General features: G+C 57.4%; 100 protein-coding genes and 2 pseudogenes (1 of these 102 running past the window's edge). 50 read left to right on the top strand and 52 right to left on the bottom strand.

Going from position 1 to position 115343, the window contains the following annotated elements; all coding sequences use genetic code 11:
- The 4 genes from D3871_RS31380 to D3871_RS16375 form a co-directional block, all read right to left on the bottom strand.
- A protein-coding gene (locus tag D3871_RS31380; protein WP_119770194.1) for a methyl-accepting chemotaxis protein crosses the window boundary here: on the bottom strand, positions 1–827 show its 5' portion. It extends 844 nt beyond the left edge of the window; 827 of the gene's 1671 nt are visible here — the first part of the coding sequence; it begins with the start codon at positions 825–827; its stop codon lies off the left edge, out of view.
- Between the two features lie 207 nt (positions 828–1034).
- A complete protein-coding gene (locus D3871_RS16385) occupies positions 1035–2405 on the bottom strand; it encodes an 8-oxoguanine deaminase (RefSeq protein WP_119770193.1) in 1371 nt (456 codons plus the stop codon).
- A gap of 150 nt (positions 2406–2555) precedes the next feature.
- Positions 2556–3494, bottom strand: a complete 939-nt coding sequence (locus D3871_RS16380; protein WP_119770192.1) for a LysR substrate-binding domain-containing protein — start codon at positions 3492–3494, stop codon at positions 2556–2558.
- A 313-nt stretch (positions 3495–3807) separates the two neighbouring features.
- Positions 3808–4332: a hypothetical protein gene (locus tag D3871_RS16375; RefSeq protein WP_119770191.1), complete on the bottom strand. Its 525-nt coding sequence runs from the start codon at positions 4330–4332 to the stop codon at positions 3808–3810.
- A 248-nt stretch (positions 4333–4580) separates the two neighbouring features.
- Between D3871_RS16375 and D3871_RS16370 the strand changes: the two genes are divergently transcribed.
- From D3871_RS16370 to D3871_RS16365, 3 genes are all read left to right on the top strand, one after another.
- A complete protein-coding gene (locus D3871_RS16370; protein ID WP_119770190.1) occupies positions 4581–5606 on the top strand; it encodes an IS701 family transposase in 1026 nt (341 codons plus the stop codon).
- 96 nt (positions 5607–5702) lie between these two features.
- On the top strand, positions 5703–5876 hold the full coding sequence (locus tag D3871_RS31540; protein ID WP_338016847.1) for a DUF6726 family protein: 174 nt from the start codon (positions 5703–5705) through the stop codon (positions 5874–5876).
- 346 nt (positions 5877–6222) lie between these two features.
- Entirely contained in the window at positions 6223–6753 is a 531-nt protein-coding gene (locus D3871_RS16365) for a hypothetical protein (protein WP_119770189.1), read from the top strand.
- A 101-nt stretch (positions 6754–6854) separates the two neighbouring features.
- On the opposite strand, the gene D3871_RS16360 is transcribed toward D3871_RS16365, so the two are convergent.
- The gene (locus tag D3871_RS16360) at positions 6855–7217 is read right to left on the bottom strand and encodes a hypothetical protein (RefSeq protein ID WP_119770188.1); all 363 of its coding nucleotides are present in this window, start codon (positions 7215–7217) and stop codon (positions 6855–6857) included.
- Between the two features lie 146 nt (positions 7218–7363).
- On the opposite strand from D3871_RS16360, the gene D3871_RS16355 reads away from it, so the two are divergent.
- Positions 7364–7696 carry a thioredoxin family protein gene (locus D3871_RS16355; RefSeq protein WP_119770187.1) on the top strand — a complete coding sequence of 111 codons (333 nt, stop codon included), beginning with the start codon at positions 7364–7366 and terminating at the stop codon, positions 7694–7696.
- A gap of 105 nt (positions 7697–7801) precedes the next feature.
- Here the strand turns inward: D3871_RS16355 and D3871_RS30250 are convergent, their stop codons facing one another.
- Positions 7802–9496, bottom strand: coding sequence for a YsnF/AvaK domain-containing protein (locus tag D3871_RS30250; RefSeq protein WP_158597953.1), 1695 nt, complete (start codon positions 9494–9496; stop codon positions 7802–7804).
- Between the two features lie 427 nt (positions 9497–9923).
- Positions 9924–10397: a hypothetical protein gene (locus D3871_RS16345; protein ID WP_119770186.1), complete on the bottom strand. Its 474-nt coding sequence runs from the start codon at positions 10395–10397 to the stop codon at positions 9924–9926.
- Positions 10398–10573: 176 nt separating this feature from the next.
- On the opposite strand from D3871_RS16345, the gene D3871_RS16340 reads away from it, so the two are divergent.
- The 3 genes from D3871_RS16340 to D3871_RS16330 are packed head-to-tail and all read left to right on the top strand — an operon-like array spanning position 10574 to position 13591.
- Complete coding sequence (locus D3871_RS16340; RefSeq protein WP_119770185.1) at positions 10574–11860, top strand: SDR family oxidoreductase; 1287 nt, start codon at positions 10574–10576, stop codon at positions 11858–11860.
- On the top strand, positions 11860–12324 hold the full coding sequence (locus D3871_RS16335) for a DUF2269 family protein (protein ID WP_119770184.1): 465 nt from the start codon (positions 11860–11862) through the stop codon (positions 12322–12324). Before D3871_RS16340 ends, D3871_RS16335 begins: the two co-directional genes overlap by 1 nt.
- 22 nt (positions 12325–12346) lie before the next feature.
- Positions 12347–13591, top strand: coding sequence for a glycoside hydrolase family 1 protein (locus D3871_RS16330; RefSeq protein ID WP_233575678.1), 1245 nt, complete (start codon positions 12347–12349; stop codon positions 13589–13591).
- 107 nt (positions 13592–13698) lie between these two features.
- On the opposite strand, the gene D3871_RS16325 is transcribed toward D3871_RS16330, so the two are convergent.
- The 3 genes from D3871_RS16325 to D3871_RS16315 form a co-directional block, all read right to left on the bottom strand.
- Positions 13699–14016: an alpha/beta fold hydrolase gene (locus D3871_RS16325; RefSeq protein ID WP_119770183.1), complete on the bottom strand. Its 318-nt coding sequence runs from the start codon at positions 14014–14016 to the stop codon at positions 13699–13701.
- A 215-nt stretch (positions 14017–14231) separates the two neighbouring features.
- Positions 14232–14513, bottom strand: coding sequence for a hypothetical protein (locus D3871_RS16320; RefSeq protein ID WP_119770182.1), 282 nt, complete (start codon positions 14511–14513; stop codon positions 14232–14234).
- Between the two features lie 49 nt (positions 14514–14562).
- Positions 14563–16071, bottom strand: a complete 1509-nt coding sequence (locus D3871_RS16315; protein WP_119770181.1) for a DUF4331 domain-containing protein — start codon at positions 16069–16071, stop codon at positions 14563–14565.
- 369 nt (positions 16072–16440) lie between these two features.
- Here D3871_RS16315 and D3871_RS16310 point away from each other — a divergent pair, with 369 nt between their 5' ends.
- Positions 16441–17211, top strand: coding sequence for an RNA polymerase sigma factor (locus D3871_RS16310; protein WP_158597952.1), 771 nt, complete (start codon positions 16441–16443; stop codon positions 17209–17211).
- Entirely contained in the window at positions 17198–17671 is a 474-nt protein-coding gene (locus D3871_RS16305; RefSeq protein WP_119770179.1) for a cupin domain-containing protein, read from the top strand. Before D3871_RS16310 ends, D3871_RS16305 begins: the two co-directional genes overlap by 14 nt.
- A gap of 140 nt (positions 17672–17811) precedes the next feature.
- Here the strand turns inward: D3871_RS16305 and rpoD are convergent, their stop codons facing one another.
- Positions 17812–20412, bottom strand: a complete 2601-nt coding sequence (gene rpoD / locus D3871_RS16300) for an RNA polymerase sigma factor RpoD (RefSeq protein ID WP_119771391.1) — start codon at positions 20410–20412, stop codon at positions 17812–17814.
- Positions 20413–20763: 351 nt separating this feature from the next.
- Between rpoD and D3871_RS16295 the strand changes: the two genes are divergently transcribed.
- Together D3871_RS16295 and D3871_RS16290 are read left to right on the top strand one after the other, a co-directional pair.
- A complete protein-coding gene (locus D3871_RS16295; protein ID WP_119770178.1) occupies positions 20764–21552 on the top strand; it encodes an FRG domain-containing protein in 789 nt (262 codons plus the stop codon).
- 76 nt (positions 21553–21628) lie between these two features.
- Positions 21629–23938, top strand: a complete 2310-nt coding sequence (locus D3871_RS16290) for an NADP-dependent malic enzyme (RefSeq protein ID WP_274381773.1) — start codon at positions 21629–21631, stop codon at positions 23936–23938.
- A 59-nt stretch (positions 23939–23997) separates the two neighbouring features.
- On the opposite strand, the gene D3871_RS16285 is transcribed toward D3871_RS16290, so the two are convergent.
- Positions 23998–25026 carry a GNAT family N-acetyltransferase gene (locus tag D3871_RS16285; RefSeq protein ID WP_158597951.1) on the bottom strand — a complete coding sequence of 343 codons (1029 nt, stop codon included), beginning with the start codon at positions 25024–25026 and terminating at the stop codon, positions 23998–24000.
- Positions 25027–25462: 436 nt separating this feature from the next.
- Between D3871_RS16285 and D3871_RS16280 the strand changes: the two genes are divergently transcribed.
- The gene (locus tag D3871_RS16280) at positions 25463–25732 is read left to right on the top strand and encodes a hypothetical protein (protein ID WP_147376826.1); all 270 of its coding nucleotides are present in this window, start codon (positions 25463–25465) and stop codon (positions 25730–25732) included.
- 261 nt (positions 25733–25993) lie between these two features.
- A complete protein-coding gene (locus D3871_RS16275; RefSeq protein WP_119770175.1) occupies positions 25994–26503 on the top strand; it encodes a 5' nucleotidase, NT5C type in 510 nt (169 codons plus the stop codon).
- A gap of 203 nt (positions 26504–26706) precedes the next feature.
- Here D3871_RS16275 and fdxA read toward each other — a convergent pair whose 3' ends face one another.
- The gene (gene fdxA, locus D3871_RS16270; RefSeq protein ID WP_119770174.1) at positions 26707–27030 is read right to left on the bottom strand and encodes a ferredoxin FdxA; all 324 of its coding nucleotides are present in this window, start codon (positions 27028–27030) and stop codon (positions 26707–26709) included.
- 383 nt (positions 27031–27413) lie between these two features.
- Between fdxA and D3871_RS16265 the strand changes: the two genes are divergently transcribed.
- From D3871_RS16265 to D3871_RS16255, 3 genes are read left to right on the top strand one after another with little or no spacing between them, the layout of a single operon-like run.
- Entirely contained in the window at positions 27414–28820 is a 1407-nt protein-coding gene (locus tag D3871_RS16265) for a sodium:proton antiporter (protein ID WP_119770173.1), read from the top strand.
- A gap of 6 nt (positions 28821–28826) precedes the next feature.
- The gene (locus D3871_RS16260; RefSeq protein WP_119770172.1) at positions 28827–29813 is read left to right on the top strand and encodes a 2-hydroxyacid dehydrogenase; all 987 of its coding nucleotides are present in this window, start codon (positions 28827–28829) and stop codon (positions 29811–29813) included.
- A 4-nt stretch (positions 29814–29817) separates the two neighbouring features.
- Positions 29818–30102, top strand: coding sequence for a polyhydroxyalkanoic acid system family protein (locus D3871_RS16255; protein ID WP_119770171.1), 285 nt, complete (start codon positions 29818–29820; stop codon positions 30100–30102).
- Between the two features lie 38 nt (positions 30103–30140).
- Here D3871_RS16255 and D3871_RS16250 read toward each other — a convergent pair whose 3' ends face one another.
- Positions 30141–30395 carry an acyl-CoA-binding protein gene (locus D3871_RS16250; protein ID WP_119770170.1) on the bottom strand — a complete coding sequence of 85 codons (255 nt, stop codon included), beginning with the start codon at positions 30393–30395 and terminating at the stop codon, positions 30141–30143.
- Positions 30396–30574: 179 nt separating this feature from the next.
- Between D3871_RS16250 and D3871_RS30245 the strand changes: the two genes are divergently transcribed.
- Positions 30575–30790, top strand: coding sequence for a hypothetical protein (locus tag D3871_RS30245; protein WP_158597950.1), 216 nt, complete (start codon positions 30575–30577; stop codon positions 30788–30790).
- Positions 30791–30986: 196 nt separating this feature from the next.
- Here the strand turns inward: D3871_RS30245 and D3871_RS16240 are convergent, their stop codons facing one another.
- On the bottom strand, positions 30987–31343 hold the full coding sequence (locus D3871_RS16240; protein WP_119770169.1) for an FKBP-type peptidyl-prolyl cis-trans isomerase: 357 nt from the start codon (positions 31341–31343) through the stop codon (positions 30987–30989).
- A gap of 92 nt (positions 31344–31435) precedes the next feature.
- Positions 31436–31633, bottom strand: a complete 198-nt coding sequence (locus tag D3871_RS30510; protein WP_199724822.1) for a hypothetical protein — start codon at positions 31631–31633, stop codon at positions 31436–31438.
- Positions 31634–32030: 397 nt separating this feature from the next.
- Here D3871_RS30510 and D3871_RS16230 point away from each other — a divergent pair, with 397 nt between their 5' ends.
- From D3871_RS16230 to D3871_RS16210, 5 genes are all read left to right on the top strand, one after another.
- Positions 32031–32999 carry a YVTN family beta-propeller repeat protein gene (locus tag D3871_RS16230; RefSeq protein WP_119770168.1) on the top strand — a complete coding sequence of 323 codons (969 nt, stop codon included), beginning with the start codon at positions 32031–32033 and terminating at the stop codon, positions 32997–32999.
- Positions 32999–33778: a polysaccharide deacetylase family protein gene (locus D3871_RS16225; protein WP_119770167.1), complete on the top strand. Its 780-nt coding sequence runs from the start codon at positions 32999–33001 to the stop codon at positions 33776–33778. The genes D3871_RS16230 and D3871_RS16225 overlap by 1 nt, the downstream gene beginning before the upstream one ends.
- A 57-nt stretch (positions 33779–33835) precedes the next feature.
- Positions 33836–34822, top strand: coding sequence for a sterol desaturase family protein (locus D3871_RS16220; protein WP_119770166.1), 987 nt, complete (start codon positions 33836–33838; stop codon positions 34820–34822).
- The gene (locus tag D3871_RS16215; RefSeq protein ID WP_119770165.1) at positions 34822–35661 is read left to right on the top strand and encodes an EI24 domain-containing protein; all 840 of its coding nucleotides are present in this window, start codon (positions 34822–34824) and stop codon (positions 35659–35661) included. The genes D3871_RS16220 and D3871_RS16215 overlap by 1 nt, the downstream gene beginning before the upstream one ends.
- Positions 35662–36010: 349 nt before the next feature.
- Complete coding sequence (locus tag D3871_RS16210) at positions 36011–36811, top strand: competence/damage-inducible protein A (protein ID WP_119770164.1); 801 nt, start codon at positions 36011–36013, stop codon at positions 36809–36811.
- Positions 36812–36974: 163 nt separating this feature from the next.
- Here the strand turns inward: D3871_RS16210 and D3871_RS16205 are convergent, their stop codons facing one another.
- The 14 genes from D3871_RS16205 to D3871_RS16140 form a co-directional block, all read right to left on the bottom strand.
- Positions 36975–37436, bottom strand: a complete 462-nt coding sequence (locus D3871_RS16205) for a hypothetical protein (protein WP_119770163.1) — start codon at positions 37434–37436, stop codon at positions 36975–36977.
- Positions 37437–37890: 454 nt separating this feature from the next.
- Entirely contained in the window at positions 37891–38520 is a 630-nt protein-coding gene (gene ureG, locus D3871_RS16200) for an urease accessory protein UreG (RefSeq protein WP_119770162.1), read from the bottom strand.
- Positions 38521–38541: 21 nt separating this feature from the next.
- Positions 38542–39222, bottom strand: coding sequence for an urease accessory protein UreF (locus D3871_RS16195; RefSeq protein ID WP_119770161.1), 681 nt, complete (start codon positions 39220–39222; stop codon positions 38542–38544).
- A 1-nt stretch (position 39223) separates the two neighbouring features.
- Positions 39224–39745: an urease accessory protein UreE gene (gene ureE / locus D3871_RS16190; RefSeq protein ID WP_119770160.1), complete on the bottom strand. Its 522-nt coding sequence runs from the start codon at positions 39743–39745 to the stop codon at positions 39224–39226.
- A 6-nt stretch (positions 39746–39751) separates the two neighbouring features.
- The gene (gene ureC / locus D3871_RS16185) at positions 39752–41452 is read right to left on the bottom strand and encodes an urease subunit alpha (RefSeq protein WP_119770159.1); all 1701 of its coding nucleotides are present in this window, start codon (positions 41450–41452) and stop codon (positions 39752–39754) included.
- The gene (locus D3871_RS16180; RefSeq protein ID WP_119770158.1) at positions 41449–41757 is read right to left on the bottom strand and encodes an urease subunit beta; all 309 of its coding nucleotides are present in this window, start codon (positions 41755–41757) and stop codon (positions 41449–41451) included. Before D3871_RS16180 ends, ureC begins: the two co-directional genes overlap by 4 nt.
- 8 nt (positions 41758–41765) lie before the next feature.
- On the bottom strand, positions 41766–42068 hold the full coding sequence (locus D3871_RS16175; protein WP_119770157.1) for an urease subunit gamma: 303 nt from the start codon (positions 42066–42068) through the stop codon (positions 41766–41768).
- Positions 42069–42099: 31 nt separating this feature from the next.
- Positions 42100–42960, bottom strand: a complete 861-nt coding sequence (locus tag D3871_RS16170; protein WP_119770156.1) for an urease accessory protein UreD — start codon at positions 42958–42960, stop codon at positions 42100–42102.
- Between the two features lie 8 nt (positions 42961–42968).
- Positions 42969–43667: an urea ABC transporter ATP-binding subunit UrtE gene (gene urtE / locus D3871_RS16165; RefSeq protein WP_119770155.1), complete on the bottom strand. Its 699-nt coding sequence runs from the start codon at positions 43665–43667 to the stop codon at positions 42969–42971.
- 47 nt (positions 43668–43714) lie between these two features.
- Positions 43715–44551 carry an urea ABC transporter ATP-binding protein UrtD gene (gene urtD / locus D3871_RS16160; protein ID WP_233575775.1) on the bottom strand — a complete coding sequence of 279 codons (837 nt, stop codon included), beginning with the start codon at positions 44549–44551 and terminating at the stop codon, positions 43715–43717.
- A gap of 5 nt (positions 44552–44556) precedes the next feature.
- Positions 44557–45642: an urea ABC transporter permease subunit UrtC gene (urtC, locus tag D3871_RS16155; protein WP_119770153.1), complete on the bottom strand. Its 1086-nt coding sequence runs from the start codon at positions 45640–45642 to the stop codon at positions 44557–44559.
- Positions 45639–47243 (bottom strand): urea ABC transporter permease subunit UrtB, encoded by a 1605-nt coding sequence (urtB, locus tag D3871_RS16150; RefSeq protein WP_119770152.1) that lies wholly within the window; start codon positions 47241–47243, stop codon positions 45639–45641. Before urtB ends, urtC begins: the two co-directional genes overlap by 4 nt.
- Positions 47244–47387: 144 nt before the next feature.
- Positions 47388–48641 (bottom strand): urea ABC transporter substrate-binding protein, encoded by a 1254-nt coding sequence (gene urtA / locus D3871_RS16145; protein ID WP_119770151.1) that lies wholly within the window; start codon positions 48639–48641, stop codon positions 47388–47390.
- A gap of 244 nt (positions 48642–48885) precedes the next feature.
- A complete protein-coding gene (locus tag D3871_RS16140; protein ID WP_119770150.1) occupies positions 48886–49995 on the bottom strand; it encodes an ABC transporter ATP-binding protein in 1110 nt (369 codons plus the stop codon).
- Positions 49996–50069: 74 nt separating this feature from the next.
- Here D3871_RS16140 and D3871_RS16135 point away from each other — a divergent pair, with 74 nt between their 5' ends.
- The gene (locus D3871_RS16135) at positions 50070–51737 is read left to right on the top strand and encodes an ABC transporter permease (protein ID WP_338016846.1); all 1668 of its coding nucleotides are present in this window, start codon (positions 50070–50072) and stop codon (positions 51735–51737) included.
- 96 nt (positions 51738–51833) lie between these two features.
- Here D3871_RS16135 and ltrA read toward each other — a convergent pair whose 3' ends face one another.
- The gene (gene ltrA / locus D3871_RS16130; protein WP_119770148.1) at positions 51834–53225 is read right to left on the bottom strand and encodes a group II intron reverse transcriptase/maturase; all 1392 of its coding nucleotides are present in this window, start codon (positions 53223–53225) and stop codon (positions 51834–51836) included.
- Between the two features lie 505 nt (positions 53226–53730).
- Entirely contained in the window at positions 53731–54303 is a 573-nt protein-coding gene (gene phaP / locus D3871_RS16125; protein WP_119770147.1) for a TIGR01841 family phasin, read from the bottom strand.
- 241 nt (positions 54304–54544) lie between these two features.
- Between phaP and D3871_RS16120 the strand changes: the two genes are divergently transcribed.
- The 9 genes from D3871_RS16120 (at position 54545) to D3871_RS16085 (ending at position 66507) form a co-directional block, all read left to right on the top strand.
- Positions 54545–55462 (top strand): histone deacetylase family protein, encoded by a 918-nt coding sequence (locus tag D3871_RS16120; RefSeq protein ID WP_119770146.1) that lies wholly within the window; start codon positions 54545–54547, stop codon positions 55460–55462.
- Between the two features lie 59 nt (positions 55463–55521).
- Positions 55522–56367, top strand: a complete 846-nt coding sequence (locus D3871_RS16115) for a DMT family transporter (protein ID WP_420799665.1) — start codon at positions 55522–55524, stop codon at positions 56365–56367.
- A 3-nt stretch (positions 56368–56370) separates the two neighbouring features.
- A complete protein-coding gene (locus D3871_RS16110) occupies positions 56371–56811 on the top strand; it encodes an acyl-CoA thioesterase (protein ID WP_119770144.1) in 441 nt (146 codons plus the stop codon).
- Positions 56808–57503, top strand: coding sequence for a nitroreductase (locus tag D3871_RS16105; RefSeq protein ID WP_119770143.1), 696 nt, complete (start codon positions 56808–56810; stop codon positions 57501–57503). The genes D3871_RS16110 and D3871_RS16105 overlap by 4 nt, the downstream gene beginning before the upstream one ends.
- A gap of 191 nt (positions 57504–57694) precedes the next feature.
- Positions 57695–58807, top strand: a complete 1113-nt coding sequence (gene pbpG, locus D3871_RS16100; protein ID WP_119770142.1) for a D-alanyl-D-alanine endopeptidase — start codon at positions 57695–57697, stop codon at positions 58805–58807.
- A 266-nt stretch (positions 58808–59073) separates the two neighbouring features.
- Positions 59074–60414: an ATP-binding response regulator gene (locus tag D3871_RS16095; RefSeq protein WP_119770141.1), complete on the top strand. Its 1341-nt coding sequence runs from the start codon at positions 59074–59076 to the stop codon at positions 60412–60414.
- Between the two features lie 360 nt (positions 60415–60774).
- Positions 60775–61464: a HAMP domain-containing protein gene (locus tag D3871_RS31875; protein ID WP_476638925.1), complete on the top strand. Its 690-nt coding sequence runs from the start codon at positions 60775–60777 to the stop codon at positions 61462–61464.
- A 139-nt stretch (positions 61465–61603) separates the two neighbouring features.
- Positions 61604–65662, top strand: coding sequence for a response regulator (locus tag D3871_RS16090; RefSeq protein ID WP_476638924.1), 4059 nt, complete (start codon positions 61604–61606; stop codon positions 65660–65662).
- 8 nt (positions 65663–65670) lie between these two features.
- A complete protein-coding gene (locus tag D3871_RS16085; protein ID WP_119770140.1) occupies positions 65671–66507 on the top strand; it encodes a CheR family methyltransferase in 837 nt (278 codons plus the stop codon).
- A gap of 16 nt (positions 66508–66523) precedes the next feature.
- Here the strand turns inward: D3871_RS16085 and D3871_RS16080 are convergent, their stop codons facing one another.
- Positions 66524–67315, bottom strand: a complete 792-nt coding sequence (locus D3871_RS16080; protein WP_119770139.1) for an IclR family transcriptional regulator — start codon at positions 67313–67315, stop codon at positions 66524–66526.
- A gap of 204 nt (positions 67316–67519) precedes the next feature.
- On the opposite strand from D3871_RS16080, the gene D3871_RS16075 reads away from it, so the two are divergent.
- From D3871_RS16075 to D3871_RS16055, 5 genes are all read left to right on the top strand, one after another.
- Positions 67520–67918: a diacylglycerol kinase gene (locus D3871_RS16075; RefSeq protein WP_119770138.1), complete on the top strand. Its 399-nt coding sequence runs from the start codon at positions 67520–67522 to the stop codon at positions 67916–67918.
- A gap of 183 nt (positions 67919–68101) precedes the next feature.
- Positions 68102–68875: an ABC transporter ATP-binding protein gene (locus tag D3871_RS16070; protein WP_119770137.1), complete on the top strand. Its 774-nt coding sequence runs from the start codon at positions 68102–68104 to the stop codon at positions 68873–68875.
- Positions 68872–69867 carry an ABC transporter substrate-binding protein gene (locus D3871_RS16065; RefSeq protein WP_119770136.1) on the top strand — a complete coding sequence of 332 codons (996 nt, stop codon included), beginning with the start codon at positions 68872–68874 and terminating at the stop codon, positions 69865–69867. The genes D3871_RS16070 and D3871_RS16065 overlap by 4 nt, the downstream gene beginning before the upstream one ends.
- Before the next feature lie 117 nt (positions 69868–69984).
- Positions 69985–70758, top strand: a complete 774-nt coding sequence (locus D3871_RS16060; RefSeq protein ID WP_119770135.1) for an ABC transporter permease — start codon at positions 69985–69987, stop codon at positions 70756–70758.
- Positions 70759–70765: 7 nt separating this feature from the next.
- Complete coding sequence (locus tag D3871_RS16055) at positions 70766–71605, top strand: type 2 periplasmic-binding domain-containing protein (RefSeq protein ID WP_233575677.1); 840 nt, start codon at positions 70766–70768, stop codon at positions 71603–71605.
- A 95-nt stretch (positions 71606–71700) separates the two neighbouring features.
- Here the strand turns inward: D3871_RS16055 and D3871_RS16050 are convergent, their stop codons facing one another.
- Positions 71701–72564 (bottom strand): DUF4214 domain-containing protein, encoded by an 864-nt coding sequence (locus D3871_RS16050; RefSeq protein ID WP_119770134.1) that lies wholly within the window; start codon positions 72562–72564, stop codon positions 71701–71703.
- Positions 72565–73421: 857 nt separating this feature from the next.
- On the opposite strand from D3871_RS16050, the gene D3871_RS16045 reads away from it, so the two are divergent.
- Genes D3871_RS16045 through D3871_RS16035 form a run of 3 tightly spaced genes read left to right on the top strand, consistent with a single transcriptional unit; the run spans position 73422 to position 78062 of the window.
- A complete protein-coding gene (locus D3871_RS16045) occupies positions 73422–75224 on the top strand; it encodes a type I secretion system permease/ATPase (protein ID WP_119770133.1) in 1803 nt (600 codons plus the stop codon).
- 6 nt (positions 75225–75230) lie between these two features.
- Positions 75231–76580 carry an HlyD family type I secretion periplasmic adaptor subunit gene (locus D3871_RS16040; protein WP_119770132.1) on the top strand — a complete coding sequence of 450 codons (1350 nt, stop codon included), beginning with the start codon at positions 75231–75233 and terminating at the stop codon, positions 76578–76580.
- A 9-nt stretch (positions 76581–76589) separates the two neighbouring features.
- Positions 76590–78062 carry a TolC family outer membrane protein gene (locus D3871_RS16035; RefSeq protein WP_119770131.1) on the top strand — a complete coding sequence of 491 codons (1473 nt, stop codon included), beginning with the start codon at positions 76590–76592 and terminating at the stop codon, positions 78060–78062.
- A gap of 279 nt (positions 78063–78341) precedes the next feature.
- On the opposite strand, the gene D3871_RS16030 is transcribed toward D3871_RS16035, so the two are convergent.
- Positions 78342–79238 carry a sulfurtransferase gene (locus D3871_RS16030; protein ID WP_119770130.1) on the bottom strand — a complete coding sequence of 299 codons (897 nt, stop codon included), beginning with the start codon at positions 79236–79238 and terminating at the stop codon, positions 78342–78344.
- Positions 79239–79424: 186 nt separating this feature from the next.
- On the opposite strand from D3871_RS16030, the gene dnaE reads away from it, so the two are divergent.
- Positions 79425–82874, top strand: a complete 3450-nt coding sequence (gene dnaE, locus D3871_RS16025) for a DNA polymerase III subunit alpha (protein ID WP_119770129.1) — start codon at positions 79425–79427, stop codon at positions 82872–82874.
- Positions 82875–82999: 125 nt separating this feature from the next.
- On the opposite strand, the gene D3871_RS16020 is transcribed toward dnaE, so the two are convergent.
- A complete protein-coding gene (locus D3871_RS16020; RefSeq protein WP_119771387.1) occupies positions 83000–83560 on the bottom strand; it encodes an NADPH-dependent FMN reductase in 561 nt (186 codons plus the stop codon).
- Between the two features lie 293 nt (positions 83561–83853).
- Here D3871_RS16020 and D3871_RS16015 point away from each other — a divergent pair, with 293 nt between their 5' ends.
- The 4 genes from D3871_RS16015 (at position 83854) to D3871_RS16000 (ending at position 86767) form a co-directional block, all read left to right on the top strand.
- The gene (locus tag D3871_RS16015) at positions 83854–84276 is read left to right on the top strand and encodes a DoxX family protein (RefSeq protein ID WP_119770128.1); all 423 of its coding nucleotides are present in this window, start codon (positions 83854–83856) and stop codon (positions 84274–84276) included.
- Positions 84277–84456: 180 nt separating this feature from the next.
- Positions 84457–84891, top strand: a complete 435-nt coding sequence (locus tag D3871_RS16010) for a CopG family transcriptional regulator (protein WP_233575676.1) — start codon at positions 84457–84459, stop codon at positions 84889–84891.
- Positions 84892–84952: 61 nt separating this feature from the next.
- Positions 84953–86158 carry an extracellular catalytic domain type 1 short-chain-length polyhydroxyalkanoate depolymerase gene (locus D3871_RS16005; protein WP_119770127.1) on the top strand — a complete coding sequence of 402 codons (1206 nt, stop codon included), beginning with the start codon at positions 84953–84955 and terminating at the stop codon, positions 86156–86158.
- 87 nt (positions 86159–86245) lie between these two features.
- Positions 86246–86767: a GNAT family N-acetyltransferase gene (locus D3871_RS16000; protein ID WP_233575675.1), complete on the top strand. Its 522-nt coding sequence runs from the start codon at positions 86246–86248 to the stop codon at positions 86765–86767.
- 111 nt (positions 86768–86878) lie between these two features.
- Here the strand turns inward: D3871_RS16000 and D3871_RS15995 are convergent, their stop codons facing one another.
- The 9 genes from D3871_RS15995 to D3871_RS15955 all read right to left on the bottom strand — a co-directional run bounded on the left by D3871_RS15995 (position 86879) and on the right by D3871_RS15955 (position 96730).
- On the bottom strand, positions 86879–87928 hold the full coding sequence (locus D3871_RS15995) for a M48 family metallopeptidase (protein ID WP_233575674.1): 1050 nt from the start codon (positions 87926–87928) through the stop codon (positions 86879–86881).
- A 70-nt stretch (positions 87929–87998) separates the two neighbouring features.
- On the bottom strand, positions 87999–88448 hold the full coding sequence (dut, locus tag D3871_RS15990; RefSeq protein WP_119770126.1) for a dUTP diphosphatase: 450 nt from the start codon (positions 88446–88448) through the stop codon (positions 87999–88001).
- A 68-nt stretch (positions 88449–88516) separates the two neighbouring features.
- Positions 88517–89707: a bifunctional phosphopantothenoylcysteine decarboxylase/phosphopantothenate--cysteine ligase CoaBC gene (coaBC, locus tag D3871_RS15985; RefSeq protein WP_119770125.1), complete on the bottom strand. Its 1191-nt coding sequence runs from the start codon at positions 89705–89707 to the stop codon at positions 88517–88519.
- A 211-nt stretch (positions 89708–89918) separates the two neighbouring features.
- Positions 89919–90440: a signal peptidase II gene (lspA, locus tag D3871_RS15980; RefSeq protein WP_119770124.1), complete on the bottom strand. Its 522-nt coding sequence runs from the start codon at positions 90438–90440 to the stop codon at positions 89919–89921.
- Positions 90441–90589: 149 nt separating this feature from the next.
- The gene (ileS, locus tag D3871_RS15975) at positions 90590–93439 is read right to left on the bottom strand and encodes an isoleucine--tRNA ligase (RefSeq protein ID WP_119770123.1); all 2850 of its coding nucleotides are present in this window, start codon (positions 93437–93439) and stop codon (positions 90590–90592) included.
- Positions 93440–93497: 58 nt separating this feature from the next.
- On the bottom strand, positions 93498–94475 hold the full coding sequence (locus tag D3871_RS15970) for a bifunctional riboflavin kinase/FAD synthetase (protein WP_119770122.1): 978 nt from the start codon (positions 94473–94475) through the stop codon (positions 93498–93500).
- Between the two features lie 116 nt (positions 94476–94591).
- Positions 94592–95428, bottom strand: a complete 837-nt coding sequence (locus D3871_RS15965; protein WP_119770121.1) for a M90 family metallopeptidase — start codon at positions 95426–95428, stop codon at positions 94592–94594.
- Positions 95429–95447: 19 nt separating this feature from the next.
- Entirely contained in the window at positions 95448–95870 is a 423-nt protein-coding gene (locus D3871_RS15960; RefSeq protein ID WP_119770120.1) for a YidB family protein, read from the bottom strand.
- 134 nt (positions 95871–96004) lie between these two features.
- Positions 96005–96730 (bottom strand): 16S rRNA (uracil(1498)-N(3))-methyltransferase, encoded by a 726-nt coding sequence (locus tag D3871_RS15955; protein WP_119770119.1) that lies wholly within the window; start codon positions 96728–96730, stop codon positions 96005–96007.
- Positions 96731–97011: 281 nt separating this feature from the next.
- Between D3871_RS15955 and tkt the strand changes: the two genes are divergently transcribed.
- Together tkt and gap are read left to right on the top strand one after the other, a co-directional pair.
- Positions 97012–99006 (top strand): transketolase, encoded by a 1995-nt coding sequence (gene tkt, locus D3871_RS15945; RefSeq protein ID WP_119770117.1) that lies wholly within the window; start codon positions 97012–97014, stop codon positions 99004–99006.
- Positions 99007–99085: 79 nt separating this feature from the next.
- Positions 99086–100096, top strand: a complete 1011-nt coding sequence (gene gap / locus D3871_RS15940; RefSeq protein ID WP_119770116.1) for a type I glyceraldehyde-3-phosphate dehydrogenase — start codon at positions 99086–99088, stop codon at positions 100094–100096.
- A 764-nt stretch (positions 100097–100860) separates the two neighbouring features.
- Here the strand turns inward: gap and glnE are convergent.
- Positions 100861–103608, bottom strand: coding sequence for a bifunctional [glutamate--ammonia ligase]-adenylyl-L-tyrosine phosphorylase/[glutamate--ammonia-ligase] adenylyltransferase (gene glnE / locus D3871_RS15935; protein WP_119770115.1), 2748 nt, complete (start codon positions 103606–103608; stop codon positions 100861–100863).
- A gap of 232 nt (positions 103609–103840) precedes the next feature.
- On the opposite strand from glnE, the gene D3871_RS15930 reads away from it, so the two are divergent.
- From D3871_RS15930 to tldD, 3 genes are all read left to right on the top strand, one after another.
- Entirely contained in the window at positions 103841–108025 is a 4185-nt protein-coding gene (locus tag D3871_RS15930) for a YhdP family protein (protein WP_119770114.1), read from the top strand.
- Between the two features lie 23 nt (positions 108026–108048).
- Positions 108049–108855: a carbon-nitrogen hydrolase family protein gene (locus D3871_RS15925; protein WP_119770113.1), complete on the top strand. Its 807-nt coding sequence runs from the start codon at positions 108049–108051 to the stop codon at positions 108853–108855.
- Between the two features lie 245 nt (positions 108856–109100).
- Positions 109101–110561, top strand: a complete 1461-nt coding sequence (gene tldD, locus D3871_RS15920) for a metalloprotease TldD (RefSeq protein WP_119770112.1) — start codon at positions 109101–109103, stop codon at positions 110559–110561.
- A gap of 71 nt (positions 110562–110632) precedes the next feature.
- Here the strand turns inward: tldD and D3871_RS15915 are convergent, their stop codons facing one another.
- The 6 genes and pseudogenes from D3871_RS15915 to D3871_RS31535 form a co-directional block, all read right to left on the bottom strand.
- Positions 110633–111046 (bottom strand): hypothetical protein, encoded by a 414-nt coding sequence (locus tag D3871_RS15915; RefSeq protein ID WP_119770111.1) that lies wholly within the window; start codon positions 111044–111046, stop codon positions 110633–110635.
- Between the two features lie 131 nt (positions 111047–111177).
- Positions 111178–111360 carry a 4-oxalocrotonate tautomerase gene (locus tag D3871_RS15910; protein ID WP_119771383.1) on the bottom strand — a complete coding sequence of 61 codons (183 nt, stop codon included), beginning with the start codon at positions 111358–111360 and terminating at the stop codon, positions 111178–111180.
- A gap of 139 nt (positions 111361–111499) precedes the next feature.
- Positions 111500–112593, bottom strand: a pseudogene (locus tag D3871_RS15905) (porin).
- A gap of 85 nt (positions 112594–112678) precedes the next feature.
- Positions 112679–114025, bottom strand: a pseudogene (gene guaD / locus D3871_RS15900) (guanine deaminase).
- A 38-nt stretch (positions 114026–114063) separates the two neighbouring features.
- Positions 114064–115059: a xanthine dehydrogenase accessory protein XdhC gene (gene xdhC, locus D3871_RS15895; protein WP_338016845.1), complete on the bottom strand. Its 996-nt coding sequence runs from the start codon at positions 115057–115059 to the stop codon at positions 114064–114066.
- A complete protein-coding gene (locus D3871_RS31535; RefSeq protein ID WP_338016844.1) occupies positions 115023–115169 on the bottom strand; it encodes a hypothetical protein in 147 nt (48 codons plus the stop codon). Before D3871_RS31535 ends, xdhC begins: the two co-directional genes overlap by 37 nt.
- Positions 115170–115343 lie beyond the last annotated feature (174 nt).

Genomic DNA, 115343 nt, shown 5'->3' with positions numbered 1-115343 from the left:
GCGGTCACGATGGTGTCGGTGCCTTGACGAACCTGGCCGACTATCCTGACCAGGCTTTCATTCATTGCCTTGAGCGCCGCCATCAACTGTCCGGTTTCATCTTTAGAGTTGACGTTGACGACCGTAGTCAAGTCGCCGTTGGCGACGCGCTCGGCCACATCGACCGCTTCGTGCAGAGGCTTGGTAATGCTGCGTGATACGCGAACCCAGATAATGATAGACAGGATCGCGGCGACCACCGCCAGAATATTCAGGATCAGTTGTGCGCTGTTGGCGTCGCTCTCCGCCGCCTTGCCTGCATCATCCATCAATGTTCCCTGATAGGCGATCATGCCGTCAAGCGCGATGAAGTAATTGACTTGCGGTTGCACGAAACTGGTATGAAGGATTTCCTTTGCGCGATCTTTTTGCCCGTCCTTGAACGCCTTCAGAAACTCGTCGCGCACCACCGCATAGCTGGCGCGTGCATCGAGCGCTGCCTTGAGATGTCGCTTGCCTTCGTTCGATTCGATCGCCTTTTCCAATTTGCCGAAGTTTTCGGCGATGATGCGTGTCGAATCGTCAATGCTCGCAAGCAGCTTTATGATTTTTTCTTCATCGGTGAGTAACAGGATGTCACGCATGTTCAGACCGGTCTTGTTCACTTCGATTTGAATGACATTGCCGACCACGGTATTGGGATAGCGATCTTTCACCACCAGATTGATACTGTCGTGAAGCCGGCCGATTTGCGAATCGCCGATGACTGTCGTCATGATCATCAGGGCAATGATCAAGCCGAAACCGATAGCGAGTCGTTTCCCTATTTTCAAATTTAAAATCTTCATGTTCGTGTCTAATTGTCTATGCCAGCCTTGCGGCGGAAGCTTTGGCGCTACTGAGCGTAGCTGCGTCTTGTCTGCGCTTTTTTGCTGAGAGGGTTAAACGCGTGTCTGTTCCGGCGATCGCGATGGCGCGCGATCCTCCAGAACTCGTCAAATGAAACACTGGATTGAAAGTCGGCGCCGGGCATACCGGGCGCCGCGGCGAAAGCGTCAGGCGTTGCTGCGTGTCTTTTCAAGCAGTTCGCGCGCGAGCCGCTGATGTGTTTCGATCAGCCGGCCCGATTCCACGGTCGTGCACTTGCCGTCGCGGACCACGATGCGCCCGTTGACAATACTGCATGCCACATTGACAGGTGTGCAGAACACCAATGCCGCAACGGGGTCGTGCAGCGCGCCTGCAAAGCCGATGTGATGTAGATCGAACATGATGATGTCGGCGGACATGCCCGGCGCGAGCGCGCCGATGTCGTCGCGGTTCAATACCTTTGCGCCGCCCAGTGTGGCGATTTCCAGTGCCTGCCGCGCTGTCATTGCATCCGGTCCGTATCCGACGCGCTGCAGCAGCATGGCCTGACGGACTTCTCCCAGCATGTGGCCGGAATCGTTGGATGCCGAACCGTCAACGCCCAGACCGACCGGTACGCCGGCATCGCACATCTTGCGTATGGGGGCGATGCCCGAGGCCAGACGCATGTTGGAACAGGGACAATGCGCGACGCCGGTGCCGCTGCGCGCAAACAATTGTATGCCGTCGTCGTCAAGCTGGACACAATGCGCATGCCAGACATCATGTCCGACCCAGCCGCAATCTTCCGCGTATTGTGCCGGCGTCATGTTGAATTTTTCACGGCTGTAGGCGATGTCGGTCACGCTTTCTGCCAGATGGGTATGCATGGACACGCCGAAATGCCGGGCCATTGCCGCCGACTCGCGCATCAGGTCGCGCGATACGGAGAAGGGCGAACAAGGCGCAACCACGATTCTTTGCATCGCGTGCCGGGCCGGGTCGTGATAGCTCTCGATCAGGCGCTGCGTATCCTTGAGGATGGCGTCTTCTTCTTCGACGACACGGTCGGGCGGCAAGCCACCCTTGCTCTCGCCCACGCTCATGGAGCCGCGTGCCGCATGGAAGCGCATGCCGATCGCCTGCGCCGCCTCGATGCTGTGATCGAGACGGCAGCCGTTCGGGTAGATATACAGATGATCGCTGGTGGTCGTGCAACCGGACAGCAGTAGTTCCGTCATCGCCGTTTGGGTGGACACGCTGACCATCTCCGGCGTCAGATTGGCCCAGATCGGATAAAGGTTTTGCAGCCAGTTGAATAATTCGCCATTCTGCGCGGATGGAATTGCGCGCGTCAGGCTCTGGTACATGTGGTGATGGGTGTTCACCAGACCCGGTAGCACGACGTGTCCCCGTGCATCGATGACTTCATCGGCTGTTTGCGGCAGGTCTTCCGTAGCACCGACCTGTTCGATGACGTTGCCGCGTACGAAGACGGCGCCGTCGCTGATCTCGCGCCGTGTCTGATCCATCGTTACGAGAACCTGCGCATTCCTGATGAGAAGTGTCTTGCTCATGCTGTCTCCGCTTGCACTGCCGGTCCGGCGGTCGGCATATGGCTATTTATAATGAGCGATAGTAAAGCCTTGCGCATGCACCAGTATATGAATCCGCAGATAGGCGGATTCAGCCTGTGCATATGTGTGCGATACGTTTGATTCGACAGCTTATTTGGAAAGCAGTGACTTCGCAGTGCCGGAAATCAGTTCGCGCAGCCATTTATGTTCGGGCGCGTGGTGGACCCGCTCATGCCAGAGTTGATAAAAACGCATTGCCGGAAACTTGATCGGCACCGTGAATATCTTCAGGGGCAGATTCCTTTCATGAAAGCGCATGAATTGCCGGCCGGTGGTGAGCACCAGGTCGCTGCGCGTCAGCATGTAGGGGATCAGTCCGAAATAGGCAGACTCCACCACTACATTGCGATGCAGATTCTGTCGTGCCAGAAAGGATTCGATCACCCCGAAATAGCCGGCCAGCATCTGCGACGGCGCGACATGCGGCAGCGACAGGTAGTCTTCGACGGTCATGTCGTCGGGACCGGTGCGCAAGGCATAGGCACAGTCGGCGCGCATGATGCAGGCGATCTCATCCTCGAACAGTTTGGACATGTGCAGGTGCTGCGGCGGCTCTTCCCAGTTGGCGATGACCAGATCGAGTTCGCCGTCCGAGAGCAGTTTGAGGTAATCGATTTCCGGTCCGAGACCATGAATGACGACCCGGCTGCGTGGCGATTCGCGGCGCACGCCTGCAACGATATTGGGCAGAAACTGGCTGTCGAGATAATCGGGTGCCGCAATATGAAAGGTGCGTGCCTCATGCTGCGGGGAAAAAGCCGTTTTTTGTGCAAACAGTTTTTCGGTTTCATCCAGAATCTGCTTGGCCGGCTTGAGCAGGCTTTCGCCATGCTGAGTGGGGACCATGCCGCGGGCGCCGCGCACCAGCAGCGGGTCGCCGGTCAGTTCGCGCAGCTTGCGCAGCGAGGCCGAGATGGAAGGCTGCGGCTGGTTCAGTTTCAATGCCACGCGCGAGACATTCTTTTCCGAAAGCAGCAGATACAGAATGCGGATTAAATGAATGTCCAAATGATCTGGCAAGCCCGCCATTACAGCCTCTATATTGTGTCTGGTATGCGAAATATACTTTATGCCCGATGTTTCAGGCTACAAAAGAGTCTATCTTGTAATGGTGCCGCATCAAACGGTATGAATTGAATTGCCGGTATATCGGAAATTCGACATGGCAGGCCGCGAAGAAGGTATACACGCTAGCTGCCGCCATCTTCATGTCTTTGATGGACGCAGCACAGGATTTTTGTAGTACTCCGTAGGGAGTGTGAGTTGGAGGCAGGGTAACCTGCCTCCTTTTTTATGCTATCGATCCAAACGCCGTCCGGCATTGCGCCGCAGGCCCCGTGCGTTATGACGCGGTCGGCCGGCCGAGGGCCAGCACCCGCTGCAGCAGCGCACCGACCATGGATTGACGCTGCTGACTGCGCAATCTTTGCAGATAGGTGGTCGTCGACATCGGCAATACTTGTGCAGGCAGGTTCGCCAGTACGCTGGCATGTTCGGTATGGGCGTCGCCGAGCAGCAGCACGATGGCTTCGGTTCCCCTTGCCAATTCGCGTCCGAGGATTTCACCGGCGGCCAGCTCGTTCTGGCTGCGTTCGACCGCATCATTGTGGCGCCGCTTGAGAACGATGAATTCCTCAAACTCTTCCGTGCATTGAACGCTGACGCCCTGACCGTCATTTGCGCGTATCCATTCGAGCGCATCCGGCACGCCCGGTATATCGATATGCACCAGCAAGGCATGCCTGACCATGTCGGGAATCAGGATGCGTATATCCGGCGCAAGCGCCAGCAGGGTATCAAGTTCATCCACATCTGCAAGCTCGATCAAGGGCCGGGCGTCGGTGACTATCAATGAAGTGGTATGCATGGCATCTCCTGGCGAATCATTGCCGTGGCTCCATTTGCAAGCGGTGTGAAAAGAGGGGGTGGATTCGGCGATGAACTGTATATTCATACAGTATAAGGTGGAAACTGTACGAAATGCCAGCGGAGCGGTAGGTAATGCAATTACACAACATGATTGTGAAAGAACGTAAATAGGACTTACGCAAAAAGTTGATATTTTCGAAAATTACGTAAACCCAAAGCGGGTGAAAAATCTGTAAATTGCCGGGCATGACGACGAAACGCCCGAGCCGACTGGATTACTGCCAATATCTGCTGGTAAGCCAGATCAACTACACCATCACGAACTACGCGGACCATACACCCAACCAGATGAGCCACGATGCGATCAACCGCTATCTGCGCGAAGACCGGCTGACCTCGCGGCTGGTGTGGGAACATGCGCGTGCGCAGCTGCAGCCCTCTGTCCATGGGTATGTCATCTTCGACGACACGGTGCTGGACAAGAACCATTCGCACAAGATCGAGCTGGTGCGGCTGCAGTACAGCGGCAATGCGCACGGGCTGATCAAGGGCATCGGCCTGGTTAATTGCGTGTACGTCAATCCCGAGACGGGCCAGTACTGGGTGATCGATTACCGCATCTACGATCCTGAGCGCGATGGCAAGAACAAGCTCGACCATGTGCAGGACATGCTCACGCAGATCGTGCAGCACAAGCAGTTGCCGTTTCATGCGGTGCTGATGGATACCTGGTACGCGACCAAGGATTTGATGCTGTTTATCGATTCCCTGCGCAAGATTTACTACTGCCCGCTCAAGGACAACCGCCAGGTCGACGATTCCGGTGGCCAGGAACCCTATCGCCGGGTCGATGAACTGGCGTGGACCAATCACGACTGGACGCATGGCAAGCTCATCAAGATCAAGGGCTTCCCCAAGGACTACAAAGTGAAACTGTTCCGGGTCGCGGTGTCCACCCATCGCACGGATTGGGTCGTCACCAACGACCTGGCTCAGGATTCGGACAATGCCGTACAAGAGGTGTGCGGCATGCGCTGGAAAATCGAGCAGTTTCACCGCGAACTCAAGCAAACCACCGGCATCGAGAAGAACCAGTGCCGCAAGGCGCGCATCCAGCGCAACCACATCGCCTGCGCCATGCTCGTCTGGTTGCGCCTGACCGACATCGCCCGACAGACCGGGCAAACCATCTACCGTATCAAGCACGGATTGCTTGACAGCTATCTCTGTCAGCAGCTAAAAAATCCCTCCGTCAAGATGCGTTTTGCGTAAGTCCTAGTAAAGAAGACTACGGCGCAAGGAGTGCAGGCGGTATATTGCTGGTTTGCATTTCACCATCCGTCATCTTGACGGTTATGTAACATTGTTATGAACCTTTTCTCGCGCCTTGTCCTTGTTCTGCTGATCCCTGTTGTTGTATCCGGCTGCGGTGTGCTCGCCGCGCCATGCCGGATTGCTTCCGCCGGTATCAAAATGGTGCCGATTATCGGTCACGCAGCGGCATTGCCGACGGATGCCTGCGCTGCGGTCATCGATCCCTGATTCCATACGGTTTTTTCCTGCTGCCATAAGCTTGTCGGGAAAGCATTTTTTCATCGATAAGCTTTATACTCTCGGTCCCGTTGCATATTGCAGCGGGGAAGAAACATATTGGCGTATCCAGGATCGCCGGTAATGCCATTGCGTCTTGCTGTAATTTTTGCCTACAGCAGGGCCGGTATTTCCGGATTGATCTGTTCCATGTACCGTGCGCGATCAAAGTCCGTGCTTTATCGTCAAAGTAAACTGAGCGTACATCCATCGCGCCGCCACACCGCGTGCATTGCGCGTGGTCCGCACGAGCGGAATGGATGCGCCATATTGTCAACACTTTAGGATTGATTGCAGATTGAATACCACACGAACCAAACGCTGGAACGGGCACCTCGACAGCCTGTCGCGTGACTACCTCAAGGAAGTGCAGCAAAAGATGGAATCCTATGGCGACCGGGTGCAGTTTTCCCTGGTCAGCGGTGGTGGTGAACCAAGTTATCAGGTGATCAATGCTGTCGGAAAAAAGATGGCATTCGATCGCAACCACCATTTGCTGCAGGCGGAAGAAGCCGACTTTGCCGGCGCCAATGCAACCGGCACCCTGAGCATGGACCAGATCAAGTCGGCGATTTCGGGTGTCGGACTTGGTGCCGCGTCGACTTCACGCTCGGTGCGGGTGACACGGGCCAGCCCGGGCACCAAGCGGACATCGGCTGCCAAAGCGAATGAACTGTTTGCTGTCGAGCGCTATGAATATTTCAAGAACAACCGACAGAGTCTGCCGCCTACGATTACCGAGCATAGCGAAGAGATCACCCAGCTGATGCAAAACGGAAAATCGGCTGCGGATGCTTTCAGCGAGGTTGTCTCGAAATATTATTCCTGACGTGCCTGCAGGCCACTGCCATGACCGGCGACGGTCATGGCAGATTGCGGGCGGCTGCGTGATTGTGGCGCTACCGGGTAGTGATGCGAAAGCTGAACGGATCAGACCGAAGGAGGCACCGCTCTTTCGATCGACTGCTTGAGATCGGCTTTCTTTTCGTTCGGATTTCCTCCATCCGGCGCACCTGACCTGATCGAGTCGGCCATCGCATCGGAAGGATTTTCTTCTGCCGTTGCCCCTGCAACATCGATATCCGGCGGCATGCGTCCAACGCTGCTGGCCTGGTCCGATTGCTGGTCGAAGTTCTGTTCCTCCGCAACTGAAAAGCCTTCGTCTTCATAGTCCTCGTCTGATTGCGACAAGGAATGGTCGGACTGCATGGTGTCATCCAGTTCCGTAGGCAAGGTTCGACGCCCGGAGTGCTTGCTGTTTCCCTGATTCGCGGACTGCTGATTTCTTGCCATAATGAATCTCCTGAAAAATTGGTTGTCCACGTCATCTGAGAGCGCAGCTCAAGCCACAAGTTGCGCATGACGATGCATTGATCTGGAATACGTGACGATCGGCTCTTCGTTACAGGCGAGAACAGGCAACAATAAGGAAATTCAACATGGCAATGAACGACAAGTACGCAGAAAAAGATCCAGATCGTTCCGAAATCGATGCCCTTGAAGGGCCGACGATTGTGGAATTTGGGGCGCCATGGTGCGGTTTCTGCATCGCCGGGCAAAAGCCGCTGGCAACTGCATTTGCCGCCTATCCCAAGGTAAGGCATATCAAGATCGAAGATGGACGCGGACGCCGGTTGGGCCGGTCATTCAAGGTCAAGCTCTGGCCTACGCTGATTTTTCTGAACAATGGAACGGAGGTTGCACGGCTGGTGCGATCAACCGACGCCAAGGCAATCGGAGAAGCGCTTCAACAAATTGCCGGCGGACCTTGATAGCGGAAAACAAAATTGAAAAGGCTGGCCACAAGTGACCAGCCTTTCTTCGGTTTCAATGGCCTGTCGGATGCTGGCAGGCCTTTTCCTGGTACCGGTCAGCCTTTAATGCCTGCGGCTTCCGGTGACGCGTTCTGCGCCATAACGCACTGCATCCTTCACCTTGTCCCAAGTGCTGCCGGGGTGGTTCGATTCCCAGTCGTTGCGCAGTTGCGGTTCCACGTCGGTCCACTGGTAGTTCTTGTACTGGTCACTGCCGGCCATCGTGGATCCGTAGCGATAGGCAGCATCGTAGTCTTCATAGCGTCCTCCGGAACTGCCATAGGCGGTTTGCCAATGGCTGCGGAAATCGGCATCGTCACCGCTGAACCCCGTGCCGGCTGTTCCGCCGGCTCCCAACTGTTCGACCTCTACGTCAGTCCGACGTATGGTGTCGTTGATGTTCTCGGTGCGCTGCGATACTTCCTTGCCGACGACAACTTCTTCAATCACACGGGCAGTCTTGGATACGACGGCTTCTTCGGAAGTCTCGCGCAGCTCGATCGAGCCTTCCTTGAACGCAGCAAGGTCTGCCTCGCTCGCCGGCTTGTCCACCGCATGCCGCTCGACCTTGACGTGTTCTTCCCGTAGCTGTACCGACTCATGCACCGGCGTTTCCCGCACACGCTGGAAGACACGTACGCCGCCGCGTTGCACCTGGCGCTTGCCGACCTTGAGCTCTTCCTCGATCACCGGGATTTTTGACGATCCGGTGGTATCGGCAGTGCGCGCCTGTGTATAGGCGGTGCGCTCCTTTTCGATCTCATCGCGGCCATAACGCGGTGCGCTGGGGTCGTATCCGGACCAGCCTTGCTGTTTCCAGTGGCTGCTGCGCTCGTCAACGTCGACCGGGTTGAAACGATTCATGATGTCCGAAACCCGGTCCTGCTGCTCCTCGCTATCCACCTCGACCGTTACCACATAGCTGCCACGTCGTACCGACTCGGCATAAACATCGTGCTGCTCTTTGTAATCGTCGTTGCCTCCGAACAGCGAGCGGAAAAAGCCGCCTACTCCGCCGCCGCTCATGCCATCGGAATCGCGCGTCGTTGCGGCAGTCGAGGTCGCCGCAATTGCGGCATCGTCACGTTCGGGATTGAGCTGAACGCGCGAGCGGTCGATGCCGGCCGTGATCAGTGCTTGCACCGTGCTTTCGGCATCCGAGAAATTGTCATAGACGCCGACCACTGTATCGCTGCTGCCGCTGTCGATCGTGGTGCTGCCCGCGCCATAGATATGCTGGCCGTTGCTGTTGCGCCAGTGCTTTTCAAGATGTGCCGCATCTTCATCGGAACGGGGTGTTACGCCCATCAGAATGCCGCCTTCCTGCAAGCCGCTTTCATAGTGCTTCACGCGTTCTTCCGGAATGCCCCATCCGACCAGCGCACCCAGCAAGCCGCCGGTGGCTGCGCCTGCGCCGGCGCCGGCTGCTGCAGCGGCCAGCGGTCCTGCAATCACCAGGCCAAGCCCGGGCAGCGCAATGCTGGTGCCAGCCGCCGTCATTGCTGCCAGAACCGCGCCCAGCGTACCACCGACGGCACCGCCAATGCCGGCGCCTTCAGCGGCTTTGCTTCCCAGTTCCGTCGTTGCGGTATCGCCATCCGCAAAGTGCTGTTTGCGGGTGTCATCGGACATGACGACATTGATGTCATCCTTGGTATATCCGCGGTCAGACAATCCTTGATACGCACGTTCAGCGCTTTCGCGATCGTAGAACAAACCGGTCAACATATTCGAATCTCTTTTCGATGATAGTGCCATTTCGTTTCTCCTTTAAAAGTTGCGTAAGAGGCACAGATAGACTGCAACGATTTGCTTCGATCAAGACTTCAAGCTCGAAACAGTGTTCGAAGTCCTTCGTCGGTCGTTAGGCGACAGTCATCCATGAATTGCCAACGCGCCCGGATCGGGTCGCAACCAATGATTCGTTGTTCAATTAGAGCAGTTTCAGCCTGACTGTACCGTCGATGCCGGACGCTTTGCCCGCGGCACGGCGTTGTCGCGGGGCCGCCGAGGCCTCCTTGCCATGGCTCGCCATGTCGCGTCGTCGCGCCTTGTTCCACGGGCAAATCGCCTCGGCCTCGCCTGGCAAGTCAGACTGAAACTGCTCTAGTGAAATCACAATGATTTTGTAAGAAACCTATTAGCTTGCTAAGTTCCTTGATGTTTGCTAACGAAAACCGCGGCATCAGTGCCTGCGCGGCGCACTGCTCAGACCGCGCATGGCGAGCCCTGCTCCAAAGCTTGCATAGACAAGAAATAGTGAAGCGGAGGAGAGCCGATGTTCGAAGCCGGGCCGCAATCTTTCAGGCGTAAGTCTGTAATCGGTAAAGCAGGCTATTGCCGCGACTGCGGCACCGCCGAGCAACGCCGCCGGAACATGTCCGCGTTCCGCATGCTCGCCGAACCATTTTTCATACAGGACAGCCCATAGCGTCGAAGAAGCATGATGGATGGCGTAGCCGGTAAGGGTGTAGCGCAGGCTCTTGTCGTTGCGGCGCAAGGCCCGGTCGCCATGAATCCAGTGGCTGATCGCGTTGGTCGGTGCATACGGCGTTCCATCTTCGCTTTCACCGCGTGCGCTTAGTGCTACGGTGGACAAGGCGCTCGCAATGCTGCCGGACACGAGACTATCCTTGCCTGCCTGCTGCCATGTCTTCATGCTTCCTCCATGCAATAGATTAAAGAATGGCGCGAACGCAGACTGTTCATTCTGAACTCGCAACGCTTGGCATCGGTCGTATTGAACATACATTTGTGACGGGCAAAAACAGCGCTGGTTCCCGGCATGCCTTATCGGCACGCGCGCTTGACTGGCGATAAGAGCAGGAGTCGCAATTGGTCGTACTGCTTACCGGGGCAAGCGGATTCATAGGGCGTCAGCTGGCGACGGCGCTGGCGGCCGCACGGCATCGCGTCGTTTGTGCGGTGCGTCATCCGGAAAGGCATACCGACCCGCGCTTTGAATATGTCGCTGCCGATTTCACCCGCGACTTCGATCAGCGCGACTGGATGCCGCGCCTGGCCGGTATAGACATCGTCATCAATGCGGTTGGTATCATTCGCGAGAGCGGTCAGCAAAGCTTCGAATCCATTCATGTACGTGCACCGATCGCGTTATTCTCGGCAGCGGCGCAAAGCCGGGTTCGACTCATCGTGCAGATTTCCGCGCTTGGCGCCGACGAACATGCGGTCAGCCGCTATCACCTGAGCAAGAAGCAGGCGGACGACTTTCTTGCCGGTCTCGATATTCCCTCGGTCATCGTGCAGCCTTCGCTGGTGTATGGCCCGGGCGGAACCAGCGCGCGCATGTTCACCACGCTGGCAAGCCTGCCGCTCATCGCATTGCCGGGCGCCGGCACACAGCAGGTTCAACCGGTACATCTGGATGATCTGATATCCGCGATTCTCGCGCTGCTGCGCGAGCCGGTCGAGCAAGACATGCGACATGGAGTTCGGTTTTCCCTGGTAGGGGCGCGTCCCATCTCGCTACGCGGGTTTCTCGCCACGCTGCGCGCGGCGATGGCGATGGGACCGGCGCGCTTTATCGCCACGCCGATGCCGTTGGTCAGGCTAGGCGCACGACTTGGCGCCATGCTGCCGCATGGTCTGCTCGACGTCGAGACCCTCGGCATGTTGGAGCGCGGCAATACCGCGAGCGCCGCGCAGATGACTGCGCTGCTTGGCCGCCCGCCGCGCGCGATATCCGAGTTCGTGCCGGCGCAAGAGGCCGCTTCGCTATGTATGCATGCCAAGCTGAACTGGCTGCTCCCTTTGCTGCGCGTCAGCATCGCGTTGGTGTGGATAGTCACCGGCATTGTCTCGCTGGGCCTGTATCCGGTTTCCGAAAGCTATGCGCTGCTCGCCCGCGTTGGCATTACCGGCATGCTGGCGCCCTTGATGCTGTATGGCGCGGCATTGATGGACCTGGCATTCGGCGTGGCGATCCTGCTGCTGAAAAAACGGCGCTGGCTGTGGCTGGCGCAAATTGCCGTCATTGTGTTTTTTACCGTTGTGATCAGCCTGCGCCTGCCGGAATTCTGGTTGCATCCATATGGCCCGCTGCTGAAGAACCTACCCATGCTTGCGGCAATCTGGCTATTGCTGGAACTTGAGGAACGCTGATGGAATACATCATCCTCAAATGGCTGCATATCTTGTCGTCGACTTTCCTGTTCGGGACCGGCGTCGGCTCCGCGTTTTATCTGTTGTTCGCCACGCTGACGCGTGATGTGCGTGCAATTGCCGTCGTGTCACGGATCGTCGTGCTGGCCGACTGGCTGTTCACATCGACTACCATCATTATCCAGCCGCTGACCGGTTATCTGCTGATGCGCATCGCGGGCTTTCCGATGAGCGCCCGCTGGATCGCCTGGTCGGTCGGACTCTATGTGATTGCGGTAGCCTGCTGGATACCGGTACTATGGCTGCAGACGCGGCTCAAGCAATTGTCGCGCGAGGCGGCCGATGCCGGCACACCGCTTCCCGATGCGTACTGGCGGTATTTCCGGTATTGGGTGCTGCTCGGCATTCCGGCATTCTGTGCGTTTCTTGCGATTTTCTACCTGATGGTCGCCAAGCCGGCGTAAAGGAAGAAAAAGGAAGCCACCTATGGCAAAACGTCCTGGCATTTTCCCCACCTTTTTCATGTCCGGTTTTGAATGTTCGACCTTCTTGTGGAAGGATCAGGGCAGGCGCAATCTGAACAGTGAAACGCAACACGATGTGCGTGCGCTCGAAGATTATCAAATCCTGCGCGAGCTGGGCATTGCCGTTGCTCGCGAAGGTGTTCCATGGCCACTGGTCGACCGCGGAGGGCGTTTTGATTTCTCGACTTTAGACCCTTACCTCGACGCCATGAAGCGGGCGCAAATCCTGCCGCTATGGGATCTGTGCCACTACGGCTATCCGGATGACGTCGATCCTTTCGATGATGCATTCGGCGCAAGGTTTGCCGCTTATTGCAGAGCCGCCGCCGAGTACCTGATCCCACGCACGCATGCGCCGCATTGCTTCACACCAATCAACGAAATCACGTTTTTTTCGTTTTGCGGTGCCGAATGGGGTTGGGTAGCGCCTTATCGCAAGACCAAGTCCGATCGTCATGCATTCCGGCTTGCGCTGTGCAAGGCGGCGATTGCCGGCGTCAAGGCGATACGCGAAGTGGCGCCGGAAGCCCGCATGGTGCACATCGATCCGCTGGTGCATGTGGTCGCGCCGCGCGACCGTCCCGACCAGATCGAGGTCGCGCGCCATGAAACCTGTGTCGATACCTTTCTCGCCTGGGATGTGCTGGCGGGCATGAAGCATCCCGAACTGGGCGGCTCGCCGGAAGTGCTGGATATTGTCGGCGCCAACAATTATTCGTTCGGCCAGATGGAGTACCGCGAGCAGGGACCGCACAAGGCGCTCGATCCGGATGACGATCGCATCGTGCCGCTGTGCGACCTGCTCGGTACCGTGTGGGAGCGCTACTGCCGCCCGATGATCATCGGCGAAACCAGCGGCATGGGCAAGGGCAGGGATGCCTGGCTCAGGGATGTGATGGAAGAATCGCTTGCAGCGGTTGACCGTGGCATGGACCTGCAAGGCGTCTGCCTGTTCCCGGCAGTCGACATGCCAGACTGGCATACCGGAGAATGGCTGCATAACGGAATCTGCGACCTGATCGATACGAACGGTAGTCTCAAGCCGGTCGCCGACCGTGCCTATGTCGACGAACTGCGGCGCTGGCAAAAGGAATTGAATCGGGTGCTTACCCTGGATGCCGATCCGTTCAGCGACCCGGTAGAACTGCAGGATGTCATTGATGCGGCACACCGGTTGCAGCATCGTCCAGATAGAAACTGGTGCTGATTTCTGTAATAGACTCAGCTATGGTAGTGGCTCTCGCGTTCCGTCGCCGTATCAGTCGATACTGATCGCAAACCAATCCATCGATATGCCGGTTCTGTAGGCATCATTTATGGTTTGGAAACTAAGCACTCCTGATTAAGCTTATCTTTGTGTGTGATGAACAGACCATGCGATGCGCCGCTATATTCCTTGTACTGTACGGTTCTCAGCATTTCCACCGTACGTGCGCCGCTGGACTTGAGCGGGACGGTCTGATCGTCATCACCATGAATGACCAGCGCTGGCACCGAAATCGTCTTCAGGTCAGCTCTAAAGTCCGTCTCGGCAAATGAATGCGCACAATCCAGTGTCGCTTTTGGCGAGGCCGCCAACGCAATCTGCTGCATCCAATCCAAGGTTGCCTGCGATATCGGATGCTTGAGCATGCCAACGTTAAAAATCCATGAATCAGAACGACCGGACGCCCTTGGCCCAAGTCCTGGTAAAACAATTCAACCGGCTGACCGTTGCTGCTCGTGTTTACTTCGATACTCTTCATTGCTACTCCTGCTAGTTGTTTTCATGAACAATAACCGGATAGAGATGGGTAAAGCCCGCGCAAGCAGGCTTTACCGAACTGCAGATGCATCGCAGACACTGTTTAGCTGACCGGTGCCGCCTCGACGTTGTCCGGTGAAGAACCGGCGCCTGTGTCGACAGGAACCGGCTCCGTGTTGTCCGGGCTGGTCGACAGGACACTCATGACCAAGGCCAAGAATGCATTGCCGCTACTGCCAGTGCCCCCGCCTGTCGTAGCGGACGGACCGTTTTGACCGGTATCGCCGGTCGTTACGGTGTTGGTTGCGACAGATGGACTGTCTCCGCCGTTCCCGCCGCATGCCGCCAGTGCGGCCGCCAGAAGGACTACCAAAAAATGTTTCATGCTGAGCTCCATGTGTAGATGGGATACCAATGAGCAGTTGCCCGAACCACTACTCCTGCGGTGAGCCGGCCAGCGGTGTCCTCAAATAGGGAAAGGCGGCTTCATAGTTGCTGTCGTCGGTATAGGCACCGTCCGTAAACTGCAAGGTTCCTGCAGGAGCATCCGCTGGAGCGCATCCGAACGTTCCTGGATCGTTGAGGGTACAGAGCTTGCCCATCATGACGCGCAGCTCGACATCCACCACATCGTCTCCAGGGCGTCGTCCATTCGGAAAGCCCGCGGTGTCACCGCCAATGACGCCAAGCCGGTTTTGAGAGCCTTTCGCTTTGGGGGCAATATCGGTATTCAGACGCATCATTTCCGACGGTACGATGTTGGCGGGTTTATTCAGTCCCGGAACACCGGTAAGGAATGTGGTCACGAGGTCGTTGCGTGGAAACTTGGTCGGCGCCTTGACGCCCGCGCTGGAAAACTGCGATTCGATAATCGCGGCCAGCGTCGGATTGGTTACATAGGCCAGGAATTGTGCGTCGCCGCTTGGCTTGCTGGCATTGAACTTGTCTTTGTCCTTCAAACCGATGACGAGCTCATTGACCAGAGGCATGGCAAGGCGCGATACCTGAGCCCACGGGCCGCCGTCCTTGGTTGCGGTGAACAGCCCACTTTCCGGAGCCGGATCTATCAGACGGCCCTGCCGCAGGCTAGCGGTCGTCCATGCACCGACGACAGGTTCGGTTGCCGTGCGCAGACACGAGGTAGGAAGCTCCAGCGCAATGGCGGTGACATTCTTGCGCGCCAGGTCGTCTCTAGCGGAACGTTCGGCATTCGGATTGAGTTCGACCGCAGGTGTTTTGATATTCAAGAGGTCAAACGCTTCCCCAACGTTGACGACAAACGGGTCTTTTCGCTGTCCGACGAACATACGGCCGGGAGAGCCGCAGCCAGGAATGTTAATGCCATACAGGTGTTGTCCGGCATAGGCTGCGTAATCCGGAATGCTCTTGTTGCCGATATTGTCGACGGGCTTATCGAAAGTCGCGCTGCCGCCTGCTGCATTGGTAACGGCTTGACGTTGCCCGGAACGACGGTCTCCATGGACGACATTGACAGTGTATGTCTCGCGCATCTGCAGATTGGGCGAATTGACTGCCTCAATCTTGCCGCCGTTGATGCCCGGTATGGATACCTGTTTGTCGCCTATAGGTAATGCAATGTCTTTCAATTCGTTCTTGAACTGGAACTGAAACGTCAGGTCTTCTTTGCCGTCACCGTTGTTATCCACATGAATTTCATAAAGCCCATTCTGATTCATCGGAAAGAAAATGGGTCCGCCGGGCGGATCCTGGAGAGAGACATAGTTTGCCACCATGGTGGTGTAATTCTCCCTGCCGGGTTCATAGCTGCGGAACATATAAAAATCCGTTGCATCGATGCTGGGATTCTGGGATACGAAAGGCGCCTCGCGATGGCTCGAAGCGAAGGACGACATACTGAGAACGCTCAGCGCCCCCATCACCAAAGCGACGGTTGAACGTAGTTTGAAATGAGTTGCGGACATACTTGTCTCCTCATCGGATGAAAGGTTGAATCGATATCGCACCACGAGTCCATGTCATGGGCCGGCGCCCGGGAAATTGCGGGTAAGACATATAGAGCGGATTACGTATCAGTGTATGGGTTCTCCCGCGTTGCCTGGGGCGATTGCAGCGTTGCCAATGCTCGACAGGGAACCACCCTTACGCGGGCTGCCCTGCCTGTGCTTGGCGCCTTGCACTCACTCCCAGGAAACGCAGCAGATCGCTTCGCTACACTCACACCGATACGCAATCCGCTCTCGGCAAGCAGCGCGACAAGTGACGAGCTAATACTTCCTGTATGCAGGCTGACGACTATCGGATTTCATATCCAACGCAATTACGTTGACTGTTTGACGAACATCAAAGTCGCAAGTCACGAAAATTTGCCCGGCGCAATACTGGCCGACAGAAAAGTGTTTCGCTTCTTTTCATGGAATCTTGTTGGGGCATATCAATCGGCACTTCCACAGAAACGAATACGCTCGTGCTTTCCAAACATCCGTTCCGGTCAAGACAAACAAATGCGCAAGGAGCACAGTCCAAAAGCTGATGAAAACGTCCAGCTTGCCGAATGGATAAGCGATACATCAAAGGGGATCGAAGCGTCATTCGTCAACCTGTATGCGTCGACCGCAGACATGGTGTATGGCCTCGCGCATAGAATTGTGGGCATACCCTCAGTAGCTGAGGATGTGGTGGTCTCCACCTATCTTTATGCCTGGCAGCATGCTGCCCAATTTGATGTTGCCCGTGGCAACGCGATTACATGGTTGCTCGTCATATGCCGTAGCCAGGCGCTGATGCAATTGCGTGATCCCGAAATCAAAACAGCGGTGTATCTGGATGACGACGTTCTCAAAGAAGGTACTTCGGCCGATACGGACCCGCAGTCGCTGTTAGCTGCAGTAGAAGAAAAGGCGGCTCTGCATGCGGTTTTGGAAACATTGCGTCCATGCGACAGGCAAATTCTGGCGCTTGCGTTCTTTCGCGGGCTTACCTACGCAGAAATAGGTATGCATCTTGATATGCCGATTGGCACAGTTAAAACACGTATGCGTTCAGCGATAGATACATTGCGCACGCAGCTTAAGCCATTGAGGTGCTCCCATGGCAGGACATAGCAAATCCACGGAAAGGCCAGTGATAGATGCCGATATTGAAGAGGCAATACTCATCAATCTGTCTCTGATGCCGCTGAATGACGCAACGCGTTCTGCGCTGCTTGAACGGACATTGGCTGCGACGCGAAGAAAAGACTCGCACTCAAAAGACTCGCACTCATTTGTCACTGTCCTACAGAAGGACGGCGAATGGCGCGAAATTGTGAGTGGCGTATTTCAAAAGCGCTTGCTTGAAAATGAGAAGATGCATGCCACTTTGTATCGAATGCTGCCGGGAAGCTCGTTCCCTGCTCATGAGCATCCTACGGACGAGGAATGCGTATGTCTTGAAGGCGAAGTCGATCTTGGAGGTATTGCGCTGCGTGCCGGCGAATTTCATCTTGCACCGCAAGGGGTGCGGCACGGCCAAATCCGAACCGAGGAAGGATGCTTGCTATATGTCCGCTGTGCTGCGAGTTAGAGCTCGTCCCATCACCGCGACCGGAATACGCAGACAAAGGTGGCCGAGCCGACGTCCAATCCTCTGGCCCGATAACACATCCCGGTAAAAAAAACGGAGCCGTTCAGGCTCCGTTTTCACTTCTGCGAACAACGTATTTCTTAATCGCTTTCCAGGAAGGTCTTGAGGCGGTCAGCGCGCGAGGCGTGACGCAGTTTGTTCATCGCCTTGTTTTCGATCTGGCGGATACGCTCGCGGGTGACATCGAATTGCTTGCCCACTTCTTCCAGCGTCGCATCGCTGGTCATGTCGATGCCGTAACGCATGCGCAATACCTTGGCTTCGCGCGCCGGCAGGGAATCCAGCACATCGCGGATCACGTTGCGCATGGAGGCATGCATCGCCGCATCGGCCGGTGCCAGCGTCGTGCTGTCTTCGATGAAATCGCCAAGCTGGGAATCGCCGTCGTCGCCCATCGGCATATCCATCGACACCGGTTCCTTCGCGATCTTCATGATTTCGCGCAGCTTCTTTTCCGGCAGATCCATCTTGGCGGCCAGCGTCGGCAGGTCCGGCTCGGAGCCGGTTTCCATCAGAATCTGGCGCGAGATGCGATTCATCTTATTGATCGTTTCGATCATGTGTACCGGCACGCGGATCGTGCGTGCCTGGTCGGCGATGGCGCGCGTGATCGCCTGTCGGATCCACCATGTCGCATACGTCGAAAACTTGTAACCGCGACGGTATTCGAACTTGTCCACTGCTTTCAACAAGCCGATGTTGCCTTCCTGGATCAGATCGAGGAACTGCAAACCGCGATTGACGTATTTCTTCGCAATTGAGATCACCAGTCGCAGATTGGCTTCGGTCATTTCGCGCTTGGCCTGACGTGCGCGCATTTCTGCCGTGGTCATCTGCTTGTTGATCTTGCGCAGCTCGGCCAACGGCACGCCGGCAGCGGCCTGCAGGTCGATCAGTTTTTTTTGATATTCCTTCACGGCCGGGCTGTTGCGGCGCAGTACAGGAGCATACGCCTGCTCGCGATCGGCTTCCCGGTCTATCCATTCCAGGTCGGTTTCCTTGCCCGGGAAGACGCTGATGAAATGGCCGCGCGGCATGCCGCATTTGTTGACCACAACGTCAAGAATCCGCTTTTCGATCTGGCGCACTTCATCGACGCGGGCGCGCAGCATATCGCACAGCTTTTCGACCAGCTTGGCGGAAAAGCGCATACCCAGCAATTCCTGCGCCACGGTTTGCTGCGCCTTCAGGTAAGCCGGCGAGTTGTAGCCTTCGCTTTCGCGCGCTGCCTGCATGTTCTGGAACTCAGTGGCCACGATGGCAAACTTTTCCAGCGCTTTCCTGCGCATGTCGCCCAACTGATCTTCCGACATGCTGGCGGCTCCGCCAGTGCTGGTGCTGCTTTCTTCTTCGTCTTCATCGTCGAGGTCGTCGTCGAGTTCGTCTTCGTCGGTTTCCTCGGCCGCCGCAGCGACGACCGGCAGGTCGTCGGAAGTATTGGGATCGATCAGGTTATCGACCAGTTCGTCGATCGGCGCTTCTTCGTTGCGGATCTTGTCCGCATGCGCCAGGATTTCGGCAATCGTGGTCGGGCAGGCGGACACCGCCTGCATCATGTCCTTGAAACCGGCTTCGATGCGGCGCGCGATATCGATTTCACCCTGACGGGTCAGCAAAGGCACGGACGCCATTTCGCGCATATACATCCGCACCGGGTCGGTGGTACGGCCGAAATCGGCATCCACTGTCGACAGTGCCGTGGCGACCGCGGCTTCGGCATCGTCGTCGCTGGCGGCGGTCGCGACGTTATCGGACAGCAGCAGGGTTTCCGCATCGGGCGCCTGTTCGTAGACGGTGATGCCCATATCCCCCAGGGTCGAGATCAAGCCTTCGATCACTTCCTGCCTGGTCGACTCTTCCGGCAGGTGGTCATAGATTTCCGCATGCGTCAGGTAACCGCGCTCCTTGCCGAAGCGGACCAGGGCGGCGACCTGCTGGCGGCGCACCGCCAGTTCGGCTTCGCTCATGCCGGATTCGACGGCATCCTTGCCGGTGCGGCGATCGCGTGCCTTGCGGGCAGCATTGATTTCAGCGCGCTCGACTGCATTGAGCGCCGCGACTTCGTCCTGCTCCGGGCGGTATTCGGAGGGACGGCGACCGCGTCGCGCCGGTACTTTGACTGCAGGAAGCGAATAGCCGGACGTATCTATAGTGTTGATGTCCACGGGCTCGGCAGGCGATGGGGCCGATACCGGTGCAGCCGGCTTCGATACTGCCGCCGTGCCCGATTCGGCGACGGGCTTGCGGCGAACCACCTTGGCCTTCGGTGCGGCAGGCGCTGCGGTTTCCGGTACCGGCGCGGACTCCGAAGCAAGCACTGGGGTCGCAGCAGACGCGCTGATCTCATCCGCGCCTGCAGCCGCGATTTCCTGCGCGGGCGCGGTCACCGGTTTCGGTATCGCCTTGCGCACCACGACCGTGACTTTGGGCGCCGGTGCCGCCGGCATTTCTGCCGTCTCGACGTTGGGGGCGGCCGCGTCCGCGCTGCCATGCGAGGTCGGGTCCGGCTCGCTCTGCGCGACGCCAGGCAACAGGCGCGAACGTTTGGTCACAACCTTGACCGTGGTCGGGGTTTGTTCCGGGTCGAGCGCATGCGTGACGGTCCTCACCAGAGTGGGAGCCGAAGCAGTGTCTTTACGGGGTTTTGCAGTCAGAGTCAGGGTCTTGGCAGGCTTTGTCATTGCGTAATCAAGGGGCAACAAAGAACACATCATGGGCGCGACCTGGGTCGATTCCGCCATGGCACGGTAGAGCGGCGCGCTGAAAAACCGCACGCGGGCACTTCCGCCATGCTGTCATGACTACTTGTCGATGTTCAGGGTGTTCAAATTCGGATGAAATAAGTGTGATACTGCAGCAGAAAATCAAGCCCGGTTCACGACAGCGGGCTGAGATGGAACTCGATGCAGTCGGTAGAGCAGGGGGCGTATTATATTGGTCTTTTAAGAAATCTTCACGGCGCGGCATCAAATTTAAAATCATCGGATCGCGCAACCTCGCGCTGGTTCCCTTCGGGCCGCAAAGGAGCGTACTTGGAAGAGATTCTCGTTACAAACTGGAATGAATTCGTCGCGCTCTCGTCCGAACTGGATGGCTGGGCCTTTCGCGGACAGCAGGATGCACGCTGGGCGCTGCTGAGTTCCCTGTCGCGCTATCTGAATGCCTTTATTCCCGACCGCAGCACCTGGCGCAGCCGCGAAGAGCGCGCGATCCGCATTTTCCGGCGCAAGGCGCACAATTACCTGCTGGATCCCGGCGTGCTGGACAACGATCTGCGTTGCCTGGCGTTGATGCAGCACCACGGCGCGCCGACCCGTTTGCTCGACTTTACCAAGTCGCCGTTCGTGGCTGCCTTTTTTGCGCTCGAAAACGCCGTGGGAGATGCGGCGGTGTATGCGCTCAACACGCCGAAACTGTGGACCGCGATGCCGGCCAGCGCCCCCGGATTGAGTCGCGACAAGATCGATCCCAGGCGTGATCACAATTTCGAGCGCTATTTCCTGCAAAACAATGCTGATCTACTATGGATAGGCGAACCCGAGGAAATGGACCGGCGTCTGGTCGCCCAGTCCGGAACCATGGTAGTGCCAGGCGTTCTCGACAAATCGCTGAATCAAATCCTGGATGAGTACCGCGTCGATGGCAGTCTCATCAAAAAGCTTGTGCTATCGCAAACCATGCGGGAGCAGGCAATGAAAGCCTTGTACCGGATGAATATTACCAACGCGACGCTGTTTCCCGATCTTGACGGGCTCGCGCGCTCGATCCGGGTGGAATTGGAAGTGGTCTGGCAAGTCGATGCCACCGCTTCAGACCGCTAGTCCGGGCGGCGTGTTCGACAGGAAAGGAGCGTGTGGCGATGTCATCCTTCCTCCACCGCACACTTATCTGACTGACATGACCGATACCAAATCCACCATGGATGCACAATTGCGCGATGCTGCGCTGGAATACCACCGCAGTCCTACCCGCGGGAAAATACAGGTCAACGCCACCAAGGCGCTATCGAACCAGCGCGATCTTTCCCTGGCCTATTCGCCCGGCGTCGCGTACGCGTGCGAAGAAATCGCTCGCGATCCCGCCATGGCTGCCGAATACACGTCGCGCGGCAATCTGGTCGCCGTGATCACGAATGGCACGGCCGTGCTTGGTCTGGGGGATATCGGCCCGCTTGCCGGCAAGCCGGTGATGGAGGGCAAGGGCTGCCTCTTCAAGAAATTTGCAGGAATCGACGTATTCGACATCGAATTGGCCGAACACGACGCCGACAAGCTGGTCGATGCCATCGCCATGCTGGAACCCACGGTAGGCGGCATCAACCTGGAAGATATCAAAGCGCCTGAATGTTTCTATATTGAAAAGAAGCTGCGCGAGCGGATGAACATTCCGGTGTTCCATGACGATCAGCATGGCACGGCAATCATTTCGGCAGCGGCGCTGCTGAATGGCCTGAAGGTCGTCGGCAAGCAGATCGGCTCGGTCCGCATCGCGGTTTCCGGCGCTGGCGCAGCCGCCATTGCCTGTCTCGATACCATGGTCAGCCTGGGCGTGAAGCGGGAAAACATTTATGTCGCCGATTCGAAGGGCGTCATTTACGTTGGCCGCGATGCAAGGATGGAAGAAAACAAGGCGCGCTATGCGCAGCAAACGGAAGCGCGCGGCTTGGCCGATATCGTGGCTGATGCGGACGTTTTCCTTGGATGCTCGACGGCGGGCGTGCTGACCGGCGATATGGTCAAGACCATGGCAAGCCGGCCTATCATTCTTGCGCTTGCCAATCCGGAACCCGAGATCCGCCCGGAAGTCGCCAAGGCGGCGCGGCCCGACTGCATCATTGCGACTGGCCGGTCGGATTATCCGAACCAGGTTAACAATGTACTGTGCTTTCCCTATATCTTCCGCGGCGCACTGGATTGCGGCGCCACCAAGATTACCGAAGAAATGAAGCTGGCTTGCGTGAAAGCCATCGCCGACCTGGCGGAAGCCGAAACCAACGATGCGGTGGCGACCGCTTACGCGGGTCAGGAACTGAGCTTTGGACCGGAATACATCATTCCCAAACCCTTCGATCAGCGTTTGATCGAAAAGATTGCCCCGGCGGTGGCCCGCGCCGCGCAGGAGTCGGGCGTTGCGACACGGCCGATACAGGACCTGGAAGCCTATCGCCAGCATCTCAGCCATTTGGTGTATTACACCGGCCTGATGATGAAGCCGGTATTTTCGGCGGCGAAGGCAGCGCCGCAGCGCGTGGCGTATGCCGAAGCCGAGGAGGAAAGGGTATTGCGCGCGGTGCAGACCGTGATCGATGAGGGATTGGCCAAGCCTATCCTGATCGGTCGCCCGCGCGTGATCGAAATGCGCATCAAGAAGGCCGGTCTGCGCCTGAAACCCGGCGTCGATGTCGAACTGGTCGATCCGGAAAACGATCCCCGTTATCGCGCCTACCACGAGGCCTATCACGAATTGCGCGGACGCTATGGCGTGACGCCGGACATGGCAAAAACCGCGCTGCGTCGCTCAAACACCCTGATCGGAGCGATGCTGGTCCATATGGGCGACGCGGACGCGCTGCTGTGCGGCACCGTAGGTCGTTTCGATGCCCATCTCGAGCATGTCCGCGATGTGATCGGCCTTGCGCCGGGCGCCAGCGTGTTTGCCACCATGAATGCGCTAATGCTGGAAAAATACACGCTGTTCATCGCCGATACCTATGTCAACGACGATCCAACGGCGGAAGAACTTGCCGCGATCACCAGGCTTGCCGCAGCCGAAATCCAGCGTTTCGGCATCCAGCCGAAAGTTGCGATGTTGTCGCACTCCATGTTCGGCTCGTCGGATCGACCATCGGCACGCAAGATGCGGGCGGCGCGTGACCTTCTTGCTGGCATCGCCCCGGCCCTGGACGTCGAAGGCGAACTGCAGGGCGATGCCGCGCTGGTCGAGGATGTGCGGCGCCATTTCCTTCCGGGCACAAAGATGAACGGCAGCGCCAATTTGCTCATCATGCCATCGCTTGATGCCGCCAATATTGCATTCAATCTGCTGAAAATCACCGGCGGTTACGGTGTAACCGTCGGTCCCATTCTGCTGGGAAGTGCGAAACCGGTACATATTCTCAATCCGGCCGCCACTTCGCGCCGCATTGTCAACATGACGGCTGTGGCAGTGGCGGACGTATCGGCGCTGCGTGCTCCGGTGCATGGGTGATACCAGCGAAGGTGGATAGCGCGACCGTAAAGCGCAGGGCAATCGTAATTTTCTGTCGATCAGGCCGTTAGCCGGGAGCCGTGACGATGCTTGCGTGAGCGCCATACGGCAAGCGCCTGGCGCAGTAGCGCCCAGCCTTGCCCGTCGCCGGTGTCTATCCTGTCAAGAAGCCAGCGTGAAGCCTCGAAACGATATCCGTCGTACGCAATACGTGTGGCCTGCCGGGCATGCAGCAACATATGCAGCCTGGAACGGTATATCGCCACATGGTCATAGTATTCATGTTTGCCCAGCAAGGCGGTCTTGTATTCATAGCGGCCGTGGCCAAAATGAAAACGCTTCGCGCCTGACTCGATCGCCGCACACACGGCGAGGTAACAGCACAACATGCCGAGCCGATAGTCGTCATACCGCGCGTCGTGCGCATTGACTTTCGAAATGACGCTGTCGCCGATCTGGAGCACGATGGCGCCTGCGGCCAGCCTGCCATCGATCCTGACGCTGAACACCTTGCCGCAGGCGCGGACTATGCGCAGAATCCGTTGCGTTTCGTCTTCATCGATAAAGGAGGCCTGGCTCTTTTGCGCCATACGGATGCGGTTGAGCGCGATGACGTCGCGCACGTCTTCTTCCTTTGCCGCTTCTTTTGCATCGAGTCGGTATTGCAAATCGGGAAACGCGCGTTCGAGGCGGTTCTTGTGCCGCTTGATATTCTTGCGGGTCGCACTGCCGAGGGAAGCCAGATAAGCGTCGGCGCTGTCCGGCAGTGTCGCGACAAAATCTTCGGTACAGAAAAATCGTTGTTGCGTAAAAGGCAGTACAGGCCCGTCTATCTGTACCGCATGAAAGCTGACATTGACATTGCGCCCATATCGCGCGAACAGCGCGTCGCAAAAGCGGCTGACGTCCTCGGCGCTCAAGCGCATGCCTTCATTGATCACTTGTATGGATTTTCCTGCAACCCGATACAGAAAAATTGCGCTCACGCGTGAGCCTTCACGCGCAACGTAGGTATTGACGCCGTCAAGATTGTCGCAAGTACGGAAATGCGATAGCGACGAATATAGCGATCCGTAAAGACGGTCCAATTCAACTTCCGCAAAACTCGGCACGCCATTTTCGGTCAGAGAACTTTCATGGCGTGGGAGAGGGGGGTGAGAGGCGGAGCAGTCTTGCGCGGGTTTACTCGAAATTTCAACGTTCATCTTGTCGTGGTGTAACGTCATATGCGTTTCAGGTTGCGCTTGCATATGCACGCCATATGCACACCATATGATCGACTCTCGATCTGGGTGTAGAGCTGAATCAAGGGATCATTCGCAACATGCGTGCGTGTGCAATGCATACTTGGCAACGATTGCAATGTCAGCTTGCAAAGCTTGTTGTATGCCTCTGACGAATCTGAAAACTCTCTCAAGCAATGCTTGAACATGCATGTCAGGCGCGAGTAAAGTTGACTACAGCGCGCGACGCTGCAAGCACAGCGTGGTCCAAGAATTCATCTGTCTTATATTGGGAAATAAAATGCAACCGAAGTTAGTACATCGCGACGAATCCGCATGGGACAAAGGCGACCTTGCGTATGACTTGGACGACACGTTCGAGATGGGAATCATCAAGGCGGCGCAGGAAGGTATCCGCCCGGGATCGAATGGCTATGCGGCATTCATCACCGCTTTTTCCCGGCGTGTACGCAGCCGGCAGGTATCGCCGCGCAAAGCGCCGTCCAAGAGTGCGGATCCGGCCGGCTCCGCTGTCGTGTTGACGCCGGATTTCATGCGCTCCGGTTCCTGAACGACCGGCGTACGCCGTTTCCTGCATTACTGCCGGTAGTTGCGGCAATGCGCGGGCGCCGGCAGGAAAGAAACTGTTTGTAAGTATTGCTTTGTAAGTGTTGTTGTAGGTGTTGTATACGGCCGCCGATTGGCGGCCTTTTTAATTCCAATTTGACGGTCTGTCATGCAAGGGGTCGAATCTTATTCATGCAGAAGCGGCATACTGTGACATAAGCAGTTTCGCGAAAAGGGTTTTTGCAAACTTGAGAAAGGTGCATGCATGACGACCTCGGAAAGACCGAAGCTTCAAGTGTTTCTTGATCTGGATGGCGTCTTCGCCGATTTCGATGCGCGCGTGAAACGTCTGACCGGCAAGCATCCAAGTGAACTGGACCGTTCCCGCCTCTGGAAAATGGTTAACTCGGACAAGCGCTTTTTTGCGGAACTCGAATTGATCGAAGGTTGCATGGCGCTGTGGGAGGTCACCAAGAACCTGGAGCCGATATTTTTGACTGGCGCGCCTTCATCCAAGGTTTTCCAGGAACAGAAGCGCGAATGGGTGGCGCGTATATTCGGACCGGAATTTACCGTTCACGTCGTGCCGAAAAAACTCAAGCAGGAATTCAGCGGTCCGCACAAGGTCTTGATCGACGACACGCCGGAAAACATCGAGCGCTGGGTTGCGCAAGGAGGACATGGCATCCTCCATACCGGGGACCATGCCTCCACGGTCAAGGCGCTGCATGAGCTGCTTGGCTTGTATATGGCAGAGTCACCGCAGACAAAGTAATCAGAGTATTGAACCAGAGTATTGAGCGGATTCGGTCTCGCCATCCGGCGACCGCCGCGCAATGACCGTTGGAGCAAATTGAAGTAATGACAAGACTATCGAGAGCGGGAAATCGGCCGGTGCTGTCGGTTCAGGCATCCGTACAGACTTTGGGGAAGATGCGTTGCGGTCATGATCTTCCATGACCGCAAGCAATTGAGGATTTACTTGACCAGCTCGTGCAGCTTTGCCTGGACATCTTTCCAGTCGTCTGCGTCCGGCAACGGATCCTTGGTCTTGGTGATCGACGGCCATGCACGCGCGAGGTCGACATTCAGCTTGATGAATTGTTGCTGATCGGCGGGCACATCCTCTTCCGCATAGATCGCATTGACCGGGCATTCGGCTACGCAAACCGCGCAGTCAATGCATTCATCGGGGTCGATCGCCAAAAAGTTCGGGCCTTCACGGAAGCAATCTACCGGGCATACATCTACGCAGTCGGTGTAACGGCAGCGGATGCAGGATTCGGTCACAACGTGGGTCATAACAGTCCTATCTGAAAATTTTCTTGAATCTGATCTGCTCTGAAGCAGAACGGCAGTCCATCGACGCAAAAGCACGTCATAAGGATCAATACCAATACCGTTCGCTGCAAAGCCTTGTATTTTAAGACATTCGGTTGGTTCTAACAAACCGGACTTAGATAGATTACGCATAAGCAAATGCGGCGGGCCTTGGCGCGGTAGTCGCAGGCCGTGATTTGCCAAGATGTGGGGGTAAGGCAGAATAATTGCATATATTGCAACGTGTTGCGGCTGGGCGCTAGTTTTTTGCTCCAGGCCTACGTAGCACTACGTAGGATTCGCCGATCAGACGAGTTGATTTTCCGGGATAAAATGGCCGCCATCAAAAAATAAGGGGACCGCAAGTGCAGGCCAAAATCCTGATTGGTTTGACCAGCCTTGTGCCAGCCTTGTGCCAGGCAGCGGAGTTCAATGGCAGCGGCGTTTCCGGCCTGTGGGGCATACCGTTCGCCGGGCTGCTGCTTTCCATCGCGCTCTTTCCCTTGCTTGCGCCGGCATTCTGGCACCATCATTTCGGCAAGGTGACGCTCGCCTGGGCGCTGGCTTTCCTGATACCGTGCGCGGTCGTGTTCGGTACGCGCACCGCAGGTGGGGGCGCGCTTCACGCATTTGGCGGCGAATACATTCCTTTCATCATCCTCATCACTTCGCTGTTTGTAGTCGCAGGCGGTATTTGCGTGCATGGCAACCTGCATGGCACGCCAGCCCTCAATACCGGGTTGCTGGCCTTGGGGACGCTGCTGGCCAGCGTGATGGGCACCACGGGCGCCTCGATGCTGATGATCAGGCCGCTGATCCGTGCCAATGACCACCGCAAGCATGCGGTGCACATTGTCGTCTTCTTTATTTTCCTGGTAGCCAATGCAGGCGGGTCGCTGACACCGCTCGGCGATCCGCCGTTGTTCCTGGGTTTTCTGAAGGGTGTCGACTTCTTCTGGACCATGAAGAACATCTTCCCGGAGACCCTGTTCCTTTGCCTGTCGCTGCTGGCTATTTTTTACGCGCTTGATCTTTACTATTGCCGGAACAAGGAAGAAGCGCGTGAACCGACCCTTGATCCAACACCAGACTCGCCGATATGCTTTGAAGGCAAGGCAAACTTTTTCCTGCTTGCGGCAATCGTCGGACTGGTGCTGATGAGCGGCCTGTGGAAGCCGGGCATCAGCTTTGCGGTCGCGGGCGTGCCGCTCGAACTGCAGAATGTGGTGCGCGACCTGCTGCTGATCGCAGTCATCTTCATTTCCCTACGCATCACGCCGCAGACCGCGCGCGAAGGCAATGGCTTTAGCTGGGGGCCGATACAGGAAGTCGCCAAGCTGTTCGCCGGGATCTTCATCACCATCATTCCGGTGATTGCGATGTTACGTGCCGGCGAGGCGGGCGCATTCGCCCCCATCATCCGCGCCGTTACCGATAGCAGCGGCCAGCCGATCAATGCGATGTATTTCTGGGCATCCGGGATCCTGTCTACCTTCCTCGATAACGCGCCGACCTATCTGGTATTCTTCAATACGGCCGGCGGGGATGCGCAAGTATTGATGACAAAACTCGCGGCTACACTGGCCGCAATCTCCTGCGGCGCAGTGTTCATGGGCGCCAACAGTTATATCGGCAATGCGCCGAACCTGATGGTAAAAGCGATCGCAGAAGAGCGCGGCATCAAGATGCCTTCGTTCTTCGGTTACATGGCGTGGTCGTGCGTGGTGCTGGTACCCTTATTCATCCTGATGACCTTCATTTTCTTTCGGTGAGACGACATGACGAAACCCAGAATTCTCGTAACACGGGCAGTTTTTCCTGATGTGGTCGAACGTCTGGCCCAGCATTTCGATGTCGAGGCCAATCCCAATGACGATATCTATTCGAAAGATGAACTGGTCGGCAAATTGCAAGGCAAGGACGCCGTATTCACGACGCCAAGCTCCAGCATGACGGCCGAAGTGATCGCTGCCTGCCCATCGCTGAAAGCCATCTGCAATATGGCAGTCGGCTTTAACAATATCGATATCGCCGCGGCGACGCGCGCGGGCATCGTAGTGACCAATACACCGGATGTGCTGAACGAAACGACTGCCGACTTCGCGTGGGCGTTGCTGCTGGCAACCGCGCGGCGAGTGACCGAATCCGAGCACTGGCTGCGGGCAGGCAAGTGGCAGAAGTGGCGTTATGACACCTTGCTGGGCGCGGACGTGCATGGCGCAACGCTTGGCATCATAGGCATGGGAAGGATCGGCCAGGCAATTGCACGGCGCTCGATGGGCTTCGACATGCAGGTGATCTACCATAACCGTTCGAAGGTGGCCGAACACCTTGAGGCCCGCGCCAACAATGCGCGTTATGTCAGCAAGGAAGAACTGTTGCGTACCGCCGACCATATCGTGCTGGCACTGCCTTATTCGCCGGAAGCGCATCACACCATCGGTGCGGCTGAACTGGCGGCGATGAAGCCTACAGCGACGCTGATCAATATTGCCCGTGGCGGTATAGTCGACGATGCGGCCCTGATCGTGGCCTTGCGCGCCAATCGGTTGGCGGCTGCGGGCCTTGATGTGTTTGAAAACGAGCCGGCATTCGACCCTGCCTTTCTCACCTTGTCGAACGTGGTGCTCACGCCGCATATCGCGAGCGCATCGGAACCAACGCGCCGCGCGATGGCCAATTGTGCGGCGGATAATCTGATTGCTGCATTGACGGACGGCACCCCGCCAAATATCCTTAATCCCGAGGTTCGGAACAAGGGATAAGGCAATGGCAGATATCAGCATCACGCAGGATCACGTACTTACACTGACAACGGCCAAGGCGGCCGCGCAGAAAATGGCGGAGCAGATGGCGGCGGAATACGATATGGCGTCGGAGTGGGATGGAGACGTGCTGCGTTTCACGCGATCGGGCTTGAGCGGTTCGCTAACGCTGGCGGAACAGCAAGCGCGTCTTGAGATCAGTCTTGGCTTTCTTTTCAAGGCATTTGCAACAACCATTGAAGAGAAAGTGGCGGCAAAGATGCAGAAGATCTTTGCCGCCGCCGCATAGCAAGCTTAATGAAAGCTTGCTGCAAACGATAACCGCAATCAGCCTTTCAGATCGCCGATCAGGTCGACATACTGCTGCATCGCTTCATCCTTCGACGTGCCTTTCAAGGCATCCCATGCGTCGTATTTTGCACGGCCGATCATGTCGGTAAAGCCTGGGCGATTGCCGTCGGTATCGCCGGCGCTGGCTTGCTTGAATAACGCATAAATTTTCAGCAACGTCATGTTGTCCGGCTTCTCGGACAGGTTCTTGGAATCGACGACCGCCTGGTCGAATTGCGCCTGTAGGCTCATGCTTTCTCCTGATGGATGAAATGGAAACGTTGATCTGCCGATGGTTTGGATGGCGTTGGCGATGACTTCACCGCCAGACTACGCGTATTCATCCGGACCGCTCTATGGGCGCCGCAAAAATAACATAGAAAAAACGGCAGCCAAACAAAAGCTCTAGAGGAGATACTCCATGTTATTGCATGGGGTGGGATTGGTATTATTCGTCGTCCGAAACGACTGCACTGCCGACAGCGACCGCGCCTTTGGCGACCGTGGTCGCCGCACCAACGGCCATCGATCCCGCAGTCACCCCCACGCTGACTGCCGTACCGGCAACGGAGGCCGCAGTCGTCGCAACCGTGACTACCGCGCATCCGCCGCAAGTTCCCAATACGATTGCGCTCGCAGCGAGATAAATAGATTTTTTAAAATGCATTGAACCGACACCGGATAGCGGCCCTGCACGAGTCCTGCGGGCCGCATTGTTGAAGAAATACTCAATACCGTCCGCGCGGCAGGCATCGGTCAAGGACGCCTGCCAGGTAAGCCGACAATACTTGCGTATTTATTCAACTACCGCTTCGGAATAATGATGCTCTTGAGAAAGAGTCGTCACACGCCCAGAAGTTCAACTTCAAAAATCAGGGTCGCGTTCGGGGGAATGACGCCACCCGCGCCGCGTGCGCCATAGCCCAGCGTTGAAGGAATGATCAGTTTGCGCACGCCGCCGACCTTCATGCCTTGTACGCCTTCATCCCAGCCCTTGATCACATGGCCTGCGCCCAGCGGAAATTCGAAGGGATCGTTGCGATCCTTGCTGGAATCAAACTTCTTGCCGGCGCTTCCATCGGTATTTTGCAGCCAGCCGGTGTAATGCACGGTCACATGCTGGCCGGCCTTGGCTTCGTCGCCGGAGCCGACGGTAACGTCTTCGTATTGGAGGCCGGATGCGGTCATCGTAGTGGACATGTTTTTCCTTTGTTGTCTGATCAATATTGGCAGGATTGTAGCAGTTAGTCCCCTATCTGCTCACGGAGCGCGAAGGCATTCATTCCGGTACGCTAAATTAGTTCGACTGCCTGTGCACGAATCAACAGTGTCTGCTGCCGAAAGTGCTGTTCCAGCGTGCGGCGATATTGCCGCCACCATGCATGCTCCAGTTGCTCGCTCATGACTTCGTAGATCACGACGTCGTCATATACGGTCTTGCCATCGTTTTCCCATAGGCCGCTGACGGGTGCGCGGTTATAGGCTGTCATGCCGCCGAAACGGGAGACGATTTCTTCGCGCGTGACTGCAAAACTTGTATGCGAAATAGCATCACCGGCATTGTCGTAGAGCGGTAAAAAGATCTAGGCTAAGTGCATAGACATAAAACGATGCAAAAATTGCAATTAAATATTCGATTCGATTGCAGAATAAGGTCAACGTTCCTGTCTATCCGCTCGTTACTGCGTTGGCTCTATCGTGGTACCGAAGGCACTAGCTTGTCCGTAGCGCCTTGGTGCTGGACAGTATCGGCTTAGTTCGAATGCTGCCGCTCGGACAGGTCTACCGCGACAAGCGCGTATCGGCGCAACACCGCTTCGATATTCTTCATTGACTCGCATTTCCGCGCGGTAAAATAACCGGCAAATACTTTACTAAGTGACCTTCATGTCCCGTCTTCCCGCTCTGCTTCTTTCTATCCTGCCTGCCCTGCTGCTGGCAGCATCTGCCCAGGCCAATGTGGTAGTAGTGCTTAATTCGCGCGACGCCAGCATCAGTCTGCTGGACCAGACTACGCACAAGGAGATCGAAACGATCGCGGTGGGTAAGGAGCCGCACCATCTGATGGCGACGCCGGACAACAAGTCGCTGATCGTCGGCAGCGCCGTCGGCAATGAACTGGTGTTTCTCGATCCTAAGACCGGCAAGATCCAAAGCCGCATGAAGGATATTATCGATCCGTACCAGATCGGCTTTTCGCCCGACCAGAAATGGTTTGTGTCGAATGCCCTGCGTCTGGATCATGTGGATATCTATAGCTATGACGGCAAGGATCTGAAGCTGGCAAAGCGCCTGGCGCTGCCCAAGCTGCCCAGCCATATGGCATTCAGCGCCGACAGCAAGTTGGCCTTCATCACCCAGCAAGGTTCCAACCAGGTCAGCGCCATCGACCTGGCCACGCAGACGGTGAAGTGGACGATCCCGGTCGGCAAACTGCCGGCAGGCATATCGATGACACCGGATGACAAGCATCTGCTGGTCGGCATCATGGGCGGCGACTATGTTGAAGTGATCGACTGGCGCGCGCAAAAAACCATCAAGAAGATCAAGGCAGGCGAGGGGGCGCACAACTTCCGCGCAATGGGCGACAAGCGTCACATCTTTGTGTCCAACCGTGTATCGAATACGATCAACATCATCGACCAGCAAACGCTGGAAAACGTCGGCACCATCAATGTCCCAGGCGGTCCGGACTGCATGGAGCTGACCGACGATGGCAAGACTTTGTGGGCGACCCTGCGCTGGGTCAAGAAGGTCGCGGTTATCGACGTCGCATCCAGGAAGGTGGTGAAGACCATCCCCGTCGGCCGTTCGCCGCACGGTGTGTACTTTGCCAACCACGCGCCACGGATGTGATGAAGAAATTGCTGGCGGCAGTCTGCATAGCTACGGCTATTCCGGCCGCAGTCAATGCCGGCCCATCGGACGCGGGATGCAAGGGCACGATTTACCTGACCTTCGACACCGGCAGCCAGTCGCAGGCCGACTATATCGCGTCGACACTCAACAAGCATCGCATCAAGGCGACCTTCTTCCTGGCCAACGAAAAAACGGTCAACGGTGACTACGCTCTAGACCCTTCCTGGGCTCCGTACTGGAAAGCACGGGTGGCGGAAGGGCATGCATTTGGAACGCATACTTTCGACCACGTCTACGTACAGCGCGACTTGCCGGATGGGCGATTGGCAATGAAGCCGCAATTCGGCGCGCAAGCCGGGAAACCGCAGGTATGGAGCGCCGGTCAATACTGCGACGAGTTACGCAGGGTCGAACAGCGCTTTACGGAACTGACCGGTTCGAAGCTCGACCCGCTGTGGCGTGCGCCAGGCGGAAAGCTGACGCCGGGTCTGCTGGCAGCGGGAAAAAGTTGCGGTTATGCCCACGTTGGCTGGACTGAAGGCGCCGGTTTTTCCGGCGATGAACTGCCCAGCGAAAGTTGGTCGAACAACCGGTTGCTACAACGCGCATTGAACGGATTGAAGGACGGTGATATCTTCGTCGCGCATCTGGGCATCTGGTCGCGCAAGGATCCGTGGGCCCCAGCGGTACTCGATCCGTTGATCAGCGGATTGAAAGAAAAGGGATACTGCTTTGCGACGCTGCGCGATCACCCGACTTACCGCAAGAAACCCTGATCTAAGGGCTTGGCTGCACTTCGCGTTGCCAAGCTGTGATCTTCAAATACTGACAACATGATCCATACTCTCGTCGAATGGTTTTCCGAATTGCATGGCTGGCTGTTCCAGACTGTCGTCCAGCCCTTGCTGTATATGTTGACCCTGGGCGACATCACGGAAGAAGCTTTTGATGGGACCGAATGGTTCCTGCTCGGTCTGTTTGAACTTGCCATACTGTTTGCGGTGCTCCGTCCCCTGGAAGCATGGATTCCGGTCAAGAAAATAGTAGACCCGGGCGCGCGGCGGATCGATTTTGTGTACACCTGCATCCATCGTCTTGGCGCGTTTACGCTGGCAGTATTCTTTGTGCTCGATCCGCTGTTCGACGCGATTGCCGGCGAATTGCGGTTGCTCGGCGTCGTCCACTTCAATCTCGAAACGCTGTGGCCGGGAGTGACCGATATTCCGCTGGTCGCCTTTCTTGTCTATCTGGTCGTGCTGGACTTCTTCGATTACTGGTATCACCGCGCCAGTCATCAGTTTGGATGGTGGTGGGGCTTGCACAGTCTTCATCACAGCCAGACCGATATGAACCTGTGGTCCGACAACCGTAATCACTTGCTGGATGATTTGCTGCGCGACATCTACATGGCGATAATCGCTTTGGTCATTGGCGTGGAGCCCTCGCAATACTTATTGCTTGTCGTGGCATCACGGATGCAGCAGAGCCTGCAGCATGCCAACGTCCGCATCCACTTCGGCGCGATCGGCGAGCGCTTGCTGGTGTCGCCCCGTTACCATCGCACGCATCATGCGATCGGCATAGGTCATGAGTCGCGCGGCAAGGAATCGCTGGGCGGCTGCAATTTCGCCGTGCTGTTTCCGGTGTGGGATATTGTGTTTCGTACCGCGCGTTTCGACAATGAATTCGCGGATACCGGCATTCGCGACCAGCTTCCACCGCCGGAAGGCAAGGGGCGCGATTACGGACGGCGCTTCTGGGAACAGCAGTGGCTGGGGTTGAAACGCATGCGAAGCTTTTCACGCACGAAAACGCCCTGATGCAAAAAGTTCTGGCTGCCTTCGGCAAGGCATTGTTATCGCAACTGCATTTCCGGATGCTGATGCTGACCGTCATACCCTTTGTTTTGTCGGTGACGATCTGGGGCGTGCTGCTCTGGCTCGGCTTGCAACCGATGATCGACTGGCTGCACGCTTACTTTGCCGACAATAACGGCTTCAAGATGGCCGGCGACGTCCTCGGCTGGTTCGGCCTCGGTGCGATCAAGACGGTTATCGTTCCGCTGATCGCGATGTGGGTGCTGTTGCCGCTGATGATACTGACTGCGCTGCTGTTCGTCGGCACGCTGGCGATGCCCATCATTGCACGCCATGTCGGCAGCCGGCATTATCCGCAACTGGAACAGCGCAAGGGCGGCACCGTGATCGGCAGCTTGTGGCTCGCCACCTATTCCTTTTTCATCTTCGCGACCTTGTGGATTGTGACCTTGCCGCTGTCGATGCTCCCCCCGCTGACTTTCGTCGTACAGCCTTTGCTCTGGGGCTGGCTGACTTATCGCGTGATGGCATACGACGCTCTCGCCGACCATGCGGACGCCGCTGAAAGCAAATCCATATTGAAACAGCATCGCTGGCCGCTGCTGGCGATCGGCGCCATCACCGGCGCCATGGGCGCTGCGCCCACGCTGCTGTGGCTGGGCGGCGCCCTGTCGGTTATTTTTTTTCCAGTCCTCGCTGCCGGTGCGATCTGGCTATACGTGCTGGTGTTTGTGTTTACCGGCCTGTGGTTCGAACATTATTGTCTTGACGCATTGGCGCAATATCGCGGCAAGGGTGGCAATTCCGCGCCGATGGTACCTGTGATGAAGGACATCAATTAGGGCGTGTCATCACTTGGTATGGGAGTGCGAACGGGTCGTACGCGTTGCAGGCCTAGGCGCGGCGACACGTCGTAGCGGTGCTACGGCAAGGAGGCCTCGGCGGCCCCCCGACAACAACGGCATGCGACACGTACGACCCGTTCCCTCCGGGTTCCTGCCAAAACGCGCGCTGGCGGCGTTGCATGGCTAGCAAAGGGGCAACCCTTTGCGTCGCCACGCGCCTTGCCACCACGCGTTTTGGCAGGAACGCATCTCCCATACCAAGTGATGACACGCCCTAGTCTGCCGGGGGAAACAATGCTTTCCGGCGGCTGAGGCATAATGTCCTTTTGCCAATCACAATCCTGCCATGGCCATCGGACTAATCATCATCGGCGACGAAATCCTTTCCGGGAAACGTGCCGACAAACATTTCCCCAAGCTTGTTGAACTCTTGAATGCGCGTGGCCTGCAGTTGGCATGGGCCGAATATGTCGGCGACGACCGTGCGCGCATCACTTCCGTCCTGGAGCGTGCATTCAATAGTGATGACATCGTCTTTTCCTGTGGCGGCATCGGTGCCACGCCCGACGATCACACCCGGCAGTGCGCAGCAGCGGCATTGCATCTGCCGCTGGTATTGCATCCCGACGCAAAGGCGAGCATAGAAGAACGTATTGCCGACGTTGCACGCGAGGCCGGCCGGCAACCCGATTACAACGCTGCTGACAATGCGCATCGATTGAAGATGGGAGAGTTTCCCCAAAACGCACAAATCATTCCGAACCCGTACAACAAGATCCCGGGATTTTTTGTCGAGCACGGTGTTGGCGGCGCAACGTACTTTGTCCCAGGTTTTCCCGTGATGGCATGGCCGATGATCGAGTGGGTGCTCGAGACCAGGTATTCCCAGCTGTTCCAGAAGGTGTCGCGCGACGAAAAGGCGGTGCTGGTGTTTGAACAGGCCGAATCGACGCTGACACCGATGATGGAAGCGCTTGAAAGCGAATACCCGTTGATCAAGGTATTCAGCCTGCCTAGCGTCGGCGACGCGACGATACGGCGCCATATCGAGCTTGGCGTGAAAGGCGAACCGTCTCAGGTCGCCGCTGCGTTTGGCAAGATGGTGGCGGAGCTGGATCGCCTGGGGGCGGAATATCGGGATCTGTAAATGCCGATGTGTTTTGCATGTTGATGCGTGCGTAGACGCGGAAAAAAAATCGCTCCGTGCGGAGCGATTAAACCCGTCCTGGTGCGGCGGGCAAGAGGACAACTTTTCCGTTCTTCCTGTTCTGCTTCCGTTGAATATCGGCGGACTACGTCGGCCCAACGATTTACGCTTCGTCCGCCGAAAAATTAAATCCGCCGTTCAGACGGGAACTAGCGAGTGCGGAACCGCGAAACGGTGCATCCATGACGCTGCCATTGAAAAAATGCGGCTCGCGCGCCGATTCCGCATCCCGACGCCAGCCGCGCGGGTCCGGCAGGCGCCAGAGCGCAAGCGGCTTGAACTCTCGCGGCGTTGCGGGCGGGGTCAACACTAGCGACGACGTTTCCCTTTCCAGTGTTGAGCAGCTGTTGAGGTGTTCCGTCATACTGGCGGATAAGGAATACACGCCATTCTCTTCCGTCAACCAACCGCTTTTGACCGCACGTTTGTACACTTCGCGCGTGCGCGATAAGTACGTCGCCAGAATTCTATGTACCCGCAAGCCTTGTTCGATGGTCATCGGCCCATGTTTGTAGATGGCATCGATGACGATGCGTCCGGATGTACCTTTTTTTGGAATGCGCATATCTCTCCTCCCTAAGTAATGGCGTATGCAATCCATCTTTGAGCCGGGCATGTCCCCAGACCATCTGCAACGACGGTTCGAGGTGTCCTTACGTATTCTTCTTTGACAGCAACAAGCGTGCCCGTCGTCCAGAGCCTTGGCCAGCCGCGCCATGCGCCGCATTGGCTGGCCGATGCGGGTGGGTTGACACGCACGGCCGAAAGGTTTGTGCGCGGCCCACCTTGCAAAATCGCTTGTTTATCTGATGCCTTGCCGTGCGTGACGGAAAGCCAGACTGCAAAGACAGTGGTGCGGCACGTTTGTGGAACAAGGCGCGGCGAAGTGACGCCCGGCATAAAGCATGGGGCCCGACGCTGATAGCCTGTGCAGGCTGGAGCCTAATGAGTGGAACGAGATTGGAAACAGTTCCGACGAGAGAGTGAAAAGCGAGCGATCACGCCCGCCCCGTAGGGATCTACTTTGTTCTTACCTCATCAAGCAGCCCCTGCCTGCGGATAAATTCCACCACCTTCTCGACACCATCCCCGCTACGCAAATTCGTAAAGATAAACGGCCTGTCCCCGCGCATCTTCTTCGCATCGCTCGCCATCACATCCAGATTGGCGCCGACATACGGCGCCAAGTCCGTCTTGTTGATGATCAGCAGATCCGAGCGCGTGATGCCGGGACCGCCCTTTCGCGGAATCTTTTCGCCGCCGGCTACATCGATGACATAGATGGTCAGGTCCGACAGTTCCGGGCTGAAGGTCGCCGCGAGATTGTCGCCGCCTGACTCGACCAGAATCAGGTCGAGATCCGGGAAGTCCGCGCTCATGCGTGCGATCGCCTCCAGATTGATGGAGGCATCCTCGCGGATTGCCGTATGCGGACAGCCGCCGGTTTCCACACCCATCAGACGCTCGGCCGGCAAGGCGTCTGCGCGAAGCAGAATTTCCATGTCTTCCTTGGTGTAGATGTCATTCGTGATAACGGCCATGTCGTAATGATTGCGCATGGCCTTGCACAGCATTTCGCATAATGCGGTCTTGCCCGAGCCTACTGGGCCGCCGATGCCTACCCGTAGAGGATTCGATGTCGTAGTCATGTTCGTATGATATTGAATAAATTAGGAACGATAGAGCCGGCTGTACTGCACCTCATGCCGCATCGAGAGCAGGGACAAGCCGGGCGACCAGTTGGACAATTCATGGTCCTGCAATTGCTCTGCGCAGCGCGCCGCGTTTTCCAGTTCGGGCTGCAGCGACAACAAAAGCTTTTGTCCTGCGACTTGCCCGAGCGGTACGGATTTGACGCAGACCAGGACCTGGTTTTCCGCCCATGAAAACAGCATGCCGAGCAACGCGGCATCGTGCGGTACATTCAGCGCGACCACCGCATAGGCCAATGCTGTCGGCAAAGGCACTTCGGCCTGTTGCTGCAAAATGCCGCGAAGCGCTTCGTCTCCCAGCCCGAGTTCGATCACCAGCCTGGATAGCGAATAACCCATCTGTATCGTTTCGGCCCGGAACTCGGCGGTATCGCGCGCGGCAATGAAGCGCTCGTTCCATTCGCGGACCGCCGCCGCGTCTCTTGCGGAAAATGCGTGCAACAGACGGCACAGAATAGGCGCTTCAAAACGGGCGACGACATGATGCAGCGTGTCCACGATCCAGGCTCGCGCGGATAGTTGGTCGCGCACGATGCCGGATTCCAGCGCCGCTTCCAGGCCTTGCGAATAGCTATAGGCACCGATAGGCAGGGAAGGGCTTGATAACTGCAGCAAATGCAGCAAGGCGGTTGCCTGCATGTCAGACTTTATCCGAAGGGCGATGAATTTTTTGCCGCAATGGAATCGGCGCCAGCGGATGGTGATGCTCATCGCCGTGGTGGTGATGACCGCCGCCGTAGGCGCCCGACTCCGGTTCGAAGGCGGCAAGTTCTTCCGTGACCCTGGCGCCGAGTCCTTCCAGCATTTCTTTCAACACTGAATCCTTGCGTATGCGCAGGTAGCCGTCGCTGCCATCGCCGGCGACCTGCGCTTGCGTATGACGATTGCCCAGATGGAAAGCGCAGCGCAGCAGCGTGCGCGGCGTGTCGCAATCGACCCGATATGTCGCTTCCTTCGCCGCGACGATTCTAACTACCCGGCCGTCGTCACCCTTCAGCAGGTCGCCATGCCGCAATACCGTGCCGCGCACGGTGAACACCGCGACTTCTTCGCCGGAGGCAAGCTGCCCCCGCAGGCGGCTTTTCTCGCGCAGTTCGTAAGGAAGAATGAGTTCGCCGCCGATCTCGTCTGCGGCATCAAGTTTGGTATGAAGTGTCAGCATGGTTGATTAAAACAAGAAGTAGCGTTGCGCCATCGGCAATATCCTGGCCGGTTCGCATACCAGCAGTTCGCCATCCGCGCGCACCTCGTAGGTTTCGGGATCGACCTCCATGCGTGGGGTTAATCCATTGTGAATCATGTCGGTCTTGCGAACCTTTCGGGTATTCTTCACCGCCAGCAGCGATTTGTTGAGCTTGAGCGCATCGCCCACGCCCGCGTCCAGCGCGGCCTGCGATACGAAGGTAAACGAGGTACGCAACGCGCCGCCGAACGCGCCGAACATCATCCGGTAGTGCACCGGTTGCGGCGTTGGAATCGAAGCATTGGGGTCGCCCATCTGTGCAGCGGCGATCATGCCGCTCTTGAGAATCATCGACGGCTTGACGCCAAAGAATGCCGGTTTCCACAACACGATGTCCGCGATCTTTCCGACCTCGAGCGAACCGACGACGTGCGATATGCCATGCGTGATCGCCGGATTGATCGTGTACTTGGCGATATAACGCTTGACGCGGAAGTTGTCGTTGCGCGAACTGTCCTCGGCCAGCGAGCCGCGCTGCGCCTTCATCTTGTGTGCAGTCTGCCAGGTGCGCATGATGACTTCACCCACGCGTCCCATTGCCTGAGAGTCGGACGACATCATCGAGATCGCGCCGAGGTCATGCAGGATATCTTCCGCTGCAATGGTTTCGCGCCGGATGCGTGATTCTGCAAATGCAACATCCTCCGCAATTGCGGGGTCGAGGTGATGGCACACCATCAGCATGTCCAGATGTTCATCCAGCGTGTTGACGGTGTAGGGCCGGGTCGGATTGGTTGACGAGGGCAATACATTGCCTTGGCCGACCGCGGCAATGATGTCGGGAGCATGGCCGCCGCCGGCGCCTTCGGTGTGGAAGGTGTGAATGGTGCGGTCCTTGAACGCAGCCAGCGTATGTTCAAGAAAGCCGCCTTCGTTCAGCGTATCGGTATGGATCGCGACCTGTATATCCATGCGGTCGGCGACCGACAGGCAGTTGTCGATGGCGGCCGGCGTGGTGCCCCAGTCCTCATGCAATTTGAGGCCGATTGCGCCGGCGCGGATCTGTTCTTCCAGCGGCATGGGAAGGCTGACATTACCCTTGCCGAGAAAGCCCAGGTTCATCGGAAAGGCATCGGCCGCGGTCAGCATCGAATGGATATGCCATGGACCCGGCGTGCATGTCGTGGCCGCGGTGCCGACCGCCGGGCCGGTGCCGCCGCCCAGCATGGTGGTTACGCCCGACATCAGTGCCTCTTCGATCTGTTGCGGACAAATGAAATGGATATGCGAATCGATGCCGCCGGCGGTGACGATCATGCCTTCGCCAGCAATGATTTCAGTGGCGCCGCCGATGGCCATGGTAATGCCCGGCTGGATATCGGGATTGCCTGCCTTTCCGATGGCTGCGATGCGGCCGCTCTTGAGTCCGATGTCGGCCTTGACGATGCCCCAATGGTCAATGATCAGTGCGTTGGTGATCACGGTATCCATCACATCCTTGTGATTGCGCTGGGACTGGCCCATGCCGTCGCGGATGACTTTGCCGCCACCGAATTTCACTTCTTCGCCGTAGATGGTGAAATCTTTTTCCACTTCGACCAGCAGATCGGTGTCGGCCAGGCGGACCCGGTCGCCGACGGTGGGGCCGAACATTTCGGCATAGGCCTGGCGTGAAATAGATGTCATTTGAGTTTCCCCATGACCTTGGCGTTGAATCCGTAGACAATACGGTCGCCGGAAAGGGCAACCAATTCCACCGTGCGCTGCTGTCCTGGTTCGAAGCGGACTGCAGTACCTGCGGCGATGTTAAGCCGCATGCCATACGCATCCTGGCGTTCGAACTGCAGGGCCGGATTTACTTCAAAAAAATGAAAGTGGGACCCGATCTGGATCGGACGGTCGCCGCTATTGGCGACGGTAACAGTGGTGGTGCGCCGGCCGGCATTGAGTTCGATCTCGCCTTCCTCTATCAACATTTCTCCTGGGATCATGTCGTCTCCTATGGAATAGGGTGGTGTACCGTGACCAGCTTGGTGCCGTCCGGGAAGGTGGCTTCGACCTGAATATCGGGAATCATTTCAGCGATGCCGTCCATCACATCATCGCGTGTCAGTATGCGCGTGCCTTCCGACATCAGTTCGGCAACCGTCCTGCCGTCGCGTGCACCTTCCATGATGGCGGCGGTGATCAATGCCACTGCTTCCGGATAGTTCAGCTTCAGGCCGCGCGCCTTGCGTCGTTCGGCGAGCAGCGCGGCGGTAAAGATGAGGAGTTTGTCTTTTTCGCGTGGAGTCAGCTCCATCCGTTTCTCCTTGTCGTTTTCATTGAAGTGTTCAGGTATTCCAGATGCGCGGCACGACGGCGTTGCGCCCGGTCAGGGCAGGGCGCAACTGCTGCCACGCCTGCATCATCAATCTTCTGGCGGTCTCGCTGGAATGGCCGAGATAGCGTGCGACCAGCACCGATTTCATTTGCGTCACGCCATAGGCACCGCTTGCGGCATCCACCTCGCGCAATGCATTGACTACCGAAGCATGCAGCGGTTTGCCTACCGCGATCAGGGTCGCACAAACGGTATTGCCGGCTAGGCCGAGCGGACTTGTCATCGCTGTTGTGCCGGCGGCAAGCGATCCTTGCTCGAACCAGACCAGCTTGCCGTCGCGCCGGATACTGGTGCGCTGCTCGATGACGCCGCTGTTGAACGACTCGCCGGACGCGGTGCGCCCGAAGCACAGGATTTCGCAGCCGATATAGCTTGCGTCGACGCCCAGTTCAATCGTGTTGTCGAGCCGGACATGCGCGGCATCGAAAAAAATGCTTTCTTGGGGCAACCATTCCAGCGTCGCCGATGCATCGGCTTGCAATCGGATCTCTTGCCGCGACACCTGGCCGTTCGCCTTGTACCATTTTGCCGCACCGGGCGTCGTGATCAGCGCGCTTGCGCCGCCTCCGACACGCGCACTGACAGCCAGTTCGTCGCCGCCCACCACGCCGCCCGGAGGATGAACGATGATCGCGTGACAGACGTCCTTGCCTTCCGGGTACAACGGCTTTTGTATGCGCAGCGGTCCGCTATGCGAACGCTCGACCAGTCGCGTAGTGCCGTGGTCGGATTCGAAGCCGAGCGCTAGTCGCGCTTGCCAGCGGGCATGAGATGGAGTCTGAAAGATCGGATCGGAGGCGACACGTTTCATCGGCAAGACTATACCGCCAAGTGGCGTTTGATGTCCTCGCCGCTCATTTCCGCCTGGGTGCCGGCAGCCACCACTTCGCCGCGCGACAGCACAAGGAACTTGTCGGCCAGTTCATGCGCGAAGTCGAAATACTGTTCGCACAGCAGGATGGCCATGTCGCCACGTTCACGCAGCAAACGGATAACGCGGCCGATGTCCTTGATGATCGATGGCTGTATGCCTTCGGTCGGCTCGTCGAGGATGATCAGCTTGGGGTCCGCAAGCAGGGCGCGTGCAATCGCAAGCTGTTGCTGCTGGCCGCCGGACAGGTCGCCGCCGCGCCGGTGCAGCATTTCCTTCAGCACTGGGAAAAGCTCGAACACTTCGCCGCGAATCTTCGATGCCTGCCGCCCCGGCTTGACCGCCATTCCCATCAACAGGTTTTCTTCGACCGTAAGACGGGCAAAGATTTCGCGGCCTTGCGGTACATAGGCGATACCGAGCGCGGCACGCTCATGCGGCTTGAGGCGGGTGATGTCGCGGTCATTGAGCTTGACGTGTCCGCCGGCGACTGGCAGTACGCCCATCAGGCATTTGAGCAAGGTCGTCTTGCCGACGCCGTTGCGACCAAGCAGCGCCAGACATTCGCCCTTCTGCAGATCAAGCGATACGCCACGCAGGGTGTGGGATGAGCCGTAGTACTGGTTCAGTTGTTCGACGTTGAGCATGGTGGTTTTTCCGTATATAGGGAAGTGCGTGTCGGCGAAACGCTTGGTTATCGGCCCAGATACACTTCGATGACCCGTTCATCCGATTGCACCTGCTGCATCGTGCCTTCGGCCAGCACCGAGCCTTCATGCAGCACGGTCACCTTGCCGTCGCGCGCGATCTCGTTGACGAACGCCATGTCATGTTCCACCACCATGATTGAGTGCTTGCCGCGCAATTCATTGAGCAGTTCGGCCGTGCGCGCAGTTTCGGCGTCCGACATACCCGCCACCGGTTCATCCAGCATTAGCAGCTTGGGTTCCTGCATCAGCAGCATGCCGATTTCCAGCCATTGCTTTTGACCGTGCGACAGCAGGCCGGCCAGACGGTTTTCCTGATCGGTGAGCCGGATCAGCTTGAGGATTTCATCGATCTTGCCTTTTTGTTCGGAGGTCAGACGGAAGAACAGCGTGGGCTTGACCCGCTTGTCCATCTTCATCGCTAGCTCAAGGTTTTCGAACACCGTGTGCTGCTCGAACACCGTGGGCCGCTGGAACTTGCGTCCTATGCCGGCGTGCGCGATATGGTATTCGGTCATCTTCGTCAGATCCATGGTCTGGCCGAAGTAAGCCGTGCCGGATGCAGGCCGCGTCTTGCCGGTGATCACATCCATCATCGTGGTCTTGCCAGCGCCGTTGGGACCAATGATGCAGCGCAGCTCGCCGACCGAGATATCGAGGTTGAGTTTGTTGATCGCCTTGAAGCCGTCGAACGATACCGTGATGTCTTCCAGGTAGAGGATCGCGCCATGCGTGGTATCGACGCCCTCCTGCTTGACACGGCCGTATGACGTGCCGTGATCCGCGTGTCCGGTCTGCTCGGGAAATTCTATGTTTTTCGACATATCGTTCATGCTGCCTCCCGGGTCTTCTGGAACTTGCGTGTCAAACCGAGTATTCCTTGCGGCATGAACAGCGTCACCAGGATAAAGATCAGGCCCAGCGCGTACAGCCACAGATCGGGGAAGGCAGCGGTAAACCAGCTCTTCAAGCCATTGACCGAGAACGCACCGATGATCGGGCCCAGCAGCGAACCGCGTCCGCCGACTGCCGCCCAGATCACCATCTCGATCGAATTGCCGGGTGACATTTCAGACGGATTGATGATACCTACCTGCGGCACATATAGCGCGCCTGCGATTCCGCACAGGACAGCGGACAAGGTCCAGACAAACAGCTTGAACCACAAGGGGTTGTAACCGATGAACATCAGGCGCGATTCCGCATCGCGCACGCCTTGCAGCACGCGTCCCAGCTTGGAGGTCACGATCCAGCGGCATAGCAGCAATGCGCCGAACAGCGCGGCCAGCGTAATGATGTAGAGCGCTGCCTTGGTCGTCGGTTCGGTGATGGAGAAACCAAGTATGCGCTTGAAGTCAGTGAAGCCGTTGTTGCCGCCGAAACCGGTATTGTTGCGGAAGAACAGCAGCATGAAGGCGAAAGTCATGGCCTGCGTGATGATGGAAAAGTACACGCCCTTGATGCGCGAACGGAAAGCGAAGTAACCGAACACGAAAGCGAGCACGCCCGGCACCAGCACCACCAGCGCCATGCAGTACCAGAAGCTGTCGGTGAACGACCAGTACCAGGGATAAGCTTTCCAGTCGAGGAATACCATGAAGTCGGGCAGATTGCTCTGATACACGCCATCCTTGCCGATGGCGCGCATCAGGTACATGCCGTGCGCATAACCGCCGAGCGCAAAAAATACGCCGTGACCGAGCGACAGAATGCCGGTGTAACCCCAGACCAGGTCGAGTGCCAGCGCGGCCATCGCGTAGCACATGAACTTGCCGATCAGGGCAACGGTGTAGCTGGAGATATGCAGCGCATGGCCGGGCGCGAACGACAGGTTAAGAATGGGCAGCAGGGCCAGCAGCGCTGCGCACACCACGATGCCGGCCCATGCTGGCCGCGAGAAGAGGGAAGTCGTCATTCTGCGCTCCTGCCTTTCATGGCGAACAGACCTTGCGGCCGCTTCTGGATGAAGATGATGATGAATACCAGGATCGCGATTTTTGCGAGCACCGCACCGGCGACCGGTTCGAGGAACTTGTTGACTTCACCCAGGCCGATCGCGGCGATCACGGTGCCGGCGAGCTGGCCGACGCCGCCGAGCACCACCACCATGAACGAGTCGACGATATAGCCCTGCCCCAGGTCGGGTCCTACATTGCCGAGCTGCGACAGCGCCACGCCACCCAGCCCGGCAATGCCGGAGCCGAGGCCGAAAGTCATCATGTCGATTTTGCCCGTCGAGACGCCGACGCAATCGGCCATCCTGCGGTTTTGCGTCACGGCGCGCACGAACAAGCCGAGCCGCGTCTTGTTGAGTATTGCCCAGACTGCGGCGACGACAAACAGCGCAAAGAAAATGATGACGATACGGTTGTACGACAGCACGAGCGAACCCATGACCGTGACGCCGCCGGACATCCAGGAAGGATTGGCGACTTCGACGTTTTGTGCGCCGAAGATCGAGCGGACTAGTTGCATCAGTATCAGGCTGATGCCCCAGGTGCAGAGCAGCGTTTCGAGCGGGCGTCCGTAAAGCCAGCGGATGACGGTGCGCTCCAGTGCGATGCCGACGGCACCCGCAACGAGGAAAGCGGCCGGTAACGCCGCCAGCAGATAGAAATCGATTGAGCTGGGCAGATACTGGCGAAACAGGGTCTGGCACATATAAGTGGTGTAGGCACCTATCATCAGCAACTCGCCATGGGCCATGTTGATGATGCCCATCAGTCCGAAGGTGATTGCCAGCCCGAGCGCAGCGAGCAGCAATACGCTGCCCAGCGACACGCCGTAAAACAGGTTGCCGACAAACTCCGTGCGCGTAAGCCGCGCATTGATGGCGCTGATAGTGCCGACAGCGGCGATGCGCACCGATTCGTCCGGTTCGTTGTAGGTGCCTTCCGCGTTCTTTTCCAGCATCTGTGCCAGAGCAGGTATCAGGTTCGCATTGGAGCTGCCCTTGAGCGCTTCGACCGCCGCCTTGCGGGTGGAGGCATCGGGCGACTGCAGATTTGCCGTTGCGGCAACCATCTGCAATACCTCCTTGATGTCAGGATCGGTTTCTTTTTCGAGCGCCTTCGTAATCAAGGGTAATTGGCCGGCGTCGGCGCCTTTTTGCATCGCGAGCGCTGCAGCCATGCGCTCCGACCGGTCTGGGGACAGCAATCGAAAGCCAGATAGTGCGCCTTCGATCGCGCCGCGCAGTCGGTTGTTGACGGTGATGCCGTCGATGCCATCCGGCGGCGAGACCGTATTCCCGACTTCGGGATCGAAGGCCTTGTTGTCTTCGATAATGAAAACCTTGCCATCCGGATTCGCGTACAAGCTATCGTTCTTCAAGGCATTGAGCAACTTGAGCGCATCTTCGTTAGCGAGTGCCGCAATCTGATTGACGGCTTCGATGCGCGCATCCGGGTCGTCGCCGCCCAGCGGTTTCAGCAACGCCGGGTCGATCGCCGCATGGGCCGTGAGCGTCATTGCCCACAACCATCCGATAGCGAGTACATATTTGATAGATTTCATTTGCGATTTCTTGGCAAGACGAATCACGAAAACGGCAGGCGTAAAAAAGCCGGAGTGTGGAACAAGGGGTCACGCTCCGGCCCGTAGTACCGATTCCCGCGCCGCTCCCTAGCGGCAGGGCGCGGGGAAAACAAGCAAGCCAGATTACATCTTTTGCTTGCCTTCGTTACCTGCGATGAACGGGCTCCACGGTTGCGCGCGGATCGGGCCCTTGGTCTTCCAGACAACGCTGAACTGGCCGTCGGGCTTGATTTCACCAATCATCACCGGCTTGTGCAAGTGGTGGTTGGTCTTGTCCATGGTCAGTTCAAAGCCGGACGGCGACTTGAAGGTCTGGCCGCCCATCGCAGCGATCACCTTGTCGGTGTCGGTGGACTTGGCTTTTTCGACAGCCTGTTTCCACATATGAATGCCGACATAAGTCGCTTCCATCGGGTCGTTAGTCACGACCGTGCTGGCGTTAGGCAGCTTCTTTTCGGCAGCATAGGCTTTCCATTGCTTGATGAAAGCATCGTTGGCCGGATTTTTCACCGACTGGAAATAATTCCAGGCAGCGAGGTGGCCAACCAGCGGTTTGGTGTCGACGCCGCGCAGCTCTTCTTCGCCGACCGAGAAGGCGACGACCGGCACATCGGTAGCCTTCAGGCCTGCGTTGCCGAGTTCCTTGTAGAAGGGCACATTGGAATCGCCATTGATGGTTGAAATGACTGCTGTCTTGCCGCCAGCCGAAAACTTCTTGATGTTGGCAACGATGGTCTGGTAGTCAGAATGGCCGAACGGTGTATAGACTTCATCGATGTCGGATTCCTTCACGCCCTTGGATTTCAGGAAGGCGCGCAGGATCTTGTTGGTGGTGCGCGGATACACATAGTCGGTGCCCAGCAGCACGAAACGCTTGGCGCCGCCGCCGTCTTTCGACATCAGGTATTCAACGGCAGGGATCGCTTGCTGATTCGGCGCCGCGCCGGTGTAGAACACGTTTTTCTCAAGCTCTTCGCCCTCGTACTGGACCGGATAGAACAGCAGGCTGTTCAATTCCTTGAAGACCGGCAGCACCGACTTGCGCGATACCGATGTCCAGCATCCGAACACCACCGCCACCTTGTCTTGGGTAACCAGCTGTCGCGCCTTCTCTGCAAACAGAGGCCAGTTCGAGGCAGGGTCCACAACGACCGCTTCAAGCTTCTTTCCCATCACGCCGCCTTTTGCATTGATCTCGTCGATCGTCATCAAGGCCACGTCTTTCAACGAGGTTTCAGAGATCGCCATGGTGCCCGACAGGGAGTGGAGGATACCGACCTTAATGGTGTCGGCGGCCAGGGCTTGCGGCATCCAGGCGGAAGCGGTAAGCATCAAAGCGCCGGCAGCGGTCGCTTTCAAAAGGGTGCGACGAGACATTATTGCTCCTAAGGTTATTGGTGGGTCGATGTGTGCGATAGCTCGCGGGCAATCTTTAGCATGTTGCGTGCCATGCAATACCAATGACTTAGTGAGCCTCTTTAGTTGGAAACATGCGCAATCAAGGTGCGCTTTAGACCGTGCATGCACTAGTTACGCTCTTATTTGGCGATAAATAAGGCTGTATTGGTGCGAAAACTAAAACATGCACGCGAAGCGTGCATCGCCGGACTTAGGCGGTGCCTTAGTTGGTCAGCGTGGGGTCTGAGGGAAAGGTGACGACATGATCGGCACCGAGGCGTATGCCGATCCGTTCGCCGATCGCGTGATCGTGATGGGATGGAACCAGTGCCAACACGGATTGGCCGCTTGGCAGTTTTAATGTGTAGAGAAATTCCGCGCCGCGAAAAGCCTTGCGCACGACCTCGGCCTGCAGCGGACTTGCGTCGTCATGAATGACATCGTCCGCACGCAGCAGCACATCTACTTGGTCATGCTGCTTTTCATTGGTGGCGCAGACATCGATGCCCTGCCATAGCGGCAGGCTGCCCAATTCGATATGGACCTGCTGTCCGGGCAGGTCCACGGTTCCCGGCGTGAATACGCCTTGACCGATAAAGTCGGCAACAAAGCGGTTTTTCGGGCGATGGTAAAGGTTGTAGGCGCTATCCCACTGAACGATCGCGCCCTGATGCATGACGCCGATATGGTCGGCAATGGCAAATGCCTCATGCTGATCGTGAGTGACGAGCACGGCGGTGGTACCGAGCTCTTTCAGGATATCTCGTACTTCGAGTGCGAGGCGTTCCCGGAGGTCCACGTCAAGATTGGAGAACGGCTCGTCGAGCAGCAATAGCTCCGGCCGTGGAGCGAGTGCTCGCGCCAACGCGACCCGCTGCTGTTGTCCGCCTGACAACTCGTGCGGATATTGTCGTGCGTGCGCCGTAAGGCCGATCATCGAGAGCAGGCGGTCGATGCGCTGCTTGCGTTCGGTGACCGGCAGTTTGCGCAGGCCGAAGGCGATATTTTCCCAGACCGACAAATGCGGAAATAGCGCATAGTCCTGAAACACGACCCCGACGTGACGCGTTTCAGGCGCGGCGGTCGACCGCATATTGCTGAGTTCGCGTCCACCCAGTGAAATACTCCCGGCGAGCACGGATTCGAAACCCGCAATCGCTCGCAACACGGTCGTCTTGCCGCAGCCGGAAGGACCGAGCAGACAGCCAATTTCCCCTCGTGCCAGCGAAAAGGACAAGCCACGAACAACCTCATGGACCTGGCGACCTTGCGGATACCCGACGCGAATGGATTGCACATCAAAATGCTGCTGAAAGTCTGGCTGCGGGCTCATGTTATTGCAGGTTAGGAATTCTTATTGATTATAATTCTCATTTACTTAACCCGTACACAGGATTGCAGATCTTTATGCGACACCCGATGCAGTGGCCGAACGCCTGCGGTGCCAAGCACGTCTGCCGCGGCGGCGCTCAAGCTCTCTTGCTCGCTTCGCTCGCGGTAGCCGTTCTGGTCGGCATACCTATTGTCGGTGTGCTATCAAACCTGCTTACAGTGAGCGAAGCCGCCGGTGCGGATACCTTCGGGCATCTCTGGGCAACGGTAATGCCCGAATATCTTTTCAATAGCTTGGCCATTGCCGCGATCGTCGCGATTTTTGCCGGAATCGGCGGCGTTGCATGCGCCTGGCTGGTGGCGGTATTCAACTTTCCGGGGAAAAAGATATTTGAATGGGCATTGGTCTTGCCGCTTGCGATGCCGGCCTATGTCGTTGCCTATGCGTACACGGATTTCCTTCAGTTTTCGGGACCGGTACAAACTGCCCTGCGCTCTGCTTTCGGGTGGGAAGCTCGGGACTACTGGTTTCCGCAAATCCGTTCGATCGGCGGTGCCGGCATTCTGTTTGCGATGGTGCTATATCCCTATGTATATCTGCTGGCCCGTACCGCGTTTCTGGAACGCAGTCCGCGCATGTGGGATGCGGCACGCACGCTCGGTTCCGGACCATGGGAAGCTTTCATCAAGATCAGTCTTCCGTTGGCCCGGCCCGCCGCCGTGGCCGGTATCGCGCTGGCGCTGATGGAAACGCTGGCCGACTATGGCGCCGTTGCGTATTTTGGTGTGCCTACACTGACGACCGGAATTTATAAATCCTGGTATGCGTTTTCCGACCGTACCGCAGCCGCGCAAATCGCAGCGGTGTTGCTGATGGCCATCACGCTGCTCATGGTGATCGAGCAGTCGAGCCGCGGACGCGCCCGGTATTACGCAATAGGCAGCCGGACGCGCTTGCAGCCTCCATTGCAACTAGGCGGTGCGCAGGCATGGATATCGTCATTGTTTTGCGCGGTGCCGGTACTGCTTGGCTTTGTTATCCCGGTCGTCATTCTGCTTCGCCTTGCGTTGCAGGAAGAATCTTTCGTCTTTAGCGAGCGCTTTGCAGGATGGCTGGGCAATAGCATACTGCTTGCCGGATTGACCGCCTTGATCGCAATTGTCATCTGTCTCTTGCTGGCGTACGCGGCTCGCGTGACGCGCAGCGAATTGCAGGCTGCATGCAACCGCATCGTCAGCATGGGCTATGCCGTGCCAGGGGCCGTCATCGCGGTCGGGATTTTGATTCCGTTGTCCAGACTGGACGCATGGAGCGCCGAGCGTGGCTGGGGGCTGGTGTTGACCGGCAGCGTGGTAGCTCTTATCTATGCTTACCTGGTGCGCTTTCTTGCCGTGTCCTATCAGACGGTCCAGGCAGGGCTGATCAAGATTACGCCAAGCATGGATGCCAGCGCACGGGTGCTCGGGCATGGCCTGGGCTCCATGTTGTTGCGTGTGCATGTCCCGTTGCTTTGGCGTAGCGTGGCGACCGCAGGTTTGTTGGTGTTCGTGGATGTAGTCAAGGAATTGCCGGCAACGCTGACGGTACGGCCATTCAATTTCGATACGCTGGCCGTCATCACGCATCAGCTTGCGTCCGATGAGCGACTCGGGGAGGCTGCCTACCCGGCGCTGGCAATCGTGCTGATTGCCTTTGTTCCGGTTGCGATTCTTGCCCGTTCCATTGCAAAGGCAAGCCGCTGAACGCCATAGGCAAAAACAAGGGATCGAGTAGGGGGTGAGATCGCCCTCACCGCCCTCTCACACCACCGTACGTGCGGTTCCGCATACGGCGGTTCATTAATCAAACTGGAAGCGCTGCCGGGTGCCCGGCAGCGAAACCAAACCTAGTGTGTCAAAGAAGCGTTTTGGAAACGCATCGTTCATGTGGCTGGCGCCGGCGTTCCACCATGGGCCACGTCCATTGCTTGCCGATTTCCATGCCCGATGTGCGGTGAGGCCCCTTTGCTGCAGGCGCCGGTTACGTGTCGCCGGATGTTTCCATTGACGCCATAACAGGCACCGCAGCTTGCGACGTATCCACCCGTCCAGCTCTTGCAGCACACCTTTTACCTCGGTCAGCCGGAAGTACGACATCCAGCCACGCAACACTGGGTTGAGTGCGGTGATCGTGGCGACGAGGTTGCGCGAGGCATTTCCGACGACGATTTCCCGCACCTTGTCTTTCAGCCGCTTGATGCTGCTGTCGGCGATCTGCAGACGTACCTGCTTGTGTCTCGTAAAGCTGTAGCCAAGAAACTTCCTGTGCCAAGGCCGCGCCACGGCGCTTTTCTCCCGATTGACCCGAAGCTTCAGTTTGCACTCCAGGTAATCGGTGATTTCTGCCATTGCGCGCTGTCCTGCCTTTTCGCTTCCAACATAGATATTGCAGTCGTCGGCGTAGCGGCAGAACCGGTGTCCCCGGCGCTCCAGTTCACGGTCAAGATCGGTCAGCAGGATGTTCGACAGCAGTGGTGACAGGGGCCCACCTTGCGGTGTACCCTCCGTCCTCGCGCTGACGATCCCATCGGCCATCATGCCCGCTTCGAGGTAGCGCCGGATCAGTTTCAAAATCCGTTCGTCCTTGACCTTGCGTGCTACCCGCGCCATCAGGATGTCGTGGTTCACACGGTCGAAGAACTTCTCCAGATCGAGGTCGACCACCCAGCGGCGGCCTTCCCGGATATAGCCTTGGGCTTGCTGTACCGCTTGCCATGCATTGCGGCCCGGGCGAAACCCGTAGCTGTGTTCGGAGAATCCGGATTCACATTCTGGCTGTAGAACTTGCAGCAGCGCTTGCTGGATCAGTCGATCCAGCACCGTCGGGATGCCCAGTGTTCGTATTCCGCCGTTCGGCTTCGGTATTTCCACTTTGCGTACCGCGCGGGGCATGTATTCGCCTGCCAGCAGTGCTGCCCTGACCGCTGGCCAGTGTTGTTGCAGCCATGACTTGAAGTCGGCCACGGTCAGTCCATCGCCACCCGCAGCTCCCTTGTTCCGCATGACCCGCTCATACGCTTGCCAGAGGTTATTACGTTCGACCACGGCCTCCATCTGCCACGGCCCTTCCGCTTTCGTTTGCCCATCCGCCGCCGTGCTTGCCTCGGCACCCGGCACGATCCACCGCAATTTCCGATCGCTTCCTTCCGTGTCTGGCGCAGTTGCCTGCTTTGTTGCGTCGTCGGCTTGCATCGAGGTCGAATGTCCTACTCGCGTTGTTCATGTTCAGGCCTTCGGCAGGATTTCTGGACTCACCGTCCCCGTCCTCGCCTACTATGCCCTCTGCTGACTTCTGCATAAGCATCCCGTCATCTCGCGATGCCGGTAGCACAATGGCACGTATGCAGATCTCCCCGGGTATTGCGCACCCACCTTCACGCTTATGCCTGTCGGATCTACCCCGCAGCCTTCCGGACAAGTTTCGGGCTTCGACGGTAGATGACGTCTTACCCGGCTGCGTTGCCTCCTATCCGCTTCCTGTTCGTCAGGCCAGCGCTTTGCCTTCGGCTTCCTTCAGATTCACAGTCGCCCGCGACACCCTTGCCGTTCAGCTAGCTCTTCCCCTTGTCGGGTGAGCAGAGGACTTTCACCTCCAAGTGAGTGCGCCCTGCCGGGCGCACATAAAAAAATAGCCCCGCACTGCGGGGCTACCCAAAAACCATTTCAATACCGGCCCGGCGCGGCCGGCTGACAGAGATTATTTCTTTGCTGCGCGGGCAGTGGCTTTTGCGGCCGCTTCAGGCTGGGTGAACTGGCTAACTGCGGTGTTCAGGTTCGTTTCCAGTGTTTCTACTGCCTGCTTGGTGGACTTCGTCAGTTGTTCGTAACCGGCGTTGGCGTTGCCGATTGCGGACTTGATCATCGCAATGGCGTTTTCGGAACCGGCTGGCGCATTCTTGGTGACTTCTTCGAACAACTCGAGCAGTTTGCGGCTGGTTTCAGCGACTTGGGCTTCCGCAGCCTTGGTGTATTCGGCTTGCACGCCGGAAGTGATGCTTGCTACCTGACGACCAAAGGCCAGTGCTTTTTCGGCGTTCGGCTGGGCTTGTGCTGCCGCCAGCGACAGCCACTCTTGGGGATCCTTTACGCTCAGCAATTGCTTTGCTGCAGCATTTGATTCTTCGAACGACGTTTTGACGGAATTCAGGTTCAATTCGATCAGCTTTTCCACACCTTCGAAAGTCTTTGCGGTCAGGCTGCTGAACAGGGAAATTTGCGCTTCAACGTTGGCTTTGGATGCTGCGGAAAACTGCTCTGGGAATGCAAACATGACGGTCTCCTTAAAGAGAAAGTACGACTTGGAAGAGGGGTGATGCAGTAACGATCGGGTTTTGTGCGTCGCAACAATTCGCATTTTAATGAAAAAAACAGTCGCGTCAACAACTTTTGTTGCGAAGCACAAAAATGGAACAAAGTTTATAAAGTTGCTTTTTTCGCAGCATTCTTGCCTAAATATGTGATAGCCGACGCATGCTAAACTCGATGTCCCCTATCTAACAGTTGCGGCCCCTGTGAAAGCGTTTTACAGCGACCATTTCGTACTGCCCCTGCCTTCCGGACATCGATTCCCGATGCAGAAATATCGCCTTGTACGCGAGGGCGTGCTCGCGACAGTGCCTGGAGTGAAAATTCATGAAGCGGCACACACCACCGATGGCGTATTGGCGCTGGCACACCATCCTACTTATATAGAACGCGTCTCCGGCGGACATCTGTCTCCGGCTGAACAAAAGACGATCGGCTTTCCATGGTCTCCGCAAATGGTCGAGCGTTCACGGCGATCAGCAGGCGCGACGATAGCCGCGTGTCGCTCGGCTCTGGAATCAGGTATCGCCGCCAATCTCGCCGGCGGTACCCACCATGCCTATGCGGACCGGGGAGAGGGTTTTTGCGTATTTAACGATGCGGCAATCGCCGCGCGGCTGATGCAGGCCGAGCGGCGGGTTCGGCGCGTCGCGATTGTCGATCTGGATGTCCATCAAGGCAATGGGACGGCGTCCATTCTCGCGCGTGACGATTCGATATTCACCCTGTCATTGCATGGCGAGCATAACTATCCGTTCAAGAAAGAAGACAGCGATCTTGACGTCGACCTGCCTGATGGAACGGGCGATGAGGAATACCTGAGTGCGCTGCAAGCGGCCTTGTCGGCAATGTTCGAGCGCTTTTCGCCAGACCTGATCATTTACTTAGCTGGGGCGGATCCGCATGAAGGCGACCGGCTTGGTAGATTGCACTTGACGGTGGAGGGACTTGCTGCGCGCGACCGAACGGTACTGGATCATGCGCGTGAACGCCATATCCCAGTGGCGATTGCGATGGCGGGCGGGTATGGCAAGAACATCCAAGACACGGTTGCCATCCACATACAGACTATTGCAATCGCATCAGCTTATGCGTGGTCTGCCCACGCCGATTTCAATCCATGAGTGTCCCTGCATCCTCTCGCTCCCTCCTTCAGCCTGGCCAAAGTCCATGGCTATCCGCAATGCCCTTCGTGTTCGTCGTGATATGGAGCACCGGTTTTATCGTTGCAAAATTCGGCCTGCCCTACGCCGAGCCGCTGACGTTTCTATTGCTGCGTTTTGTCGGGGTGCTCATCGTACTGCTGCCGCTCGTGCTGATCATGCGTGCACCATGGCCGAAAGGGCGTATGGGACATATTGCCATTGCCGGCATTCTGGTACAGGCCGGCTATCTCGGCGGCGTGTGGTGCGCGATCAAGCTCGGCATGCCGGCCGGGCTATCGGCACTGATTGTCGGCATGCAGCCGATACTTACCGCGTTTGCCGCGCCATTGGTAGGTGAATCGGTGCGCGGTCGCCAGTGGGTCGGTCTGGGGTTCGGAATCTGCGGCGTCGGCCTGGTGGTGGCAAACAAGATTTCGTTGATCGGCTTATCATGGCAAACCATCATGCTGTGCGTGTTTGCGCTATTGTCGATCACGGTTGGCACCTTGTACCAGAAACGCTATTGCGCAAGCTTCGATCTTCGGACCGGAACGATCATCCAGTTCGCTGCGTCCATCGTGGTGGTGTTGCCGCTGGCGATCGCATTCGAAGGTTTGAGTCTGCCGCTTGAAACCGTAGCATGGACGCCGGAATTTATCGGCGCGCTGTTGTGGTCGATATTCGCCCTGTCCATAGGTGCGATTTTTCTGCTGTTTGCGCTGATCCGCAAAAGTGCGGCGACACAGGTGACAAGCTTGTTATATTTGACCCCGCCGACCACTGCGGTCATGGCATGGGTGATGTTTGGGGAGGCGTTCAGCATGGTCGGAATTGCCGGCATGGTGCTGGCCGTCGTCGGGGTGGCTCTGGTAGTAAGAAAGTGAACAATGCGAGTTGAAGCAAAAAAAAGAAGCGACTTCAAGCACTTCCATACGATTACAACGCGCTGGATGGACAACGACGCGTATGGGCATGTCAACAACGTTGTGTACTACAGCTGGTTTGATACGGTGGTCAATCAATTCCTGATTGCCAATCGGGTGCTCGATGTGGAGCGCGGTCCCGTGATCGGGCTGGTGATCGAAACGCAGTGCAATTACTTTGCATCGGTTGCGTTCCCGGAGCGTGTCACGGCGGGTTTGCGCGTCACCAAGCTCGGCAATTCCAGCGTTCGGTATGAAGTCGGTATTTTCCGCGAGGATGAAGACACGGCATCGGCTCAAGGCCATTTCGTGCACGTCTATGTAGATCGGAATATGCGCAAGCCGAGCCCAATACCGGAAGACATGCGCGCCTTGCTGGCAACATTGGAGGTAGTGCAATCATGACGAATAGTCTTGCCCAACAGGCGGTGGATGAAGCGATCCGTTCGAGGCGATCGATACGCGCCTTTCTTCCGACTCCGGTAGCGCGCGAGGACATCGAAGCAATACTGGAAGTCGCGGCAAGGGCGCCATCCGGGACGAATACCCAGCCGTGGAAGGTTTATGTGCTGACCGGGGCGCACAAGGATCGCCTGTCCGAAGAAATCTTAAACGTGCACAACGATGCGGCGCTGCTCAAGCAGCATCAGGAAGAGTACAGCTACTATCCGCGCGAATGGGTGGCGCCATACATAGATCGACGCCGCAAGGTTGGTTGGGATCTCTACGCATTGCTTGGCCTGACACGGGAAAACAAGACGGGCATGCATGAGCAGCACGGACGCAACTACCAGTTCTTTGGTGCGCCGGTCGGCCTGATTTTTACAATCGATCGCGTCATGCAGCAAGGGTCGTGGCTGGATTACGGCATGTTCCTTCAAAATGTGATGATTGCCGCGCGCGGCCGCAGCATCGACACCTGCCCGCAAGCAGCGTTTACCCAGTTTCATAAGGTGATTGCGGAAGTGCTGGAGTTGCCGCCCAATGAAATGATCGTTTGCGGCATGTCAATGGGTTATGCGGATCCACTGAAAGTAGAGAATTCACTTGTCACCGAGCGTGCACCATTGACGGATTTTGTGCGTTTCAGGGAATAAATAACCTGGCCGATAAATTTCTAGTATGGAACTAAATGTAGTGCGGAAAGGATCGCGTTGCGCTTTCTCAATATTCATTGAGAAAACTGTTTAATTGCCTGCGCTAAGCTCCTAATTTGCTTGCTCATTTTCACTATTTTGCTAAACTGCAAGATATAATGTCGACTTGCAAGAATAGGGGAGTGGTGCAGATGTTTAAGTCCGCGCTAGGTATAGTCATTTCGTTATTCGTCCTCGGTATGGCTGCGCCTGCAGCGCATGCGCAAGGCTCGACAGGCGCCAAGTCCGCCAAAAAACAATCCGTAAAAAAAGCCGCCGTCGCGAAAAGTCAGAATCGCAAAACGAACGTGCGTCGTGCCGCGCGACCCGTCGCCGTCAAGGCCTCGCTGCGGCAAGCGGGAGCCAGATCGAGTACGGAAAATCAACGCAAATCCGGTTTTCAGCGGGTTGCCTTTACAACTCCGACACCAGTCGCGCCGCCGGTGATGACAGCGGGCGATATCGCCGGTCTGCATATGACTCGGGATGCGGTTGGGCTCGCGTCCAACGCTGCGCTCGTGGTCGATCAGACGACTTCCCAGATTCTCTTTGAAAAGAATGCCACTGTTGCGCTGCCCATCGCTTCGCTGACGAAATTGATGACAGCGCTCGTCGTTGTCGAGGCTCGTCAGAACATGGATGAAGTGCTCGAGGTAACCTCGGACGATGTCGATCGGGAAAAAAATAGTACCTCCCGTCTGCGCGTCGGCGCGCATATGACTCGCGGCGACATGCTTCATATCGCATTGATGAGTTCGGAAAACCGCGCGGCATCGGCGCTCGGACGTAACTATCCGGGTGGATTGGCGGCATTCGTCGCGGCGATGAATGCAAAAGCGAAGGCGTTGGGCATGACCAACACCCACTATGCGGATCCGACCGGGCTTTCCAGTCAGAATATCGCCAGCGCGCGCGATCTGGCGAAGCTGGCCATTGCTGCGCATCACTATCCAGTTATCAGGGAATATTCGACGGATCCACGGTATGCCGTAGATACCGGGGCCGGACGTCAGCTCAACTACATGAACTCGAACCGGCTCGTGATGAATCCGGACTGGGAAATCGGTTTGCAAAAGACAGGCTATATTTCCGAAGCCGGAAGGTGCCTAGTCATGCAGACGCGCATAGATGGCCGTCCGGTTGTGATGGTGTTTCTCGATTCCAAGGGTAAGGATTCAAGACTTGCCGATGCCGGCCGTATTCGCAAATGGCTGGGGCATGCAAGGCCGCAAACTGTTGCCCAAACTGCTGCCAATCAAAGCTGATAAAGACAGCCGATGTGAGTTCGCGCAAACCCAAGCCATCACTGCGTCAGGATGGCAGCGGTTTTATGTTACATTGGCCCGTAGTGAAGGGCGGAAACGTTTCTAAAAAATAAGATTTGAGAAATCCGGTTATCGGCGCCATTTTGCTCTAAAGTTTAATTAATCATTACGGATGGCGGGTTGAGCGCCTTTGCGTGGGGCAGGTATGCTTTTATGCAAGTAAGGCTCTTTGCTGTTGCCGTTCAATTGCAAAAGCTTCCATACCCGTGTTTATCCCTAAGGTCCTACTTGTCAATGATGATCCTGCAAGCCTTCTTGCGCTCGCCAGCCTGCTCACCGAGCGTGACGGCTACGAAGTCATTACTGCACGTTCCGGCGAGGAAGCGCTGCGCAAGGTATTGACCAACGATTTTGCAGTGATTCTGCTCGATGTCAGCATGCCAAGCATGGATGGTTTCGAGACCGCCGAAGCGATTCATTCCCATCCGCGTTCATCCGCGGTTCCAATCATCTTCGTGACAGCGCATTACGCCGACGAAATGAATCGTCTCAAGGGTTATCAACGTGGCGCGGTCGATTATTTGTTTACGCCCATCATTCCGCAGATTCTGCAGACCAAGGTTGCGGTATTTGTCGAATTGGCAAAAAAGAACCTGCAACTGCAGCATCAGAAGCAAGAGTTCGAACAGCTGAATCTGGATCTCAAGGAACAGCGCAAGCAGGATCTGGAACACATCAATGAGCGTCGACTTGCGGAAGAGGCACTGCGTCAATCGCAGGAAGAACTCCGCCAGCTGGCCAGCTACCAGGAGCGCATCAAGGAAGACGAGCGCAAGCGCATCGCACGCGAGATCCATGATGAACTCGGACAGAATCTTCTCGCCTTGCGCATCGATATCGCCATGCTGCATGCACGTACCGGTGCAACCCATCCGAAGCTCAACAAAAAGGTACATTCGGTGCTCGATCATATCGACAGCACCATGAAGGCAATGCGCGCCATCATCAATAACCTGCGGCCAACTGTCCTTGACCTAGGTCTGAACGCGGCGATTGAATGGCAGGTGAAGGAATTCCAGCGACGTACGAGCATTGCCTGCGCACTGATGATGCCGGAAGCCGAACTGGTGATGGACGATGGGCGCGCCACGGCGCTGTTCCGCATCTTGCAGGAGTCTCTGAATAACGTCTTCCGCCATGCGCGCGCGACCAAAGCGACAATTACGCTGACACATACCGGTTCCCGCTTGTATATGAGTGTTGCCGACAATGGCGTGGGCATTTTCCCCGGCTGCCGCCGAAAAGCGAACTCCTTTGGACTCGTCGGCATCAAGGAGCGAGTAAGCACACTGGGTGGCGATTTCGAGATTGATACCGGAGAAGAAGCCGGTACGACGCTTACCGTATCGATCCCACTTGACGATACGGCAGGCAATGCTGCAAATCAATTCACTCTTGCCGAGGGAATGTCGACCGAATTCAACCGGCGTGCATCAGACGGTGCCGAAGGGGCCAAACCGGCGCGTAAGCGTGGACAAACCGCAAAACGCAAGCGTGAAGCGGAAGCCGTCAAACTCGATGCCAGCAAATTCAATGAGATGACCTGAAAGGGTCGCCGTTGCAACCGGTTCCGCATCCGAGCAACGCGTATTTGATATTTCTCAATAGTACTTCGACTATTAATCCTCCCTACGATGCAGGTAATTGCCTGCAATCATCAATTGCCCGAGAATAGGGAATTCCTTTCTTATCGGAAAGGTCTCATGTGCGCAATGACGTGACGGACGCCAGGTCTACCAAGAAGCGCAGGGCAGCCAATGCTAGGCATCTGCTGGGTATGATTTGTCTTGTACCTCTCTGATGACAGACCCGCGTTGACGCGTCATCAAACCACCTGAGCACCAGGCGGCCCAAACCGGCCGAGCGCATGACAAAACGAACGTTGAACGAAGCATCGGAGACATTGAATGGATACCAGAACGAAATTGACCGACGAGTTGGATGCCAAACTTCTGTTGGGCGTCATGACCGCGTTGAAAAAAGGCGATTTCTCGATCCGAATGCCGTCCGATCTTACTGGTCTCGCAGGGAAGATCGCGGACATCCTCAACGAGATCATGGAAACCAACGAGCAGCTTACACGTGAAATCACGGAAGTGAGTCGTGTAGTCGGACGCGAGGGGCGACTTACCCAGCGTGCCTCGGTTCCAAGCGTAGCTGGCGGCTGGGCGACCATCGTCAAATCCGTCAATACCCTGATCGACGACCTGGTGCATCCAACTACCGAAATGGCGCGCGTGATCGGTGCGGTGGCGAAGGGCGATCTGTCGCAAACGATGGCGCTCGACGTGGATGGACGCCCCCTCAAGGGACAGTTTCTGCGTGCCGCATCGACGGCAAACACGATGGTCGACCAGTTGTCCTCGTTTGCATCGGAAGTGACGCGGGTGGCGCGTGAAGTGGGTACCGAGGGCAAACTGGGCGGCCAGGCCAACGTGCCGGGCGTTGCCGGTACCTGGAAAGACTTGACCGACTCGGTGAACTCGATGGCGGGTAACCTGACCTCGCAGGTGCGTAACATCGCGGATGTGACGACCGCGGTGGCGAACGGCGACTTGTCGAAAAAGATTACCGTGGACGTGCGCGGCGAAATTTGAACTGAAAACACCATCAACGTGATGGTGGACCAGTTGCATTCGTTTGCATCGAAGTGACGCGGGTGGCACGTGAAGTGGGTACCGAAGGGCAAGCTGGGCGGCCAGGCGCAGGTGAAGGCGTGGGCGGCACCTGGAAGGATTGACCGACAACGTGAACTTCATGGCGTCGAATCTGACCGGTCAGGTGCGTAACATCGCGGAAGTGACGACCGCGGTGGCCCGGGGATTTGTCGAAAAGATCACGGTGGACGTGAAGGGTGAAATTCTCGAACTGAAAAACACCATCAACGTGATGGTGGATCAATTGTCTTCGTTTGCATCGGAAGTGACGCGGGTGGCGCGTGAAGTGGGTACCGAAGGCAAGCTGGGCGGCCAAGCCAACGTGCCGGGCGTTGCCGGTACCTGGAAAGACTTGACCGACTCGGTGAACTCGATGGCGGGTAACCTGACCTCGCAGGTGCGTAACATCGCGGATGTGACGACCGCGGTGGCGAACGGCGACTTGTCGAAAAAGATTACGGTGGACGTGCGCGGCGAAATCCTGCAGCTCAAGGACACGATCAACACGATGGTGGACCAGTTGCGTTCCTTCGCGTCCGAAGTGACGCGGGTGGCGCGTGAGGTGGGTACCGAAGGCCGTCTCGGCGGTCAGGCGAACGTTCCCGGCGCATCGGGTACCTGGAAGGACTTGACCGACAACGTGAACTTCATGGCGTCGAATCTGACCGGTCAGGTGCGTAACATTGCGGAAGTGACGACCGCGGTGGCGCGCGGCGACTTGTCCAAGAAGATCACGGTGGACGTGAAGGGCGAAATTCTCGAACTGAAAAACACCATCAACGTGATGGTGGACCAGTTGTCCTCGTTCGCATCGGAAGTAACGCGGGTGGCGCGTGAAGTGGGTACCGAAGGCAAGCTGGGCGGGCAGGCACAGGTCGAAGGCGCGGCCGGTACCTGGAAGGACTTGACGGACAACGTGAACTTCATGGCGGCGAACCTGACCGCGCAGGTGCGTGGTATCGCGGGCGTGGTGACTGCGGTAGCGAACGGCGACCTGAAGAAAAAACTCACGGTGGCGGCACGCGGCGAAATCGCGGCGCTGGCCAATACGATCAATGAAATGACCGATACGCTGGCAGTGTTCGCCGACCAGGCAACCACGGTGGCGCGTGAGGTCGGCGTGGAAGGAAAACTCGGTGGCCAGGCATCGGTGCCGGGTGCGGCGGGTACCTGGAAAGACTTGACCGAAAACGTCAACCAGCTCGCAGCGAACCTGACAACCCAGGTGCGTGCGATTGCGGAAGTGGCGACTGCGGTGACACGCGGCGACTTGTCCCGTTCGATTCAGGTGGAAGCGCGCGGCGAGGTGGCGGACCTCAAGGACAACATCAACGAGATGATCCGCAACCTGAAGGAAACCACGCAAAAGAATGCGCAGCAGGACTGGCTGAAAACCAACCTGGCGCGATTCACCCGATTGCTGCAGGGCCAGCGCGACCTGACCGCGGTGACGACGCTGATCCTGTCGGAACTGGCACCGCTGGTTTCTGCCCATCATGGCGTGTTCTACATGATGGACTCGCAGGAGCAGGATGCCCGTCTGCGCATGATTGCCAGCTATGGTTATCGTTCCAGCCGCAAGCTGCCAACCTCTTTCCTGCCGGGCGAAGGTCTGGTCGGTCAGTGCGCGCTGGAAAAGCAGCGCATCTGGCTGACCAATGTGCCGCGCGACTATATCCAGGTCTCGTCCGGTCTGGGGGCGGCGCCGCCGACCAATATCGTGGTATTGCCTATCCTGTTCGAACAACAGGTGAAAGCGGTCATCGAAATCGCATCGCTGGACCGCTTTACCGAAACCCACCTCTGGTTCCTCGACCAGCTGATGGAATCGATCGGCGTGGTGTTGAACACCATCGAGGCGAACAGCCGTACCGAGAGCTTGCTGACGCAATCCCAGTCGCTGGCGCAGGAACTCCAGCAAACCAATCTGGAGCTGGCGGAAAAGGCACGCCTGCTATCCGAACAGAACATCGAAGTGGAGCGCAAGAACCGCGAGGTGGAACAGGCGAAGCTGGCGCTGGAAGAAAAGGCAACCCAGCTTGCACTGTCATCCAAGTACAAATCCGAGTTCCTTGCGAACATGTCGCATGAATTGCGCACCCCGCTCAACAGCTTGCTGATCCTGGCGCAGCAGCTGTCCGACAACCCGGACGGCAACCTGAGCCTGCGCCAGGTGGAATTCGCAAAAACGATCTACGGCTCGGGCAGCGACCTGCTGACGCTGATTAACGACATTCTCGATCTGTCGAAGATCGAATCCGGTACGGTCACGCTGGAACTCAGCGAGTATCGCTTCCGTACGCTTTCCGGTTATGTGGAACGGACCTTCCGCCATATGGCCGAAGCCAAGCAGCTGAACTTCTCGGTTGAACTGTCGGACGAGCTTCCGGTGGCGATGATGACCGACACCACACGCCTGCAGCAGATCCTGAAGAATCTGCTGTCGAATGCGTTCAAGTTCACCAGCCATGGCGAAGTTTCGCTGCATATCGGTCGTGCCTTAGTGGGCTGGACGCCGGATCACCCAAACCTTAATCAGGCCGATGCGGTGTTGGCCTTCTCGGTCACCGATACCGGCGTCGGCATTGCATCCGACAAGCTGCAGCTGATTTTCGAAGCCTTCCAGCAGGCCGACGGTAGTACCGCGCGCAAATACGGCGGTACCGGTCTGGGCCTGTCGATCAGCCGCGAACTGGCCCGCCTGCTCGGCGGCGAAATCAGGGTGGAAAGTGTGGTCGGCGCAGGCAGTACCTTTACCCTGTTCCTGCCGTACAATCGATCCGGCTTCATCAGTCAGGACACGCTGCAGTCGCCGACACCGCTCGCTATCATGCAGTCCGGCCCGATTTACAAGACATATGAAGTCAGCGATGTCGAGGAACTGCACCATTCGCAGATCAGTGTCCAACCGGCAGTAATTTCATATGAAGGCACATCGGACGATCGGGCATTGGTGGCGCCGGGCGATCCGTCGATTTTGATCGTTGAAGACGATGCCCGCTTTGCCGGCATCCTCCTTGACTATGCACGCGAAAAGAATTTCAAGGGTATCGTCACGCATCATGGCGATTCGACGCTGACGCTGGCGCGCGACTATCTGCCTGCGGCGATCCTGCTGGACATCGACCTGCCGGACATCGACGGCTTTACCGTGCTCGACCGGCTCAAGCGCGACCCGAGTACACGTCATATCCCGGTGCATGTGATGACCAATCTGAAGGAACGCGAACGCGTACTCCGACAGGGAGCGATCTCCTATCTGCACAAGCCCGTCAGCCGCGAACGCCTGCAAGAAGAATTTGCGCGTATCCAGCAATTTCTGATCCGCGGCAAGCGCAGCTTGCTGGTGGTCGAGGACGACAACATGCAGCGCGATGCAATCGTGAGCCTGATCGGTACCGGCGACGTGCACATCGTCGCAGTCGGCAGCGGCAAGGAAGCGATGGAAGCCTTGCATGCCAATCAATTCGACTGCATGGTGCTGGACCTGACGCTGCCCGATATTACCGGCTTCGATCTGCTCGACAAGATCGGCGACGATGCCAGCCTGCGCAATCTGCCAGTGGTCATCTATACCGCCAAGGAACTCAGCCGCAAGGAAGTCACACACCTCAAGCGCATCGCCAAGACTATCGTGGTCAAGGATGCGCGCTCGCCGGAACGCCTGCTCGACGAAACAGCGCTGTTCCTGCATCGTTCGCCGACCAGCCTGCCGGAGATGCAGCGCCGCATGCTGGCCGACATCCAGGAATCCGATGGCGGCCTGATCGGTCGCAAGGTGTTGATCGTCGATGATGACTTGCGCAACATTTTCGCCCTGAGCTCGGTGCTGGAACGCCACCAGATGAAGGTATTGTTCGCCGAGAATGGCCGCGACGGTATCGAAGTGCTGGAAAAGGACCCGACCATCGAGATCGTGTTAATGGACATCATGATGCCGGAGATGGATGGCTATGACACGATGCGCGCAATTCGCGCCATTCCGAAGTTCAAGTCGCTGCCCATCATTACGTTGACCGCCAAGGCGATGAAAGGCGACCGCGACAAGTGTCTGGCGGCTGGCGCATCGGATTACATCACCAAGCCGGTGGATGTCGCGCAACTGCTGTCGCTGATGCGCGTGTGGCTGCATCAATAGGACCGACCATGACGGCCGACCATTCCGAACAGCTTGTCGAAGACCTGGAAATCGACCTCCTGCTGGAGGGCGTGTACCGGTACTTCGGCCATGACTTTCGCGGTTACCAGCGCGAATCGGTCAAACGGCGCTTGCATGGTCTGATGCAGGAAACCGGTGCGGCAACCGTATCGGCGTTGCAGGAACGCGTATTGCACGATCCGGATGCCGGAGCCGGTCTGCTGCGGGCGTTGAGCCCGCGGCCGACTGCATTGTTCGACGATCCGGCTTACTACCGGTCGCTGCGCGATGTCATGGTGCCTTGGCTGCGTTCCTGCCCGTCGCCGAAAATCTGGGTCGCTGAATGCGTGTCGGCGGAAGAGGTGTGCGCGCTCGACATCCTGCTGGTTGAAGAAGGCTTGCATGGCCGCACGCAGATTTTCGCAACTGCGGAGAATCCAGCGTTGCTCGATGAAGCAAGCAGCGGACGCTTTGCCGTGGAACGTCTTCCGGAGTATGCGGAGAATTATCGCGAAAGCGGCGGCCGGGCTTCGCTCAGCGACTATTGCGGAAGGCAGCAGGGACGGTCGATTTTCAGCGAGGAATTACGCAGCAATATCACATGGGCGCAATACAGCCTTGCAACCGATGCATCGTTCAACGAATTCCAGTTGATTGTCTGCCGTCATGCGCTGCCGGATTTCGGTGCTTATCTGCAGCGGCGCACGTTGCAATTGTTTTATGAAAGCATGCCGGTATTCGGCATCCTGAGCGTGGACAGAAGCGACGGCCTGATGGCAGCGCCATTCGTATCGCGGTACAAGCCGCTTTCAATGGAAAGCGGCTTGTACCGGCGGGTCGGCTGAAGTTCTGAATGCCGCTTCAGGCAACTGCGCCTTGCTGCACGTGGCCCAGCACAGCCGATATCTCGCCGGCGGTGCCGATCAAGTCTTCCACCCACTCTTCCTGCAGGCGGTCTGCCGGCGCCGATATCGACAAGCCGGCAATCAGCTTGCCGCTATCATCGAAAATCCCGGCTGCCATGCAGCGCACCCCAAGTTCCAACTCCTCATTGTCACGTGCATAGCCGCGTGCGCGGACCAGGCTGAGTTCGCGTTCCAGCTTGACCAGATCGGTGATGGAATTCTTATTGTGACCGGCCAGACCGGTACGGGTCGCATAGGCGCGCACCTGCTTGGGGTCGTCGGCGGACAGGAACAGCTTGCCGGTCGACGTCAGATGCAGAGGGGCACGACCGCCGATCGCACGCACCACCTGCATGCCGGAGCGCTCCGAGAAAGAGCGGTCGATGTAGACGATTTCGTCGCCTTGCCGTACCGACAGGTTAATGGTTTGATGGGTCTTGCGATGCAAGGCACGCATGAATTCCAGGGCGGCTTCGCGTACATCCAAACGGCTTTTGACGATATTGCCCAATTCAAGCAGGCGCATGCCGAGGCGATAAGAGCCGGCCTCGGCGCGATCCACAAAGCGTTTGACCACAAGGTCGTTCAGAATGCGGTGTGCGGTCGACGGATGCAGGCCTGTGACTGTTGACAATTCTTTCAGGCTGACGGGGTCGGGATACTGCGCGAGTGCGTCCAAAAGCGAGATCATGCGTTCGATGACTTGAATCGAAATCTGACTGTTATCGTTGCCTTGTTCAGTTTTCATAATGTGGTTGGTGCGTTGCAATAAGGGTGTTATACCACAATGTGAAAAAATGAAAAAGTCGATTTATTACGATTCCAGCGATTTGGACAGCAAGTAATCTTAGCCAAAAGTTATTGGCGACAATGTCCTTTTATCGACGTCCGGATAAAAGCGGTGTACGCTTCACGCGCCCTGCGAACAGGGTATCTCGGCAAAGAGGCAGATATGCATAAAGGCGAAGCACAAACCAGTGAATTTAAAAGCAAGAGCGGTTTCAAACGGGTGCTTGCTGCGGTTCGCTATTCGCTGGCGGGATTGAAAACCGCCTGGAGGACCGAACATGCATTTCGGCAGGAACTGATGGTAATGATACCGGCAGCCATGCTTGCCTTGTTTCTGCCGGTAACCCTCATGCAAAAGCTGGCATTGATCGTTGTGCTGCTGCTGGTCTTGATCGTAGAACTGATCAATTCGGCAATAGAGGCAGTTGTGGATAGGATATCGCTGGAGTGCCATCCCTTATCCAAAAATGCGAAGGATTTTGGTAGTGCGGCAGTATGTCTGGCCTTGCTACTTGCTGGTTTGACGTGGGGCGCGATCCTGTTACCAGTCTTGCTTTCCTGATAATTATATATTCCGGTTCACTGCCAATTGCTTAGCTTATTCCCCTCCTGAATAAGCTAAGCAACTTAAAGTTGTTGTGATAGATGACCGATATCACTACATTCACATATAGAAAAAAGTAATCAGCGCGGCGATATTTTTAAACCGCGCCTACCGGATCCCCGTCCAGGAGCAATAGGTTCAATGAAGTTAACGTTCAATCAGATAGGAAAAGATTTCTCAGGCTTGAAAGTCATCGAGAATTTCAGCCGTGAGTTCGAAGAAGGACAACTGGTGGCATTGGTTGGTCCTTCCGGCTGCGGAAAATCGACTTTGCTGCATATCGCTGCCGGACTTGAAAGTCCGACCAGCGGCACTGTGCTCGCCAACGATCGCATCATCGAAGGACCGCATCCCGAGCGCACCCTGATGTTCCAGGAAAATGCACTCTATCCTTGGTTGACACTTGCGCAAAACGTTGGGCTCGCTCTGGAATTTCAAAAGGTCAACAAAAAGCAGGCGCGTGTTCAGGCATTTGAATGGCTGGAAAAGGTCAACCTGAAAGGTTTTGAAGATTATTATCCGCATCAGGTTTCCGGCGGCATGCGGCAACGTGCAGCGCTTGCGCGCGCATTCGTGTCCAATCCAAAAGTCCTGTTGCTGGATGAGCCGTTCGGGGCTCTCGATGCGCTCACGCGCATGACTCTGCAGGATGCACTGCGCGAACTGATACGCGAAGTGCATCCGACCGTATTACTGGTGACGCACGATGTCGATGAGGCATTATTCCTGGCGGATCGTATACTGGTATTCAGCCCTCGTCCGGCAAAGGTGCTCAAGGAATTCAATTTGACCCGGCATGAAAAGACACATGACTTGTCGGAGTTCGCGTCAATGCGCAGGCAAATCCTCGGATTGCTGGGCATACACGCAGAGCAGGACGACGTCGCAAAATTATTAGAAGGAGCAGAAGTATGAAATTGGCAAAACTTGCAGTTCCCGCATTGATTTCCCTGGCCTTGGCGAGTCAGGCATTTGCAGCTGAAAAATTCAAGGTCGGCTATCTCCGTGTGATGGATGATGCACAGGCCATCCTGGCGCATGAAGCCGGCTATTACAAAAAGCAGGGACTGGATGTCGAGCTGGTCGAATTCAAGTCGGGCACCGACCTGATCAAGGCAATTGTCGGTGGCCAGCTTGATTCCGGCGTGCTCGGATTTACCAATGCAGTGGCATGGGCATCCAAGGGAGCCGATCTGAAAGTGGTCGGTGGCGCGCAGCACGGCTATCACGCAATCATTGCGCGCGACGATTCCGGCATCAAGAAAGTGGCCGATCTCAAAGGCAAGACCCTTGCCTCGCAGGCAGAAGGAAGCACTGCCGATACCGTACTCAAAGGCGTCGTGCTGAAGGAAGCCGGGCTCAAGCCGGATGATGTCAACGTGATGGGCGTCAGTCCGCAGGTTGCCGTCCAATCGCTGGTCGGCAAGCGCGTCGATGCGGCTTTCCTGTTCGAACCGCAGGCGAGCATTGCACAATTGATCGCACCGGTGAAACAGATTTATGAAATCGGTGAAGTATGGCCGTTCCCGTGCATGGTTGTCATCACTTCGGGTGAAACCTTGAAGAAGCGTAAAGATGCGGTCTGGAAATCTCTGGATGCGCAGCGCGAGGCCATCGACCTGCTGCAAAAGAAACCCGCCGATGCGTCCAAGCTGATTGCCGGTTACTTCATTTCCGAGCCGACGCTCAAGACCCTGAACAAGGGCGAGCTGCCGCGCGAAACAGTCATCACCGACGCGATCAAGAGCCAGACTTTCAGCCCTATCCTTAGCCAGAAGGAACAGGCAAGAATGCAGGAGATTGCAAACATCCTGCAGGATCAGGGTTCGCTGAAGACGCGCGACGGTAAACCGTTTGACGTGAATTCCATTCTGGACTTGAGCTGGCAGAAAGAGCGCAAGCTTTAAGATCGAGCAACGGACGCCGCCCGCATCGGCTTGCAAGTTGTGGTGGACCTGCCAAGGTCAAGGCTTTTTCACATTACCCGGTGGCCGGCGCAAGCCGGCCATCTGATTTAAGAAACCATGAGCAATCGTATTCGCATTTCCGGCAATCAAAAGAAACTCGCTTTCGTTCTCGCCGTCGTATTTATTCTTTTGGGCTGGCAAACCGCAGCATGGATATTGCCCGATTTTCTGATGCCCGATGTGGCGACCGTGATCATGCGTCTGGTGCAGGAAGTGCAGTCGGCCAGTTTTCTGCAAGGCTTGCGCGACAGCTTGCTGCGCCTGGGTGCCGGTTACGGTGTCGCGCTGGTATTCGGTATCGGTTTCGGTTTGATCGGTGCGGTGCAGTTCTTTTTTCGCGCGGTACTGAAATCCGCAATCATCATCCTGCAATCGATACCGTCGATCTGCTGGGTGCCGCTGCTGTTGATCGTGATGGGCTTTGGCAGCACGCCCATCATTGTCGTCGTTGCGATCGCCGCATTCTTCCCGGCAGCGTTGTCGGTCATGAACGCAACCGAGAGCGTGCAGCATGTCCATGTATCGGCAGCGCGCGTGATGGGTGCTTCGCGCTGGGACATGCTCAAGCGCGTTTATCTGCCGGCGGTAATGCCTGAGCTGATCACGGGTGCTCAGCTGGCATTCGGTAACGCATGGCGCGCACTGATATCGGCGGAAATGCTGATCGGTTTCGGAAAAGGGCTGGGTCGCTCGCTGTCGTATGCGGGCGAAACAGCCGACATGGTCGGTGTGATGACCAACATCCTTGCCATTGCGATTCTTGCTCCGCTCATCGACCAGCTTCTGCTGGAAAATCTCAGGCATCGGGTATTACGCTATCAATACGTTTGATGATCGTATGAAGAGCTTCTTCGGCCCACATCGCTCGCAATGCATGATCGCTGCACTAAGCTGCCTGGCGACGATGGCGGTTGCCGCAGCGACGCCGGCGACCGCCACCGAAACCGGATTGGAGCGTGCCAGGGCGCGCGGCGAGCTAGTCGCGGGCATCAAGTATCCGGTGCCGGAATATAAGGGCGGCATGAAGTTCAGGACCGCTGAAGCGATCGATACCGAATTGTTGCAAGACCTTGCGCAGCGCCTGCAACTGCGCGTATCGATGGTGAAGGCGGAACCGGCGAAAGCGGAAACCGCACTAGCTTCCGGCAAGGCCGATGTCGTTCTTGCCACGGTTCCGGAAGGCGTGGTGTTGCCTGCATCGATAACTGCCATTCCTGCAGGATACATCGCGCGGCCAATGGCTATTATGCGCTCGGACACGGATATCAAGTCGTGGCAGCAATTGAAGGGCCGCAAGGTCTGTACTTCGGAGGGCGGCCTGTACGTCGGCATGCTGGCAGCGAAATATGGCGCGGTTGAGCAGCTTGTCCGAGCGCCTGCCGATTCCCTGCTGGCCTTGCGGATAGGCGGTTGCGATGCGGCGGTACATGACAGCGCCATGCTGGAAGAGTTGACCCGATTGCCCGAATGGAAAAAATTTTCTGCGCGCTTGACTCCGGGACCTGCAAGCACCTTGGCTTTTCTGGTTCCTGTTGCAGACAAGGCTACGACGGCGATGCTTAAGCGGGTTTCGAATGAATGGTCATCGAGCCAGTTCCCCGAGCAACTGACGAAGAAACGCGTTCGGCATATTGCATTCGAAGTGTATCTGGACCAGGATGTGCCGGATTGTCACTGACATGCCCTAATGAAAATAAAGGCTTGCCTTCACTGAAGGCAAGCCTTTATTCGACAGCGCGTCCTATAGCATGAGAACGCGTCGGTTCCGTGTAATCAGCTCAGAACGGTAAACACGGCATTGGGATTTACCGATACTGTATTGACACCGGTGAGCTGCACCGTGGCTGCCGAGTTGGTTAGCGTGTTCCAGTAGGTGAGGTTATCGGACGCGGCATTGAAGAACCATTCGCCGCGTGCGTCCACCGCGGCAGCGCTCCCGACCGATGCCAATTGATAATCGCCGTTTGTGTCGGCCGCAGCTGCGACGCTGACCATATCACCCGCCGTGAGGCCGTTGATCACTCGGTAGTTATTGGCATCAACATTGCCGAAGATGAACAGATCGGTCGATGCTGTGCCAGTGCCGGTGGTTTGTCCGGGTGTGGGACCGAATGGCACAGCCACTGCTTTTTCAAGCGCGGCAATACCGGCCTGATAGCTAGCTTGGGATTCATCGATACTCGTGATCAGCTCGATCAGCTTATGTTCATCGACCGTGGTGCCGCGGATCAGCTGCAATTCAGCCACATATTTTGCCGCCTCGACACGATTCAAGATGAATGCCTTGCCCGGTGTCCCATCCGGTGAGTTCAGGCCCGCATCGATCATCGCGGTCACGACTTGACCGCGCTGCTGCCCGGCACCGATTTGAGAGTTCCAGTATGCGAGACCGCCAGCATCCGGAACCTTGCCGAACACATTGGTATAGACCGCAGTCAGGAATTGGGCGTTCGTCATCGAGTCGGGATAAATCGCCTTCACCACAGGCAGGCTAAATACCGTATTGACGACTTGCGAGAAAGGAGTACCGCTCGATAGCTGGGCATCCCAGTACATGAGACCTTCGCGCTCTGGAGCGCGCATGAAGGCGCCGACATAAAGTTTGGTGAGAGCCGTTTGCGTTGCGGTAAGTGCCATAAATATTCCCCTTATTGAATTGAAAACGCGTTTGTTAACTCGGTGACATCCGAGCGCTCGGCAGAACTTCTAGAGAGCAGCTCTGCGCGATTGCGGTAAGGGAAGTGTATTGAGTGGCAACGATGGATTTTTGATGGAATGCAAATAAGGATAGGGCCGGCGCGATCATTGAAATAATTTTTAGACGGGACGCAAAAGAGTGAACTTATGGCACTTAGTTTTGTCGCTTTATTACTATGTTGTGCACTATGGCAAGCCTACGTTTCACTTAGGTGGGAAGTGTCCTTGTCATCTCCATGAGCGCATAGACTTGCTCATGCGAACTGATGAAATTTTAGGCAGCGTACGCATCGTGGTATCCATATGCAGTTTACCTATGCTGGATGTTGTCGTTAATGCCGATGGACAAACCAGATCGACCTTAGTCAACTTTATCGATGGACTTAAACAAAAAGTAGTTATACGGTCCACTCGAAATTTTTTTGCCCTTGGAACATATGTGGAAGGGCAGAGACTAATTCTCCGCCACTGACATTTTTTCGATGAATTATGTGTAAGAGCAATTCATCAGGACGGCGGTCGGACACCAAAACGCAAGGCCAAGTGGCAAGGTACGCGCATTCTGCACAAGCTTTGTTTTCCGTACTGAAAAAATCTGGTGGTCAACATTGTGCTGTGGTAAGCTTCCTGAGATGTGATATCCGTCACATTTTTCGAGGCAAAATGAAAACTTGCAGTCGTGTTTTCATAGAGCCGCTAGAGCGCTTTGCTCCGGAGATCGTGGTCGGATTGCTATTTGCCCATGCCTTGCATGGATCGGCCGCTTTTTCTGCCTATTTCAGCCCAGCTCCTCCTAGATGAAATCGAAATTTCAAATTCCGCAAAATGAAATTGGCCAAGCCTTGGCCGGTTTCAAAAGCGCGTTCCGCACAGTGGGTATTTTCAGCGCGATCATCAACCTGATCATGCTGGTGCCGTCCATTTACATGCTGCAGGTATACGATCGCGTACTGCCGAGCCGGAACGAGATCACGCTGTTGATGCTTACGCTTATCATGCTTGGCGCCTATCTGTTGATGAGCGCGCTTGAGTATGTGCGCAGCTTCGTACTCGTTCGCGTCGGCGCACGCCTCGACATGCAGTTGAACAAGCGGGTTTATACTGCGGCCTTCGAGCAAAACCTCAAGCGCGGTGGCGGCAATGCCGGCCAAGCCCTTTCCGATCTGACCAATCTGCGCCAATTTCTGACCGGAAATGCACTGTTTGCATTTTTCGATGCGCCCTGGTTCCCGATTTATCTGATCGTCATCTTCTTGTTCGAACCCTCGCTGGGCATATTCGCGCTGGTAGGAACGGCGATCTTGGTGGCGCTTGCATTCATCAATGAAAAAGTTTCCAAGAAGCCCTTAAACGAAGCGAATACGCTGGCCATCGCTTCCAATACGCTGGCGACCAACAACCTGCGCAATGCGGAAGTAATCGAATCGATGGGCATGCTGCCCAACCTGATGCAGCGCTGGTTCAAATTACATGGCCGTTTCCTGCAACTGCAGGCAGAGGCCAGTGAAAAAGCCGGCATCGTTACCGCCGTCACCAAGTTCTTCCAGACATCGTTACAGTCACTGGTGCTTGGCTATGGCGCCTTGCTTGCCGTAGAAGGCAAAATCACCCCCGGCATGATGATCGCCGCTTCCATCCTGATGGGTAAGGCGCTTGGTCCCGTCCAGCAGGTGATCGGGGTATGGAAATCCTGGAGCAGCACGCGCAGCGCCTATGAGCGCCTGTCCAAACTGCTGGCCGACAATCCTGCGCGCCAGGCCGGCATGTCCCTGCCCAAGCCGCAAGGCGCATTGAGCGTCGAAGGCGTGATGGCCGCGCCGCCCGGCGCACAGGTAGCCGTCATCAAAGGTTTGACCTTCGGTATCCAGCCGGGCGACGCGCTTGGCGTGATCGGACCCAGCGGTTCCGGCAAGTCGACGCTGGCGCGTCTGCTGGTAGGCGTATGGCCGGCGGCTGCGGGCAAGGTGCGTCTGGATGGGGCAGACATCTACCAATGGAACAAGGATGAACTAGGCCCGCATATTGGCTACCTGCCGCAGGATATCGAGCTGTTCGGCGGTACGGTCAGCGAGAATATCGCCCGCTTCGGTGAAGTGGATTCGGAAAAGGTGATCGAAGCGGCCAAGCGCGCCGGCGTGCATGACATGATCCTGCACTTCCCGAAAGGATACGACACACCGCTGGGTGAAGGCGGCGCCGGATTGTCCGGCGGGCAGAAGCAGCGTATCGGCCTGGCACGTGCCATGTATGGCGATCCGTCGCTGATCGTGCTCGACGAGCCGAATTCCAATCTGGACGACGTCGGTGAACAGGCATTGGTGGCTGCGATTCTCGACCTGCGTCGCCGTGGCAAGAGCATCGTCCTGATTACGCATCGCACCAGCGTCATTGGCGTCACCAACAAGCTGTTGCTGGTACGTGAAGGCGTCGCGCAAATGTTCGGTCCGACCAATGATGTGCTGGCTGCGCTGAATCAGCAAGCACAGCAGGCGCAGCTCGCCCAGCAGCAAGCCTTGCAGGCACAACAACAGGCTCAGCAAGCTCAACAACAGGCGCAGGCCGGAAAACCAGCCGCAGCTGTCGTGACGGAACAGGAATAAGCACAAATGAAACTGTTGAAAAGTAAAGAGGCGACGGAAGTCGTCGCCCATGACGTCGCCCCGATCGACGTCGATACCGATCCCACGCGTCATGCACGGCTGGGCTGGCTGATTGTCCTGCTCGGCGTCGGCGGCTTCCTGTTGTGGGCCATGTTTGCTCCGCTCGACAAAGGTGTTCCGGTCAGCGGCACAGTTACCGTGTCCAGCAATCGCAAGGCAATCCAGCACCAGACCGGCGGCACGATAGAAGAGATCCTGGTCAAGGAAGGCGACATTGTCAAAGCCGGCCAGCCGTTGGTGAAGATGAATGACGTGCAGGCCAAGTCGGCAGCCGAAATGACGCGTGTACAGTATTTCACTGCACGTGCGGCGGAAGCGCGACTGGTTGCCGAACGCGATGGTAAAAAGACCATCGCTTTCCCGCCCGAACTGGAAAACGCGAAAAGCGATCCGCGTGTGGCCAATAACATCAGTCTGCAGCAGCAACTGTTCGTGTCGCGCCAGGCTTCGCTGCAAAGCGAACTTGCAGGCGTCGATGAAAGCATTGCCGGCCTCAAGGCGCAGGTCAGCGGTTTGCAGGAAGCATTGGACAGCCAGAAGCAGCAGCAGAAGCTTCTGAAAGAGCAACTGGACGGCATGCGCGACCTCGCCAAGGAAGGCTATATCGCGCGCAACCGCCTGCTTGAAGTCGAACGTACCTTTGCGCAAATCAATGCCGGCATTTCCGAAAACATCGGCAATATCGGCCGTTCGCAGCGCCAGATCGCCGAACTGACGCTGCGCCGTCTGCAACGCCAGCAGGACTATCAAAAGGAAGTGCGTACCCAGTTGACCGAAGTTCAAAAAGAAGCCGAAGCGCTGGAGAACCGCCTGAAGAGCCAGGACTTCGATCTTGCCAATGTACTGGTCAAGGCTCCGGTTGACGGCACGGTCGTCGGCATGAACGTATTCACGCAGGGCGGTGTCATTCCAGGCGGGTTCCGCATGATGGATCTGGTCCCGACGGATGATCCGCTGATCATTGAAGGCCAGGTGCCGGTCCACTTGATCGACAAGGTCCATCCCGAACTCGCGGTCGATCTGGTATTCCCGGCATTCAACCAGAACGAGACGCCGAATATTCCCGGCAAGGTCACGCAGGTTTCCGCAGATCGTCTGGTCGACGAGAAGACCGGGCAGCCTTACTACAAGATGAAGGCGATGGTTACTCCAGAAGGCAAGCAGCTGCTGAAGCAGCATCAGGTGCGCGCCGGTATGCCGGTGGAAGCGTTCGTGAAGACTGGCGAACGCACGATGATGAGCTACCTGCTCAAGCCGATCTTCGATCGCGCCAAGACATCGCTGTCTGAGGAGTAATTGCGAGTGATGATGAAGAAGCGCGTGATTGCTTCCGCTCTGGCCGCTGCGCTGCTCGCGCAGACCGGCCAGGCCTCGGCGATCGGTCTGATACAAGCCTATGAATCGGCCTTGCAGAATGACCCGACTTACCGCTCGGCAGTCCATGAGAATGAGGCCGGTCAGCAGAACAAGGTATTGGGACGTTCCAACCTGTTGCCTAGCCTGAGTGCGAGCTATTCGACATACAAGAACAAGGGTGATCTGACTCGGCCCGATTTTCTAGGGAACCCGAGCAACGAAGATCTCGACTACCGCAGCACGGCGAAGGGTGTAACCCTGCGCCAGCCGCTCTTCAATCTGGATGGTCTGGCCCGCTACAACCAAGGTATTGCCCAGACCAGCTATAGCGATGCCTTGTTCAGCGCACGCGGTCAGGATCTGGTGCTGCGCCTGGTCAGCGCTTACGCCGAAGCCAAGTATGCGGAAGACCAGCTGGCGCTGGCGACGATACAGCGCGATACGTTCGCAGAGCAACGTCAGGTGAATGACCGCATGTTCCAGAAAGGCGAAGGCACCAGGACCGACATGCTGGAAACGCAGGCCCGCTACGACTTGGCGGAAGCCCAGCTGCTGGAAGCGCGCGACAGCATGACCACTGCCCGCAACAATCTGGCCGCGATAGTCGGTACCGACATCAATCAGCTCGATCCCTTGGGCGACGACTTCAAGGTCCGTCCCATGCAGCCGTCGTCGTTCGACGAATGGAAGGCGCTGGCGATGGAGCGCAACGCCGAGATTGCCGCGCAGCGCTATGCGGTGGAAATCGCCGAGCAAGAGATCAAGAAAAATCGCGCCGGTCACGCGCCCCGCGTCGATCTGATCGCTTCCCTGAACAAGAGTGGTTCCGAGACCGTTACTTCTCGCAACCAGGACTCTTCGGTGCGCGCAGTCGGTGTACAAGTGAATATTCCGCTGTATTCCGGCGGCTCGGTCACTGCGGCAACTAGCCAGGCAGTTTCCAATCACCTGAAGGCGAAGTCCGATCTCGATGCAAAGACTAGTCAGGTCCTGGTTGAGTTGCGCAAGCAATTCAACCTGTCGTTGAGCAGCACGTCGCGCATCGATGCACTGGTCAAGTCGGTGGATTCGGCACGCCTGCTGGTGCAGGCGACTCAGCAAAGCGTCAAGGGCGGTGTGCGCATCAACCTCGATGTGTTGAACGCACAGCAGCAGCTGTACACCGCGCAGCGCGACCTGGCCCAGGCACGGTACAACTATCTGATCAGCTATCTGCGCCTGCGCTACGCGGCCGGCACGCTGAATGCGGATGATTTGCAAACAGTGGCCAGCTATTTCGTGCCGTCCGTACGCAGCGATGCCATGCCGACAGGCCCAGGAGCAAATGCCGGACTGAGCAAGGTGTCGATGGATGCGGCAGGCAGGGTGTCGTTCAACGCGTCTCGGGAAACAGCACAGGCAGGATTGTCAGCTCGCCGGTGATAAGGCAATAAACCGTCAGCGAAACCTGTTTCGACGTCTTACCAGCCGCAGCGACAATAAAAAAGCCGGTCTTCGTTATATACGGAGACCGGCTTTTTCAATTCGCGACCGATTTGATTATGCTAAGGAACGTGCACGAAATAATTTCCCGATTTGGTTCACGTCTGACGGGCGCGCTGCAGCGTTGCTCGGCGTCGCCATAGCTCGCTATGACTCCTTCTCGCGCCCCTCGGCGGGCCCCTTGCAGCGCATCCCGTCAGACGTGTCCAAATCGGCAACTTATTCCGTACACATTCCTAAGCGCGTGTCCGCCTGCACCTGTTCTTGGTCCTGCATTTCCTTCTTGCAATGCGGGCATGAGCGACCAGGAATGTAATAGGGTGACAATTGCTCGCGCGGTGTCACGACGGCGCGGCAGGCAAAGCATTGTTTGGTGTCGGTCGCTTCCAGCTTGGGATTGAGCGCGGTACGGTAGTCGAACACGAAGCAGTTGCCCTTGTAATGCGCGCCGCCGACTTCCTCGAAGTATTTCAGGATGCCGCCTTCCAGCTGGTAGACGCTGTCGTAGCCGATATTCTGCATGTGGATCGCCGCCTTTTCGCAACGTATGCCCCCGGTGCAAAAGGTCACCACGGTCTTGCCGGCAAGCTCGTCCTTATGTTTGGCAACCACTTCCGGAAACTCGCTGAATTTTTCGATACGGTAATCCAGCGTGTTGTCGAAGGTGCCGACATCCACTTCGAAGGCGTTGCGCGTGTCCATCATCACGACCGGCTTGCCGTTATCGTCGATACCCTGGTCGAGCCAGCGCTTGAGCGTTTTTGCATCGACCGCCGGAGCCCGGCCTTCTTCCGGCTTGATCAGCGGGTTTTTCATCGTGATGATTTCGCGCTTGAGCTTGACCAGCATCTTGGTGAAAGGCTGCCGGTCCGAATAGCTTTCCTTGACTTCGATATCGGCAAAGCGCTCGTCCGAGCGCAGCCAGGCGAGGAAGCGGTCGATCGGTTCATGCAGACCGGCCAGAAACAGGTTGATGCCTTCAGGACTGAGCAGGATGGTGCCTTTCAGCCCCAACTCCTCGCATAGGGCGCGGAACTCCGCCCGCTTTTCGGCGGTGTCATTGAAGGTGATGAATTTGTACGCTGCGATGTTGACGTAGGGATTGGTCGACTGCATGGGATTCTAGGTAAGTCTTTGATTTGCCAACATTATATACGTTGCGGCCGCTGCCGACATAGCTCGCTCCACCGTGGAAGCGCAAATTTTCATTGCAACTTTTTGTAGCGCACTGTCAATAGCCAATGTCACCACAGTGACTCGCGGCATGCCTGCCGGAACCGGCGCTCGCGGTAAAATAACAAGATGACTTCTCCGCAATTTATCCACCTCCGCCTTCATTCCGAATTTTCCATCGTCGACGGGCTCGTCCGTATCGATGACGCGATCAAGGCGGCTTCCCAAGACGCTCAGCCGGCACTTGCGATTACCGACCTTGCCAACCTGTTCGGCATGGTGAAGTTTTACAAGGCCGCACGCGGCAAGGGCATCAAGCCGATCGCCGGCTGCGATGTGTGGATTACCAATGACGACGATCGCGACAAGCCCTCGCGTCTGCTGCTGCTGGTAAAAAACCGCAATGGTTACCTGCAACTGTGCGAACTGTTGTCCAGGGCATGGCTGACCAACATCCATCGTGGTCGTGCGGAACTTCGCGCAGACTGGCTGGAAGACGGCGGCGCCAGCGATCTGATTGCGCTTTCCGGCGCGCATTTCGGCGACATCGGCATCGCGCTTGACAATGGCAATCCGGCGGCCGCGCAGCGTTGCGCCGAACGTTGGGCGCGCATTTTTCCGAACCAGTTTTACATCGAAATCCAGCGTTACGGACAGCCGAACGTGGATACGCATGTCCGGCAGGCGGTGGCGCTCGCTAGCAAACTGAAGCTGCCGGTCGTGGCAACGCATCCGATACAGTTTCTGAAGGCCGAGGAATTCGTTGCGCACGAAGCGCGTACCTGTATTGCCGAAGGCGAAATCCTCGCCAATACGCGTCGCGTCAAGCGCTTCAATGAACAGCAATGCTTCAAGTCCCAGGCCGAGATGGCCGAACTGTTTGCCGACATGCCGGCGGCGGTACAGAATTCGATCGAGATCGCCAAGCGCTGCAATCTTCAGCTCGAACTCGGCAAGCCCAAGCTGCCCTTGTTTCCGACACCGGACGGCGTCTCGCTGGACGAATTCCTGGCCACGGAAGCCAAACGGGGTCTCGAGGAACGGCTGGTCCAGCTGTTTTCCGATCAGGCCAAACGCGAGGCCAACCGGCAGCGCTATGAGGAGCGGCTCAAGTTCGAAACCGACACCATCATCAAGATGGGCTTTCCCGGCTACTTCCTCATCGTGGCCGACTTTATCCAGTGGGGCAAGAACAACGGCGTGCCGGTCGGCCCCGGGCGGGGTTCCGGTGCGGGTTCGCTGGTCGCCTACGCACTCAAGATCACCGATCTGGACCCATTGGAATACAACCTGCTGTTCGAGCGCTTCCTGAATCCGGAACGGGTATCGATGCCCGACTTCGATATCGACTTTTGCCAGGAAAACCGCGACCGCGTGATTCAGTACGTGAAAGACCGCTATGGCCGCGAAGCCGTGTCGCAGATTGCGACCTTTGGCACCATGGCGGCAAAGGGCGCGGTGCGCGACGTCGGCCGTGTGCTCGATATGGGCTACAACTTTTGCGACGGCATCTCCAAGCTGATTCCATTCAAGCCGGGCAAGCTGGTGACGATCGCCGACGCGATCGAAGAAGAGCCGCTGCTCAAGGAGCGGATGGAGAACGAAGAAGAGGTCAAGCAGCTGCTTGAACTTGCACAGCAGGTCGAAGGCATTGCCCGCAACATCGGCATGCATGCCGGCGGCGTGCTGATCGCTCCCGGCAAGCTGACCGACTTCTGCCCGCTGTATACGCAAGGTGGCGATTCCGGTGTGGTGTCGCAGTACGACAAGGACGATGTTGAAGCGGTCGGCCTGGTCAAGTTCGACTTTCTGGGATTGACCACGCTGACGATTCTCGATCGCGCGGTCCGCTATATCAAGCAGCTCGATTCCGCGATGTCGGACTTTGCGCTTGAAAAATTGCCGCTCAACGACAAAGCGTCGTACGAACTGCTGACCAAGGCCAAGACGGTCGCGGTGTTTCAGCTTGAAAGCCGCGGCATGCAGGGCATGCTCAAGGATGCCCGGCCTGACCGCTTTGAAGACATCATCGCGCTGGTCGCCTTGTACCGACCGGGCCCGATGGACCTGATTCCGGATTTCTGCCGACGCAAGCACGGTGAAAAATTCGAATACCCGGACCCGCGTACCGAAGGCATTCTTTCCGAAACCTACGGCATCATGGTGTACCAGGAGCAGGTGATGCAGATGGCCCAGGTGATCGGCGGCTATTCGCTCGGTGGTGCGGACTTGCTGCGTCGCGCGATGGGCAAGAAAAAGCCGGAAGAGATGGCCGAGCACCGCTTGATCTTCCGCGAGGGTGCAGCGAAAAACGGCCTGTCGCAGGAAAAGGCCGACGAGATTTTCGACTTGATGGAAAAGTTCGCGGGCTACGGCTTCAACAAGTCGCACGCCGCCGCGTACGCGCTGCTGTCCTATCACACCGCCTATCTGAAGGCCCATCATCCCGCCGCATTCATGGCCGCCAACTTGTCGCTGGCAATGGATGACACCGACAAGATCAAGATCCTGGTCGAGGATGCGATCGATGTCTGCGGCTTGAAGCTGCTGCCGCCGGACATCAATTTGTCGGACTATCGCTTTACGCCGGTCGGCGAGTCGGCCAAGAAGGCGACGCAGATCCGTTATGGCTTGGGTGCGGTCAAGGGCTCGGGACAGAATGCGATCGAAGCGATTATGGCGGCGCGTCAGGAAGGATCTTTCAAGGACCTGTTCGATTTCGTCAAGCGTGTGGACAAGCGGCAGATCAATCGCCGCACCATAGAGTCGCTGATTCGCGCCGGTGCGATGGATTGCTTTGGCGTCGATCGGGGCGTGCTCATTGCCTCAGTCAACTACGCAATGGAATGCGCGGAGCAGGCTGAAGCATCGGCCAACCAGGTCAGTCTGTTCGGCGGACCCGACGGCGACATGGAAGCGCCGCCCGAATACGTCAAGGCCGCCTCCTGGAGCGAGAAGCAGAGGCTGACCGAGGAAAAGATCGCACTTGGTTTCTACCTGTCCGGCCATCTGTTCAATGCTTATGAACAGGAAGTCCGCAAGTTTGCGCGCGCGAAATTGTCCAGTCTGGAACCGTCGCGCGAGCCGCGTCTGATGGCCGGCATCATCAGCGCGCTACGCACCCAGATGACCCAGCGCGGCAAAATCATGATCGTGACGCTGGATGATGGCACGGCGACGGTCGACGTCACCGTCTACAGCGAGCTGTACGAACCGAACAAGCAATTGTTCAAGGAAGATGAATTTCTCGCCGTGCAAGGCAAGGTATCGGAAGACCGCTTCGCCGGCGGCATCCGCGTCTCCGCCGACAAGGTAATGGATGTCGCGATGGCGCGCGTGCAGTTTGGGCGGCAATTTTGCTTCTCGCTCAGCACGCGGCTCGATACCACACAACTCAAGCAGATATTGACACCCTATCGTTCAGAAAATGGATTGCCACTGACCTTGCGCTATGTGCAGGAAGGCGTAGGCAGCTGTGAAATCCGGTTTGCCGACGACTGGCGCGTTGCGCCGGCGGATGGCTTAAAGCAAGTGTTGGCTGATAAGTTGGGGATCAAGGGGGCGACGGTGGAGTACTGATTCCACCGTGCCAAAAGATTTTCGCTGCAAGAAGGAAAAACGGAGGGCGAGATTATTCGGCTTACTGTCCGCTGCCTCTTTTTGTAAGAGGGCGGCGGACAGAGGCGCAGTGGCGTCTCGCCGGGTCAACGCGCTGAATGCCGCTCTACCCACTGCGCAAACGATTGCAAGAACTTTTGCATGAACTCTCGTGTAGAGTCGTTTGCGATATCTCCGCTGTCACTGAACAGCTTGCCCGCACCGCCTATATATGCCTCCGGCTGCTGCATGGCCGGTACATTCAGGAACACCAGAGACTGACGCAGATGGTGGTTGGCCCCAAACCCGCCGACCGCGCCCGGCGACACGCTGATCACTGCGCCCGGTTTGCCGTCCCATGCGCTTTTTCCGTAGGGGCGCGACGCGATGTCGATTGCATTCTTCAGTACGCCAGGAACCGAGCGATTATATTCGGGGGTGACGAAGAGAACCGCGTCGGCATTCTGGATCTGGTCCTTGAAATCGCGGGCCGGCTTGGGCGGATCATCATCAAAATCCTGGTTGTACAAGGGCAAGTTTCCGATTTCCACAATACCGAGCTTCAGTGTATCGGGAGCTAGTTTTTCCAGCGCAAGCGCCATTTTGCGGTTCAGCGATTCCTTGCGCAGGCTTCCGACAATGACTGCGACATTTTTCGTTGTGGCCATGATCTTCCTTTGCTTTGCTAGTGGGAAAGTGATTGCCGGCGTCGTCACGCCGACATCGGGGTTGATGAAATGGCATGCGTTGGAAAACAAGTAGACCGGCTATGGTCAGCATTTGTTCTGCGCATCTCTCATGTGCCGACTGGGGACGCAGTTCGATAGGATGATGCACAAAGAACTATTCACCGTTAAGATGGATCTGAAAATTGCCGAAGTGTTCATATTTCACTTCGGCCAGAGTGGCTGGAAAAGATGGGCATCCTTACAACATACCGACCATTGAAGAGGGAATCATTATGAATAACAAACAAACCGGTAATGTCTCCGAAGACTTCGGCAAACTGATTCTTCGTGTCACGCTTGCAATACTGATTCTTTTTCATGGCATTTCGAAGTTGATCAAAGGAGCCGATGGCATCCTCGCGATGGTGGCGAAGACAGGTTTGCCGGCCGAATTCGGATATCTCGTTTACGTCGGCGAAGTGCTTGCACCTCTATTGATATTGTTTGGCGTCATGACGCGTCCAGCCGCTCTGATAGTCGCAGTCAATATGGTAGTGGCGGTCGCATTGGTACACGCGGCCGAGATATTTACTTTAGCTAAAACCGGCGGTTGGGCACTGGAGTTGCAGGCGATGTTCCTGATTTCCGCGCTAGCCGTCGCATTCCTCGGTGCCGGCCGCTACAGCGTTGCCGGGCAGGGTGGGCGCTGGAATTAGCAAGTTTGAATAAATCCGGTAATAGAACTAGACCAATACCTTATGCAATCTGCAATTGCGGCTTGCGTAACTGAATCTTGTGCAGAGGTGCACTCAAGTTATTCGCATCTCTGCATCAACTCTTGAAGTTTGCTCATTCGTCCCGAATTACCATCCATAGAGATGGTGAATGGATGGTGGATGATGAGTGCAAATAACAACATTGTTGCAACGGAAGCCAAGCCCAAGGCAGGCGATAGCGAGAAAATTACGATCAATCTTGGGCCGGTGGACCTCGGGCAGATCGATTTACTGGTTCAGGAAGGTTTCTATTCGAACCGTACCGATCTGATCCGCACTGCTATTCGCAATCAGTTGCAATCCCACGGCGAAGTGATTCGCCAGACGGTCGCTAGAAAAAGTCTGGTCCTCGGCTTGCAGCATTATTCACGCGCTGACCTGGAAGCCGCGCAGGCAGCCGGGCAGGTGCTGCACATCCAGGTGCTGGGACTTGCGAGCATAGCCGCAGACGTCACTCCGGAATTGGCTGTCGCAACGATAGCCTCCATCTCTGTGTTGGGAGCATTACACGCTACTCCCGCCGTCAAGGCTGCTTTGGCCGGACGTATTCATTAACGCCATTTCTTTCTCGCCCGGCACACTCAGGCTGAAATGGCTCGACTTGCGAAAGAATTCCATGAAAATCGATGAAGGCTTCCTCGCGCGCATGCGCGAAGCCACCCAAATATTGCAGAGTGCAGGTCCGATGGCCGCCACCGAAGCGATCCAGCGAGCGTTGCACGGCATGCCTGCAAGTCCCGAATCCGAACCGGTTTCTGAGGAAGAAGCGACCGTCACCCAGCCATTCGATACCGCCAAAAACATCAATCCTTTTCGTCGCAACCAATGGGCCGGCAAGTGGACCCCGAGTGCGGATCGTCAGCCTGTCGAAGACATTGAAGACGTCAGCGACGTCAGGCACGGAAAGGCAGGCAGGGCAGATAAGGCCGGACATGGAAAATTCCTTTCCAGATCACAGTCCAATGCAGCGGGCAGGCGCAACTATAAACTTTATGTGCCGCGCAGCTACGTCGGCCAGCCGATGCCGCTCGTGGTGATGCTGCATGGCTGCAAGCAGAATCCCGACGATTTTGCGACCGGCACCGGCATGAATTTGCTGGCGGAAGAGCAGGGTTTTCTGGTGCTGTATCCGGAACAGATGCAATCCGCAAACGGATCGAACTGCTGGAACTGGTTTCAGCCGAATGACCAGAAGCGCGATGCTGGCGAGCCTTCGCTGATTGCCGACATGACGCGCACGGTGATTGAAGAGTTCCATATCGATCGGAGTCGTGTCTATGTCGCCGGTCTTTCGGCTGGTGGCGCGATGGCGGCTGTCATGGGTGCAACCTATCCGGATATCTATGCAGCAATCGGTGTGCATTCGGGCCTGCCTTACCGCGTCGCGCATGATGTTCCTTCTGCATTTGGAGCAATGAACGGTGGCCTCGGCAAGACAGGCATGCCGTCAAAGCGCGGCAAGAAAGTGTCCCCGCTATCCCATGTAGTACCGATTGTGGTATTCCATGGCGATCGCGATACCACCGTCCATCCCGCGAACGGCGAGCAAGCCATATCGCAATGCCTGAGGGCGTCGCCCGGATCTACGGATGCGGTCATTGAGGAATCGGGCCAATCCGGAGGGCGTTTCTTTACGCGACGCATCTACAAGGATAAGGATGGCCGGCCCGTCGGCGAGCACTGGCTGGTGCATGGTGCCGGCCACGCGTGGTTGGGGGGCGAGTCGGGCGGTTCGTATACCGACACCCGTGGGCCGAAGGCTTCGCGCGAAATGCTGCGCTTCTTTTTATCGCATACATTGCAAAGCAAGCAAGAGTATTGAACGTTCAAGCAACATCCGGTGCGTGCCTGATGACAAGTGACTCGAAAAGGCCCTATAGTTGAGCCGTACCAACGAGTTGCCGCAGACATGAACATCGAGATTCGAACAGCAGGGCCGGAAGACGCCATTGATGCATGCAATATTCTGCGCCGTTCGATTTTAGAATGTTGTATCGATGACCATCGCAATGATGTCGCGATTCTATCGGCATGGCTCGCCAACAAGACGCCGGAAACCGTGCGTTGCTGGTTCGGGTCCCACGCGAATTATTCGATCGTCGCTGTGTCTTCAGGCGTTGTTTCGGGCGTTGCCATTATGACGCGGCAGGGCAAGATCGTCCTGTGCTACGTCAGTCCCGAGGCACGATTTGGCGGTACCGGCAAAGCCCTGCTGCAAGCGCTGGAATGCCGCGCGAAAGAATGGGGTGTGCTTCAGTTGCAGGTGAACAGCACGCTTACCGCAAAGGGCTTCTATGCCCACAACGGCTTTGTCGAAGGTGCGGTTGCCAGAACGGCTTTCGGTACGGACGGCATCCTGTTCTCCAAGCGGCTTGCCGCAAGTTATCCGCAAAAAGCGCCGTGCCGGTGCAGCCTTGCTCAGACCGACTGATCCGATAAGGTCGACAAACCAACTTGGCAGGGCGCTTGTGAAGCAGCACAAGCCTGTGCAAGCTGAATGAGGTCCTGTTCGTTATGCGAACAGGACCTCTGCCTTCGGCAATTACGGCATCATCGGCTTGTTCGCAGCCTGCTTGGCTCGGATATCTTTCAAGGTGCGTTCCATTGCAGCGGTACGGAAGTTCGTCCCTGGGTGCATTGCGGTGTAGCCGTTCGGCATGCTTGCGGGATATTGCGAAGCAACCCTGCGCCAGAACGGCACCACATTATCCACCTGGTAGCCGGCACGAACCAGCATGTACAGCGACAGCCGGTCGGCAATCGCATCCAGTTCTTGCGGCATCGGCTTGACACCTGCCAGGCCGCTCATGGAACTCATGTCGGGTCGCATACGCGTCAGATTGTCGATGATGCCGCCGACCGTGGCGCTCATGCGCTGTCGTGTTGGATGCGCCAGCGTGTTATGCGCCATTTCCTTGGCCAGCACATAGGCCAGTTCTTCGTCGGTCCGTGCAAAGTTCATCATGCCGCGCGAGATCAGGATACGGTGTCCGTCCGCATAAGCGGTCGCATTGTCGGTATTACCCAACTCTATGCCATACGCGCAGGCAAAGGTTAGCGGAACATTCAACGACAGATTGCTGCCATCGCGCAGAACGGCAATTTTCACCGTTGAACGACGGGTGACCAACGGCGCCAGGATGCCGGCCGCCTGGCGTTCGGCGTTTTCGCCGTCCGGGAGCTGCTTGTCCTCGACTGACAGCAGCACATCACCTACCTGCACCCCGGCGCGAGCCGCGCCGCTACCCGGCAGCACGCCCATGACCTGCAGCTTGTCGCCGAGCTTCAGGGATTTTTGCGCGGCAGCGACATACTCGGTTGAGTACGAGAAGCGGTTCTTGGCAGTGAAGCCGAGCAGATTGCGCGCATTCGCCTTGCACAATTCCGCATTGTTGACCAACAATGGTGCAGCTACCCGGTACAGACGATCCTGCAAGCTTGCCAGTGACGCCAGCGCCAGATCTTCCTGTGTGGGCGGTGCAGGAGGAGCGGGGCGCACGGCAGGTTCCGCCGGCTTTTGCACCACGTCGGGCGGAGCGGTAGGCGTCGTGGTCGCACATGCCGCCAGCACAAGCGCTACGGGGATTAACACTCCATTGCGCATGTTTGCCATCCGCAGGAGCGGGCGAAGTCGCGTGATAACTGGCATCAATCTAACCTTTTCAATGTTTTCCAGTGCTGCCGAAACCACCCGCGCCGCGTTCGCTGGTATCGAATTCGTCGACGACCTGGAAACCGACCTGCAGCACGGGGACGATCACCAGTTGAGCGAGTCGCTCCATCGGGTTCAGGGTGAATTCGGTCTGGCCGCGATTCCAGGTCGACACCATCAGTTGGCCTTGGTAATCGGAATCGATCAGACCGACCAGATTTCCCAGTACGATGCCATGCTTGTGGCCCATGCCGCTGCGTGGCAGGATCATCGCGGCGTAGCGAGGATCGGCAAGGTGAATCGCCAGGCCCGTGGGAACAAGATGCGTTTCTCCCGGCCGTATCGTGAGAGGCGCGTCGAGGCAGGCGCGCAGGTCCAGACCGGCGCTGCCTGCTGTGGCGTAGGCCGGCAATTGCTCATTCATGCGCGGGTCGAGAATTTTGACTTCGATTGTCTTCATTAATTGTGAGGATAAAGTAGGGCGCCCATCATTGCGCCAGGGCTTACAAAAAAATACAGCTTATGGATTCAGATGCGTGCAGCGATCTCGCCGATGAGCTGACGCGCCAGCTCCTGCTTGTCGGCGCGCGGCAGGGATTGATGGCCCTTGTCGTCGAATAGCACCAGTTCGTTTTCATCCTTGCCGAAGGTTTGATGGCCGATATTCCCGACCAATAGCGGAATGCCTTTGCGTTTGCGCTTGGCTTCGCCATATTCAAGCAGATTTTCTGATTCGGCCGCGAAACCTACGCAGTATGGTTTGTTTTGCAGGGAGGCGACGGCCGCCAGGATGTCCGGATTGGGTTCGAACTGCAGTTGCGGCACATCGCCCGCTTCATTCTTTTTCAGCTTTTGCGCACTGGCGTTCGCGATCCGCCAGTCGGCCACAGCGGCTACCGCCACAAAGATTTCGTGCCCGGCAGCGCGTGACAGCACGACGTCATGCATCTGTTGCGCTGTTTGTACGTTGATGCGATGTACGCCATAGGGTGCCGGCAATCCCGTGGGTCCGGAGACTAGTGTGACTTCGGCACCTGCCTGGCGCGCGGCACGCGCTATTGCATAGCCCATCTTGCCCGATGAAAGATTGGTGATTCCCCGCACCGGATCAATGGGTTCGAAGGTCGGTCCCGCCGTCACCAGCACACGCTTGTTGGCCAGGATCTTGGGTCGGAAGGCGGCGATGATTTCTTCCAGCAGTTGCTCCGGTTCCAGCATGCGTCCCATGCCGGTTTCTCCGCAGGCCTGTTCGCCCGCATCGGGGCCGAGGATGCCGATGCCGTCGGCGCGCAGTATCGCTGCATTGCGTTGTGTCGCCGCGTTCTGCCACATTTCCACGTTCATCGCCGGCGCCACGAACAAGGGCACGGTCATCGGCCGTGCCACGCACAGGGTCGACAGCAAGTCATCACATGCGCCGTGTGCCAGCTTGAACATGAAGTCGGCCGAACAGGGCGCAATCACAATGGCGTCTGCGTCGCGCGTCAAATCGATGTGAGGCATGTTGTTGGAGATACGCCCGTCCCATTGATCCGTATAGACGGGACGGCCGGACAGCGCCTGCATGGTGACCGGGGTGATGAAATGGGTCGCCGCATCGGTCATTACCACCTGAACCGACGCCCCTGCCTTGACCAGTGCGCGCGTAAGCTCGGCTGCCTTGTAGCAGGCGACGCCTCCGGTGAGGCCGAGGACGATTCGTTGACGGGCGAGATCCATGCGCGTTTCCCAATATGACGGAATATTAGTGGGTCACTTGGCAACAGGATACGCATAAAAGCATGTCTTTTCGCGCCATGCGTCGTTGCCAATGCGCGCGATAGACCCGCTATCGCTGTGCTTGGCGCCTAGCCTGGCACAAAAATCCATCGCTTTTATTTGCGTATCCCATTGCCAAGTGACCCACTAGTGTATCAGTGTTGCCAAGAAGTTATTTGCCGACGCGTCGCAATTCATCAATGATGAACATTGCCGCGCCTCCGACGATCGCCATGTCGGCGACATTGAACGCCGGCCAGTGCGGCAGACTAGAGTTCGGAATATAGAAATCCAGGAAATCGATGACGTGACCGTAAATCATCCGGTCGATCAGGTTGCCGATTGCTCCGCCGAGAATAAGCGCCAGCGCCCAGCAAAACAGTCTTTGCCCCGCATGCCGCTTCAGCAGATAAATAATAAAGATAACCGCGACAATCGCAATCGCGGTGAACACATATCGTTGCCAACCGGATTCACTGGCCAGGAAACTGAAGGCCGCCCCCTTGTTATATGCCAGAACCAGATTGAAAAATGAGGTGACGGGACGGGATTCGCCGAACACAAACAGCTTGTTGACCGTGACCTTGGTAATCTGGTCGATCAGGACAATGATGGCGGCGATACCCAGCCATGGTGCGATGCTGATGCGCGGACTGGCGGACAGGGTCTTGAAGCTTTTTTGTTTGGATGCCATGAATGTGGAAGTAATGTAGTTTGCCGAGTCAAAGCCTGCATAGCCGTGATTGACGTTTACCCGCCCTCGCCCGTTTGCGGGAGAGGGCGGGCATCAGTCTGCGCATGAAGCCGACGTCGATGCCAGGAACGCCGGCAAGTATGCACCCGTCAGGCGTACTTGCGTACTTCGCCGCGGCCGAACAGGTTGCTGACACAGCGTCCGCAAAGGCCCCGATGATCGGCATGCGCACCGACATCGGCACGGTAATGCCAGCAGCGTTCGCATTTCTGGTGCGACGAAGGTGTTACCGTCACGGTTTCATCCGATTCGTTGGCGACCTGCGTCAGCCGTGCTTCCGAGGTGATGAACACGAACTTCAAATCGTCGCCAAGACCATGGAGCAGCTTGAATTTTTCACCGCTCGCCTTGATTTCGATTTCCGCCTGGAGAGAAGAGCCGATGCCGCCGGCGGCGCGTACTTCTTCAAGCTGCTTGGTGACGGTGGTCCGTACTTCCCGCAGGGTTGCAAACTTGGACAGCAATGCCTCGCGATCGGCGACTTCAGGCAGCGCGTAATACGTCTGCGTGAAAATGGTTTCGTCGCTGGCCGCATAAGCGTCGGGACCCGCGAACACGGCCCAGGCTTCTTCCGCAGTAAATGAAAGAACCGGAGCCATCACGCGCAGCAACGCCTGCGTGATATGCCAGATTGCGGTCTGCGCCGAGCGCCGGGCCACGGAGCCGGTGCCGCCGGTGTACAGACGGTCCTTGAGGATATCGAGATAAAAGCCGCCCAGGTCTTCCGAACAATACATCTGCAGTCTGGAGACCACCGGATGAAATTCGAACACTTCGTAGTGCTGCAGGATATCGGCCTGCAGTTCGGCCATGCGGGCAATCGCGTAACGGTCGATTTCAAACAGGTCGGCAACAGGCACCGCATCCCTGGCCGGATCGAAGTCGGAAGTATTGGCGAGCAGGAAGCGCAAGGTGTTGCGGATGCGGCGATAGGCTTCCACTACACGTTTCAGGATTTCATCGGAGACCGACAATTCGCCCGAGTAATCGGTGGATGCAACCCACAGGCGCAGGATTTCCGCACCCAATGTATCCGACACCTTTTGCGGCGCCACCACATTGCCCTTGGACTTGGACATCTTCTTGCCTTCGCCATCGACCACGAAGCCGTGCGTCAGCAGCGCCTTGTAAGGCGCGCGGCCGTTGATCATGGCCGAGGTCAGCAACGAAGAATGGAACCAGCCGCGGTGCTGGTCCGAACCTTCCAGATACAGGTCGGCCGGGAAGGCCGATTGTTCGGCGTGCGAGCCGCGCAGTACGGTCTGGTGGGTGGTGCCGGAGTCGAACCAGACGTCAAGCGTATCCTTGTTTTTCACGTACATGTCGGCTTCGGCCCCGAGCAATTCCTTGGGGTCGAGCGCCTGCCAGGCTTCGATGCCGTGCTGTTCGACACGCTTGGCAACCTGTTCCAGCAGTTCGGGTGTGCGTGGGTGCAGCTCACCGGTTTCCTTGTGTACGAAGAACGCCATCGGCACGCCCCACTGACGCTGGCGCGACAAGGTCCAGTCGGGGCGGTTGGCGATCATGCCATGCAGGCGGGCCTTGCCCCAGCTAGGGAAGAATGCAGTCGCCTCGATGCCTGCCAATGCGGTCTCGCGCAGCGTCGGTCCATTGTCCTTGGGCTTGCGATCCATGCCGGCGAACCATTGCGAAGTCGCGCGATAGACGATAGGCGTCTTGTGACGCCAGCAATGCATGTAGCTGTGGTCGAACATGACTAGCTTGAATAGCGAGCCGGCCTCATCCAGTTTCGCGCAGATAGGCTTCGACGCTTCCCAGATGTTCAGGCCGCCGAAGAAAGGCAGCCAGGACGCATATTTGCCGTCACCCATCACAGGATTGAGGATGTCATCGTCCTTCATGCCGTGCGCCTTGCATGACTGGAAGTCTTCGATACCGTAGGCGGGTGAAGAGTGAACGATGCCGGTACCGGTATCCAGCGTCACATACTCGCCGAGATAGATCGGCGACATGCGGTCGTAACCCTTGTCGAGGTGCGCCAATGGATGGCGGAAATTGATCAGCGACAGGGCTTCGCCCTTGGTGGTCGCGATCACCTTGCCACTAAGTCCATAGCGCTGCAGCGAAGCTTCGACCAGGTCGCTGGCGAGCAGCAGTAGCAACGGTTCGCCGTTGCGCTCGGTCTGCACCAGCGCGTAATCGTATTCGGGATGCACATTCAACGCCTGGTTGGCCGGAATGGTCCATGGAGTCGTGGTCCAGATCAGGACATAACCTTTTTCAGTCGGCAGTTTCGGCAGGCCGAAGGCTTGAGCCAGCTTGTCGGGCTCCGCGAACGGGAAGCCGACGTCCACCGCCGGATCGCGCTTGTCCTGATATTCGACTTCGGCTTCGGCCAGCGCCGAACCGCAATCGAAGCACCAGTTGACCGGCTTCAGGCCGCGGTACACATAGCCCTTGTCGAGGATGGCACCGAGCGCACGAATCTCGTCCGCTTCATTGCCGAAGTTCATGGTCTTGTATGGGTTGTCCCATTCGCCCAGCACGCCCAGACGGATAAAGTCTTTTTTCTGGCGTTCGATCTGTTCGGATGCATAGGCGCGCGACTTGGCCAGCACCTCGGCAGTCGGCAGGTTCTTGCCGAACTGCTTTTCGATCTGGATTTCGATCGGCATGCCGTGGCAGTCCCAGCCCGGCACATATTGCGCGTCAAAGCCCGCCATGTTGCGTGCCTTGACGATCATGTCTTTCAGGATCTTGTTGACGGCATGGCCGATATGGATGTCGCCGTTGGCATAGGGCGGGCCATCGTGCAGGATGAATTTCGGACGGCCCTTGGAGGCCTTGCGGATACGCTGATAGATTTTCTTATCCTGCCATTCCTTGACCCATTTCGGTTCGCGCTTGGCAAGGTCGCCGCGCATGGGAAAGGCGGTTTCGGTCAGGTTGACCGGATACTTGTTTTTTTGCTCGGACATGGTGATTTCAATGGTAAAAATTCGGTGGATCAAACGGGATGCTGCAATCGTCCGATCCTCAAATTCGGTCGGTGGCCGATACGGCGAGCGCTTCGCGTGCCTTGAAAAACTCACGTGCCTGTTCCGTATCGCGCTCGATCGCGGCGGTCAGAGTCGGCAGGTCGACAAATTTTTCCTCGTCCCGAAGCTTTTTCAGGAATTCCACGCGCACCACCTTGCCGTAGCACTGTTGCGCATAGTCGAGCAGATAGGTTTCCAGCAGTACGCGTCCGCTGTCTTCCACCGTCGGCCGCACGCCGAGGCTGGCGACGCCCGCCAGTGGCTGTTCAGCCAAACCATGTACCTGGACGACGAAAATGCCGGACAGGGCGGGGCGCTTGTGCGCGATGCGCAGGTTCAGTGTCGGAAAGCCGATCGTGCGGCCCAGTTTTTTACCATGGGTGACGTGGCCGGAAATGGCGTAAGGGTGGCCAAGCAATTGCGCGGCCAGTGCGAAATTGCTGTCGGCCAGCGCGGCACGCACCGCGGATGAAGAGATACGTGTCCCTTCGTTGGTCACCGTCGGCATCGCTTCGACATGAAAGCCGTATTTTTTCCCGGCTTCGATCAGGCGAGCGACATTCCCCGCGCGCTTGGCGCCGTAGCAAAAGTCTTCACCCACCATCAGCCATTTCACGTGCAGGCCTTCTACCAGCACTTTTTCGACAAAGTCTTCCGGCGACATGGCCGCGAAATGCGCGCTGAAATGCTCGACGATGACACGGTCGATGCCGGCGTTCGACAGGGATTGCAGTTTGTCGCGCAGATTGGCGATACGGGTCGGCGAGCGCGACAGGTCACCCGCCAGGCGCGCGAAGAATTCGCGCGGATGCGGCTCGAACGTCATGACCGCTGCTTCTACGCCGAGCTTGGTCGCCGCGTCGCGCACGTGCGCAAGCAAGGCCTGATGGCCGCGATGCACGCCGTCGAAATTGCCTATCGTTAGCGCACAGGGCGCCCGCGATGCAGCGTTGGGAAGTCCGCGAAATACCTTCATGGAGATGGCTCGGAGCTATGATGCAAAACCAATGATTATAAGCGCTTTCCCGCGCTTTTCTCCCTTGCAAGGACATCATGGGGTGTCAGAATGACAATCGCGGCGGTACCCGCGCCTCACTGGGACATGGAAAGCGGGTCCTGCCGGTAATACCTGGAGAGTAAACGATACACGTCAGGGTAAGCGCCGGCCAGGGTTTCCGGCAAAACGAAGAAGGCTTCCGATGCGACTGCAAAAAACTCTGCCGGGTGCTTGGCTGCATAGGGATCGAGCGGTAGATCGGCCGACAAGTCATCGTACATGGCCGCATGGGCAGGATCCGTATCGTCAAAATGCTCCGGTAAGGCCCGTTCCAGCTTTTCGACCCTATGCATAAAGTCGTCATAGGCGCCGGAAAACACTTGTTGCCATTCGCGTGCATCGAGTTCCCGGTGCCAGGCCGGCAGAAAGGGCGGAAATCCGTTCGGCGGGCCATTGGCCATGTCCAGCTTGTGGGCGAATTCATGGATCACCACGTTATAGCCGGCCACGTCGGTGTCGGCAGCGTCTTCCCACGACAGCACGACAGCGCCGCCGGCATCCAGCGCTTCGCCCGATACGGGTTCATGCCATTCGTGCACGACGCCGGCTTCATCCATTTCCGCCTGCGGAATGACGAAGGCAGCGGGATAAATGATGATTCCGACCATGTCGTCGTACAGGTCAAGCGTCAGGTTTAGCACTGGAAGGCACGCCTGCGCAGCAATCTGGACCGCGATATCGTCGGTCAGGTCGAAGGCGCCCGCGCCGGTAAAGCTTTTGCGTGCAAGCAGGGCTTCCGACAAGCCTTTCAGGCGCAGCAGGTCGTCCTGGGAAAGACGCTGCAGAAACGGCAGGCGGTTCAGGGTAGCCCGCCACATCTCATCGGGGATGCGGGGCTTTTCTCTTGAAAATAATTGGCGTAACCATTGCATGCCGCCATTTTGCTGTATTTCAGTGATAGCCGCCCATGAAATGGTCGAGCAAGGCGCTCATATTGCCGACTCCGCCCGGCGGAACATGACCGGCGGGCGTCAGCTGATCGATCAGCTCGGGCAGCATTTCGCTCAGGTGTTCGGCCGCTTCCTGCTCGGTGTAACCGGTTTCTTCGGCGATTTGCTGCAACTGGCCTTCGCCCAGGACCTGTTTCATCTGCGACGCGCTGGCGGGCATATTGGTACCTGACCCGATCCATGAGCGCATGATGTTATCCAGTCCCGCTTCCTGGAATCGTTCAGCCAGACCGTGCAGCCCACCGCTCTGACCATTATTGGCAATCAGCGATAGCGCGGCTTGCAGAAGACGCGTTCTGGAATCCATCAACGGCAAATGATTGTCGCCAAGCATTTCGAATGCCTTGTCGAGTAACCCCATCATGCACCTCCTGATTCGGTTTGGACAAAGCAGTCACCTTAGGGCAATTACCGTGATTGCGTCAGGCAATCAGCGATAAGTTTGATTTAGACTTAACGCGGAAAAATCCAGGCACGAAAGATGCCCATGAACAAGTTCTAAAATTCGCCCCAGACCGCATTGATCGCCGCCAATGCTGCCAGACCAGCCGTTTCCGTCCGCAGCACGCGCGGTCCGGCCGATAATGCAAGAACGCCATTGGCAAGCGCTGCATTTTCTTCCACTTCGGTAAATCCTCCTTCCGGACCTATTAATAGCGACACGGATTGGGGGGGGTGGTGGCGCGCCCAGTCTGACAGGGATTGTTCCGCTCGCGGCGACAGCATGATGCGGCGGTGCAATCCGCTTTGCGCCACCCATTGCGAAAAAGATACCGGTTCACTGAGATGAGCAAGTCGGTTGCGCCCGCTTTGTTCTGCCGCCGCCGCGATAATGCCTTGCCAATGTTCCATTTTTTTGCCTGCACGCTCTGCGGATAGCCTGACTACGCAGCGCTGCGCGGCAATCGGTTGTATCGCCGCGGCACCCAGTTCTACCGCTTTTTCAATCACCCAATCCATTTTGCTGCCTTCGGGCAGGGCTTGCGCCAGCGTGATCGCATAAGGAAGTTCCGCTTCGCGCGGCGAAAACGTCTTGATTTCAGCGATGGCTTTTCTGCGGTCCAGAGTATTCAGTGTGGCCGTATACTCGCCTCCGTCCCCGTTAAACAGGACAATCTGCTCTCCGGTGTTCAAACGCAGGACATTGAGATGATGTGCAATTTGCTCCGGTAATGTGGCAATGGTGCCAATGGCAAGCGGGTAGGGGTAATAAAAGCGCGGCATGTTTCTCGATGGGCGGGTCCGGCGGCTCAAGCTGCAGGCAAGGCCGGCATTAGAATTGTTGGAACATTGTTTTTACAAAACGCAGGCGTCAACCGAATTCGGCCAAAAGCATACAGCCGACATCCATTCCATCGGTTGCCGCTTCGATCGGCGATCCAGAATTCCCGATTTTAATTCCGGCAGGCCCAGTCTGGTAAAATATCGGGCTTTGCAACATCCCGCGCGGAACTACGCCTTGCGCCGGGAACCGCTCCAAGACCCGCCACATACCTTGATTTGACATGACTTCCACTCTCCCAACCGACAAGATGGCCAATGCGATCCGCGCATTGGCGATGGACGCAGTACAGAAGGCAAATTCCGGCCATCCCGGCATGCCGATGGGCATGGCAGAAATTGCCGTTGCACTGTGGGCCAAGCATCATCGCCACAACCCCGCCAATCCGCGCTGGATCAATCGTGACCGTTTCGTCATCTCCAACGGCCATGGTTCCATGCTGCAGTATGCGTTGCTGCACCTGAGCGGCTATGACTTGTCGATGGATGAAATCAAGAATTTCCGTCAACTGCACTCCAAGACTCCCGGCCATCCGGAATACGAAATTACCGAAGGTGTCGAGACCACGACCGGTCCGCTCGGACAGGGCCTCACCAATGCGGTCGGCATGGCGCTGGCCGAAAAACTGCTCGCCGCCGAATTCAACAAGCCGGGCTTCGGCGTCGTCGATCATTTCACCTACGTGTTCCTGGGCGACGGCTGCCTGATGGAAGGTATTTCGCACGAAGCCTGCTCGCTGGCCGGCACGCTGCGCCTGTCCAAGCTGATTGCACTGTATGACGACAACGGCATCTCCATCGACGGCAAGGTCGACGGCTGGTTCACCGACGACACGCCAAAGCGTTTCGAAGCCTACGGCTGGAACGTGATCCGCAATGTCGATGGACACGATGTGACTGCGGTTGACGCTGCGATTGCGCAAGCGAAAACCTCGAACAAGCCGACATTGATCTGTTGCAAGACAATCATCGGCAAAGGAGCGCCTAATATGCAGGGCTCCGACAAGGTGCACGGAGCTGCGCTGGGCGACAAGGAAATTACCGCTACGCGCGAAGCGATTTCGTGGACGCACATGCCATTCGAAGTTCCGGCCGACGTGTATGCGGCATGGGATGCGAAGGCTACGGGCCAGGCATTGGAAAACGAATGGAATGCATTGTTCAAGGCATATGACGAGCGCTATCCGCAGGAAGCCGGCGAGCTGTTGCGCCGCATGAAAGGCGAATTGCCAGGCAATCTTGACGATGCGATGAAGGCATATGTTGCATCCTGCGTAGAAAAGAAGGAAGCCATCGCGACCCGCAAGGCGAGCCAGAATGCGATTCAGGCGCTGGCGCCGGTGCTGCCGGAATTCCTTGGCGGATCGGCGGACCTCACCGGTTCGAACCTGACGAACTGGAAGGAATGCGTCGCGGTGCGTAGCGATCAGCCGGGCAACCACGTCAATTACGGTGTGCGTGAGTTCGGCATGGCTGCGATCATGAACGGCATTGCACTGCATGGCGGCTACCTGCCGTTCGGCGCAACCTTCCTGACCTTCTCGGATTACAGCCGCAATGCACTGCGCATGGCGGCGCTGATGAAGATTCGTTCGCTGTTCGTGTTCACGCACGATTCGATCGGACTGGGCGAAGATGGCCCGACTCACCAGTCGGTCGAACATATCTCCAGCCTGCGTCTGATCCCGAACCTGGATAACTGGCGTCCTTGCGATACCGTCGAGTCCGCGGTCGCATGGCAACAGGCGGTCAAGCGCAGCAACGGCCCGAGCACCCTGATTTTCTCGCGCCAGAACCTGCCGTACATGGAGCGCAGCGAGCAGCAGATCGCCGATATCCAGCGCGGCGGCTATGTATTGCGTGACGCAGCCGATGCGAAAGCAATCTTGATTGCGACCGGTTCCGAAGTGGAACTGGCGATGAAATCGGCCGACGAGCTGGCGATGCAGGGCGTTGCAGTACGTGTGGTTTCGATGCCGAGCACCGACGTGTTCGACCGCCAGGACGCAGCCTACAAGGCAAGCGTGTTGACGAAAGGCCTGCCGCGCGTCGCGGTCGAAGCCGGCGTCACCGACTTCTGGTACAAGTACGTCGGCCTTGAAGGTGCGGTGGTTGGCATCGACACCTTTGGCGAGTCCGCTCCGGCGGGCGTGCTGTTCAAGCACTTCGGCTTCACGACGGAGAACGTCGTCGCCAAGGTGAAATCGGTTTTGGCTTAATTGGAATTGTCCGGTTCTCCCTTGCTTGTCGCAAGGGAGGACGGCGCAGCAGATTGATTTTTACGTTAAGGAGAAAACCATGACTATCCGCGTCGCAATCAACGGCTACGGCCGTATCGGCCGCAACATTCTTCGTGCACACTATGAAGGCGGCAAGAAGAATGACATCCAGATCGTTGCGATCAACGACCTCGGCAATGCGCAATCGAACGCCCATCTGACCCGCTATGACACTGCGCATGGCAAATTCCCCGGCACCGTGGAAGTCGACGGCGATTTCATGATCGTCAACGGCGACAAGATCAAGGTTTTCGCACAACGCAATCCCGCTGAAATTCCATGGGGCGAGCTGAACGTCGACGTCGTGCTCGAGTGCACCGGCTTCTTCACCACCAAGGAAAAAGCTTCCGCGCACATCAAGGGCGGCGCCAAGAAAGTCATCATCTCCGCACCGGGCGGCAAGGATGTCGACGCGACAGTGGTATTCGGCGTCAACCAGAACGTGCTGAAGGCATCGGACACTGTGATCTCGAACGCGTCCTGCACCACCAACTGCCTGGCACCGCTGGTCAAGCCGCTGCACGACAAGATCGGTGTTGAAAACGGCCTGATGACTACGGTCCATGCCTACACCAATGACCAGGTGCTGACCGACGTGATGCATGAAGACCTGCGCCGCGCACGTTCGGCCACCCAGTCGATGATCCCGACCAAGACCGGCGCTGCTGCAGCGGTGGGCCTGGTGCTGCCGGAATTGAACGGCAAGCTGGACGGTTTCGCGATCCGCGTTCCGACCATCAACGTGTCGATCGTTGACTTGTCGTTTGTCGCTGCACGTGACACGACGGTGGATGAAATCAATGCGATCATGAAGGAAGCTTCGGATGGCGCGTTGAAGGGTATCCTGACTTACAACACCGATCCGCTGGTTTCGGTGGACTTCAATCACAACCCGGCGTCGAGCAATTTCGATGCGACGCTGACCAAGGTTTCGGGTCGTTTGGTCAAGGTGTCATCGTGGTATGACAACGAGTGGGGTTTCTCCAACCGTATGCTGGATACGACTGTTGCGTTGATGTCGGCTAAGTAATTATTTGGTAGGTTGTTGTTTGTGGAGGCGTGTCCAGTTTTAATTGGATGCGCCTTTTTTCTTCGGTGTCTCTGGTCTGTAGGTTCTTCGTGGATCCTGGCCGGGAGTGGCCCCGGCGGGCCACTTACTTTCTTTGCTTCGCCAAAGAAAGTAAGCAAAGAAAGGCGACCGGCGCTCGCAGCCCTTCGGGTACCCGCGTAATTGCCTGCCCATGCGGGAAGCGAAACAAACTCGCCTTCGGCTCAGACAAGTTTCGCTTCTTTATCCGCACGAGCAGGCAATTACGCGGCTGCTCACAGCGGAAACTGCCTTTACCCCATCCCCACCCTGGCCCTCCCCTTGAAGGGGAGGGAATCATGAGTTCTTTACTTTGCAGGAGTCACGAGAGTATTGATCTCGCTGTTTCCCATACCTACCGGCTTCAAAAAAATAAAGGATGTCGAGTTCCCTCCCCTTCAAGGGGAGGGCCAGGGTGGGGATGGGGTAAAGGCACTTCCCTTGTAGCGACGCCAAAAGAGCACGGGCCGAAACGGAAAAAGAAGCGCAGTTGTCTGGGCCCGCCGAGGGGAGCCGAAGGCGAGTTCTGCGCTTCCCGTTTCGGCCCGTACTCTTTTGGGAACCCGCGAAGCGGGCGGCGATGCAGGGTTCGCCTTTTTTGCTTACTTTTTTGGCGAAGCAAAAAAGTGAGTTGCCCGCCGGGGCCAGTCCCGGCAAGCATCCACGAAGAGACTACAGACCAGAATCACCGAAGAAAACCCGACATCTCAATCCTCGGCACCCCGACTACGCCCCAAAGTCATCCCCCACAACTGCCGAACCCGCGCCGCCTGCACCTCCACCTTCTCCACCTCAACCCGCGCCCGTTCACTTCCCTGCAAGCGAATCTGATGCTGCAACTTCCTGAACGCCCGATAAGCATCCGCAACATCTCCCGCCAGCCCGGCATCGATCAACCCCAATTCCCCGCAAAGCTTAAGCAAGGCAATATTCCCGATATCCGCAGTCAGCTGCGGATAAGTACAGGCATGAGATAGCACCAGAAACTGTACGATAAACTCGATATCGATCATCCCGCCCGCATCATGCTTGAGATCGAATTGCTGCGAGCGGTTGGGATGCGCCTCATGCATTTTGGTGCGCATGGCCGCCACTTCGCGCCGTAGCGCCTCCTCGTCGCGCTGTTGACGCAGCACCTGTTCGCGAATCGCTTCGAACCGGGCGCCGATTTCGGCATCGCCGGCGCAGAAACGGGCACGGGTGAGCGCCTGGTGTTCCCAGAGCCACGCATTCTCCGCCTGGTACTTTTCGAACGCGGGCACTCTGGATACCAGCAATCCGCTGGCCCCATCCGGACGAAGCGCGATATCGATATCGAACAGGATGCCGGCCGGCGTATGCGTGGTCATCCACGTGATGAAGCGCTGCGCCAGCCTTGCGTACAGGGCCGGTGCTTCGTGGTTGTCATCGTCGAACAGGAAGATCACGTCCAGGTCGGATGCATAGCCCAACTCCTTGCCTCCCAACTTGCCGTAGGCGATCACCGCAAACCGTGGCACCTCCCGGTGACGGTTGTGAATGTTCTTCCATACCGCGCGGACCGTGGCGCCGACCAGGATATCGGCCAGTGCAGATAAATGATCGGCGAGACGTTCCACCGTCAGTGCGCCTTCAAGGTCTTGCGCTAATAGCCGGAACAGTTGCGCATGGTGCAGGTCACGCAACACATTCATTTGCTGTTCAGTATCGCCGTCGATTGCGTCGAGCTGGCGCGTGACTTCGTCAGCAAAGGCCGGCCAGTCGGGCGTGGACTGCAGTGTGCGGTCATCCAGCAGTTCGTCCAGCAGGATAGGATGCCGTGTCAGATATTTGGCCGCCCAGTCGCTGGCGCCCATCATGCGAATGACGCGGCCCAGGGTATGCGGAAACTCGGTGAGCAGGGCCAGATAGGCGGCGCGGCGCGCAATCGCTTCGAGAAAATCCAGCAGCCGGCCAAGAGTGGCGGCATGAGTGGCAGAAGTTGCTGCGATCAGAGGCAGGGCTGCGTTGATCAAGGCCATCAACCTGGTTCGACTGGTGTCGGGCAGGGAATGCATTCGCGGCGACTGTGCGGTGGCCAGCAGCCTTGCCGATGCGCTACTCACATCGTCGAAGCCGAGCGCATTCAGGCGGGCTTCGACCACTTCACGGTTTTCCGCGTCGGAGAAGCCGGAGTGAACGATGCGCGGATGTTCCTCTTCTGGCGTCGCGGGCTGGCCGCTGCTTTTGTCAGCGAAGATCGCATCGAACTGCGCGGCGACAATGGCACGGTGACCATCCAGCGCTGCCAGCAATGAAGTCACATCGTCGAAACCCATCATGCGCGCCACCCTTAACTGATCGTCGGGACCGGAGGGGAAGGTATGGGTCTGTGCATCGTCCAGATATTGCAGCCTATGCTCGATATTGCGCAAAAAGGCGTACGCTTGCTGCAGCTGGGCGACCTCCTCGACAGAGAGCAGGTTTTTCGACGCGAGCGTGTCGAGGGTAACGCGGGTGGAACGGTCCTGCAGCGAAGGATCGCGCCCGCCGCGAATCAACTGGAACACCTGGGCAAGGAATTCGATCTCACGTATGCCGCCCCGTCCCAACTTGACGTTGTTCGCCCGCTCCGGGTGACGGATTTCCTGTCGCTTCACTTCGGCGCGAATCTGTGCGTGCATGTTGCGCAGCGCATCGATCGCGCCGAAATCCAGATAGCGCCGGTAGACGAACGGCCGCACGATCTGTTCCAGTGCGGCGATGTCGTCCGGATGCCCGGTCAGTGCGCGCGCCTTGACCCAGGCATAGCGTTCCCACTCGCGTCCCTGCACCAGCAGATATTCCTCCACCATTGCCAGGCTGGCAGCCAGCGGTCCGGACGCGCCATTGGGACGCAAAGCCATATCTACCCGGAAGGTAAAGCCGTCTTCCGTCAGTTCCGACAGCGCGCCGATCAGCTTCTTGCCGACGCGGATGAAAAATTCATGATTCGACAACTGGCGTTGCTCTGGTGACGTGACGCGGGTTTCGCCGTTTTCCGGGTAAACGAAGATCAGGTCGATATCCGACGACACATTGAGTTCATTCCCACCGAGCTTGCCCATGCCGATCACGATCATTTCCTGCGGCAGGCCGGATTCGGCGCCGACCGGCGTGCCATGCAATTCCATCAGATCTGCGGTAATTGCGGCGAGATGGGTCTGCACGGCAAAGTCGGCGAAAGCACTAATGGCCGCAAGAACTTCCGACAACTCTGCTTGCCCGCCCAGATCGCGGTCGATCAGTGCCGCAACCACGAGGTTGCGTACTCTGCGCATCGCACGCGGCAGCGGCATGCCGGCCGCTGTTTCTTTTTGTAAAAGGCGAGCAAAAACCTCCGGGGTAATAGATAATTCGGCAAGCTCCGTTACCATGTCCGTACGGGCCGAATCGGCGTTCAGCCATCGTGAGTAGAACCTCGAAGCAAGGTCGCTGGTCAAAAGGGATGGGGTCACAGTGTCGGTAATGAAAGTGGCAAGTGGATGAAGAATGAGGGACAGTGCTCCCGTTCATTCGCAAGTTGCTGGATTGTGCATTGGTAAATTGTCGAGCATCGGACTCAGGATGTCCATGCGAAGATGATGCATTCTGACACGGAGCGCTTAACAGGAAGCGGCAGATGCAGCGTATGCAGAAAACTCCTTGTGTTTTGCCTGGTTTTAGAAACAGCCGCACCATTTATTGTTGATGTCGATCGATCCACACATTCCCGGGCAGACTGGCTTTTCCATCACCGCATGCTGGCGTGCGACGAAACAATGTTATCGAATCGCCAATAAAGCCACTTGTTATACGCTCAGTGCGCTGCTGCGCACCACGCTTGTATTGTATTTTGCATTCTGCGCGCTGGTGCTTGGACTGCGCTTCGTTGTTCTACCGAATATCGACAATTACAAGGTGGACGTGGAGCGCATGGCCACCCGCGCCATCGGCAACCGAGTCTTGATCGGCGATATCCAGGCTTCCTGGTCGGGTCTGCATCCCCGCCTGTCGCTCGACCAGGTGGTCATTCATGACAAGTCCGGCAACGCCGCGCTGACTTTGCCGAATGTATCGGCCACCTTGTCCTGGCTCTCGATTCCCGTCGGTGAGCTGCGACTGCATCAGCTGGTGATCAGCAATCCTGACATGGATGTGCGACGCGGAGCGGACGGCAAGCTCTACGTCGCCGGCATTCTCCTCGATACCGGCAAGACCGGCAGCAGCAAAGGCGCCGATTGGGTGCTCTCACAGCGCGAGATCGTCGTGCGGGACGGCAAGCTGCGCTGGAACGACGAGCAACGCGCCGCGCCCGAACTGCCCCTCAATGATGTCAACCTGGTGCTGCGCAATGAATGGCGGCATCATCGCTTTGCGCTCAAGGCGACACCGCCGGCCAGTCATTCCGGTCCGCTCGATATCCGCGCTGCGTTTGACCATCCGCATTTCGCGCGAAGCGTTTCCGATGCGGCGATGTGGAAGGGCGAACTGTATGCGGACCTGCACGATACCGATCTGACGGTATGGCGGACGTATGTCGATTACCCGATCGACATGCAGCAGGGGAAAGGTTCGGTGCGGGCGTGGCTGAGCTTCGATCATGCCAAGGTTGCCAACTTTACCGCCGACCTGACCCTCTCGAACGTGTCGGCGCGGCTGGGCAAGGATCTTGAACCGATGAACCTGGTCGAGGTGGCCGGCCGGATTTCCCTGCGTGAAGACTATAACGCCAATGCCCGGGACGGCATGCCGACCTTTGGCCAGAATGGACATGCGATCTCGCTGACCGACTTTACCTTGCAGACCGACGACGGCTTGTATCTGCCGCGCACCACAATCAGCGAAAGCTATACGCCGGCACGGAACGGACGGCCCGCACGCACCGAGATCAATGCCGGATTGCTTGACTTGCAAACCGCTGCAAATTTTGCCGAGCGTCTGCCGCTCCCCGCGGAGCAGCGGCAGATGCTGGCCGATTTCGCGCCGCGCGGCATCCTGCGCGATTTTTCAGCGCAATGGCAGGGCGCTTACCCGGAGGTGTCCGGTTACAACGTGAAAGGCGAGTTTGCGGGACTGTCGCTCAAACCGCAGGCGGCACGCGAAGCGCGCCCTAAGACAGCGACAACGCCGGCACAGGCTGCGGTACCGGCGATCCCCGGTTTCGAGAACCTGACCGGTCGCGTCGATGCCAATGACCGTGGCGGATCATTCAGCCTCGTATCCAGCGACCTGGCCTTGCATGCGCCGGGCTACTTTACCGACCCGGTGATTCCATTCGAGCGCTTCAACATGCAGGCAAGCTGGGCCTTTCAGGACAACAGCAAGCTGCTGCTGGACGTGCAAAAGATCGACTTCATGCAAGGCGAACTTGCCGGCGCTTTCAGCGGCAAGCATCTGATGCCGTTGAACCGCCAGGCCGGCAAGTCGAGCGGTACGATAGACCTGGTCGGCAAACTCAATCGCATCGAGTTGCGGCAAGTCGGCCGCTATCTCCCGATCCAGACTCCGAAGTCCTTGCATGAATGGCTGACCGGTGCGCTGGCCGGCGGTGTGGTCAAGGACGTGCGCCTGAAACTGAAAGGCGATCTGTCCCAGTTTCCGTTCGGGCGCGGTGCCGGCGACAAATCCCGCGGCGAATTCAGCGTGCTTGGAAAAATCGAAGGCGGCAAGCTCAACTATGCGCCATCGCTGTTTGCCGAAGACGGCAAGACACCCATGTGGCCGATCATCGAAGACATCAATGGCACCATTGCCTTCGATCGCGCGCGCATGGAGATCGTGGCCGCCAGCGCCAAGAGTTCGGGCACGACGCTTTCGAATGTCAAGGCGGTGATTCCGGATCTGACGCAGCATGACATGATGCTAGGCGTCGACGGCGAAGCGGCCGGGCCGCTACAGAATTTTCTGCACTTTACCAATGCCAGTCCGGTCGCCGGATGGATCGAGCATTTCACCGAAGAGACCAAGGCGAGCGGCAATGCAAAGCTGTCACTGTCGCTGCAACTGCCCTTGAATCATATGCACGAAGCGAAGGTCAAGGGAGGGCTGCACTTCGCCGGCAATAACGTCACGCTGCGCAACATCATGCCGCCCCTGGTCGGCACGACCGGAAAGCTTGAATTCCATGAGAAGGGATTCAATCTCGCCGGCATCAAGACCAATTTCCTGGGCGGCCCAGCGACTGTTTCGGGTGGCACCCAACGCGATGGTACAACCCTGGTCAAGGCCGAGGGCAGCCTGTCCGCAGATGGTTTGCGCAAGATCTACGCGACACCGGTCACCCAGCGGTCGGCAGAGCGCATCACCGGCGCCACGCGTTACACCACATCGATCCGCGTCAAGAACAAACAACCGGAAGTGGTGGTTGAAGCCAATCTGGTCGGCGTCGGCCTGGACTTCCCTGCGCCGTTGCGCAAGGCCGTGAATGAAAGCATGCCGTTCCGTTTCGAACTTTCCGGCCTGCCGTCTACCGATGCGTCGGTGTTGCGCGACGAGATCAGGCTGTCGCTGGGGACCGCGATCGCTGCGCGCTACGAGCGGCAAAAGGGTAGCGAGAAGGATGCTGCATGGCGCGTGTTGCGCGGTGGCATCGGCGTCAATGTACCGCCTCCGCAGCCGGACAGCGGTCTCATCGTCAATGCCAGCATGAAGTCGCTGGATATCGATGCATGGCGAAGAGCGCTGACTTCCGTCGTGTCCGCCAATCGGCAGGACGCGGAACAAAACCAGCCGGATGCACTTGGCATTGCCCAATATCTGGATCCGGAAGTGCTTGCCGCCAATGCGACAGAACTGATTGTACTTGGCCGCAAACTCGACAATGTGGTGGTTGGCGCATCGCATCAAAACGGACAGTGGCAAGCCAACATCGACTCGGAACAGGCTTCGGGCTATGTCACCTGGATGGAGCCGCGTTTCCGACGGGGCTCGGGCCGTGTCACGGCGCGGCTGGCATCGCTCATCATTCCCAAATCGGCGGCATCTGACGTCACCGAACTGCTCGAAGGAAATAACACAACGACCCAGATGCCGGCGCTGGACATCGTTGCCGAAAACTTCGAACTGTTTGGCAAGAAATTCGGTAGCCTGGAGGTTGCCGCGCAAAATGCACGCGGACCCAATGGACGCGAATGGCGCATCAACAAATTGTCGATTGCCAATCCCGATGGTGAACTCAGCGCGTCTGGCAAGTGGACCAGCAAAGATGGCGAAAGCTTGTCCAGCCTGGCTTACACGCTCAAGATCGCGGATGCCGGGCGGTTGCTTGACCGTTTCGGATTCCAGCAGGTATTACGCGGCGGCAAAGGCGAGATGAAGGGCGAGATCAGCTGGAAGGGGCTTCCTTTTGCGCTGGATATTCCCACGCTTACCGGCGACCTGCAGCTGGATCTGGCATCCGGCCAGTTCCTGAAGGTCGATCCGAGCGCCGCCAAGCTGCTCGGCGTGCTCAGCCTGCAATCGTTGCCACGTCGGCTGGTGCTGGATTTCCGCGACGTGTTTTCCGAAGGTTTTGCCTTTGATGGCGTCAATGCGACGGCAACCATTGCGCAAGGCATTGCGCGCACAGATAATTTCAAGATGCGTGGCGTTGCCGCGACGGTGTTGATCGACGGTACCGCCGATATCGACAAGGAAGCGCAAAACCTGCATGTGGTTGTAATTCCCGATATCAACGTCGGCGCGGCGTCGGTAGTTTACGGACTGGCAGTGAACCCCGTCATCGGTGTCGGCACTTTCCTTGCGCAATTGTTCCTGCGCGAGCCGCTGATGAAAGCATTTACGTTTGAGTACCAGGTCACGGGTCCGTGGAAGGATCCGTTAGTCACCAAGCTGCTGCGCAAGCCCGCTGAAACCACTGGCGAGGCCAACAATCGTTTCGGAACGAATGGTTAAGCTTAAACGCTTAAGGAGACGCAATGACGCAATCCGTAAAGATCGCCGCTATCCAGATGGTCTCCACACCCGTGGTGGAACAAAACCTGGCCAGCGCCAGCCGCCTGGTTGCCGAGGCGGCGCAGCAAGGCGCGCAATTCATCCTGTTGCCCGAGTATTGGCCGGTAATGGGAATGAAAGATAGCGACAAGCTGCTCCACGCCGAACCGGACAGCGGCGGACCGATACAGCACGCCATGGCGCAACTCGCACAGGAACACCGCATCTGGCTGGTCGGCGGCACCTTGCCGATGGTTGCCGCCGAAGACAACAAGGTGCTTAACACCCTGATGGTGTACAACCCGCAGGGCGAACGCGTCAGCCGCTACGACAAGATCCATCTGTTCAGCTTTACCAAAGACGAAGAATCTTACGATGAAGCGCGCACCATCGTGCATGGCGAGCGTGTGATAGCGTTCGATGCGCCCTTCGGCAAGGTCGGCCTTTCGGTTTGTTACGACCTGCGTTTCCCCGAGTTGTACCGTGCGATGGGCGATTGCGCGTTGATCGTCATGCCAGCTGCGTTTACCTACACTACCGGGCGCGCGCACTGGGAAATCCTGCTGCGCGCGCGGGCCGTCGAAAACCAGTGCTACGTACTGGCGGCTGCGCAAGGCGGCATACATCCGAATGGACGCCGCACCTGGGGCCACAGCATGCTGGTCGACCCTTGGGGCGAGGTCAAGGACGTGCTGCCCGAAGGCGAGGGCGTGGTGATCGGCGAACTCGATCCAGCCCGTTTACAGCGCGTGCGCGAAAGCCTTCCCGCGTTGCGGCACCGCAGGCTTTAATACCAATCCTGATCCATAACGTGACATGAAATCGCGTCTTTTTCTGGGGGCGCCGAGCCGCCTGCCTGCGTTGCACTCGTCGTCAATAGCCCGCTATTGACTCCTCCTGCGCCTTGCCAGTCGAAAAAATCCATCGATTTCATTTGTCGCGTTGTGGATCAGGATTGGTATAAGCCAGCGCGCGTGCGGATGCTCTACAATCTGATTTCGATTCCAGCCAGCGCTTGCGCGCAGAGACCCTTACCATGAAGCTATTCGAACCCAATCTGCAATCCCTTGCCATCGCGCGCGACGTCCTGTTGACGCCGTTCGGTCTGGATGAAGCCAAGCTGACCAGAACGCTGGACGCGATTTTTACCCATCGCGTCGATTACGCAGACCTGTATTTCCAGTTCACAAAGAATGAAGGCTGGAGCCTGGAAGAAGGCATCGTCAAGACCGGCAGCTTTTCGATAGACCAGGGCGTCGGCGTGCGTGCCGTGTCGGGCGACAAGACGGCATTCTCTTATTCCGATGAAATTTCCGAAAGCGCGCTGCTGGATGCAGCCGCCGCGACGCGCACCATCGCGCGGCAGGGCGCCGGCAAGGTCAAGGTAGCATCGTCGGTCCAGCCGGTAGGAGGTCGTTCGCTCTATCTTCCGCATGATCCGCTGTCCTCGCTCGACGCCACGCAAAAGGTGCAGCTGCTGGAAAAGATCGAGCGCATCGCACGCGCCAAGGACCCGCGCGTGGTGCAGGTCATGGCGGGGCTGGCCGGCGAATACGATGTGGTGCTGGTCATGCGCAGCGACGGCGTGCTGGCTGCTGATATCCGTCCGCTGGTGCGCATTTCGGTGACCGTGATTGCCGAACAGAATGGCCGTCGTGAAGTCGGTTCCAGCGGCGGCGGCGGGCGTTACGACTTCGGCTATTTCACCGACGAACTGATCGAGAAATACGCCAGCGATGCGGTGGCTACCGCGCTCGTCAACCTGGATGCGCGTCCCGCACCGGCCGGTCCGATGACCGTGGTGCTTGGTCCTGGATGGCCGGGCGTGTTACTGCATGAGGCGATCGGGCATGGACTGGAAGGCGACTTCAACCGCAAGGGATCGAGCACCTTCTCCGGCCGTATCGGTGAACGGGTTGCGGCCAAGGGAGTCACCGTGGTGGATGACGGTACCATCAGCAACCGTCGCGGTTCGCTCAATGTCGACGATGAAGGCAATCCTACCCAGTGCACCACGCTGATCGAGGATGGCATCCTCAAAGGCTATATCCAGGACACCATGAATGCGCGTCTGATGAACATGCCGGTGACCGGCAATGCGCGGCGCGAATCATATGCCCACCTGCCGATGCCCCGCATGACCAATACCTACATGCTTGCCGGCGACAAGGACCCCCAGGAAATCATTGCGTCGGTCAAGAACGGCTTGTATGCAGTGAATTTCGGCGGCGGGCAAGTCGATATCACGAACGGCAAGTTCGTGTTCTCGGCCAGCGAGGCTTACATGATCGAGGATGGCAAGGTGACTTATCCGGTCAAGGGCGCGACCCTGATCGGCAATGGCCCCGACGTGCTCAATCGGGTATCGCTGATCGGCAACGACATGTCACTCGACAGCGGCATCGGCGTGTGCGGCAAGGAAGGTCAAAGCGTGCCGGTCGGTGTCGGCCAGCCGACGCTGCGCATCGATGGCATGACGGTAGGCGGTACGGCCTGAGCAATGGCTGGTTTGCAGGTGGCCGGATCTTCGCTTATCCGGCCAATTCGCTGACGGGGTGCAACAGATATTCAGCGCCGCAGTGCCGCGCGTTCTCCGTGTCCGTGATGGTGGCGGTTGCCGCCGTGGTGATCACCGTAATTGCGATGGCCGTGATAATGGTGATGATGCGGCCGCGGTTGCTGTTGGTAGTAAATCACTGGCGGCGGGCTACCCTGATAGACCGGTGCAGGCGCTTCGTAATAAGTGGGTGCCGGATGGTAATACACCGGTGGCGATGGAAACGCCGAAGGCGGCGCGCCGTAGATATATTGCTGCGGCTGCTGGTAGACGACTACGCCGGGCTGCGTATAGACCGGTGTTCCTACCGAGACCGACCATTGGACATTGCCGCCGGCATGGGCCGGGGTACTAAAGGCCAGCAAGGCGGTGATTGCAACAGTGGCAATACCGATGACGCTGGTGATAGAAATGCGCTTTTTCATGCCTGACTCCTTTGTCTACTTATATTAAAGGACAAAGTGTTGCCGCCTGCCGGGATTCTTTGTAACAGCATTATTTATGCTAGTCCTGGTTGCATGTATGCATCAGGCGGCTGCAGGCTTCTACTAACGGATTAATCGCACCACAGTTTGCCGCCGGTAGCCCAATCTTCCTTCTTCACATCCTGAAAAACGATATCGACCGATTCCGGCTTGCATTGCAGGGTGGCAGCTGCTGCCTCGGTGACCGCTTTTGCGAAAGCGCGCTTCTGTTCAACGGTACGTCCTTCAAACATTTGCACATTGATTGTCGGCATAAACCTTCCTTCCAGATTGAATTGTATGGTGATCGAAACGGCATTGCCGCGGCGGCTATTCAACCATACTTTGGGTCGTAATTGGAAAGATTGACGGGATGGACGCAGCATGCGCCCATCCCGTATTGATGGCGTAGCGTTAGAAGCGATGGCGCACGCCAACCGCAAAGCTGTTACCGCTTTCGCGGCTGGTGATGCGGTCGTTCATATAGATCGCATACAGGTCGGTCCGCTTGGACAGATCATAGTCGTAACCGACCGCGGTGGTATTGCGTTTCTGGTCCGCGCCGAATGCCACGCCGCTGCGCTTGGTCTGTGCCCATGCAAGCTGCACCTTGCCGCGACCAGCCGGCACGGTTGCGCCCAGCGACAGCGTATCGTCGTCCAGATCGATGTTGTGTGAAGTCTGACCGTAGGTCGCGTACACCTTGGCGACGCTGAAGTCATAAGTGCCGCCCACCATCCATGCAGTCTGGCGTGCAGCAAATGCGCCTGTCGCCAGCGGGATGTTTCCTCCGGGTTGAACATTGCCGGCCGGTGCATTGAGCGGATTGTTGATTTCAACGTTATGGTAGAACGCGGTCAAGGCCAGGGGGCCCGCGAAATACAGTGCATTGATACCGATGTTGTTGCGGCCATTGTTGCCGGCAATCTCGCCGAACTGATAATGGAGGTTTGCCTTCAAGCCGCCGAAACTGGGAGTCTGATAGCGGATGGAGTTGCTCCAGCCGGTATCGCCGACGATGGAGTTGGTCCAGCCCGAAGCATTGAAGAGCGGCACATCCGCGTGCAGAATCAGCGGCGATAAACTATACGAATCGCCGAACGGGTTGAACAGGATGGTCGGCAGAAAATGCGGTGCCAACTCGCGTCCGAGCGATATCGCGCCAAAGTCGCCCGACAGTCCCACGTTGGCATCGCGCGAGAACAGCGGTGTCGCCAGGGAAGCGGCCTTGTACGCCGGTGTCGGCCTGAATGAAGCTGGTCAGCAGGAAGTTGGCCTTCAGGCCGCCGCCCAAGTCTTCCGAACCCTTGAATCCGAACCACGAAGTCGTCATGCCGCCGCTGTTGACCACCGAGCGCGAACGGGCATCGCCCGCATTGCGGATCGAGCCGGCGTAGACATCGACCAGGCCGCTGAACGTGACACTGGGTCTGTGCGCTCGCCGGAATCGCGAACGCGCTACCCAACGCGGTGGCAAGCAGCATCTTTTTTAGTTTGTTGTATTGCATGAAGTCTCCTCTAGTGGTGTTGTGTGATGCAAGTGATAAATGCGAATCCGAATCTCAGGCTGAATGTCTTATGCCTGTTGTTGCTTCATGCACTGACCGGCTCCGTCTCGGCCAGTTGCCGTCCGCGTGCGTGCACCAGCCTGCCGCCACTGTAGGTTGCCGCTACCGTGCGGTCATCGCCAAGCAGGGCCAGCGCGAACAGCAATTCTTCCAGGCTTTCGGTGCGCGTGGAGCGGCGCGCGAGCAGAGGAGTCGCATGCGGATCGAGCACCACGAAATCCGCTTCGACGCCAGGCGCGAAATTGCCGATTGTGCCTTCGAGCTGCATGCTGCGCGCATTGCCCAGCGTCGCCATATAGAACATCCGCAAGGCCGGCAGATAAGTGCCGCCATGCGCGCGACCTTGTATACCTCATTCATGGTCTGCAGCATGGAAAAGGAAGTGCCGCCGCCCACATCGGTGGCGAGCGACAGCGGCACCTGCGCCGCGTCGGCGCGTGCGAAATCGAACAGCCCGCTGCCGAGGAACAGGTTCGAGGTCGGGCAGATCGAGGCAGCGGATTGTGTTTCGCGCATGCGGGCGCGGTCATGGTCGTCGAGCCAGATGCAATGCGCATACATCGCGCGCGGACGCATCATGCCGTAGTGATCGTAGACATCGAGGTAGCTGCGTGCACTTGGAAACAGCGACTTGACCCAGGCCACTTCATCGGTGTTTTCCGCGACGTGGGTTTGCAGAAAGGTATCCGAATAGGTTTGCGCCAGCTCGCCTGCCAGCTGCAGCTGCGCTTCGGTCGACGTGGGCGCAAAACGCGGCGTGATCGCATACAGCTGGCGACCGCGCTTGTGCCATTTTCGGATCAGTTCTTCACTGTCGCGTGCGCCGCCTTCGGCCGTATCGCTGAGGAAGTCAGGACAGTTGCGATCCATCATGATCTTGCCGGCGACCATGCGCAGCTGGCGCTTTTCACTTTCGGTAAAGAAGGCATTGACCGACGACGGATGCACCGTGCAATAAACCATGGCGGTCGTCGTCCCGCAGCGTAGCAGTTCATCCAGAAAGAAGCTGGCCACTTCGGCAGCGTGCCTTCGTCCGCGAACTTGCGCTCGGTCGGGAAGGTATAGGTTTCCAGCCATGGCAGCAGCCCGGGCGCGGGCGACGCGATCATGTCGGTCTGCGGGTAATGAATATGCGTGTCGATGAAACCTGGAACGATCAGCTTGCCCGGTAGTCGTTGATCTGTACGCCCTCGGGCAGGGTGCCGCGCAACTGCGCATAGTCACCGGCAGCATAGACGCGGCCTTCGGCGATCACCAGCAAGCCGTCTTCATGCCAGTGATAGGCATTGTCGTTAAATGCGGGGTCGGCGGTGAAATGCAGGATACTCGCACGATAGGCCTGGCAGTTGGGTGTTGTGTTGTTGGAGGTCATGGCGTTCTTCTTTCTGGTGCAGCGTGTCGCCGCGATAGCTACTGTGTTATTGGCCGAGCGGGGTACGCATGAAGAGCAGGAATAGAATGCAGCGCCTCATGCAAAAAGGCGGCGTTCCGGCAGCGCTTGTTGCGCGCACTCTTCCGCTTCCCATACCTGCAGCAGTTGTGCGCATACCGATGCTGCGATGACAGCCGGTTGCTTGCCCGTGATGCGGGCACACCGATCGGACATACCATGCCGGCAATGCGCTCCTGCGGTATGCCGCGGTCGCGCAACCGGTGCTCGAACTGCATGCGCTTGGTCTTGGAGCCGATCAGCCCGAACCATCCGGCGTCGGAACGGCGCAGGATGGCTTCGGACAAACGCTGATCGAGCGCATGCGAATGCGTCAGTACCAGATAAGTCGAGCCCGATGGCACTTCATCGACCACCGCTTCCGGCATATCGGTAGCCTCGATCCTCACATTTGCCGGCACGACGGCGGGGAACATGTCTTCGCGCTCATCGACCCAGGTTACGTGACAGGGCATGTCCGCCAGGCTACGCACGATCGCTGCGCCCACATGTCCGGCGCCAAACAATACGAGATGCGGACGATAAGCCAGGCAAGGATCGATCAGCCAGCGATGGCCCGCGCCGTCCTTCATGACATGGCAGGGGCGTTCCTGATCAATCTCGACTGGCAGGGCAGGCATGAGTCCGGCAAGGCAATTGCCTGCGTCATCGATTAATGCGTTGGACGCGACTCCGTCGAGCGGGATCAGACGCCAGCAATCCTGGCGATCCGACCAATGCTTCTCCAGCATCGCATAGTACGTAGCGTCGTCCGGCATGATTCGTTCAAACGACAGATGCACGACGCCGCCGCAGCATTGCCCCAGGCTTGGACCCAATGCAAAGCGTCCGACGCGTCTTACCGCTGCCGGGACGGTTACCGGCAGGGCTAGCATTTCGCGCGCGATTTCGCATGCCCGCATTTCGAGATGGCCGCCGCCTATCGTGTCGGACTGGCCATCCCTGGTGACGAGCATCTTCGCGCCGGTTCGCGCGGACCGGAGCCTTCGACCACGGCCACGGTCACCAGCACCGCTGGCATTGCCTCGCTCAGGGAAGCGTTGATTGCCGAAAGCCAGTTGCTCATGAGGGTTCCCGCATTTGCCATCCTATGCGCCGACCGCTTGCGCGGCCTGCACAGCTTCTACCGCATTCAGGATCGCTTCGGTGGCCGGCGCGTTGAGCGGTGGATTGACCTTGTAGTCGCCGACGCTGGCGACCGCATCGCGGATCGCAAAGAACACCGAGAACGGCAGCAGCA

It is taken from the genome of Noviherbaspirillum saxi, from assembly GCF_003591035.1.
In the GTDB taxonomy this organism is placed as follows: Bacteria; Pseudomonadota; Gammaproteobacteria; order Burkholderiales; family Burkholderiaceae_D; genus Noviherbaspirillum; species Noviherbaspirillum saxi.
The sequence above is the reverse complement of the archived record's forward strand: the minus strand, read 5'-3'. Positions and strand labels throughout refer to the sequence as shown.

What these genes read in the sequence shown, in the direction of transcription:
- D3871_RS16320 (WP_119770182.1), bottom strand. Translation starts at nt 14,513, where the DNA reads ATGAAACATTTTTTGGTAGTCCTTCTGGCGGCCGCACTGGCGGCATGC.
- D3871_RS16140 (WP_119770150.1), bottom strand. Translation starts at nt 49,995, where the DNA reads ATGAGCCCGCAGCCAGACTTTCAGCAGCATTTTGATGTGCAATCCATT.
- urtC (WP_119770153.1), bottom strand. Translation starts at nt 45,642, where the DNA reads ATGACGACTTCCCTCTTCTCGCGGCCAGCATGGGCCGGCATCGTGGTG.
- D3871_RS16180 (WP_119770158.1), bottom strand. Translation starts at nt 41,757, where the DNA reads ATGATCCCAGGAGAAATGTTGATAGAGGAAGGCGAGATCGAACTCAAT.
- dut (WP_119770126.1), bottom strand. Translation starts at nt 88,448, where the DNA reads ATGAAGACAATCGAAGTCAAAATTCTCGACCCGCGCATGAATGAGCAA.
- D3871_RS16015 (WP_119770128.1), top strand. Translation starts at nt 83,854, where the DNA reads ATGAATAACAAACAAACCGGTAATGTCTCCGAAGACTTCGGCAAACTG.
- urtD (WP_233575775.1), bottom strand. Translation starts at nt 44,551, where the DNA reads ATGTCGAAAAACATAGAATTTCCCGAGCAGACCGGACACGCGGATCAC.
- D3871_RS15970 (WP_119770122.1), bottom strand. Translation starts at nt 94,475, where the DNA reads ATGAAGGTATTTCGCGGACTTCCCAACGCTGCATCGCGGGCGCCCTGT.
- D3871_RS16055 (WP_233575677.1), top strand. Translation starts at nt 70,766, where the DNA reads ATGAAGAGCTTCTTCGGCCCACATCGCTCGCAATGCATGATCGCTGCA.
- D3871_RS16030 (WP_119770130.1), bottom strand. Translation starts at nt 79,238, where the DNA reads ATGCAGTCGACCAATCCCTACGTCAACATCGCAGCGTACAAATTCATC.
- D3871_RS16105 (WP_119770143.1), top strand. Translation starts at nt 56,808, where the DNA reads ATGACGAATAGTCTTGCCCAACAGGCGGTGGATGAAGCGATCCGTTCG.
- lspA (WP_119770124.1), bottom strand. Translation starts at nt 90,440, where the DNA reads ATGGCATCCAAACAAAAAAGCTTCAAGACCCTGTCCGCCAGTCCGCGC.
- D3871_RS16355 (WP_119770187.1), top strand. Translation starts at nt 7,364, where the DNA reads ATGGCAATGAACGACAAGTACGCAGAAAAAGATCCAGATCGTTCCGAA.
- gap (WP_119770116.1), top strand. Translation starts at nt 99,086, where the DNA reads ATGACTATCCGCGTCGCAATCAACGGCTACGGCCGTATCGGCCGCAAC.
- D3871_RS31875 (WP_476638925.1), top strand. Translation starts at nt 60,775, where the DNA reads ATGGATACCAGAACGAAATTGACCGACGAGTTGGATGCCAAACTTCTG.
- urtB (WP_119770152.1), bottom strand. Translation starts at nt 47,243, where the DNA reads ATGAAATCTATCAAATATGTACTCGCTATCGGATGGTTGTGGGCAATG.
- D3871_RS16240 (WP_119770169.1), bottom strand. Translation starts at nt 31,343, where the DNA reads ATGTCCACTACGATGACCGCATCCGGCCTCCAATACGAAGACGTTACC.
- rpoD (WP_119771391.1), bottom strand. Translation starts at nt 20,412, where the DNA reads ATGACAAAGCCTGCCAAGACCCTGACTCTGACTGCAAAACCCCGTAAA.
- D3871_RS16040 (WP_119770132.1), top strand. Translation starts at nt 75,231, where the DNA reads ATGAAACTGTTGAAAAGTAAAGAGGCGACGGAAGTCGTCGCCCATGAC.
- D3871_RS16020 (WP_119771387.1), bottom strand. Translation starts at nt 83,560, where the DNA reads ATGGCCACAACGAAAAATGTCGCAGTCATTGTCGGAAGCCTGCGCAAG.
- xdhC (WP_338016845.1), bottom strand. Translation starts at nt 115,059, where the DNA reads ATGCTCGTCACCAGGGATGGCCAGTCCGACACGATAGGCGGCGGCCAT.
- D3871_RS16195 (WP_119770161.1), bottom strand. Translation starts at nt 39,222, where the DNA reads ATGCAGGCAACCGCCTTGCTGCATTTGCTGCAGTTATCAAGCCCTTCC.
- ureG (WP_119770162.1), bottom strand. Translation starts at nt 38,520, where the DNA reads ATGACTACGACATCGAATCCTCTACGGGTAGGCATCGGCGGCCCAGTA.
- D3871_RS16175 (WP_119770157.1), bottom strand. Translation starts at nt 42,068, where the DNA reads ATGGAGCTGACTCCACGCGAAAAAGACAAACTCCTCATCTTTACCGCC.
- D3871_RS16335 (WP_119770184.1), top strand. Translation starts at nt 11,860, where the DNA reads ATGGAATACATCATCCTCAAATGGCTGCATATCTTGTCGTCGACTTTC.
- D3871_RS16345 (WP_119770186.1), bottom strand. Translation starts at nt 10,397, where the DNA reads ATGAAGACATGGCAGCAGGCAGGCAAGGATAGTCTCGTGTCCGGCAGC.
- D3871_RS16250 (WP_119770170.1), bottom strand. Translation starts at nt 30,395, where the DNA reads ATGAGCCTACAGGCGCAATTCGACCAGGCGGTCGTCGATTCCAAGAAC.
- D3871_RS16290 (WP_274381773.1), top strand. Translation starts at nt 21,629, where the DNA reads ATGACCGATACCAAATCCACCATGGATGCACAATTGCGCGATGCTGCG.
- pbpG (WP_119770142.1), top strand. Translation starts at nt 57,695, where the DNA reads ATGTTTAAGTCCGCGCTAGGTATAGTCATTTCGTTATTCGTCCTCGGT.
- D3871_RS16045 (WP_119770133.1), top strand. Translation starts at nt 73,422, where the DNA reads ATGAAATCGAAATTTCAAATTCCGCAAAATGAAATTGGCCAAGCCTTG.
- D3871_RS16085 (WP_119770140.1), top strand. Translation starts at nt 65,671, where the DNA reads ATGACGGCCGACCATTCCGAACAGCTTGTCGAAGACCTGGAAATCGAC.
- D3871_RS16260 (WP_119770172.1), top strand. Translation starts at nt 28,827, where the DNA reads ATGACGAAACCCAGAATTCTCGTAACACGGGCAGTTTTTCCTGATGTG.
- D3871_RS16170 (WP_119770156.1), bottom strand. Translation starts at nt 42,960, where the DNA reads ATGAAACGTGTCGCCTCCGATCCGATCTTTCAGACTCCATCTCATGCC.
- D3871_RS16050 (WP_119770134.1), bottom strand. Translation starts at nt 72,564, where the DNA reads ATGGCACTTACCGCAACGCAAACGGCTCTCACCAAACTTTATGTCGGC.
- D3871_RS30510 (WP_199724822.1), bottom strand. Translation starts at nt 31,633, where the DNA reads ATGACAGCCTATAACCGCGCACCCGTCAGCGGCCTATGGGAAAACGAT.
- D3871_RS16000 (WP_233575675.1), top strand. Translation starts at nt 86,246, where the DNA reads ATGAACATCGAGATTCGAACAGCAGGGCCGGAAGACGCCATTGATGCA.
- D3871_RS31540 (WP_338016847.1), top strand. Translation starts at nt 5,703, where the DNA reads ATGAACCTTTTCTCGCGCCTTGTCCTTGTTCTGCTGATCCCTGTTGTT.
- ileS (WP_119770123.1), bottom strand. Translation starts at nt 93,439, where the DNA reads ATGTCCGAGCAAAAAAACAAGTATCCGGTCAACCTGACCGAAACCGCC.
- D3871_RS16255 (WP_119770171.1), top strand. Translation starts at nt 29,818, where the DNA reads ATGGCAGATATCAGCATCACGCAGGATCACGTACTTACACTGACAACG.
- D3871_RS16005 (WP_119770127.1), top strand. Translation starts at nt 84,953, where the DNA reads ATGAAAATCGATGAAGGCTTCCTCGCGCGCATGCGCGAAGCCACCCAA.
- phaP (WP_119770147.1), bottom strand. Translation starts at nt 54,303, where the DNA reads ATGTTTGCATTCCCAGAGCAGTTTTCCGCAGCATCCAAAGCCAACGTT.
- D3871_RS16010 (WP_233575676.1), top strand. Translation starts at nt 84,457, where the DNA reads ATGATGAGTGCAAATAACAACATTGTTGCAACGGAAGCCAAGCCCAAG.
- D3871_RS16380 (WP_119770192.1), bottom strand. Translation starts at nt 3,494, where the DNA reads ATGGCGGGCTTGCCAGATCATTTGGACATTCATTTAATCCGCATTCTG.
- D3871_RS15960 (WP_119770120.1), bottom strand. Translation starts at nt 95,870, where the DNA reads ATGATGGGGTTACTCGACAAGGCATTCGAAATGCTTGGCGACAATCAT.
- D3871_RS16060 (WP_119770135.1), top strand. Translation starts at nt 69,985, where the DNA reads ATGAGCAATCGTATTCGCATTTCCGGCAATCAAAAGAAACTCGCTTTC.
- D3871_RS16305 (WP_119770179.1), top strand. Translation starts at nt 17,198, where the DNA reads ATGGCAGGACATAGCAAATCCACGGAAAGGCCAGTGATAGATGCCGAT.
- D3871_RS16110 (WP_119770144.1), top strand. Translation starts at nt 56,371, where the DNA reads ATGCGAGTTGAAGCAAAAAAAAGAAGCGACTTCAAGCACTTCCATACG.
- D3871_RS16315 (WP_119770181.1), bottom strand. Translation starts at nt 16,071, where the DNA reads ATGTCCGCAACTCATTTCAAACTACGTTCAACCGTCGCTTTGGTGATG.
- D3871_RS30250 (WP_158597953.1), bottom strand. Translation starts at nt 9,496, where the DNA reads ATGGCACTATCATCGAAAAGAGATTCGAATATGTTGACCGGTTTGTTC.
- D3871_RS16360 (WP_119770188.1), bottom strand. Translation starts at nt 7,217, where the DNA reads ATGGCAAGAAATCAGCAGTCCGCGAATCAGGGAAACAGCAAGCACTCC.
- D3871_RS16225 (WP_119770167.1), top strand. Translation starts at nt 32,999, where the DNA reads ATGAAGAAATTGCTGGCGGCAGTCTGCATAGCTACGGCTATTCCGGCC.
- D3871_RS16220 (WP_119770166.1), top strand. Translation starts at nt 33,836, where the DNA reads ATGATCCATACTCTCGTCGAATGGTTTTCCGAATTGCATGGCTGGCTG.
- D3871_RS16385 (WP_119770193.1), bottom strand. Translation starts at nt 2,405, where the DNA reads ATGAGCAAGACACTTCTCATCAGGAATGCGCAGGTTCTCGTAACGATG.
- D3871_RS15965 (WP_119770121.1), bottom strand. Translation starts at nt 95,428, where the DNA reads ATGCAATGGTTACGCCAATTATTTTCAAGAGAAAAGCCCCGCATCCCC.
- D3871_RS16275 (WP_119770175.1), top strand. Translation starts at nt 25,994, where the DNA reads ATGACGACCTCGGAAAGACCGAAGCTTCAAGTGTTTCTTGATCTGGAT.
- D3871_RS15930 (WP_119770114.1), top strand. Translation starts at nt 103,841, where the DNA reads ATGTCGATCGATCCACACATTCCCGGGCAGACTGGCTTTTCCATCACC.
- D3871_RS16230 (WP_119770168.1), top strand. Translation starts at nt 32,031, where the DNA reads ATGTCCCGTCTTCCCGCTCTGCTTCTTTCTATCCTGCCTGCCCTGCTG.
- D3871_RS31535 (WP_338016844.1), bottom strand. Translation starts at nt 115,169, where the DNA reads ATGAGCAACTGGCTTTCGGCAATCAACGCTTCCCTGAGCGAGGCAATG.
- urtA (WP_119770151.1), bottom strand. Translation starts at nt 48,641, where the DNA reads ATGTCTCGTCGCACCCTTTTGAAAGCGACCGCTGCCGGCGCTTTGATG.
- ureE (WP_119770160.1), bottom strand. Translation starts at nt 39,745, where the DNA reads ATGCTGACACTTCATACCAAACTTGATGCCGCAGACGAGATCGGCGGC.
- D3871_RS16035 (WP_119770131.1), top strand. Translation starts at nt 76,590, where the DNA reads ATGATGAAGAAGCGCGTGATTGCTTCCGCTCTGGCCGCTGCGCTGCTC.
- urtE (WP_119770155.1), bottom strand. Translation starts at nt 43,667, where the DNA reads ATGCTCAACGTCGAACAACTGAACCAGTACTACGGCTCATCCCACACC.
- D3871_RS16135 (WP_338016846.1), top strand. Translation starts at nt 50,070, where the DNA reads ATGCGACACCCGATGCAGTGGCCGAACGCCTGCGGTGCCAAGCACGTC.
- D3871_RS16215 (WP_119770165.1), top strand. Translation starts at nt 34,822, where the DNA reads ATGCAAAAAGTTCTGGCTGCCTTCGGCAAGGCATTGTTATCGCAACTG.
- D3871_RS16075 (WP_119770138.1), top strand. Translation starts at nt 67,520, where the DNA reads ATGCATAAAGGCGAAGCACAAACCAGTGAATTTAAAAGCAAGAGCGGT.
- D3871_RS30245 (WP_158597950.1), top strand. Translation starts at nt 30,575, where the DNA reads ATGGGGTGGGATTGGTATTATTCGTCGTCCGAAACGACTGCACTGCCG.
- D3871_RS16210 (WP_119770164.1), top strand. Translation starts at nt 36,011, where the DNA reads ATGGCCATCGGACTAATCATCATCGGCGACGAAATCCTTTCCGGGAAA.
- ureC (WP_119770159.1), bottom strand. Translation starts at nt 41,452, where the DNA reads ATGACATCTATTTCACGCCAGGCCTATGCCGAAATGTTCGGCCCCACC.
- D3871_RS16375 (WP_119770191.1), bottom strand. Translation starts at nt 4,332, where the DNA reads ATGCATACCACTTCATTGATAGTCACCGACGCCCGGCCCTTGATCGAG.
- D3871_RS16370 (WP_119770190.1), top strand. Translation starts at nt 4,581, where the DNA reads ATGACGACGAAACGCCCGAGCCGACTGGATTACTGCCAATATCTGCTG.
- coaBC (WP_119770125.1), bottom strand. Translation starts at nt 89,707, where the DNA reads ATGGATCTCGCCCGTCAACGAATCGTCCTCGGCCTCACCGGAGGCGTC.
- ltrA (WP_119770148.1), bottom strand. Translation starts at nt 53,225, where the DNA reads ATGCAAGCCGACGACGCAACAAAGCAGGCAACTGCGCCAGACACGGAA.
- D3871_RS16205 (WP_119770163.1), bottom strand. Translation starts at nt 37,436, where the DNA reads ATGCGCATTCCAAAAAAAGGTACATCCGGACGCATCGTCATCGATGCC.
- D3871_RS15925 (WP_119770113.1), top strand. Translation starts at nt 108,049, where the DNA reads ATGACGCAATCCGTAAAGATCGCCGCTATCCAGATGGTCTCCACACCC.
- D3871_RS16115 (WP_420799665.1), top strand. Translation starts at nt 55,522, where the DNA reads ATGCCCTTCGTGTTCGTCGTGATATGGAGCACCGGTTTTATCGTTGCA.
- D3871_RS15955 (WP_119770119.1), bottom strand. Translation starts at nt 96,730, where the DNA reads ATGCCGCGCTTTTATTACCCCTACCCGCTTGCCATTGGCACCATTGCC.
- D3871_RS16325 (WP_119770183.1), bottom strand. Translation starts at nt 14,016, where the DNA reads ATGCTCAAGCATCCGATATCGCAGGCAACCTTGGATTGGATGCAGCAG.
- tldD (WP_119770112.1), top strand. Translation starts at nt 109,101, where the DNA reads ATGAAGCTATTCGAACCCAATCTGCAATCCCTTGCCATCGCGCGCGAC.
- tkt (WP_119770117.1), top strand. Translation starts at nt 97,012, where the DNA reads ATGACTTCCACTCTCCCAACCGACAAGATGGCCAATGCGATCCGCGCA.
- D3871_RS16070 (WP_119770137.1), top strand. Translation starts at nt 68,102, where the DNA reads ATGAAGTTAACGTTCAATCAGATAGGAAAAGATTTCTCAGGCTTGAAA.
- D3871_RS16330 (WP_233575678.1), top strand. Translation starts at nt 12,347, where the DNA reads ATGGCAAAACGTCCTGGCATTTTCCCCACCTTTTTCATGTCCGGTTTT.
- D3871_RS16280 (WP_147376826.1), top strand. Translation starts at nt 25,463, where the DNA reads ATGCAACCGAAGTTAGTACATCGCGACGAATCCGCATGGGACAAAGGC.
- D3871_RS16080 (WP_119770139.1), bottom strand. Translation starts at nt 67,315, where the DNA reads ATGAAAACTGAACAAGGCAACGATAACAGTCAGATTTCGATTCAAGTC.
- D3871_RS16065 (WP_119770136.1), top strand. Translation starts at nt 68,872, where the DNA reads ATGAAATTGGCAAAACTTGCAGTTCCCGCATTGATTTCCCTGGCCTTG.
- D3871_RS15910 (WP_119771383.1), bottom strand. Translation starts at nt 111,360, where the DNA reads ATGCCGACAATCAATGTGCAAATGTTTGAAGGACGTACCGTTGAACAG.
- D3871_RS15915 (WP_119770111.1), bottom strand. Translation starts at nt 111,046, where the DNA reads ATGAAAAAGCGCATTTCTATCACCAGCGTCATCGGTATTGCCACTGTT.
- fdxA (WP_119770174.1), bottom strand. Translation starts at nt 27,030, where the DNA reads ATGACCCACGTTGTGACCGAATCCTGCATCCGCTGCCGTTACACCGAC.
- dnaE (WP_119770129.1), top strand. Translation starts at nt 79,425, where the DNA reads ATGACTTCTCCGCAATTTATCCACCTCCGCCTTCATTCCGAATTTTCC.